The sequence below is a fragment of the Paenibacillus gyeongsangnamensis genome (assembly GCF_027533625.1).
GTDB classification, from domain to species: Bacteria; Bacillota; Bacilli; order Paenibacillales; family NBRC-103111; genus Paenibacillus_G; species Paenibacillus_G gyeongsangnamensis.
This window is the reverse complement of sequence record NZ_JAQAGZ010000004.1, coordinates 1-115,343: the sequence shown is the minus strand read 5'-3', so window position 1 is coordinate 115,343 and position 115,343 is coordinate 1. Positions and strand designations below refer to the sequence as shown.

Sequence of the window (115,343 nt, the reverse complement as noted above, 5' to 3'; positions counted from 1 at the left end):
CATAAATTTGAAGTTGATCTTTTTTTACTTCTATGGCAAAATTAGGAATGTAAGTGAAATGTACGCGCGTACATAAGTGCTTCGCAAACGAATGAATCGCTTCATCACCGCTTTCCAAAATGTACGCACGTACATTTCCGAAAAATTCGAATACATAATTAAATGATTAGTGATTAGTGTTAGAAAAAGGAAAGGTGGGTGGGGAAACTCAAAAAAGTCAACAATAAATGGTAATATGACTTAGTCGGAGAAATTTGACAGAAACATTCGACATTTTTTGTAAGCGGTTACTTTCCTTTAGTAAGCGGTTTTTAACTAGTTTAATTAAAAATTTTAAAGGATGGTGTAGTCCTTTATGCGCAAACAAATTGCTTCTTCTTTTTTGATTGGTTTTCTCGGTTTAGCCGCCATGTTATCTGGATGCTCTTCCACAACGGCAACTAATCAATCGGCAGATAGTGCTAAGGGGAAAAGTAGTGCTACTAAAGAAATTACCGTTTGGAGTTTTACTGATGAAGCTAAGTATGCTATTCAGAAGTTTCAAGAAAAATACCCTGATACTAAAGTGAATTTTGTTTATATTGCGGGAGATCAATACCAGACCAAATTGAATTCTGCACTCCAAACCGGGGCACAGGCACCGGACGTTTTTGCGATGGAGAATGGATTTGTACGTAAATTTATTGATAACCCGGCTTTAACGGATTTAGCACAATTTAATGCGAAAGATCTTATTACTAAGCAGTATCCTTACATTCAAGCGACCGAAAAAGATTCTAAAGGCAATATCAAAGCGATTGGATATCAGGGTACACCTGGCGGATTTTATTATCGTCGAGATCTTGCTAAACAATATATAGGCACAGATGATCCAGATAAAGTGAGTGAGGCCATTTCGTCTTGGGATAAGGTAATGCAGCTCGGACAAAAAGTGGCACAAGAAAGTAATGGAAAGATCCATGCATTTGCGCACTGGAATGCTATTATGTCGGTAAATAATGGAAGTGTGAAAGAGCCATGGGTTAAGGATGGAAAATTAATCATCGATCAAGCTCGTTTAAACGGTTTGGATGTGGGCAAAAAAGCGTATGATACCAATATCGCTGCAAAACTAGAGTCCGGTAGTCCTGCAGAGTATGCTACCATGCAAAACGGTGAAGTCATGTTTTATCCTGGCCCTACTTGGTATTTGCAGTATGTATTAAAGAAAAATGCTCCTAAAACTTCAGGGCAATGGGGATTGGCTCATGGGCCGGGTGCCTTCTATGGAGGAGGAACATTCTACGGTATTTATAACAAAAGCAAAAATCAAGATGCAGCGTGGAAATTTATCAATTTCTACTCCTTCGACCAGGATTTCTTAAAGCAATTGGGTAAAGAGCAGACCTATTTCACAAGTAATAAAGAGGTAAATACAGCATTAGCGCCTGAAGTAAAGGATGACTTCATAGGCGGCCAAAAGTATTTCGAGTTCTTTAATGTTGAAGGGGATAAGGTTCCAAGTGTGACCAGATCCAAATATGATGGCGACATTGACACCATCTTCGGAAAAGATGTACTGCTCTACATGAAGGGTGACATTAAAACAAGAGATGAGCTGATCGTTAGATTTAAAAAGGATGTTAAGCATGACTTCCCAGAGTTGAACGTAGACTAAAATTTATTTTGGCAGACCCGGGTAAAACCGGGTCTGCCTTTAAAGGTGGTGTGCTGATTATGTTTTCTAATCCAATTCGAAAAGACAATTATGGATATTTATTTATTGCTCCATTCTTAATTCTCTTTCTGATGTTTCACATTTATCCAATCCTTTACTCTTTTTATTTAAGCTTTACAAATAGTGACGGCATGAATCCCCCTGAATTTATTGGTACTGCTAATTATACACGTGCATTAATGGATTCTGTATTTTACCAATCCTTATTCAATACCTTTATGATTTGGATTCCATCCGTGATTCCGCAGTTGACGGTTAGCCTAGTTTTGGCGGTTATATTAAATGAGAAATTCCTTAAAGGGAAAGATTTTTTTCGGGGTATCTTTTTCTTTCCAAATATCGTTACAGCAGCTTCAATAGGTCTATTGGTCAGTCTGATGTTTGATTGGCAATCGGGAAGCGTAAACCACATGCTTACGAGCTTCGGCCTTATAAAAGATCCGGTAGACTGGAAGAACAACCCGGTTTTTATGAGATTTTTAATTTCAATCATTTTATTTTTCCAATATTTTGGTTATTCCATGCTTCTTTATATTGCCGGGCTGCAGGGAGTTTCTTCCGACTATTCCGAAGCGGCTCAGATTGATGGTGCAAATAAGACACAAATCTTCTTTAGAATCACCATTCCTTTGCTTAAACCGATTATTATATTCCAAATCATTACTTCCCTCATTGGAGGGGTTCAAATCTTTGACCAGCCTTATACGCTAACTAATGGTGCCGGTGGACCCGACAATGCTACGCTAACCAGTGTAATGTATTTATATGTTACCGCTTTCAAACAAAATAAATTCGGTTATGGGGCATCAATAGCATTCTGCTTGTTTATAATCATTATCATCCTTTCCATCATTTCATTCCGTCTTACAAATGGAAAAATTAAAGAAGATTCGAGGTGAAAAGAGGTATGTACGCTTCTGTAAAAGAAAGCAAACTGAAAATTGCATTACAATATCAAAAACATAATTCTAAGCATTTGTTTAGCCATTTTTTGATTTATTTTTTTTTAATATCATTAGCTCTTTTATGCATAATCCCTTTTTACTTGATGTTAATTTACTCCACTCATAGTAATGATGAAATCGCAGCAAAATTTATCTATTTGCCAGGCACTTCTTTGATCGATAATTTTGTAAGAATGATGAAGAACGTCAATATTGGGCGAGGCTTCATAAACAGTATAATTATCTCGGTTTCCTCTACTTTCTTGAACTTGTATTTCGGTGCATTAACAGGCTATGGCTTTTCAAAATTTAATTTCAAAGGTAACAAGAAAATATTTACTTTTCTTCTAGCCACAATGATGGTTCCTGGTCAATTATCCTTAATCGGAAGCTATCGTTGGATGAATACCTTAGGTTTATTGGATTCGTATGCTGCTATCATATTGCCTGCGGCTTCAAGTGCGTTTACTGTTTTTTTCCTTAAGCAATTTATCGACAGTAGTATACCAAACGAAATTTTGGAATCGGGGCGAATGGACGGCGCAGGTGAATTTAGGATGTACAATAGGATTATACTGCCAATGCTTTTGCCAGCCCTATCGGCATTGGGAATATTCTCTTTCATCGGTTCATGGAACAATTTTATGGGCCCATTAGTTCTGTTATTTTCCGAAGACAAATTTCCGCTGCCAGTAATAGTATCTCTAGTTCAGAGTTATTATGGCACGGATTACGGGCTTCTTTATTTGGGCGTTACTCTGTCTGTTGTTCCAATCATCATCGTATTTTCAATTTTCTCCAAAAAAATTATGGGCGGCGTTGCGATCGGTTCTGTTAAAGGTTAATGAACTTTGAAATGCTTACACGAGAATTGTATCGAAAGCGAAAACTTGAATTCTGAAAAAAACAGGCACCGCTAACCATAACGGTGCCCGTTTCTTTTATCGGGTAGACCCTCGTACCGAGTGAGTTCAAAGCGAAAGCTGCGGCGCGACTTGCTGATTTGGGCGCCAACCTGTGGCAACATTTCATGGTAAGGACGAGACGTGTTTTGGCACCCCTTATCGCTGTGAACGAATCAGTCCAGTATTGTCACTTTATTTTCAAATACCGGGGGAGGCGCTTCCGTCGAGCTGGAGGAAAGTATAACGTCGTTTCGTTGGAAAAGCACGTGCGGGTCCGTAAATACATCATAGGAGCACCTTGGCTTTATAGCTTAGAGGTGCGGGCATGCTTATGCTTTATCCCGTTGGAGAGCATGTAAACCGCAGGCAGCGCCTCGACGAAAAGATCGAATGTAGGCCATGTGGCTTGAATGAATTTGTGCAGATCGCTAGTGCTATCCGATAGATGCAAGGACAATGCCAGTTGTATCATCATCGGGGGAGAACGTAAGCGGCTTGTGATCTTTCAGCTTCAGGAGCCTGGTGGGCGATCAGAACGACCGTATAAAGCAGAACGCAGGCTTTAATGAACATGCTGGTCGCCCAAATGGATACGATAAACGGGTCGCACGTCATAACAGAGGAGGTCCTCCAACCGCTGGGGCTGCCCACTGAAACCAGCCGAACCGATCGGCGGACGTCTCCGCCGACGGGCAGGTCCCGCTGTTCGGAGCAGGCGGGATCGGTTGTGACGGGTTCTCCCGCTGCTTCGTGAACCATTTCATGCGCATCTTCTCCAAGCTGGACAATTTTAGACTTTATGTTCCCAATAGATGGGGCTTCTTATTCATGGATGGCTCCGTTGGATGCCGACTCCAATCTTCATGGGATCTTCATTTAACCCTCATGCAACCTTCATGTAGAGGTAAGAAACGGTATGGTAAGATCAATTCATAAATTATATTAAGTCTAAAACTAAATCAGGAGTTGATCACGCCATGAATGAACATTTAACGACGAACCAGGGCGCTCCCGTAGCAGACAACCAACATTCGCGAACGGCGGGGAGCCGCGGCCCGACGCTGCTCGAGGACTATCATCTGCTGGAGAAGCTGGCTCACTTCGACCGCGAACGCATTCCGGAGAGGGTCGTTCATGCCCGCGGCGCAGGCGTACACGGCGTCTTCCGGACAGAGGCCAGCATGAAGGACTACACCCGGGCGCATTTTCTGCAGGAGCCCGGTCTTGAAACGCCTGTCTTCGTTCGCTTCTCGACGGTGATCCATGGAGCCGGCTCGCCGGAGACGGCCCGCGATCCGCGCGGCTTTGCGGTGAAATTTTATACGCAGGAAGGCAATTACGACATCGTCGGCAACCATCTGCCCGTCTTCTTTATCCGCGATGCGATCAAATTCCCCGATATGGTGCATTCCTTGAAGCCGGCGCCGGATACGAACATACAGGAGCCTTCCCGTTACTGGGATTTCATGACGCTGTCGCCGGAATCGATGCATATGCTTACCTGGCTGTTCTCGGACAACGGGACCCCGGCGAATTACCGTCAAATGGACGGCTTCAGCGTTCACGCCTTCAAGTGGGTCAATGCCGAGGGCCAGGTCACCTACGTGAAATATCATTGGAAGTCGCTTCAAGGTGTTGTCAACTTCTCGGCTGAGGAAGTCGCCGCGGTTCAGGGAGTCGATTTCAATCACGCAACCAAGGATCTTCATGAGCATATCCGGAAAGGCAAGTTCCCGCAGTGGGAGCTGTACGTTCAAATGCTGCCGCTCGGTGACCTGGACCGGTTGAGCTTCGATCCGCTCGATGCGACCAAGCTCTGGCCGGAGGACCGTTATCCGCTGATGCTTGTCGGCACGATGATCCTGAACCGCAATCCGGATAATTTCTTCGCTGAGGTCGAGCAATCCGCGTTCTCGCCAAGCTCCTTGGTGCCCGGGATCGAGCCTTCCGAAGACAAGCTGCTGCAGGGCCGGCTGTTCTCTTATCCGGATACGCAGCGTTACCGGCTCGGAGCGAACTATTTGCAGCTTCCGATCAACTGCCCATACGCTCCGGTACGAAATCATCAGCGGGACGGCGCCATGGCTATGAAGCAGGACCCGTCGCCGGTCAATTACGAGCCGAACAGCCAAACGGAGAGCGGGAAGGAAGCGCCTGAATACCGGGAATCAAGCGATGAGCTGACGGGATCGGCCGGACGTCACGCCCCCGAGAAGACCGATGATTTCACGCAAGCCGGCGAGCGGTACCGCACTTACACAGGCGAAGAGAAGGATCATTTGATTCGCAATTTGGTCCGGGACCTGTCCCAAACGAACGAGCGGATTCAGCTCCGTGCCGTATGCAATTTCTTCCGCGCCGACGCGGAATACGGCTCAAGAGTCGCAGCAGGACTTGGTATTGATATAAGGGCATATGTGCCTGCATCCGAATAATCAAATCATAGCGTAACTAAGGAGGAGATCGAGAATGAATGCATCGACAATGAAGACTTCACTGCACGACATTTTAAATCGCCAAATTGCCAATTGGTCCGTCCTGTATATGAAGCTGCATCATTATCATTGGTATGTGAAGGGCGAGCCGTTCTTCACGCTTCATATGAAGTTCGAAGAGCTCTACACCGAGGCGTCGCTCCACGTGGATGCGCTGGCGGAACGACTGCTGGCGCTGGGAGGTAAGCCGGTGGCTACCCTGAGCGGCGTCCTCGAAGAAGCCTCCGTAAGTGATGCAAGCGGCGGCGAATCGGCTCAACAAATGGTCGGGACGATCGTGAGCGATTTCGTACGGCTGACCGCCGAGCTTAAGGCCGGGATGCAGGCGGCTGCGGCAGCGCAGGATGAGACGACGGGGGATTTGCTGCTCGGCATTCATGCGGGTCTGGAGAAGCATGTATGGATGCTGAACGCTTTCCTTGGCAAGTGAACAAAAGAAAGCCCCGCAGGACGATAAACGCGTCCTTGCGGGGCTTTCCACTTTGAATAAGGCTTCCTATGCGGCTCGGCGTATGGCTTCCGCATTACATCACATTGTAGCGCTCTTCCACCTTCCATACCTTCCAAACCGTCACCGATATAATCCAGGCCGCCAGGAATAATCCGACAAGCGCAAACCCGAGGCTTCCGAAATCCAAGTGTTGAACCCATTGGAAAAATCCGTTCTGCAGCTGCAACCGCTCGCTCAGCACCTGGAGCAGCTCCACAACTCCGATGAGCAGCGCCGCAACGACCGATATAGCCGTGACGGTGACGTTGTAATAAATTTTGCGCAGCGGGGTGGAGAAGGCCCAACGGTACGCCTTCGTCATGAACATGCCGTCGGCCGTGTCCATCAGGCTCATGCCGGCGGCGAACAGAAGCGGAAGGGACAGGATGCCGAAGACGGAGATCGAGTTCTTGGCCGCGCCGGCCGAAATCGCGAGCAGCCCGACTTCGGTTGCCGTATCGAAGCCGAGGCCGAACAAGAAGCCTAGCGGATATACATGCCAGCTTCGGCTGATGAACTTGAGCAGCGGCGATATCATGCGGGCGATCAAGCCTCTCGAATTCAGAAGCGTCTCGAGCTCGTCGCTATGGAAGGCTCCGGACTTCAGCTTGCGGAAAAGCTGGTACAATTGGATCAGCACCATCAAATTGATGATCCCGATGATGACAAGAAAACTGCCGGATACGGTAGCTCCGATCACACCGCCGATTTCCTGGAGCTGAGGCATCTTGTTCTGAACCCATTGAACGGAAAGCGCGACCGCGAGCACCATCAGGAACACGACCGAAGAGTGACCCAGAGAGAAATAAAAGCCTACGCCCAGCGGATTCCGCTTCTGCTGGACCAACTTGCGCACCGTGTTGTCGATGGCCGCAATATGATCGACATCGAAAGCGTGTCTCAGCCCCAGCGAATAAGCCAGGATGCCGAGTCCCCAGAACGCCGGATTGCCCGGGGCGGCCATGATCAATCCCGCTAAACCTGCGACATGCAATACGATAACGAAGCCTGCATAGCCGATCCAGGATGATCTGGTGTTCCATAATTCCTTCCACATGACGACTCTTCCTCCTTGAACCGAACCGAACCAAATTGAACCGTTCCGTGTGTCCATTTTATGATACCATCGTGTTATTCATTAGTAAATACGTAACACGATTTTTGCCCGGATGCATCCTTTAACCGCCTGTGCTACAATGGGGTCAAACAGGCATTCCTTCCCCGAGGTGACAGGTTTGGACAAAGACACATTATCCCGATTCGGCGTCTCGATGCCGGAGGAGCTGGTCAAGCAGTTCGATCAGTATATCGCCGATCAAGGCTATACGAACCGGTCCGAGGCCATACGCGATTTGGTCCGCAAGGCGATGCTGGATCCCGGCCGGCTCAAATCCGAGCAAACGGTGGCGGGTACCATCGTTATGGTGTACGACCATCATGTCAGCGATTTGCCCTTAACCTTAATGGAGCTTCAGCATAATTATCATCATCATATCAACTCGACGATGCACGTCCATCTCAATCATGATCAATGTCTGGAAATCATTGTCGTTCGAGGCATTCTGAGCCGGTTAAGAGAGCTTCATCAGAAAATCCAGGTGCAGAAGGGCGTACTGTACGCGGAACTATCCGTGACTTACGTCGATGAGCATGGAAGCGAGCATCCGCATGACCATTAGAAAGAAGCCGCAATCCCGGTTGAACGGGCCGCGGCTTTTTTGGCCGCAGCTTCCGATGAACGCGGTTGACCGGAGGAAGTGAAGCAAGGATTCTTACTCCAGGCCCGGGCCACTGTGATTGACCTTTGTTCAATATTGCTCATTGATATCAAGAGTGGTAAACTCGTTGGAGTGGCGAAGCTTACAGGAAAGGAACCTGATATGAAGCGCTTACCCGCTTTCCTGTCCATGCGGACCAATGCCTTGCTGTTTAGTTTCATGCTTGTAGCGGTCCCTTTGGCGGGAGAGGTGAAATTTTACCCGTTCCCGGTCGATTTCCGCATGAGTCTCGGGACGCCGGTATTTTTCTTCTTCCTGCTGCTGCTGGACAAGATCCATCCCATCGGGTCGGGTCTCGCCACAGGCTTGTGCGTGACCTTGTATCGGGCTGGTCTTGAAACAAGCTTCTCGGCCGGCGTCGATTGGTCCTCGGCGCTGTCGCACCATGGCCCGGCATTTATGTATTACTTCGTCTACGCCATATTGTTCTCGGTTCTACGGATCCCTCATATGCATGACAAACCGCTGCTGATCGGCGGTCTGGCCGTACTTGCGGAGCTCGGGGCAAGCTTTGCGGAAATATCCTTCCGAACCGATCCGAGGGCCGTTCTTTTCTCTTCCTCGTACTGGGTGGAAGTGGCGGTCATCGCGGTTATCCGAAGCTTTTTCGTGCTTGGATTCTATAATCTGATTCTGCTGTATCAGGTCAAATGGGCGGAGACGGAGCAAAGGCGTCGCAATGAGCAAATGCTAATGCTCGTCAGCAGCTTATATCAGGATTCCGTTCATCTACGAAAAACGCTCCGGAATGCGGAACGCATTACGGAGGCATGCTACGAGCTGTACCGCGAGCTCAAGAACGAGGCGGCCGACCCGAAGCTGGCGGACTGGTCTTCCCGGATGCTGCGGATTGCCGGACAGGTGCACGATATCAAGAAGGATAATCAGCGCATCGCGGCGGGCTTATCCAAGCTGATCTCGGATGAAAAGCTGGGGGAGTATATGGGCATCAGCGAGCTGGGAGCCATTATGATTCAAGCGAACCGCAATTATGCCGAGGCGATTGGCAAGGAAGTGCAGCTCCGATTCGTTTCGGATACGGAAGTGTCCGTTCCGATGTATGCCGTGCTGTCCATCCTGAACAACTTGGTGGCGAATGCCATTGAAGCGATCCCGAAGTCCGGCACGGTGACCGTTGAAGCCGTGCAAGACGGGGAAAGCCTCGTGCTTCGAACGAGGGACGACGGACCCGGCATCGCCGCCAAGTATGCGGATGTCATTTTTGACCCGGGCTTTACGACGAAATACGATAACTCGGGACAGCCTTCCACCGGCATCGGTCTTTCCTATGTGGAGCAGATCGCCGGAGAGCTCGGTGGCTCGATATCCGTGGAACCGGGGCCTGGCGGGAAAGGGGCGGTCTTCACCGTCGTTTTGCCTGCCGCGGGACTGAAGGAAAGGAAGTGAAGGGATGCGTTTCTTCGTAGCGGATGACGATCGGGCGATTCGGCGCATGCTTTCGGACTTGATTGAAGATGAAGAGCTGGGCACGCTGGCAGGTACCGCGGACGACGGCGATCGGATCGACAGCGATCTGTTGAACGTACAGAAGGTGGACATCTTGATGATCGACCTGCTCATGCCCGTTCGCGACGGGATCGAAACGGTCCGTAGTCTGGGCGGCGCTTTCCCGGGCAAGATTATCATGCTTTCTCAGGTCGAGTCCAAAGAGATGATCGCTGAAGCTTATGCGCTTGGAGTGGAATACTACATTACGAAGCCGATTAACCGGCTGGAGGTGCTATCGGTCATCCGCAAGGTGATCGAGCGGCTCAAGATGGAACGGTCGATCGACAACATCCGCAAGTCGTTAAGCGGGCTTATGGGCGAGACGGAGGGGCTGAAGCAGCCTGCCGCGCCGCCGGTGCCTGCGATCCGGGAGGGCATTAAGGCCGCCGGGCGGGTTCATCTGAGTCAGCTGGGAATGATCGGGGAGCCGGGGAGCCGCGATCTGCTGGATATGCTGCAGGCGGCCGCCGAGATGGAAAGGGAGGCGCCGTTCGGTCTCGATTTTCCGCTTCTGAAGGATATTTCGGAGCGCGCCGCTGCGGCGAGACTCGGCCCGGCCGCGGAACCGGCCGCCCTTCAGAAGGAAGTGAAGGCGTCGGAGCAGCGGGTCCGAAGAGCGATTCTTCAAGCGTTAACCCACCTTGCTTCCCTTGGTCTGACGGATTACAATCATCCGGTGTTCGAAACGTATGCGTCCCGCTTTTTCGATTTTGCAGAAGTGCGCAGGCGCATGCTGGAGCTGGAAGATCCGGGTAGCGCCGAAGGAGCCTCACCGCGGATCAATATCAAGAAATTCCTTCAAATGCTGTATTACGAATCGCGCCAGGGAAGGGCGCCATAACCGGCAGACCCGCCTCCGGGCCGCGACTTGTTCAATTTTTTAAATGCAGGCTTGTAGAATTCCGTAGTTTTCGTTAGTGTCCGGGTTATCCTCTAGAAACAGCAAATGCTTAGTACAATACTAAAGCGTTTTCATCTAGAGGAGTGATATCTTATGAAAAAAATGGGACTGGCCGTGCAGATCGTCATCGGACTTGTACTCGGGATCGCGCTTGGCGCGGCATTCTACGGCAATCCTGCCATTAGTACTTATCTTCAGCCTATCGGCGATGTATTTATGCGTCTGATTAAGATGATTGTCGTTCCTATCGTGATCTCCACGCTGATCGTCGGCGTCGCGGGCGTGGGAGATATCAAGAAGCTGGGCAAATTGGGCGGGAAGACGCTGCTCTATTTTGAAGTAGTTACGCTTATCGCCATTGTTGTCGGATTGCTGTTCGCGAATGTGATTCATCCTGGAACCGGCGTCAATATGGAACATCTCGTGAAATCCGACATTTCCAAATATGTGCAAACGTCGGAAACCGCGAAGAGCCAAGGCCTGCTGGATACGTTTGTGCATATCGTACCGACGAATATTTTCGAATCCATCATGAAAGGCGATATGCTGGCGATCATTTTCTTCTCCGTGTTGTTCGGCCTCGGAATTGCGGCAATCGGGGAGAAAGGGAAGCCGGTGCTGAGATTTTTCCAAGGCGTATCGGACGCCATGTTCTGGGTAACGAACCAGGTCATGAAATTCTCGCCGTTCGGCGTCTTCGCCCTGATCGGCGTGACGGTATCGAAGTTCGGTGTTAGCTCGCTTATTCCGCTCGGAAAGCTGATCTTGTCCGTATACGGCGCGATGCTCTTCTTCGTCATTATCGTGCTGGGCTTGATCGCGAAAATGGCCGGTACAAGTATTTTTAAGCTGATGAAAATATTAAAGGAAGAGCTGATCCTTGCCTTCTCCACGGCCAGCTCGGAATCCGTTCTGCCTAAAGTGATGGAGAAGATGGAGAAATTCGGGGTTCCGAAGTCGGTAGCGTCGTTCGTTATCCCGTCGGGCTATTCGTTCAATCTGGACGGCTCGACGTTGTATCAGGCGCTTGCCGCGCTGTTCATCGCCCAGATGTACGGAATTCATATGCCGATCGGCTCGCAAATTACGCTGATGCTGGTCCTGATGCTGACGTCCAAAGGGATTGCAGGCGTGCCCGGCGTTTCGTTCGTCGTGCTTCTGGCCACACTGGGTTCCGTAAACATTCCCGTCGAAGGGCTGATGTTCATCGTCGGCATCGACCGGATTCTGGATATGGCTCGTACGGCGGTCAACGTGCTCGGCAACTCGCTCGCAGCCGTCGTGATGTCGAAGTGGGAAGGAAACTACGATCCTGCCAAAGGTAAGCTGTATATTGAACACATTAATAATCATTCGGTCGACAAAGGAGCCGCAAGTGCATGAGCCAACAAGCAGAAGTTCAAAGTGAATTCCGGCTGGAGAAAGATTTTCTGGGGAGCAAAGAGATTCCGAAGGACGCCTATTACGGGATCCAGACGCTGCGTGCGGCAGAAAATTTCCCCATAACCGGGTACCGTATTCATTCGGAGCTGATCCGCGCACTTGCCATCGTGAAGAAATGCGCTGCCCGCGCCAATGTGGATACGCGGCAGCTGCCTCCGGAGCTGGGCGAGGCCATTGTCCAAGCCGCAGACGAAATCATCGAAGGACGCTGGCATGAGCAGTTCATCGTCGATCCGATCCAAGGCAGCGCCGGCACTTCCATCAATATGAATGCGAATGAGGTCATTGCGAACCGGGCGCTTGAGCTGATGGGAGGTCAGAAGGGCGATTACTTCTCGCTTAGTCCGAACACGCACGTCAATAAAGGCCAATCGACCAACGACGCCTTCCCGACGGCGATGCATATCGCGGCCCTGTCTTTGCTGGGCCAGCTGCTCACGACGCTCGACGAGCTGATCGGCGCGTTCCATGCGAAAGCGGTGGAATTCGACGCCGTGATCAAGATGGGACGCACCCACCTGCAAGATGCCGTTCCGATCCGGCTCGGCCAAGAGTTTGAAGCGTACGTCCGCGTTCTGAGACGCGACCGTGAACGGATCTCCAGAACGCGCGAGCATCTGTATGAAGTCAACATGGGCGCTACGGCGGTAGGCACCGGTCTCAACGCCGATCCCCGCTACATCGAGCGGGTGGTGCAGCTGCTTGCGGAAGAGAGCGGCTACCCGATCGTAGGCGCCGAGCATCTGGTGGACGCTACACAGAACACGGATGTGTATACGGAAGTCTCCGCGGCACTGAAGGTGTGCATGATGAACTGTTCCAAAATCGCCAACGACCTGCGCCTCATGGCCTCCGGTCCGCGTTCGGGCTTCGGCGAGATCAACCTGCCGTCGCGCCAGCCGGGCTCGTCCATCATGCCGGGCAAAGTGAACCCGGTGATGGCCGAAGTGATTAACCAGGTGGCGTTCCAGGTCATCGGCAACGATCATACGATCTGCCTCGCTTCCGAAGCGGGTCAGTTGGAGCTAAACGTAATGGAGCCCGTGCTCTTCTTCAACCTGCTTCAATCGCTCAGCATGATGAATCAGGCGTTCCAGGTATTCCGCAAGTATTGCGTGGAAGGCATCCAGGCTAATATCGACCGCTGCAAGCAATATGTGGACAACAGCGTCGGCATCATCACGGCACTCAACCCCCACCTGGGCTACGAGACAGCGGCACGGATCGCCCGCGAAGCGATCTTGTCCGGGCGTTCGGTGAGAGAGCTGTGCCTGGAGCATAACGTATTGTCCGAGGAAGAGCTCGATGTTATTCTTAACCCTTACGAGATGACGCATCCGGGTATCGCGGGCAAATCGCTGCTTGAGAACCAGTAAGAGGGGCAGCAAGAAGGTATAACATGGTAAAAATCCCCTTTAAGTAAACAAGTGCTTCATCCGAGCGCTAAAAGTTTACTTGAAGGGGTATTTTTATAGGCGAAATCAGAAAAAAAACAAGCAGGCGGCGTCCAACGCTCAGCCTGCTTGTTCTTGTTTAGTTGATAAGAATTTATAAGTTTTTCGCGGGCTTATAGCTTCGCATCAACCTTGATAAACGCGCTGGTCCTTGTAAGACAAGGACGGCATAGCCGTTTATCTTGGTTTCAAAGCTTCCCGTACCGTTCTCCAGCCGTTCAGGTGGAGCTCCAAGGTTCGGAGAAGCTGGTCTACTTCTGTCCGGAACGCTTTCTTGGCTTCCGGAGCGAGCTGTTCGTACGAAGCAATCGTATCAGCTGTCAAGGGAGAGTGCGGAGCAAGCGAGGCAGCGAGCTGCTGCAGGCAAAGCTCGATGGGAGCGGCCTCGGCCATCGCTGCCGCCGTCGCCGCTGGCGCTCCAGCCGGGTTCGGCTCAGCCTGTGCCGCAGCCATCGCTGCCGGTGCCGACAGCAGGCTTGGCGCGGCCTCAGCCTTGTTCGTGCCCGCCACCGCCGCAGGACTTTCTTCAGCCGCCTTGGAAGCCGCGGCCTTCGCTTCGGCCGCCTTCGCACGCTCGGCCTTGTTGCTTTCCTGCACGGACCAGGTTTCCAGGAGTCCTTGCCCGGTCTTGTACAGCAGCTTGCTCTTAGTGCTATCGGAGAGCTCCTTCGATTTGAACAGCTTTGCGATTTTCTTCACATCGCTTACAGGCAGCTCGTCCCGGGCGATAATGAGCGCCAGCGGGTCGCGGTGCTCGATGGGCAGATCCTTGATCGGCAGCAGTTGGTCTTCCGTCAGCTTGTCCTTCTTGATTTCCGTCCCGCTGATGACGAGCTTCTTCACCGCCGCTCCGAATTTCAGGAGCTCGCATTTGTTCTTGATGTACGACTCCGGTTTGCCGAGCTTGCTGGCAAGGTACTTGGTCGAGCTGCTGAACTTGGCATCGTGAAGCAGCTTATGAAAAGCTTCCCCTTCCTCGATCGGGGTAAACCCGGCTCTCGTGAGGTTCTCCGCGATCTGCTCCAGGTATATTTCAACCTCGTCCGTCACGGTGGAAACGATGCATGGAATCGTCGGGCGGCCGAGTGCTTTGCAGGCTTTGTACCGGCGGTTGCCGTAGATGATTTTATAACGGCCGTCCGGCGTCGTACGGACTTTAATCGGAGAGAGCAGCCCGAGCTCCTGGATGCTTTGCACCAGCTCCTCCAACGATTCTTCGTCGAACTGCACCCGGGGCTGGTCTTTATCTTCGTCAATCAAATCGGTAACAATTTCAATAATGTCCATTCGTCCATTCTCCTATAATCGGGTTGTACGCAGCCCTAATTATACCAAAGAAAGGAAGAGAACATCAAAGGGGAAGTCTTAAACCGCTTACCGCTCGGGTCCCGGAGGCGCCGGCGATAGGGTTCGCCATAAATAAAATACGGCATAAGCCTCCCAGCCACTCCATGGCGTAAACAGCTGCCGGATTTCCGCTTCCGCAGGCTTGCTATCTTGCTTCAGCAGAAGCTTGAGCGCATTGTGCAGAGCGGCATCGCCGATCGGAAAAGCGGACGGATCGCGCAAGCAGCGCATCCGCACATAATTGGCCGTCCACGGTCCGATGCCGGGAATGGCGGTCAGCTGGCGCTCGGCCTCCTGAAAATCCCCAAGCGCCAGGAGGCCGGATTTACTTATCGCTCCGCTGTCCATGAGCTGCGCCAGGCGCAACACGGTTTCCGCCTTCTTGCCTGTAAACTGGAGCTGCTGCAGATCGCCCGCGGCAGCACCGGTTAGATCGCTGGGCTTCGGAAACAGCCAGTAGTTGCGGTCCTGCCAGTCCGCCCGCTTGCCGTAGGCGGCGACAAACCGCTTCTTCAGTGTATAGGCGAACGCCAGATTAATTTGCTGTCCAATGACCGCCCAAACCAATGCCTCGAATAGGTCCGGGATCCCGGCGATCCTCAGGCCGCGGTAATCCGAGGCGAGCTTTCCCAGGATGGAATCCTTCTCGGCCAGCCGGTAAAAGGGAGTCATATCCCGGTTCAAATCGAGCCATTCCGTTACGTAATCCGCAGCCGCTTCGCACGCCCCGCGGGACCCGGGCAAACCGTCGGCGAACACAAGCTCAAGGGAGGAGCTGCCGGCGGCTTCACGGATTTCGATTAGCCGAGCTTTGCCCTCGATTTCCAACAGCTTCATCACGCGGCTTCCCTCTACGGCATGCAAGCATTCTTGGGGTGAGCGGCTCAAATAGATGAGTGCTTCGCGATAACTGAACGGTTCCGGCAAGGGGATCGTTACGCTGGACGCCGCGGTATTAGAATTGGAATCGGGCATGTCCCTTGGCGGTATAACCATGGAAACCCTCCAGCTGAAGCAGATCTTCCTTCGCCTGCAGTCCGCCCCGGAAGCCGGTCAGCGCGGCATTCTTGCCAATGACGCGGTGACACGGAACGACGATGGGGATCGGATTCGCGCCGTTGGCCGTTCCTACCGCTCTCACTGCGGCAGGACGTCCGACAGCCTCGGCGATGTCCGAATAGCTTCGGGTTTTCCCGTACGGGATTTGCGTCAACGCCTGCCAGACCGACTGCTGGAAGGTGGTCCCCCTCATATCCAAAGGGAGCGTGAAGGCTTGGCGCGAGCCTTCGCAATATTCCTGCAGCTGCCGGAGGATGTCCGCCATGCGCTCGGGCGCTTCAATCAGCAGGGCGCCGGGAATTTCTTTAGAGGACCAACGGCTTAAAGTATCGAAGGTTTCGCTCGGCCACGTAATGCGGCATAACCCCCGGCTTGTTGCCGCAACGTAGAGCGGGCGCTCCAGAAACAGCGCATGCTCGAAGCGGCTCCAGTAAATTTCGGTGATACGGTGATCCATGATTTAGGTTACCTCCTGCCTGCTGTGCAGCCGATATTCGTTCGGCGTGCAGCCTACGGATTTCTGAAACACGGAAGAAAAGTGGGAAGCGCTGCGAAATCCGACGGCTGCGGCAATGTCCGCGATGGCGAGTTCCTCCCCGGCGAGCTGCCGTTTCGCTTCCTCGAGACGGGTGAGCACCAGCCGCTTCGAGGGCGTCGTCCCGGTCGTCCGCTTGAACAGACGCTGCAGGTGGTAGGGGCTCATCTTCAGCTCCGCAGCGATTGTATTAAGGGTCAACGGCTCGGAGTAGCGGGCTGCGATCAGCCCGGTGACCGCCTGTACGAGCTCCGCATCGGGACCGTTCTTGCCGGGGGCTTCGGGACGGCACCGCTTGCAAGGACGGAATCCCGCCTCCTGCGCCTCTGCGATGCTGCCGTACACCCGGACGTTCTCCGGTTTCGGAAGACGGGACCTGCAGGAAGGCCTGCAGAAGATGCCCGTCGTTACGATGCCGACGTAATATTGTCCGTCATATCTTGTATCCCGCGTTAGAATCGTATCGTATACAGATTGAAGCAGCGTATCGTCCATCTGTCGTTCCCTCCTCCGGCTTCTCCCTATTATAAACCCCTCAGACGCTCCTGATAATATAGAGGAAATAGGACAGCAATAATTCGACAGCTGAGCGCTTCGCCCGGGAACAAAAAAACCACCCGAGCGCCTTCCGGCGCCGGGGTGGCGATGTTTCCGTTCAGTGAATGTCTTTCTTCTTGAATCTTCCGCCTTTTACATCATGAATATTGCCGATCGCAAGAAAGGCGCTCGGATCGTGCTCATCGACGATCGATTTGAGCTTCGCTTCCTCCAGCCGCGTAATGACGCTGAAGATGACTTTTTTATTTTCTCCGCTGAAGGCACCTTCCCCGTTCAGGTATGTGACGCCCCGGCCAAGCCGGTAGGTGATAGCGTCGCCGATTTTATCGGATTCGTCGCTGATGATCCATACGGACTTCGATTGATCGAGACCCTCGATCGTGATGTCGATCATTTTGAAGGCGATGTAATACGCAATGAGCGAATACATGGCATGATCCCAGCCGAAGACGAACCCGGCGCTGCTCAGGATGAATAAATTGAAGAACATGACAATTTCGCCGACGGAGAACGGCGTTCGCTTGCTGAAGAGAATCGCCACAATTTCTGTACCGTCCAGCGAACCGCCTGAACGAATAACCAGCCCGACGCCGATGCCGAGAATGATGCCGCCGAACACCGCCGCCAGCAGCGGATCGATCGTAATCGGATCGATGGGGTGAAGCAGCGTGCTCCCGATGGACATGATGAGTACCGAGAACAGGGTCGAGACGGCGAACGTTTTACCGATCTGTTTATAACCGATCAGAAGGAAGGGCAGATTGAGCAGCACGAGAAAGATGCCGAGCGGTACATGCAGCAAGTGCGACAGGATGATGGAAATACCTACGATGCCGCCGTCAATGATATGATTCGGAACAAGAAAAATATCCAGGCCGACGGAAAACAGAAGCGATCCCATCAGCATAAAGAAAAATCGGCGAAGCAGCTTCGTGCGGGTTTCTTTTTGATGCTGTGACGGTATATGTTCATTCAATTGTAATGGATTAGTCATAACGAATCTCCTCTTCTTAGAACTCTTGATTGGTTAAGGTCAAGAAGAGGCAATCACGTACATCGACGTGAATTTGAGCGGTGCCAAGAGGCTCCGTTTCAGCAGCTTGGGAATTTTGGATAGGAGGAAGCATAAATAGATGATTATCCAGGGGATATACAAGCGTTCAAGAATGTGATCTTCCCCCAGTACGGGAGCTTTCGGAGGAGGAAACCATTTACACGCTTCGCTTGGCTCCAGACGCATGCATACGAGCGTTTCATTGGACTGGCCCAGAGTCGGTTCATCGAAGCTGATTTGCTGAGAAATGGGAGGGGTGAGCGGGAAGAGGACGAAGGCTACGACAAGCCAAACCATGATAACCCACTCACGACGATAACCCGGCGACCGCAGCACGCAAACCCCTCCATTCTTGATGAAATCCCTTTGAATAGTTTGGATTTTAGCACTTCTTGTTGGATGAGTCAACGTAACGTTCCGTGAAAAAATAGAGCCCGGCAAGGGATAATATCCCAAGCCGGGCTCGTATTTGCAGATCGGCAAAGCTTAAGACGCCACGCAAGCGGCAAACTGCTCCCGGAACCTCCGAACGTAACCGAGGAAATTGTGCTTCCATCCATCGGTTAACGTAAAAATTAGAGATGTATTCTCTGGTTCAACGAACCTCTCTTTCTCTTCAGCTCATGGTAACAGGTCTTGCAACGTTTATTTGCGCTTCTCGTCGATCGCTTTGCCGATGTCTTCCCCGGCTTGCCTCAATGCCGTATTGATGTCCACGCCGTCAATGACGACTTTAAGGAAAGCGTTGTTTATCGCATTGCCGATCTTGTTCGGATCGGGCCGGATCAGGCCTTTATCCCGCTGCGGAGGTGCGGGAGCCAGATCGTACTTGTACGAGGCTTCCACATGCTTACCCTTGAGCTGGGGCACATTTTGACCGAACGTCTTCACCGCTTTATCCGATGCTTTAAGGGACGGGATGCCTGCCAGGTTGGCAGCGTAGTCGGCTTGAACTTCATCGGACAGCAGGTAAGTAATGACTTTGAAGGCGACATCTTTGTTTTTGCTCGTCTTTGTAATGAAGCAATAGGCCGAGGAGGCCTGGTTCATCGTGTTCGGCTTTTCTTTGAAGGTAGGAATCGTCGCCATATCCCAATCCAGGCCATCGGGGAAGTTTCGGAATTTGGTCAATTGATTGACCTGCATGGCAACGTCGCCCTTATTGAAAGTGTCGGACTCGATTCCCGCCGAGCGGTTCTTCGTATCCCGGTTATTATTCGCTATCTGGTAGAAGCGCGCCAAATTCTCGAACTGCTTCTTCCAATCCTCGTCATTGAACATTTTATCGCCGTGCGGGTACAGATACGGGATTCCGAGTTGATTATCTCTCATGATCACTCCCTGCTGCGAGCTGAAGCCCCGGTAAACCTTTCCTCCATCCGAACGGGTCATCCGTTTGGCCAGGTCGAACAACTCGTCCCAGGTCATGCCATCCTTCGGATAAGGAACGCCGAACCGGTCAAACAGCGCTTTGTTGTAATATAAAACCTGCGGATCGAAGTCCGGCATCGGAAGGCCGAACAGCTTTCCTTCCGGATTCGTATTCTTGACCGCATCGATCAATTGCGGTTTGAAGCGGTCGATATCGTAATTGTATTTTTTATCCAGCTCCGACATATCATATGCAAGATCCGTATCGATCAGCAGAGCGTCGATGCCGTTCAGCTTGCCGTACATAACATCCGGATAAGTTCCCGCATTCAGCAGATCCTGAATCCCCTGTCCTTGAATTCTCGGCAGGAAATTGATCGTGACATTGGGGAATTTGGCTTTAATTCTATCCCCGTAGTAACGGTTGAACACGTCCTGGTCATCCGGGAAATCGGATTTGAAAATCAAGGCAACCGGTTCATTACCCACCTTGCTGAGATCCGCCGTCTCCTCCTTGGTTACTGCCGGCTTGTCGGAGCTGCAGCCGGATAGCGCCGGGAGGAGGAGAAGGATAGAAAGCAGGCTTGCATTTATTGTTCTACTGAGCAAGAAATAACCCCCTAATAGTATAGATATCCCCTTGACGGAAGCGCATACATTTCTATAAAATTTATTATATAAGAGGATATTTTTGGAATACTATGATCGAAATTCACTTCTTTTGTCGTAAATCAATAATAGTATCCTAAATCCCAACACATTCGGATAGGAGGCGGCCGGTTGCGTTTTAAAGATGTATTCTCGATCATCGGTCCGGCCATGGTCGGACCTTCCAGCTCACACACGGCGGGGGCCGCCCGCATCGGCCGCGCGGCACGCCGGCTCTTCGGCCGGCAGCCGGAGTCGGCGGAGATCGTGCTGTACGGTTCGTTCGCTGCCACCGGCAGCGGCCACGGCACCGATTCGGCCATCGTTGGAGGGCTGCTGGATATGGATACAGATGATCCAAGGCTGCCGTCTGCGCTCGACCTCGCCCGGTCTGCCGGAATGCATGTGAGCTTCCGTCAAGGAACCGGCTTGGCTCCGCATCCCAATACGGCAAAGCTGCTGCTTACGGCAGAGGGCTCCCGCTTGACCATGACCGGCATTTCCATCGGCGGAGGCAACATGGAGGTTGCCGAGTTGAACGGCTTCCGCGTGAACATGACGGGTCTCTATCCGGCACTGGTCATCCTGCATCAGGATATTCCCGGGATGATCGCGGAGGTGACGCAGCTGCTGCAGCGCGAACGAGAGAATATCGGCAGCATGACGCTGGATCGGCGAAGCCGCAGCGGAGAAGCGCTGATGGTGCTGGAGCTGGATACCCCGCCGTCCGGTGCCCTGGTGCCGGCCATTGCCGCGCTCCCCGGGATTCGGGATATAACGCTCTTCGATATGGTATCGTCAAGGAGGGAAGATTCATGAATTTTCGCAGTCTGAAGGAGCTTGCCGAGCGCTCGTCGGCGCGTCAGACGAGCATCGGACGGTGGATGCTGGAAGAGCAGAGTCAGGAGTCGGGCCAACCGCAGGGGACGGAATTTGCGAAGATGGCCGACTATTACCGGATCATGAAGGAAGCCGTTGTCCGAGGGCTTACGGAGGATACGACCTCGCGCAGCGGACTTACGGGTCGCGACGCGCAGCGCGTCATGAGCTTCCGGGGGCGAACGGAGCCGGCGCTGGGGGATGCCGCGAGCCTGGCGATGAGCTATGCACTCGCCGTATCCGAAGTGAATGCATCCATGGGGCGCATTATCGCAACGCCGACGGCGGGTTCCTGCGGTATTATCCCCGGTGTATTCGTCAGCTGCCAGGAAAGGTTCGGGTGGGAGGACGACATGCTCGTTTACGGTTTATTTGCCGCGGGCGCCATCGGTTATGTGATCGCCAACAATTCCTTTATCTCGGGCGCGGAGGGCGGCTGCCAGGCGGAGATCGGGTCGGCAATCGGCATGGCTGCCGGTGCGCTGGTCGATCTGCGCGGCGGTACGCCGGACCAGGCGGTTCATGCCGTCGGGCTCGCATTGAAAAATTCGCTCGGACTCATCTGTGATCCTGTCGGAGGCTTGGTGGAAATTCCCTGCATCGTTCGTAACGACTTCGGTGCGGTTACCGCCCTGGCGGCAGCAGATATGGCGCTTGCGGGAGTACAGAGCGTCATCCCTTCCGACGAGGTCGTTCAGGTTATGCTGGAGGTCGGCTCGGCAATGCCCGAGGCTCTCCGAGAGACGGCGGGCGGGGGATTGGCCCAGACGCCGACAGGCCGGCGCATTATGAATGAGCTGCGCACGAAGTGATTCGGCGGGTCTCGCGATGAGGATTGAGCGGCTTTCGCACGGTGGAGGCTTGGGACTATTCCGGGGACAATCTGATAGCCGGCTGGTACGGTTCGCCATGTCGATCGCCCTGACTTCTATGAGGAAAAGGCCTTGACCCCTGCTCTTTGGCAGAGGTCAAGGCCTTCATCATGTTCAAATCATCAGAATCTCGCGGATCTCCTGTTCGGATAAGGAGGATAACGCCTCCTCGCCAGGACGAATCACTTCGTCGATCAGATGCTTCTTTCGCTGCTGCAGCTCCACCATCTTATCCTCGACGGTACCCTGGGTGACAAGGCGAATGACCTGCACCACGTTCTTTTGTCCTATCCGGTGAGCACGGTCTGCGGCCTGCTGCTCGACGGCGGGGTTCCACCACAGATCATAGAGGATCACGGTGTCCGCACCCGTCAGATTGAGTCCGGTACCTCCAGCCTTCAAGGAGAGAAGGAACAAATCGCGTTCTCCTTCATTAAAACGGCGGCACAGCTCCACACGTTCGGGCGCCGGGGTATCTCCGTCCAAATAAAAGTACGGTACGCCCTGAGCGCCGAGCTCCCTTCCGATGATGCCGAGCATCTCCGTGAATTGCGAGAAAACGAGCGGCCGCTTCCCGGCGCTCCGGCACTCCTCGATCATCTCCAGCAGCTGCTCGAATTTAGCGGAGCTGCCTTGGTAGCCTTCAACGAACAAGGCAGGATGACAACAGAGCTGACGAAGACGCGTCAAGCCTGCCAAGATTTTGATCCGGTTCTTATGGAAGGTGTCGGAGTCCAAGTGCTTAAGCGATTCTTTCCGCAGCTTCGCCAAATAGGCGAGATACAGCTTCTTCTGCTCCGGCAGCATCTCCGAGGCCTGCACCGATTCGATCTTCTCCGGCAGCTCCCTCAGCACGTCCGTCTTAAGCCTGCGCAGCAGGAAAGGACGGATTCGCCTTGCAACCGTCTCGCGCGGCAGCTCGCCGAACGCACGCCGGTCCGGGAACAGCTCGGGGAAGACGGCATGAAAGATCGACCACAGCTCGTCGAGCCGATTCTCTACCGGAGTACCGGTCAAAGCGAACCGGTGCAGGGCTGTCACCTCTTTTACCGCCTTGGCCGTCTGTGTGCCATGATTTTTAAAAACCTGCGCTTCATCCAAAATGAGTGTATGGAACGCCTGCTTCGAGTACCAGGCGACATCCGTGCGCAATAGGGGATAGGAGACGATCATCACGTCCGTTTCCGCGGCCTTCCTGCGCAGCCGGCTCCGCTCCGTTCGGCCGCCGTCCGCCACGAGCACCCGGATTTCCGGGGCGAATTTCTTTAGTTCATTCCGCCAGTTATAGACGAGCGATGCGGGGGAGACGATTAAAGCCGGAAGCTTCAGGCTGCGGATTTCCGGAAGGACGGACAGAAGAAAAGCGATGCTCTGCAAGGTTTTGCCCAGTCCCATATCGTCTGCAAGAATGCCTCCGAACCGGTAATGCGCCAGCGTCTTCATCCAGCCGAATCCGTACTCCTGGTAATCACGGAGCACGGAAGTGAGCCCGTCCGGCACAGCGAACTCGAGATGGTCCGGATGACGGAGGTTTTCCAGGAGCTTGCGGAACGATTTGCCCAACCGAACCGCATGTCCTTGCTCGCGGGACTCCGTCAGATGGAGCGCCCGGACAAGAGGTACACGGATGCCTTCGTGATTGATATCCGCTCCCCGAATGCCAATTTCATTCAGGAAGCGGATGATTTCCCGAAACTCGGCGGTGTCCAGCGGCAGCAGGGCCCCGTTCGGCAGCCGGTGAAATTTTCGCTTCTCCTCCAAGGATTGAAGCAGCTTCCGTATTTCCGTCTCGGGAATGCCTTCCAGCTCGAACCGGCATTCCAGCCAATCCGTGCGCTCGCTCAGGTTAACTGTGACCTTCGGGGGCATAAGGCCGCCTTGAATTCTAGACTTTACGGCCGAGGTGGCGTAAACGTCAAGCAGCTGCTCCAGCTGCGGTACGACTTGGGTCAGAAATTCGAACTCCGCATCCTCGTCGTCCAGAACATAACCGCCTTCCGTCCTCGTGAAGGAGCTTTGTTCCATCAGCTCCATAATCCGGTTTTCCTTCTCCCCGTCCCGCATAAGGAGGGGACCTTGGCCACGTTCCTCGGGGCTTCGGCCCTCAAACGGATTGATATGGATAGCTCCGTACCGGAATTCCAGTCCTGCCAGAAGCCGGTCCCTTACCCGGTCTAAATACAGAATGGCCTTCAGTGGAGTCTGCACGATCCGGTCGGCAACTGAGCCGGCGATATGAACGGTGCCCAGCTTCATTAGTCCGGGGATCACCTTTTCCATAAAAAGCTCCATTTGCCCGGGAGCAATGCCGATTTGACGCTTGCCGGACGCATCCAGCATGAGCTTCAGGTCGAAAAGACGCTTGCTGCTGTCCGGGGGAAGCTTAAGCACTTTGTTCTCGGAGAGAACGGCTCCGTACGCCGGCAGGACGGTCAGCTGATCCAAGCCGTAGACGCTCATTTGATAGGACCCGGGCTCTGCACGATCGAACTCAAACCGAAGCGGGAGCGGCTCGCCTGAGATTTCGAGCGATTCATAGGTTCGGGCCGCATGCTCCAGCTTCACGTGCGGCGCTTCAGCCAGAAGAGGAAGGAGGGTTTCCCATGACGAAGGAGGGACAAGAAGACTCCGCCCCCCGCCGGCTCGTCCCGCATCATATCCGGTAGCTTCATGGTACGTATCCTCGTTCCGATTCAATTCGAGCAAATGCCGCAGGACCGCATCGTCCCGGCCGGTAAACCCGTGGAGATCGGGATCGTATGCAAAATGTCTGGAGAAAGGGCAGGCTTCCCTCCGGTACAAGCAATCCAGAAATTCTCTCAAGTTGGATATGAGATACAGACGGCCGGGCCCCGCCTTTGCTTCAATGGCAAATATCGTCTTGCGGCCGCGGGAGACGATCCTGCAAATAAACTCGACCTCCAAGAGCGTCCTGGAATCGAACCTAGTGTCCGCTCGGGTAGGACGATTCGGTTTGTCGGCGAACAGGCCGAGCAGGCTGCTTGTCAGTTCCTTGTCGTTTGCCGTAATCAGGCTATCCTCCGAATCATCCGGGTCTCGTTCCCGCAAGTCGGGTTCGGAGTGAATCGCAGAGTGAACGCGCTGCTGCCTATCCAGCATAGCGATCAGGACGGCGGCAATATGCTTGCAGAATCGATCGTAAGAGGGGAGAGAAGGGCAGGTGCATTCCGCGTTTACATCTCCTTCGTATCCCCGGCTAACCTTCACGTGATAGCTTCCCTTGTCCTTGACGACGGCCTCGCCGCAAGAAGCCTCCGGATCGATCGGGCCGAGCGACACCTTTCCCGACCGCTGGATGGCCGCTCCTTTTTCATAGGCGGTTCGGCCGCACATTAACTGAATGGATTGCACCGTCAACCGCTTGCTCATGGGCCTAAATCCTTCTTTCGCTATGCCTGGCATGAATTATTGTATTATCATAACAGAAATCGGCGGAAAAGAAAGCGATGAGCTTACGGCACGATCCGGCAACTGCTGCTGGAATTGACACAAGTCAGTCATGATCTTGATCCGAATCTAATGGAGGAGGAAACCTTTTAAGTGTAGCTTGTTCATATCCATACGCTATTTTGATCAACGTCGGTTCACTAAATGCTTTACCCGAGAAGACGAAGCCAAAAGGTCCTTTGGTTGAATCTCCGTCCAAATCCATCACACCGTCAGATGAGTAGCCTGCAGGAACACAGATTAGGGGGTATCCGAGTCTTGCGGCAATATACATGCCATCTATATCTCCAGGTAACATTAATGCGTCTAACTGAAACTGATTTATAACATAATCTATTCCTTCTTTAAGTGCCAATTCCTTATATTCTTGTTTCTTCTGCAAATAGGTTTGTTCCGTTAATGTGGTTACTTCTGACCTTATCAGCGTGTCCTGCCCATATTTTAAAGCGGTCTCGTCGTGTTGTTGATTGAATTCGATCAATTCTTTCAGGGAATGAACCGGTACGGAATCAGATAATTGTGATAAATAATGATTCAAACCTTCCTTAAACTCATAGCAGATCACATCATTATTCCAACTGTTCTGTTCTACATGCAGGTTGACAGGATCTATGATTGTGGCTCCTTTGTTTTTCAAGGTCGCTATCACATCTTCCATAATGGAAAGTCTTTCCTTATCTAAATCTTTATAATAATGCCTTGGTATGCCAATTCTGGCGTGACTTAAAAAGTTTGTCTCCAAAAATGGAGCATAATCTGCAAAAGAACGATTCTCGCTCGATAGTGTGGCAGAATCCCGATGGTCAACTCCAGTTAATGCGCCCAAAAGAATAGCGGCATCTGAAACCGTTCTAGCTAAAGGTCCGGGAGTGTCTTGGCTAAAAGAAATAGGGATAATCCCGGACCGGCTGATTAATCCAACTGTTGGTTTGATACCTACAAGCAAGTTTTGACTTGCAGGACCAACGATAGATCCTGCCGTCTCCGTTCCGATCGCTGCCGCCGCCAAGTTTGCTGCTACCGCTGCCGCAGAGCCGGAGCTGGACCCGCTAATAAAATACTCACCGGGACCATATGGATTTAGAACAAGTCCTCCCCGTGAGCTATACCCCGCCGGCATTTTGCTGGACATAAAATTGGACCATTCCGTCATGTTCGCTTTCCCAAGAAGGACGGCACCTGCTGAACGAAGCCTTGACGCTACGAATGAATCCGTTTTTGCAAACGATTCGGCTAATGCCACAGAACCCGCACTCGTATGGATTTTATCCTCTGTATCTATATTATCCTTCAATAAAATGGGAATACCGTGCAGTCTTCCACGACTACCTTGTTCTTTACGTTCTTTGTCTAACGCTCTTGCGATTTGTACAGCATCTGGATTTATTTCCAATATGGAATGAATGATTGCATCGTACTTATCTATTCGTTCTAAATATACTTGAACTAGTTCTTCCGAGGTGATAATGCCTTTTTCCATTGCCGTTTGCATACTTGTAATATCCGCTTCGATGATCCATTCCCTTAGATCCATACTCACTTGTCGGTTCTCCTTATAGTAAGTTCGTTTAATGATACCTTATCACAACTGGTTTACTATCCGTCCATGGAGAGTTTGACTAAAATGATAGTTAGTATCAATGTTCGAACTATCTCTTTCCTCGGCCGCTAACGAGGGTCTCGCAGTATCGTATGGACGCTTTTCTCATGAAGCACTGGCTGTCAATGCAGGATTGGCCCAAAGTAAGGGCCGTAGAAGCTTCGGCTCCAGATTTTCGGTATGATATAATGAGCGGAGAACAACGAGATCGCCGAAAGGACAGGTACTATGCTATTTATCGATAATCGGGGAATAACGGACCCCGCTCTCAATTTGGCTTTGGAGGAATTCTCCCTTCGGCAGCTTCCGGCCGAGCATGATTATTTGCTTTTCTATATCAACGAGCCTTCGATTATTATCGGCAAAAACCAAAACACCGCCGAAGAGGTCAACCAGGAATACGTTCGGGAGAAGGGCATTCACGTCGTACGCCGATTATCGGGTGGCGGAGCGGTATATCACGATCTCGGCAATTTGAACTTCAGCTTCATTACGAGAGACGACGGCAAGTCGTTCAGCAACTACCGCAAGTTCACCGAGCCCGTCATCAAGGCGCTGCACCGGCTTGGCATTCAGGCCGAGCTGACCGGACGCAACGATATTCAGGTCGGGGAACGCAAAATATCCGGCAACGCCCAGTTCGCTACGAAGGGGCGCATGTTCACTCACGGAACGCTTCTCTTCTCCTCGGAGATGGAGCATATCGCTTCGGCGCTGAATGTGCATCCGCTGAAGATTCAGTCCAAAGGGATCAAGTCGGTGCGCAGCAGAGTAGCCAACATCTCCGAGTTCCTGCAAGCTCCGATGACGATCGGCGAGTTCAAGGCGCATCTGCTTCATTCGATCTTCGAAGGAGCGGAGCCTGCGGAATATAAGCTGAACGACAGCGAATGGGAAGCCGTACGCCGATTAGCGGAGGAACGATACCGCAGCTGGGATTGGAATTACGGACAGTCGCCGGCGTTTAACGTACACATGGTCAAGCGGCTGACGGCGGGAACCTTCGATGTGCGTCTGGATGTGAGCGAAGGCTGCATCCGCGCAGCAGCCGTGTACGGCGATTTCTTCGGCGTAGGAGATGTAGAGGAGTTCACGGCGAAGCTTATCGGAGTCAAGTATGATCATCCGTCGATCGCCCATATTCTTGAGACAACGGACCTTGCCTATTATTTTGGCCCGGTTACGAAGGACGAATGGCTTGATTTGCTGTTCTAATCGATACCAATCAAGACAGCCTGCCGCAATGGCAGGCTATTTAAGTTGCTAAGAATTTATAAGTTTTTCGCAACTTATAGCTATCAACCTTGATAAACGCGCTGGTCCTTGTAAGACAAGGACGGCGTAGCCGTTTATTCTGGGTTGAATCTAGTCCGTGTTTGTCCCTTCCAAATGACTTGAGCATGAATAATATAATCTAGAATCTAAAAAATACGAAAACGGGGGTTTACAAGATGTCCACGATCATCAATGCTCCGATCACGCTAACGAATGTCAGTGGAACGGTTATTTTCGGGAACGTGGGGCAGATCGCGCCGAAATCGTCGAGTACGACTACAAGCGGTGCGGGCGGCGGGCAAGTCGGCGATGCCGCTCAATCTAACACGTTTGCCAGTTTCACGATCACGAGGAATACCCAGACCGCGAATAAAAAGATGAAGAAGATGACGAAGATGAAGAAGCCGAGTCCCCTTGCACCTCGCCGTACCCGCTGTTCGTGATCGAATTATGACAAGAGTAACGATGCGAATACTTCACTTACCGATAGCTTGCTGAGATCGTTTAACGTACAGCGAGTTGTCCTAAATACATATGATTTCCTGATTGGAACGCCGCTGCACTCCATGAAAGTACTAGGTATGTAAGCATCAATACGATTAAATCCATCTTATCCGTTCTCGAACCCGGACGGGTTTGCCGGCGTTTCCAGTGTCTTGCGGTCCTCCACCGTGCATCCTGCCACGAAAAGCGCGGCTATCACCAGCCACAATAGAATTTGTACGATCACCTGATCTTCCTCCTTACGGGGCCCTATGAAGAAGCTGAAGGGCTGAGCCCGAATGAATGTCTAAGGAATGTCATTGTATGCGCCCAAGGGGAAGTCGGTGCAGCATGGAATGAAAAAAACCGCAGGAAGGCCTGCGGCGGGGATGGCATTGCTATAAAATCTTATTCCATTGCTTGCGGCTGTGCGGATCGAGCTCGTCGATATTCGGTATTTCACACCGGCGTCCTTCGATATCCGAGATCAAATAACGCCCGGGTGCAGGGGATTGAAGGTGCTCGTGCAGGTTGCGCAGAGCTAACGTCATGGCTCCCAGTGTCGTATCCACCTTCCAAATCCACAGCGCCGGATTTTGTACAATTTTCTCGATATGCGTGATGCGGGGGATGAGGTAACGCAGATTCAACTCACGCCTCGCTTCCTGCCGGCTTGTCGACTCCAGATCCTCCAAACGACGCATAATTCCGATTTCTTCTCCGCCAGGCTTGCGGATGGAGATATACTCGTCCGGCTTCGAGAACGGATAACAACGGTACAGGTGCACCTCGTTGTAATCAATGCCTCTTATAGTCGCTTGCAAAATGCCTCCGGCATTCCGGTGCAGCCAAACATCCTCCGCCTCCAGCATCGTGATTTCATACGGATCCTGCAGCATCAGCCCTGCACCCCCCGGATTTTGGATACTTCCCGCTGCGCTTCCACCAGCTTATAGTATGCGCCCTTCTTATCCAGCAGCTCCTCGTGCGTGCCCATTTCCGCGATTTGCCCCTTATCGAGCACGACAAGCCGGTCCGCATTCCGCAGGGTGGACAGCCTGTGTGCGATCGCGAAGGTGGTGCGGCCTTTCACAAGACGGGAAATCGCTTCTTGAATTTGTCTTTCCGTTTCGGTGTCGACGGAGGCGGTCGCTTCGTCGAGAATCAGAATCCGCGGATTGTGCACGATCGCCCGGGCAATGGCAATCCGCTGCTTCTCTCCGCCGGACAGCCGGTGTCCGCGTTCGCCGACACGGGTATCGTAGCCGTCCGGCAGCTGCACGATAAAGTCATGGGCGTTCGCGATCTTCGCGGCCCGCATGATCTCCTCCGGCGTCGCATCCGGCTTGGAATAGGCGATATTCTCCGTGATCGTACCGTCGAACAGGAAGGTTTCCTGGAGGACGACGCCGATTTGTTTGCGCAGGTCCTCCTGCTTGATTTTTTTGAGCGGAATGCCGTCGATGCTGATATGGCCCTGATTCGGGTCGTAGAACCGGCAGATCATGTTAATTAGCGTGGATTTGCCTGCTCCTGAGTGGCCGACCAGACCGATCATTTCCCCGGGTTCGACGGATAGATCGATATTCTTCAACACGGGATGATGCGCTTCATAGCCGTATGATATCTGATGAAGCACGACCTTGCCCCGGACCCGATCCATCGGCACCGGCTCGATGTCGTCAGGTACATCTGACGGGGTGTCCATAATTTCAAAGACGCGGTCTGCGGAGGCCATAGCCCGGCTGGTCCAATTGAGCGCTTGGCTGAACCACTGCAGCGGTCCGAAGAACATACCCAGGTATGCGGTAAAGGCCATTAACGTACCCAGGGAGATTTCATCCCGGAGTACCATCCAGCCGCCGAAATACCAGACCAGGATAGCGCCCGAGGTGGATATGAGCGCGAACAAGGGAAATACTCCCTGCCACATTCCGTCGGCGCGTATGTTTTGAACGACGAGCTCTTTGTTGGCGTCGGCGTAACGGGACATTTCCGCCGGTTCCTGGCCGAACGCTTTCACGACTCTAATCCCCTGAAGTGCGTCTCCCACCAGCATGTTCAGCCGGTTGATGGCCCGCCAATGCCGGTACCAGCGGGCGCGAATCGTCGGCCAGATGATTAAGGAGGCGATCACGATGAGCGGGGTAGGGACGACGGCATATACCGCCAGCTTCCAGTTCAGGCTGATCAGCATCGTGATGATTGCAGCCAGCATAAGCACTTGACCGGAAATCCACATCACGCCGTCCGTCAGGAACTGCCTCATCGCTTCGGCGTCACTGTTAACCCGCCCGATGAACTGGGAGGTTTGTCTCCGGTCGAAGAAGCCAAGCGACAGGCGCATCAGCGAGGTGTAAATATCCTTGCGGATATCGCCCATTAGCTTTCCGCCGACCCAGACGCCGACATACCCGCGCAAAGTTTGCATGGAAGAGAGTACGATGCGGGTGGCAGCGAGACCAAGGACGAACCAGAGCAGCGCGTAGCCGATGTTCTTCGGCTGGAGCACATCATCCACGATGACCTTGGTCAAATAAGGGGGCACGAGCTCCATCAGAGTAGCCGCTATCAGCATGAGCGCTGCCGTCGCCATCTGCGTGCGGTAAGGCTTGGCATACTTGAGCAATCTTGCGGCTACTTTGCCTTTGTCCGTGCACACGGAGCACACCTCCGTGCCTTCAAGCAGCGGAGTTCCGCAGCTGGAGCATCGCCGCGGCAGATCCTTCACCGAAGGAGTAGGTGCGGTTTCACCGTCTGCAAGCGCTTTAACGAGCTTGGCGGCGAAACCGAATTTGCCTGCATGACTGGAAGTGAAACGGACGAGCGCCACCGGTCCTTCCGGTGTATCGGCCGTCAAGGTGCCGCCGCCGATCGCGGAGACGATTCGGCAATCGCTCGTTTGCCGGATGGGGATGCGGCAGCGCTGCTCTCCGTCCGGCTTGAAGACGCATACATCATCTTCCGTAACGACAAGCCAACGTTCGCCGAGCTGGCCATCTTCATTCACGTCCGCCATAGCCGTGAACAGGGGCGTCTCCGGCGTCTTTGCAGCGACGGAGGGCGGAAGCTTCTCCAGTATGGACATGATCTTATCTCCTTTCATTTTCCGACCAGACGTTCGTATTTTATCAGACATAAGGCAGGGAGTAAACCATATAATTCCTTTTATAACGAATTAATACAAAGTTCTCCTCATGTTTTACCTAAACTCACCTTTATCTTATTTTTCTTCGCCATCAGCCATAGGTAATGCAGGGCTTGGAACCCTGTATCAACGCCTTCCTCACGCTCAGCAGGCAAAGGGGCTCCCGGCCATTCGTACGATGGTTCATACGGTATAAATAACTGGTAATTAAATCCTTACAACGATGCAAAAGAACAGCGATTATCCCGTAATACCAGGTCATTTTAACAAAAATAAAAATTTTTGATGACAAGCTAGTCAATTTACCCATAAAATAACAAATGCAAGATGTAAAAATTAGCAACTTTGCAAAGAACATGAAGTGAGGGTGGTTCCATTGTCCGAGGCAGTCTTGGAAGTCAAATCGTTTAGAACGGTTGTAAAGGACAAGCATAGGGAGCTGATCTTGGTTGACAGCATTGATTTTGCGATCGGGACGAAGGAGGTTGTAGCGCTCGTCGGCGAATCCGGAAGCGGCAAGAGCATGACGTCTTTATCGATTATGCAGCTTCTGCCTCGTTCCGTCGCCATTGCCGGGGGAGAGGTCCGGTTTTGCGGCACGAATCTGGTTGGGTTGAACAAGCGGCAAATGGCCCGGGTTCGGGGACGCCGAATGTCCATGATCTTCCAGGAACCGATGACCTCGCTGAATCCGGTGCTGACGGTCGGGACACAGCTCACGGAAGCGATTGTACGTCATCTCGGCGCTTCAAAAATGGAAGCGGTTGCAGTGGCGGAGGACTGGATCCGGCGCGTCGGGTTCCCGGAGCCGGCCCGTATCCGCAATTAATATCCGCACCGGCTCTCCGGTTGCTGCAGCTTTTCTTGATAAAGAAAGTTGCAGTCCTTTTAATGCGTAAGCGGTGAAAAACGTACTCTAGCAAATAAAAAAACGACATAAACATGTCGTTTGTTGATTTTTGATAAATTTTAACTAAACCTAGATGCTCTCGACCTCTATAATAGTATTATAACTCGGAGAGAATTATAAGTCTATACTTTTTTTGGAATTTTGGATATATTTTTTAGGCACTAATGAATGAGGAGGTAGCCAATGATAAATCGAGGTACTAGGGATGCAGTTCGCGAAGGGAGGGTGAACGTATGATCGCGCTTCAAGGCATTCATAAATCGTTCAAGGTGGCCAAACGGTCCGGAGGATTGGGGCAGGCGGTTAAATCGTTTTTCGTACGTGAGCATACGATTGTGGAAGCGCTTCATGATATTTCGTTCACGGTCAACGAAGGCGAAATCGTCGGCTATATCGGGCCGAACGGAGCGGGAAAATCGACCACCATCAAGGTCATGAGCGGCATTCTGGTGCCGGATAGAGGGGCCTGCTCCATTATGGGCTTTACTCCGTGGAAGGAAAGAAAGGCTTACGTGCAGCATATCGGCGTCGTATTCGGACAACGCTCCCAGCTCTGGTGGGACGTACCCGTCATCGATTCGTACGAGCTGCTGCGGGATATTTACCGCATTCCTCCGGCCGATTATCAATCGAATCTGAGCCTCCTGACCGAGACGCTGGAGCTTGGCGACTTGCTGCAAACGCCGGTGAGACAATTAAGCCTCGGTCAGCGTATGCGCTGTGAAATCGCGGCCTCGCTTCTGCACGGACCCAAGGTGCTGTTCCTCGACGAACCTACAATCGGGCTGGATGCCGTCAGCAAAATAGCCGTGAGGCAGTTTATCAAGACGATCAATAAGGAGAAGGGCGTTACGGTCATCCTTACGACGCACGACATGAGCGATATCGAGGCGCTGGCCGACAGGATTCTTATGATCGGCAAAGGAACATTACTGTACGACGGCTCGCTGGGCGAGCTGCGGCGCCGGTTCGGGACGCAGCGGACGATAACGGCGGACTTCCGCGAGCATGCGGCTCCGGTCGATATCCCCGGTGCGGCGCGGCTTTCCTGGTCTCCGGAGCGGGCAGTCTACAGCGTCGATACGGAACAGGTGCTTATCGCAAGCGTCATCTCCAGCTTGGCCGAGCAGGTGGACCTCGTCGACGTTGCGGTTGAAACGAAGCCGGTGGAAGAATTAATCGTGCAGCTGTATAAGGAGCATCAAATATGAAGCCCTATGTTTCCGTGCTGCGCCTCCGGTTCTTGAACGGCCTGCAGTACCGGGCGGCGGCCTTGGCGGGGATGGCGACGCAGCTGTTTTTCGGCTTCATCTTCATCATGATCTATGTGGCATTCTACAGCCAAGGGACGGGCAACCAGCCGATTTCCTTAAAGGATATTGTTGTCTATATCTGGCTTCAGCAGGTATTTCTGGCATTTATTATGCTGTACATCCGGGATAACGAGATCTTCCAGCTGATCACCAGCGGCAATATTGCCTACGAGCTGTGCCGTCCGTGCAGCATCTATTCGTTCTGGTACGCCAAGATGCTGGCTTCACGCCTGTCCAGCGCGATTCTGCGCTGCTTTCCGATTCTCATCGTAGCGTTCTTCCTTCCGCAGCCTTACCGGATGAGCTTGCCGCCGTCGCCCGCCGCGCTCGGGTTGTTCCTCATCACGCTATTCCTGGGACTGCTGCTCGTGGTCGCGATTTCCATGCTGATTCACATTTCCGTCTTTTGGACCATGTCGCCTACGGGTTCGGTCCTGATGATCGCGGTGGTAGGAGAATTCATGGCGGGGCTCATTATTCCCATTCCATTGATGCCTGACTGGGTTCAGCACATCGCTTACGCGCTGCCCTTCCGCTGGGCGGCAGACCTGCCGTTCCGCGTCTATTCAGGGCAAATCCCGCAATCGGACGCGCTGTGGGATATCCTGATCCAGCTGATGTGGATCGCGGTGTTGATCGGCCTCGGCTGGTGGCTGATGCGTAGGGCGCTGCGCCAAATCGTCGTGCAAGGAGGCTGATCGAATGAAGCTCTATTTCAAATATTTATCGATCATTTTTAAATCCCAGCTCCAGTACCGCACTTCCTTCTGGCTGCTCACTTTCGGCCAATTCTTCATTCCGTTCTCCATCCTGGCAGCGATCTACTTTAAGTTCGAACGCTTTGGGCAGCTTCAGGGCTGGGGCTTCTTTGAGGTAGCGCTCTGCTTCTCCATCATCGGAATGGCCTATTCCCTCAGCGAATGCTTCTCCAGGGGCTTCGATCTGTTCTCCAGTCTGGTTGCCGGAGGCGACTTCGACCGACTGCTGGTTCGTCCTCGCAGCACAATCGTACAGGTGCTTGGCTCGAAGTTCGAGTTTACCCGGCTCGGCCGTCTGATTCAAAGCTTGATCGTGCTTTGCTGGTCTTTAAGCCAGCTTCCCATCGTATGGAATGTTCCGAAAGCGGTCACGCTCGTACTAATGATCCTCTGCGGGACACTGATTTTCACCGGCATCTTCATGTTAACCGCCACACTATGCTTTTGGACGATTCAAGGGCTCGAGATTGCGAATATTTTGACCGACGGCGGACGGGAGATGGCGCAATATCCGCTGAATATATATCAACGATGGGTGACAGTGTTTTTCACCTTCATCATTCCTTTCGGCTGTGTCAGCTACTTGCCCTTAATGCATTTGCTGGGAAAAGCGGAAGGCAGCGATGTGCTGTACATGCTGATGCCGCTGGCAGGCGCCTTGTTTCTGGTTCCTTGCTTACTTGTCTGGCAGATCGGGGTGAGGCATTACCGTTCGACGGGGTCTTAAGCGTACCAGCCTTCAATGAAAACCAAAAACCTTCGCCGGTGGGCGAAGGTTTTTGGGCTTGCTTTGCCGCTTATTTAAATGGAAGGGGCTGGGCCTGTGGATCTGTTGATCCGGAGCGCGCCGGGGAGAACGATTTCCTGATAGGGAAGCGAAGGGTCGGCCAGATGCTGGAACAAAATTTCCATGGCCATGCTGCCGATCAGGCCTGCGGATTGGTTAATGGTTGTGAAGAAACGGTGATACTCCTCCGGAAGGGAAGCGTACTGATCGTCGAACACGACGATACTGAGCTGTTCGGGAATGCGCAGTCCCAGGCTCTGAACGGCTTTCAGCACCCCGGGCAGCAGCGAAGGCTGTGCAACGAATAACGCGGTCGGCTTGGACTCGCTCTGCAGCAGATGCTGAGCAGCGAGGTAGGAGGCCTCCCGGTTAGAAAGAATTTGCGTATAAGAGTCCGGTACCGTGATGCTGCTCTTCATCAGCGCCATCCGGTAACCGTTCAGCCGGTCGGCGTAGGTTGAGTGTATCGTTTCGAGCGTGAGGATGGCGATATCCTTATGACCCAGGGAAATCAAATGCTCGGTCAGCAGCATGGCACCGGCGAAATTGTCGCCCCGGACGACATGAGCGGGGATTTGCTGCAGCTTCTGGTCTATCAATACGATCGGCACTTGACTTTTTAACAAGAAATCGAGGTGATCCGCATACTGCTCGCCGCTCGTGCTTAGCAGCACAAGGCCGTCAACCTCGCGCTGGAGCATCCTCGATACGACCTTGGCTTCGCGATCCCGGCTCGCCCCGGTATTCCCGATGATCATGAAGTAATCTTTCTCGAAAGCCTTGCTCTCCGCGCCGGCCAAGATATCCATGCTGAAATGGTTGCGGCCGCCTTCGGTTCGTCCCATCGGCATAAGCACGCCGACCGTCATGGAGCTCTCCTTGTTCCGTTTAAGCTCACCGACGGGGATGTTCAGCTCTTCGAGGGCCCTAAGCACTTTGTTTCGCGTAGAGGCGGAGACGGTATCATAGTTGTTGATTACCTTGGATACGGTAACGCGGGATACTCCTGCTTTGGTTGCAACGTCTTGTAATGTAGCCACTTCGATCACCTTCGTCGGAAACGTTTATTGAAATGCTAACGAGCTATGATCATGGTAAAGCAAGCTGCAAACGTTTGTCAACGAACTTGGTTACGAGGGGAGAACCATGGAAAAACACGGTTGACAAACAATGGAAGCATGTTATATTAATTTCGAGAACGTTTCCGGAAACGTAAAATGTAACCGATGCAAAACAAGGAGAGTGAACTCTTTGAAAGCAAGCCATGTCCTTACGCTGCAATACCCCGCTTCCTGGTTCGCAGGCAAATGGAAGGATGCACTGCCTGCAGGCAACGGCACGATCGGGGCGGGCGTTTACGGCGGTGTCTGCACCGAAACCATCCTGCTCAACCATGAGGACCTATGGTTTATGGGGCGAACGCCGGAGCTGCCCGATGTGAGCGGCAAGCTGCCGGAAGTGAGGAAGCTGCTGCTGGAAGGAAGAGCCAAGGAAGCGGACCGGCTGCTAGCGAATGAGCTGAAGTACAAGGGATACGAGCCGAAGATTGCCTCTCCGCTGCCGTTAGGCGACCTTAAGGTGACCATGCCGGGGAAGAATGCCTTTCTGGATTACAGTCGTTCGCTGCATATGGAAACCGGAGAGATTAAGGTCATCTGGCTGGATGGCGAGATTCGGTATGAAAGGGCGCTGTTCGTCTCGCGTTCCGATGACATGATCGTATACGAAATCCGGGCTGACAAGCTTGCCTCTGTAAGCGCAGCCATTCAGCTGGATATTCACGATATCAGGGATATCCGCTATCCGAAAGGAGGGCAACCGCAAGCGATTCCGCTGCCGGTCAACGTGGAGCAACGCGGTGAAGGGTCTTATCTCTTCTACGCGGCAGAGAATGACGACGGAACCGATTTCGGCGCGGTCGCCAAGGTTATCCATCACGGAGGAAGTATAGAGCATGTTGAAGGAGCGATATCCGCTCAAGGAGCGGATTCCATTCTCGTATGTCTCAAGCTTTTCGTCAAAGGGGAGAGGAAGAAGGATTGGACACGGCTCGCCGAATCCTTAGACATGGCGGATTTGGACTATGACCGCCTGCTTGCCTCTCATGCGAAGCTGCACGGCTCTTTGTTCCAAACGATGGAGCTGGATCTCGGAGCGGATCCTGCCGAACGCGTGCTGTCCAATGAAGAGCTGCTTTTGAAAGCCTATAATGGGGTCATGCCGCTGGCCATGGTGGAGAAAATGTGGGCATATGGCCGCTACCTTCTTATTTCCAGCTCGCGGGAAGGGGGCCATCCTTGCCACTTGTACGGACTGTGGTGCGGAGAGTATAACGCCATGTGGGCGTTCAACATGTCCAACGAAAACCTGCAAATGATTTATTGGCAGGCGTTATCGGGTAACATGCCCGAGCTAATGCTCACGGTATTCGATTATTTCGACGGGATGCTGGACGATTTCCGCAAGAATGCCAGACAGCTGTACGGCTGCGCAGGGATCTACATCCCTGCGCCGACGGTGCCCGGATCGGGACTGCTCAAACATGCTTTGCCGCATATCATTCATTGGACCGGCGGGGCCGGGTGGATTGCCCAGCACTATTACGATTATTATTTGCATACAGGCGATCAGGATTTCCTGCGCGACCGGGTGCTGCCGTTCCTGATGGAGACGGCCCGCTTCTACGAAAGCTTCTTCACGCTGGATGAGAAGGGCTATTTCGTGAGCAGTCCCTCCAACTCCCCAGAGAATACGCCGGGCAATTATTTGGACGCTCATGGCAAGGGCGCTTCGATGGGAACGACCATGAACGCGACGATGGACTTTGCCATCGCGAAGGAAGTGTTGACCAATCTAGTGGAAGGCGCGACGGCTGCTGGAATGTATACGGACGAAATCGCCAAGTGGGAAACGATGCTGTCGCGGATCCCTCCGTATCAGTTGAATGAAGACGGCGCGGTGCGCGAATGGATGCATCCGTTCTATAACGACAATTACCATCACAGGCATCAATCGCATTTATACGGCATTTTCCCGGGCATCGAGGTGGCGAAGGATGAGGATCCCGACCTGTTCCAAGCATTCGTCACCGCCATCAAAAAGCGTCTTGTCATCGGAATTCGGGAGCAGACCGGATGGTCGCTCGCGCATATGTCCTCCGTGTACGCCCGCATGGGAGAAGGCGAATTGGCCGAGGAATGTCTCCGTCATTTGAGCCGCTCCTGTGTCATCAATAACTTCTTCACGCTTCACAACGATTGGAGAGATATGGGGATCGGCGTGCAAGGAGGGGGGCAGGCGCCTTTCCAGATCGATGCGAATATGGGCTGGAGCGCGGCGGTTCAAGAGATGCTGATGTTCTCCAGACCGGGACAGATTACGATTCTGCCCGCACTGCCCAAGCGGTGGGAGCAAGGATGTGCCGGGCCGCTCTTGGCGCGCGGAGGTATCGAAGTGACGAGCACAAGAGGTGGAGCTGGTGTTCCCGCACGAGGCTGATCTGATCAATGGCCGAAGCTTTGAAGGAAACCGGCTGAAGGGGATCTTATTGAAGCCGGATTGTCCCGAAACCTTCGCGATACAGTTCGGCCATGCGAAGCTGATACGAAGCTAGAAACGCTGAAGATGCATCGCTCGGGGGAGGAGCCGCTAGTGGCGGCTCCTCCCCCGAGCGTCATGATTTCCGTACGCGCGACCATTCCAGGTATTCAGGAATTATCTCATCGCCCGGAGCCGGCAAACCGGTCAGATTTTGCCGGATATGGAAGCAGCTCGGAGCAGCCTGCGCTCCCAAGCATAGCTGAACATCACCCCGGCGAGAGCGAGCGACGCCAAGACGGCAGACAGCCACGGCACCGAGGCGAGCCCTGTATAAGTGATCGCAAGACCTCCGAGATAGGCGCCTCCCGCATTGCCGAGATTCAACACGGAGTGGCTCGAGGTGGCGGCAAGCACCGGCGCTTCATGGGCCAAATTCATGATGCGCAGCTGAATGCCAGGCATGATGCCGAAGGCGGCCACACCCCAGCAGAAGACGGTAACGACGGCCAGGACCGGATTCGGCAGCGTCACGGTAAGAATCGTCAGGATAACCGCCAAGATGGCGAAGTTGGCCATTAACGACGGCATCAGCTTCCAGTCCGCCAGCTTGCCGCCGACGATATTGCCGATGGTTACGCCGAAGCCGAACAATACAAGGATCCACGTGACGCTGTGCTCCGGGAATCCGCTGATTGACTCGAGCATCGGCGTAATGTAAGTGAATACGGAGAAGAGGCTTCCGCAGCCGAGCGCGCCGATGAATAATATAAGCAGCACCTGCGGGTTCATGAGTCCGCGGATTTCCTGGGCCAAGCTGGACGGCTGGTCTTGCCTGATCGTCGGGATGAAGATGATGATTCCGATGAGGGAGACGATACCGAGCAGCGTGATTGTCTCGAACGAGGCTCTCCAGCCCAACTGCTGGCCTATGAAAGTGCCGAACGGAACGCCGACGATATTGGCTATCGTTAGACCGGCGAGCACCATCGACACGGCACTCGCCCGCTTCTCCGGCCTGACGAGCCGGGCTGCGATAACGGAGCCGACGCCAAGGAACGTCCCGTGGGCAAAGGCCGTCAGGATACGGGCGGCTATCAGCAGATGATAGGTTGGCGCCGCAGCCGACAGGGCGTTGCCTGCAATGAAGATGCACATGAGAAGGAGCAGCAGCTTCTTTTGTGGAATACGGTAGGTTAAAATCGTGAGCACCGGCGCCCCTACGGCGACTCCCAGGGCATAGCTCGTAATAAGCTGTCCGGCTTGCGGAATCGTGACATGCAGATCCTCGGCCACATTAGGCAGAAGTCCCATAATGATAAACTCCGTCATGCCGATGGCAAAGGCTCCGATGGTAAGACACAGCAGCGAGAGCGGGAAACGCTCGTTCTTTTTCGGCTGCGAGTGGGAAGCGGAATTGGGAGCTTTCATGTTATCGATTCCTCTTTCTATCCGGGTAATGATTCTCTCTATAGACTAGCTTGTAAGAGTATATCACCATTCCTGTAACCAGGGAATAACCTTCCTTGCTTCATGAGATCAAAATATGGCCGTCGAAAAAATAATTATTTTCCGGTTAGAAGAGAAGCTGCCGTGGCATCACAATGCCGCGGCAGCTTCTTTGCACTAACCATATCATTTTCTTACTTCTGCATCAGCAATGATAATTTCTTGCTTGTTATTGGTTTCTTTGGAATCGTTACCGGTGGTAACGTCCTTAAATTCCCTGAACATTTTGCCGACACCTCTACCTAGTTCGGGAAGTTTGCTTGGTCCGAAAATAAGAAGAGCAACAACGGCGATCAAAACAATATGCATCGGTGATATGGCTCCCACGATTAGCAGCTCCTTTTATAATGCCAGATTTGTAATTGAGGAAGTCCGTTTCCTCCAGAGTCAAGACTTAGACAAAATGTGCTTGGCGCACTTTTACTATTTCGCGATATGGCCGTAACGTTAGCGCTCCCTGTTTCTAAATAAAGAAGCTGTTCTTCATCCACGTTCCATAGAATCGCTTGTCCGTTGATTAATAGAAGCGAGGTTCTCTGTCCTAAGCATACAACATCGGTACAAGCTGGATCCAGACTTTGATTCTGTATAAGGGCCTTTTTCCAAATACCTATGGAATCTTTATAGACTAAGTGAACCTTGCCGGATTCCTTAATAATGCCGGCTTCCTCTTGCCCATGGGTATCCCAAGCATAGACATGAGCACATTCCAAAATCGGAGGTTGTTTTCGATCCCATCGGTACAACTGCCGATTTTCCGTTAACAAGATCAGGCCCCCATCATATTCGAAAAGCTGTGCAATCTTCTTCTCATGAAGAGTTAATACAGGACGAAGGTTCGATCCGGCGGCGGAGGTCGAATCGTCAGACCAAATTTCATACAACCGGTCTTCACACCCTACCCAAACGCCGCCGCCGGATCGGGAACAGAGACAAGTAATGTTTGTATCGAAGGTAAGACGAGGTCCCGGTGTTTCTACGGAAGCATCCCTTTGAAATCGCCCTAAGTCGTTGGTATCGCTTCTTAGGAGGAGATCATTCCATGCCCGCCATACACCATCCTCAGATACAGCGATCCCAATCAACGGTGTTCCAAGGTGCAGGCTTCCCAGTACGGCATCCACCGCGGGGTCCGCCTCCCACAAATATCCGTCATCGGTCAAGATAAGACTGCGGTTCGGGGTAATGGAACGGATCTGTTTTAATATCGTAGCTGCGGTTCCTACCGAACATGAATATAGGCAACGGAGTTCATCTTCCTCATCGCTGGATGCCGCCGGTTCTCGGAGCAGCTTTTGTTTATCCTCGACCAGTCCGGAAAGGGAGCCTCCGCTCCAATCGGCAACCAAATGAAGCTTACGTGAATCATGATCCATGGTAAAGATTTCGAACTTGTCTTTTTCTACATTGATGATTCGGGATTGTCTATGTCCATCTCGAGTCACGGTTCCGTGAACGCCTGTGGTGAAAAAGCGGGTCCCGTATTTAAAAGAGCTGGAATCCGGATGCCCATGTCCTAAGTGATAATGTGCTGAGAACCAGGCAACAATCTCCGGTGTGGTTTGTATCAGCTTCAGCCAGCGGTAGGGATCGTGATTTTGATCCAAATACGCATTCGTGGCCCTGACATGTACAGCCGGTACCGTCCGCAAGCCACATCCAATAGGAGGGGCATGAGTGAAAATGATGCAAGGAATGCCCGGCTTTTCAGCTAATGCCTTCTGAAACCAATCGAACTGTTCATCTGAAACAAAGCATTCCTGCACTTGATAGCAGCTTTCCGGAGGTTGGGGCTCCGTACTGATAAAAAACAACCGGTAATCCTCCTGCTCGATGACACCGTAAGCAGATTCCAGGCCGTATAGCTCCAAAAATGCTTTTTCTATGGTCCCTTTCATTTGTTTACCTGCGCCGGATTCTCGCTGCAGATCGTGATTGCCCAAGATCGGGCGTAAAGGAGAGCTGATGTGACGCAAGTAATGATAGGCTTGATGCAGTCCTTCCACACCGCCGATTTGATCATTACTGCCGAAGTCCCCGAGTGGAACAACGAGGTCCGGATTGCAGGCGGCCAGATCCTCCATAGCGGCTTCAGTTAGCTCAAGCTCGCTTTTTTGAATGTGAAAATCCCCTATAACGGCAATACGCAAAATGACATTCCTCCTGTTGAACCAAGCCGCGCTATTTCACGCCCGTAATAACAACGCCTTGAATAAAGTACCTTTGGGCTACAGCAAACAAAATGATGATTGGAAGCATCGCCAAAAGGGAAGCGGCCATGAGTAATCCCCACTGTGTGCCATATTGTCCGCTAAACATGCTTAATCCGAGGCTTACGGTGAAATTTTCGGTATTGTTTAGATAAATCAGCGGACCGATAAATTCATTCCAATGGCTTTGAATGGAAAAGAGCATGACCGTTAGTAAAGCAGGTTTACACTGCGGCAATATGATTTTATAAAAAACCTTCCAGGTTCCGCATCCGTCCATTCGGGCGGCCTGATCGAGTTCGGGCGATATCGTCCTCATATATTGTCTAAGCAGGAAAATGTAAAACGCATTTCCAAAAAAGGACGGAACGATGAGCGGTAAAAAGGTATCCACCCAGCCGAAGGTTTTAAATAGAATGAATTCAGGAACAATAATGACTTCTCTGGGCAGCATCATGGTCGCTATGACGATGATAAACAAAACATCGCGGCCCGCCCAACGGATTCTGGAAAACGCAAAAGCCACAATCGAGGAAGCCATAAGTGATCCCATGGTGGATAAGACGGTAACGGTAATGCTGTTCAAATAAAAAAGGGGAAACGGCAGGCTCTGATACGTTAGGGCCTGAGCGAAATTACCCCAGTTGAAGGGAGAAGGGATCAACTCCGGCGGAAATTTAAAAATCTGTGCGTTTTCTTTTAACGCAGTCGACAGCATCCAGATGAGAGGAAGCAGGATCACAAGTGCACCAAGACCAATAATGGTATAGGTCAAAACATCCATCACGGCCTTTGATTGTTTTCTTGTCATTTGTGACCGTCCCCTCCTTCATAATGAACCCAGTATCTCCCCGAAATAAACACGATTAAGGTTAATATCAAAATATACAAAAACAGCATCCAGGCCAGTGATGAAGCATAACCCATTTTGAAATCCTCAAAGGCCGTCGTATATAAATAAAGCATATAAAACAAACTTGCCTTATTGGGGCCTCCGCCGGTCATCACATACGCATTGGTAAAGGTCTGAAAGGATTGGATTAGCCCGGTGACAAGATTTAAAAAAATGATCGGTGTCATCATCGGAATCGTAATATGAATCATCTGCTTGATTCTGCCTGCACCGTCTACATCAGCCGATTCATATAGGGCGGTCGGGATGTTCTGCAGACCGGCCAAATTGGTGATCATGCTTCCTCCAACTGTCCATAGACTCATAAAGATGAGGCTCGGAATGACCGTATGTTCGTCGCCCAACCAATTAACGGCCCCCATATGAAGAACTGACTTCGAAATATAATTGAACAGGCCGAAATCCTTACTGAACAACCATTGCCATAGCAAAGAAACGGCTACTCCGCTAATGACCGTAGGAAGGAAATAAATGGACCTCCAGAAGGAGAGTCCTTTGATATTCCTGTTTAACAGCAGGGCCAGAAGGAATCCCAAGCCCAAGTGAAGGGGGACGGAAACGATCGAATAATACGTCGTTATCCATACCGACTTCCAAACCTGAGGCTCTTGAACAAGCATTTTTTTATAATTGTCCAATCCGATAAACTTGGGAGGCGAAAGCAGATTCCAGTCCATGAAACTAAGCACAAACGACATAATAATCGGAATCAAAGTGAAGAGAAGGAATCCGATAATCCAGGGAGAGGCCATAAGCCAGCCTGTGACCGTTTCCCTGAATCTTCTCCTGTTTCTTGCTTTGGCCAAACCGGATTGGGCTTCAAGAACAGGTTTCATTTCTCACTATCCTTTGGCTTTATTTTCTTTGATGATTTTATTGATCTCATCCTCGGCACTTTTCATTCCTTGCTCAACCGGTACTTTGCCGCTTAATATTTGTTCCATCGCATTACCGGTAATTCGCAGAACCTCAGGATAAGAAACCCATTCGCTGAGTGCCATCGGCTTGGAGTAGCTTAGCGCCCGTTGAAAAGCTTTGAGATTTTTAGGTGTATCCGAGTTAAAGAAAGGCTCTTGTGCATCGGTGCGGGTAGGGATATAGACGCCTTTCTCTGCATAAACCTGCTGTGATTCCTTGGTTGTAAGCTGCTCCAGGAGTGCAATGATTTCCTTCTTGGCTTTGGTATTCGGTCCTACAATATAGCCGAGAACGTTGGAGGAGACGAATTTCTTTCCTGTATTGGGGGAGCTTGGGAGCTCCGCAACGTCCCACTCGAAATCTTTAATTCCACGGTATTTGGCCATGGTCCAGTTTCCTGCATTCATCATCACGATTTTACCGGACATGAAGAGATCGTCCGAGCTTTGGCTTTTCGTAAAATCGGGGGTCGGCGATACCTTATCCTTCAGCATCAGGTCCGCATAAAACTGAATGGCTTGAATGGCTTCCTTGCTCGCAATAGTACATTGATCGCCGGCCGGATTAAACAGCTCCCCGCCGTTGGACCAAATATACTCAAAGGTCGGCATTCGGTTTGTCGAAACGAAGTATCCGTATTGGGTAATTTGATCGCCGGATCGCTTGGTCAATTTGACGGCATAATCTCTTAGTTCGTTCCAGGACCATGTCTTTTCCATTTCAGAGGGAAGCTTCAGGCCTTCTTTTTGAATCAAGGTTTTATTATAAACAATACCGGTGCAATCGACTCCGAACGGAATTCCCCGAGTTTCCCCTTTAAATTGGTAGGTTTGAACAAAGACGCTATTCATATTCGCCAAGTTCTCCTGCAGCTTAGCCGAATTCTTGACCTCTTGCGTAATGTTGGCCGCCTGGTTCGACTTGGCAAAGGTTTCAAAATTCGGTCTTGTCATAATGAACAAATCCGGTCCTGTACCTCCGCTGATGCTGATCGGGAGCTTCTTCCAGTAATCGTCGTACGATAAAATTTGCAAAGAAACGTTTAAATTCGGATTAATCTTTTTAAATTGGGCAATTTGAGTATCGATTACTTCTTTGGCGTCTGATGTCCAAGTTTGGAATATGAGTCCTGTAACAGTTCCGTTGTTATTAGTGACTACTTTTGCACATGCACTAAGAAGCCCACCCATAGATGTTAGAGCTGCTATTCCTCCGGCCATCTGTACGCCTTTGATTAAAAGGTCTCTGCGGGTGATATTCATTTCTTTCTCGCTCAATGTAAGGCCCTCCTCTGATAAAATGTGAATTAAAGTGTAATGGTTTGACCGTCTTTCGGCCATTCAACCGGTTTGGAAAAAACCTGCTTGGCCGCTTCGACGCAGGCATCCGCTTTGCTTAAGGGGCCATGCACCAGAAAAAGCTTATCCACTTCTGCGGCTTCCGCCATGCGGGCAGCATCTACAGCTCCCGAATGAAGGGCCGGATTATGATTCATGTCCGCCGCTACAGGCCCCAAAGAGGCTTCGGTAATGAGAATCGAGCTTCCTCTTACGTGATCTGCCATCGGAGGATGATACGCCGTATCTCCGGTAAATGAAAATACTTTTCCCGTAAGCTTGTCTGTGAAACGATAGCATAAGCCTTGTACTGGATGGACCGTCTCGCAGGTATGCAATGTAAAGACTTCGTCCTCGTACGGTTCTCCCGGTTGAAGGGGGATAAGTGTCGGCATTCCTTTTCCGCTATAAAAACGGTCGGCTTGCAATAAATTCATGGAGAGCTTCACAACACGTTCTAAATCTTCAATTGGACCGATAATTTTCAAATCCGCTAAATTCTTTCTTTTCATCAAGAAATAAAATAGGAGCGAAGGCAATGACAAATAATGATCATGGTGCATGTGAGTAAAGAAGAGATATTCAATTTCGGTAGGATCCACGCCTTGTTTGCGAAGATTCGAAACTACGGACCATCCTGTGTCAACCAAGTATTTTCGGTTAATTAACAAGCTGGCCGTATCGCTTCCAGCATCAGGGAGTGCCGTAGAGGTTCCTAAAAAAGTGATGGTCGTTTCATGATTGATGGTACTCATAACTGTTCACCGTCGTTTCTCGATTAATAGTTTCTTAGTTATCATAACGAGATATTGTTAATTATATGTCATCCGGTTGTAAATTAATTGTTAATATATAATCAAAATGATTGATTATGATCAATATATTTCGAAATACTAGGCTGTATTTAATAATATCAATCATTTGAGTGTCATAATGGTTCCCTTTCTTCTAAAAACCATGTATATTTAATATAGGTAATTAAGGTGCTAATAAAAGGAATGAAACGTGTGGCTAAGAAAAGACGCCAAGAAATCGTAATCCTTCTAAAGACGAAGGTGTTTATGAAAGTGGAAGAATTATGCAGTCAGTTGGACGCATCTCCGGCTACGATTCGTCGTGACCTTGTGGAGTTGGAGAAAGCAGGATTGATCAAAAGGGTAAATGGAGGTGCTATTCTTCCATTAGCGGATTTTCAGGATCAGCGTGAAACGGGGGCAGCAGGAAGCAGCGATCCATTCTTAAACCATAAAAGGGCCATTGCTCAAGCCGCGGTTTCCATGGTTCGAGAAGGAGACACGATATTTATTGATTCCGGTTCAACTAATAATCAAATTGCTGAGTTATTGGTTTCATTTTCAAACATCTCGATCGTAACAAACAGCATAGAAATTGCCTATAAATTCATTCGAAAAAAAGATATTTCCGTTGTCATCTGCGGTGGAACGATCAAAGAAATAAGCCCGGTCGAGAGTATCGTTGGACCATTGGCTGAAATGATGATCTCTCAGTTCAGAGGAAATCTATGTTTTTTAGGAACCTCCGGAATAGACTTAAAACATGGGATAACGGATCCGTATTTATCAGCGGCTAGCATTAAAGCGAAGATGATTGAGAACTCGTCTAAAGTCGTACTCGTCACGGATCACAGTAAATTCGGAAGGGTCAATAAAGCGTTTGTAGCCACATTGGATAAAATTCATCATGTCATTACTGACAGTAAAGCACCGGACGATACAATAGCTGCTTTAAATCAATTGGGAATTTCTACAACTTTAGTAAGTACATGAGACTTGAATCTTATGACCAAGGTCATCTTTACAAAGGCTCACCGAATAGGTGAGCCTTTTCTTAGTTGATAAGATATCCGGAAGCCCGTCGCTTACGGCTAGTAATCGATTTCTATTCACATCCAGTGATGCTCTCGATAAACTTTTTATGACGATCGAGAAGCTCCGTATCATCGGTCAGCGGACTATTGGAAAAATGGTCTTGAAGCTCCGCCATCGGGGATAGACGATCCGGATCCGCCTCTTCATTGCAGCATGTACCCCTCACTCCGTACCGTTTGAATATAGCCCTGCTCTCCGTAAGAACTCAGCTTTTTGCGGACATAACTTATGTAAACCTCCACGGTATTGATCTCCACCTTGGCCTCGGTTCCCCAAATTTCGTCCAGTAATTGATCCCGCGTCAACACTTGGCCCGGATTCAGGAGGAAAAGCCTGAGGATGTCGAATTCTCTCTTGGTCAAGTGGATCTCTTGTTGCGCCCGAAACACGGTCATCCTTTCAACATCCATGGTGATATCTCGATAGGAGAGATGGACAGGTTTAGTTGCGCTCGCTTCCAGTCTGCGGAACAATGCCCTCATACGGGCTAGCATCTCTACTATGGCAAAAGGCTTAGGGAGGTAATCGTCTGCTCCGCTTTCCAGACCTTGAATCCGATCCTCGACGGTGTCCCGCGCAGTAATCATAATGATCGGCGTCCGGCTGCGCATCCGAATCATTTTGCACAACTCGATACCGTCGAATCCGGGAAGCGTGACATCCAACAGGATTAGATCCCACTCTTTGGCCAGCGCCATACGCAGACCGGTTTTCCCATCATAAGCACAGGAAACGACAAAGCCTTCGTAATTCAGCTCCAGTTCTATAAATCGGGCGAAAGGCTTCTCATCTTCTACCAACAAAATCTCCTTCATGTTTATTAGCCCCTAGATTAAATTTACATAACTCGAAACTCCGAATTGGTCCATACTCCGAATTGGTCCATTATAATTTTTCGAATCTTCTTGCTATTTTTGCGCGGTACACCAAAATTCGGCTGATTGAGAAGGACGATGGTTCCGTGACTTCTATCAATTTAGTTAATTCTCACTCCCTCCCATATCCTACCAATAGACTATTATTTCTTTGAAAACCGGTAGTTCTAATGTCTCGTTTTTTTTAACAGACCTCTCAAGTTTGCGCTATTATTTTGTGCTAATATCTAAACCGTACTCTAGTACAGCTAGAGCCGGAAGTCAATTTTAAATCAAATTTCTGGAGGGTTGACGAAACTTGAAAAAGCTTGTCAAGGGAAAGAAAAAGCTCATTGCAGGTGTCGTTTTGTCAGCATTATTGCTCGGCTCGGGCAGTATTTTTGCCGCTTCTTCACTCGTTGTAGGAGCCAAAGGAGACGGTACTGGGGTAAACCCTCACGGTTAGTCCAAACGCACATAAGCTCGCCGAGCAGTTTGTCACTTTAGATAACTTCTATGTCGATGCGGAAGCCAGTCCGGATGGACATGACTGGACGGTGGCGGGGATAGCAAACGATTTTAAAGAAAAATCTTATCGTCAATCGGATCATCTTTATGACTACGTAGGAACGGATCCGGCTGAATATTCCCAGAACGGTCACATTTGGAACAACTTTATGAATAATGGCCTGTCGTTCCGTGACTATGGCGAATTTACTCAAAAAGATACAACTGCGAATCAATGGGTGCCGAACGATAAATCGATAGGCAACAATTATGACATCAATTACCCGGGTTGGACATTAAGTTATACGGACCTGCAGCGTTTTGACGAATGGAACAATGAGTTCCAGCATTTCGTTAAAAACGGAAATCTTCCGGCTTTAGAAGTCGTACAAATGCCTGGGGATCATACGAACGGTACAAGTCCTAACACCTATACGCCTCAAGCGTTTGTAGCACAGAATGACCTTGCTATCGGGAAAATGGTGGAAGCAGTTAGCCATTCCCCGTACTGGAAGGATACGGCGATTTTCGTTGTCGAGGACGATTCGCAGTCTGGAACGGTTCATGTGGACGGCCACCGCTCTCCGGCGCTTGTCATCAGCCCGTATACGCAAACCGGCCAAGTGGACAGCACCTTCTATAGCACGTCATCCATGCTTCGTACAATGGAATTGTTTTTCGGACTGAAGCCGATGACCCAATTTGATGCATCCGCCATTCCTATGGTGAATTCGTTCACCATTCATCCGAACTTTGCACCATACGAGATAGAGCAGCCGCAGTATCCGATTGACCTGAAGAACGGTCAAAATGCACCGATGGCGCAAGTATCGGCGAACATGGACTTCTCCAAACCGGATGCTGCAGATCCTGATACCCTTAACCGCGTGTTATGGGCGGCTACTAAAGGAAATCAACCGTATCCCGAATTAAAGAATAATTAATTTCCAATTGTCGATCAAATAACGATATATTCAAAACTATCAAATTTTAACAACACATAGCCAACCTAGGCTTAATTAATCATAGAATATGACCAATTAGGCCTATGGCTAAACTCAAAAGAGAAGGAATTATGATTGCCTTTTTTTGAGTGTTCGGCAATCTATCAGCAAGAGTCAATCTGAATAAAATTAAAGGAGGAAATACAAAATGAAAAAGGGCATTCGTTATTTAGTTGCATCAACAAGCGCTCTTTTGTTAGCAGCAACACCATTTACTGCATTGGCGTCCGCAGCTCCGTCTCCCACCACTTCTTCACCAATCAAACACACGGTTGTAATCTTCCAAGAGAACCGGTCTTTTGACAACTACTTTGGTACGTATCCTTATGCACCGGGCTTTAACCCGCTAGGCGGCACGCCGCAAGATGTAAGAAACTTTAAATATGTAACCGGTAATACGGTAAAAGATGTGAGCGGCAATGTCTACAATCCGGATGATAACGGTAATCCGGTTTACCCTTGGCACGATGCTGGTAAAGCCGATGTTCAAGAAGTAGACGTCAACCATAATTATGCAGACATGATCACGATGGTAGACGGCGGAAAAATGGACAAGTTCTATACAATGAATTCCAAAGGCACACCGTTAAACCCCGAGCGCGGAAAATTGTCCATGTCTTACTTCAACTACAATGATATCCCCGCTTACTGGCAGTATGCTCAGCACTTTGCCTTGGCCGATAATTTTTTCCAACCTGTTTCGGGTCCGTCCACACCAGGAGCGTTATATCTTGTAGCAGCGCAATCCGGTAATGGGTCATCTGCGGCAAACAGTAAGGATCCTAATTCACAAATCACCGGTGACCCAACGCCTAAAAACGGTCCATTTGGTGGAGATAATAGCGCTGGACTGACATACAACCTCACATACAAAAACATTGGCGATGAGTTGACCGACTCGAAACAATCCTGGGCATGGTATTCCGGAGGTTGGGATGCGGCAAAAGCAGCAACAAATTCAACCAAACCTGCTTTGGACAAAACTAGCCTTTCAACGGTTTCGCCTGAGGCGTTGAAATATTCACCGCACCACAATCCGTTCCAATATTTTCAAAACTATGAGGACGGAAAATATGACAATAACTTAAAAGACTATAATCATTTTGCTGAAGATCTTCGAAATGGAACTCTGCCGCAAGTCAGTTTTATTAAAGCCGGTTATGGGGACGACGAGCATCCGGGCCTCGGAAATCAAAGTACACCATCCGCCGAGGACTTTACCGTTGAAACGATAAACCAAATTATGAATAGCCCTTACTGGAAAGATACGGCTATCATTATCACTTATGATGAGAGCGGCGGTTTTTACGACCATATGGCTCCACCGGCGGCTGTTAAAACGGCGGACGGACTGGTTGGAAACGGTCCGCGTATACCGGCACTGGTTATTTCGCCTTATGCAAAGCAAAATTATGTCAGCCATGTGCAATACGATCATACGTCCATTTTGAAGTTCATTGAAACAAACAATAATTTACCGGCTTTAAACAATCGTGATGCTGCCGCCAACAATTTAACGGACATGTTTGATTTTAACCATCCAGACTTTACACCTTATATGTATCAAGATGACAATAGCAAGTCGGTATCTCCTTGGGGAACACCTGCTAAGGTTCAGTTTAACAATGCTCTTCTTGCTCACGGGCTAAATGGAGAAAATGCCTTTGTAAAAGATGGCAAAACAATGATTCCAATCGTGGATCTTGCGCGTAACCTGAATGCTGAAGTATCTTATGACAGCAAACCTCAAAAGGTAACAGTTCAATACAACGGACATTCAGTAGAACTTAATTTGCACTCCGATAAGGTAAAAGTAGATGGAAAACCTATCAAAGTGAAGGATGCCATTTGGGTTAGCCCAAGCAGCCATGGTTACATCTCCGCGGAATCGCTTGTAGATTTGCCGAATCTTTCGGTAACTACAAATGACCAAGGAACAATAATTCAAACAAAGTAAGCAACCGGATTGTTGCCACAAACGTCCACTAAATAATATTAGCGGATACAAGATCGATCCCAGATCGTTCCTTGTATCCGCTAATGTTGATGGATCATCCGAAATCAATTCTCTTAAAAGGAGACGTTGACTTTGAAAATAAAGAAGAAAAAACTCATTTCTGGAATTCTATTGACATCATTGGTACTTAGTTCAGGTACGGCTTTCGCTTTTAACAGCTTTCCGTTCCCCTGGGGCGCTCAAGTTGACAAATTTGCCAACGGGTGGACGCTAACCCCTGCCGGCGAACAAGTCAAGCTCGGCGACCGTCCATATGGAATGACCATGAGTCCCGACGGCCAAACGTTATTGATCAGCAACAATGGCCAGTCTACTCAGTCCATTATGGTAGTCGACCGTAAGAGCGGCAAGGTGATCCAAACCATCCCGTATAAAGCGCCCGAAGCTTTATTCTTAGGCGTTGTCTATAGCCCTGACGGTAAAAAGGTTTATGCCTCCGGCGGCGGGAATAACAAAATCCGTGTTTATGACGTACAAGGACAACAGCTCAGCGAGACGGCTCCGATCCTAATGCCGGCTACGGATGCCAACGGTAAAAAAATGAACACGTTCCCGGCCGGACTTGCGATCTCCTCCGACGGCAAGACGCTGTATGCGGCTAATAATCTGCACGACTCGATGTCGATCATTGACCTGCCAAGCGGCAGCGTCAAAAAAACCATACAAGTCGGACACAACCCTTATTTGGTTACCCTTTCCAAAGATGGAGCGACGGCCTACGTAAGCAATTGGGGAGGAACAACCGTTTCGGTCATCGATACAGCCAGCGCAGCCGTTTCGGGGACTATTGAAGTAGGGGCGCATCCTAGTGCTATGCGGTTAAATCCTGTTCGAAACGAGCTTTATGTAGCGAATACCGATAGTGATACCGTGTCCGTTATTGACACAGCCAAAAACCAGGTGGCGCGAACCATCGAATTGGCGCCTTACAAAGGTGCAAAAGAGGGAAGCAGCCCGGATGCGCTGACGGTTTCGCCGGACGGCAATTCCTTGTATGTGGCGAACGCGGGGAACAATGACGTCGTGGTCATCCGCCTCGCCAAAGACGGCGAAGATAATAAGCAAGACAAAATCGAAGGCATGATCCCGACCGCCTGGTACCCGACAGGCATTGAGGTTTCGCAAGACGGCAAACAGCTTTATGTAGCGAACTCCAAAGGATACGGCGCAGGACCGAACCCGAACGGGTCGAACCCTTATGATAAAAACCCGACGCCGGCGGATCAGTATTCCGGTTCGATGGAGATTGGTACTCTCTCCATTATTGATGTGCCGGCCGCGAATGAGCTTGCCCACTATACCAAACAGGTTGTAGGCAATAATGGCTTTGACGAACGGGATAAGGTACGTACGGTCAAAGGATCCAACGACCAACAAGTGATTCCCCGCCACGTCGGCGATCCTTCACCGATCAAGCATGTGATCTACGTCGTCAGAGAAAACCGTACCTACGATCAAGTATTGGGGAGCCTTGGAAAAGGCAATGGAGATCCGAATCTTAATCTCTTTGGAGAGGAATCGGCGCCCAATACCCGCCAGCTCGCACGCCAATTTGTGACGTTGGATAATTTCTTTGCGGACGGGGAGGTTTCGTCGGACGGATGGAACTGGACGGTAGCCGGGATGGCGAACACTTATGTGCAGAAAACGTGGCCGGCGAACTACTCTGGCCGGAACCGCATTAAAGACACCTACGCCGATAATATCTCTTCGATTCCGAACGGCAACTTTGAAAATGCGTATATTTGGGACAGGCTCGCACAGAACAATATCAGCTACCGCAACTACGGATTTTACGCTTATCCCGGATATTACCTTCCGTCCAGCTTGCCTGGTCTGATACAGCACTCGGATACGGCTTACCCTCCCTACGATATGAAAGTTAAAGATCAAGTCAGGGTGGACGAATGGCTGAAGGAATTCAAAACATACGAGAGCAACGACAACTTGCCGACCGTACAGCTTGTCCGCCTTCCTATCGACCACACGGTCGGAACTTCAGTAGGCCAGCCTACACCAAAAGCGATGATGGCGGACAACGACCTTGCCCTTGGTCGCCTCGTAGATACCGTATCGAAATCGAAATACTGGAAGGACACGGCAATATTTGTCGTCGAGGACGACGCACAGGACGGATCGGATCATGTCGACGCCCACCGTACGGTTGCCTTGGTAATCAGTCCTTACACGCAAACCGGTAATGTGGATTCCACACATTACACGACCACTTCCATGCTCCGTTCGATGGAACTGATCGTTGGCGTGCCGCCGTTGACGCAATTTGACGCATCCGCTCTCCCAATGTTTAACGCGTTTACGGACAAACCGAATTTCAAAACGTACGATGCGATCACGCCGAAACAATCGCTTGACGAAGTGAACAAGCCAAACGCTCCGTTAGCCGCCGAATCGTCTGCCATGGACTTTTCGGTCGAAGACCGGGCGCCGGCACAGCGCTTGAATCTGGCGATTTGGCAAAGCGTCAAAGGCGCCGGCAGCCAAATGCCCGAAGTGAAGTCGAGCATTCGCAGTCAAAAGAACAGCGATAACGCCGGAAACGCCGAAGCGGCGGAAGAGAACGGACATTTACAAATCAATTGGTAGTAACAAGGTATGGAATGTGATAATCTCCCCATATTCCTGGGTTTTGGTGCTCAGGGATATGGGGTTTTCACTGCAAGGATTCCAATGACGATCAAAGCAGTAAAACCGATCCGGAAGGAAAAGGTCGGCCGTCTGAACGTGGAAGTGTACGCAAACCGCAGCGAGCTGGGGGCTGCCGCGGGACGGGATGCAGCGGAAAAAATGAATTTCACATCATTATTTCACGATTTCTTGTTTTCTTAATTGCAAAGCCGGTCCTGTAAGCCCCGTATTTCGTATGCTCACCTCAACCTTCACGGAAATGTCGGCTTCCTTGAATTTCTTTTGCCAATCGTTTTTTAAGCTCTTCCATACATCCGGGTGCTGCCGATGCATATGATCATCAAATCTAAAAACATCGACTCCCAGTTTTTGCATTTTGGTAATCATTTTGGCGATGCGTTTTTCAAGTTCTTTATTCAGTGCCGTTTCAACGAGCTTTATATTTTTTGATGCTCTGAGATCCAGGTTGGTATTATTCTCATTAAGCTTTCCTGCCGCCGTTAACAGTACGGAAATGTTCACCTTTTGATCCGGACTAATCGAGGTATTGATCTTGCTTTTCAGTTTCCTGGCATCCAATGTAACGGTGCCTTCCCCCTCCGGAATATATCCTGTCAGTGTATAAAACCTTTTCCTACCTGACATCCAAAACCTGTCCAAAGCTTCTGTAAAGCTTAAATATCCAACCAATTTAAGTTGTTTGTCAAAAACAGCTCTACCTGCAAATTTAATCGTTCTGGTCGTGTTTTTTTGGTCCTTACTGTCAGATGAATTTCTTCCGGATGCTGCTTCTTCTACGATTTCAACGACTGGCAAAGTGGGGCTGCTTGTTTCGCTGCTTGCGGTCTTGAGAAAATCGATGAGCGACATTCCAGCTGGGCCGCCCAAATGCTTGTTCGTTTTTAGAATGGCCAGTGCCGGAATACTTTCAAGAGGATATGACACTTTCAACAAATTCAGCGCTGTGTTATTTTTAACCACCCATATATCGGATCGTAATCGCGTGTTTGGATTTCGGCTATATTCATCTGATATTTTTTCAAGACCGTACTTTGCCAATGTCTCCCCAATAAAAATGTTTTGTCGATGACTAAAGAATAATTGCCGCGAGAGTTTCGATTGCATGTTGTGGCCGGCGTCTAGTAAGCTTTTCCCGGTTGCCGTTACAGTAATAAATGCCTGATCACCCCCGGCTCCTGTTGACCCTCCTCCTTGTGCAGTATGTATTCTGGACGCAACGATAATTTGATCGCTAAGTGCAAACGTATCTTTATTAATAATATCGACTCCCGATCCTACCACAATCGAAATATCATTTAACTCGATCCGATTCCAGCAACCTGTTATGAATATCATTGTTCCGAATAAGAGTATACACATCAAGCACGTATGTTTCATACCGATTCTTCCCCTTAGATCGTAATGACAGGTTATGCATCATTCTTTACGATATTTTTAGCTAAGTGTTAGCGCGTTCTGCTTTGCGGCGTACTAATCCGACGATCCATAGTAAAAGCGGAATGGCAATCATATTGATCGGCAGCAAAATCGGTATCCCAATCCTCTTGGGAAAATCAATCGAAGTTCGATCAATATTACTCGGAATCATCGCACCGATGATTACTATACAAGTGATGGACCAAAGGACATATCGCCACTTTTTAATCCCCAGCCACTGGGCGGTGCCGTAACCGGCAACGAACAGATACAAAGACATTTTGATGAACACGCTGAAAAACCATAAGATAATTCCGAGAGTTTCCAAATTTTGCATGAATTCCATGGCGGAAATCATTCTTACCGCGTCGTAAATCGGAAACCACATATTTGACGCCAAAGCTGTACCGAAAATCATCAAAGTGATCATGATCCAGTATATGAGTAACAAGCTTGCCGCAGCAACGCCCCATATCGCTCTTGACGGCGCTTGTTCGGGCTTTGACATGAATGAAACAAGCATCATTATGATGATCGATTCGCCAAGAAAATCGGCTCCCGGCAAAGCTCCTTTCAGAATGGCAGCCAAGCCCGTATCGACGAAAATAGGAAAAATTGCGGTGCGATCCAAATCCCTAAATAACAAAAACGTCATGGAGAAAGCCATAGCATAAGATATAGGTCCTACAAGCTCACTTAACCTTCCTAAGCATTGAGGTCCTCCGCTGGCTGCAATGGTCACAACCAAACCCATCGGTATGATGACCGCCAGTAAGGGTGTCCGAGACAGAAGATTCATTACCATGAAATCGGTGAACTGGCGTAAAACAACGGCAATCAGAGAATACCACATCAGCAAATATGGGATCATAACAAGCTTTCCGAGCCACTTGCCCAATATCGTTTGGCTGTATTCGATTAATGTCTGCCCGGGATAAAGCAAACTCAGTTTGGTTGCGACAAATGTGATGATAATGCCTATAACCGCTGCGACGGCCATCGCAATCCAGGCGTCCTGCTTGGCTTCTACGATGGTCGGACTTATGGTCAATAAAGCGGTCATTCCAAATTCCATAGTCGTAATGATCCAGAAAATCTGACTTCCAGATAATTTCATGCTTGACAAGTGAATTCACCTACTCATTAGACATGTTTATTGTATTATGAAGATTCATGTGAAGTAATATACATATAATTTCTTTGGATGGAAAACATTAGCAGGAGAGGCTTCTCGACACGCTGACGCTGCGCCGCTGGGGGGAGAAATAGGATGTCACCCATCTGATCTGCTATCTCGCTTCCGAGTTCGCCGCATATAATTTCGGCACGATGTTTGATATAAGCGGCGGGAAGCTGGCGATGCAAATACAGCGGGTCGCTTACGAGCAAGCGGAGGCTATGAGTCACGGTTCGTTCTGTGCGACGTATCGGTTGAGGCGGAAGTTCGTTCGATGATTGATTTCGACGAAACGGTACAAGCATCGATTATGAAGCGGCTTTAGATATCGCGGCCAGTTTTAGTACCATGAAAAAAGGTTTCATTATTTCACGATTTTTTGTTTTCTAAATTGCAAAGCTGGACCTGTAAGCCCTGTATTCCGTATGCGTACCTCAACCTTTACTGAAATGTCGGCTTCCTTGAAGCTCTTTTGCCAATTTCTCTTTAAGTTTTTCCATTCACCTGGGTGTTGCCGATGCATATGATCGTCAATTCTAAATACATCGGCCCCCAGTTTTTACATTTTGGCAATCATGTTGCCAATACGCTTTTTCAGTTGTGCATTCAGTGCAGTTTCCAAGGTCTTTATATTTTTTGATGCTCTAAGATCCAGGTTGGTATTTTTCTCGTTAAGCTGTCCTTCGGCCGTCAGCAGTAAGGAAATGCTCACTTTTTGATCCGGACTAATTAAGGTATTGATCTTGCATTTGAGATTCCGGGCATCCAATGTAACGGTGCCTTTCCCCTTCGGAATATATCCGGTCAACGGAAGATATACTTTCCTGCCTAATATCCAATACCTGTCCTCAGCTTCTGTAAAGCTTAAATAATTAACCAATCTAAGTTGTTAACCTGTAATAAGTAGTACTGTGCCGATTAAGATTAAACACGTCAAGCACTTTTGTTTCACACCGATTCCCCTTAGATCGTTTTTCAACTATTTTAGCTAAGTGTTAGCGCGTTCTGCTCTGCGGCGAACTAACCCGACTATCCATAGCAAAAGCGGAATGGCAATCATATTTATTGGCAGTACAAACGGGATCCAAAATGTCTTGGGAAAATCAAGCGAAGATCGGTCAATATTTCTCGGAATCATCGCACCGATGATTACTATAAAAGTGATGGACCAAAGGACATATCGCCACTTTTTAATCCCCAGCCACTGGGCGGTGCCGTAACCGGCAACGAACAGATACAAAGACATTTTGATGAACACGCTGAAAAACCATAAGATAATTCCGAGAGTTTCCAAATTTTGCATGAATTCCATGGCGGAAATCATTCTTGCCGCGTCGTAAATCGGAAACCACATATTTGACGCCAAAGCTGCACCGAAAATCATCAAAGTGATCATGATCCAGCATATGAGTAACAAGCTTGTCGCAGCAACGCCCCATATCGCTCTTGACGGCGCTTGTTCGGGCTTTGACATGAATGAAACAAGCATCATTATGATGATCGATTCGCCAAGAAAACTGGCTTCCGGCAAAGCTCCTTTCAGAATGGCAGCCAAGCCCGTATCGACGAAAACAGGAAAAATTGCGGTGTTATCCAAATCCCTAAATAACAAAAACATCATGGAGAAAGCCATAGCATAAGATATAGGTCCTACAAGCTCACTTAACCTTCCTAAGCTTTGAGGTCCTCCGCTGGCTGCAATGGTCACAACCAAACCCATCGGTATGATGACCGCCAGTAAGGGTGTCCGAGACAGAAGATTCATCACCATGAAATCGGTGAACTGGCGTAAAATAATGGCGATTACAGAATACCACATCACCAAATAAGGGATCACAACAAGCTTTCCGAGCCACTTGCCCAATATCGTTTGGCTGTATTCGATTAATGTCTGCCCGGGATATAGCAAACTCAGTTTGGTTGCGACAAATGTGATGATAATGCCTATAACCGCTGCGACGGCCATCGCAATCCAGGCGTCCTGCTTGGCTTCTACGATGGTCGGACTTATGGTCAATAAAGCGCTCATGCCAAATTCCATGGTGGCAATCATCCAAAAAATCTGTTTCCCCGATATTTTCATACTTGACATGTGAATGATCACCTGCTCCTCACAAATGTTTATAATATTATTAAGATTCATGTGATGTTCTATACATATATTTTCTTTTGGCGGAAAACATTAGAGTAATGCATTCGGTAGAGGAGAACGAATAGATGAATCGATTCGGATTTTTCAAGCGTGGAAAAGGGAGACATCGACAAAATAATGATCATATTGTTCCTTCAACGTCATTAATCAACATTTCACAATCGGAACTGAGTCGTGATGTAATTGAAAATGAAAAAACTTTCAGGAAAATATTTGAAAACACCTTTGATGTCATTTTTCGAGCCATTCCTTCAAATTATACTCCCCAAGTGTTGTTGATCTATATTGATGGCTTGGTGGATACCAAGCTGCTGGACGAGGTATTGTTAAAGCCGATAATGTTTCAAGGTATTCCAAGGGGGATAGAGCAACCGGAAGACATCGGACAAACGATCCGTGATCAACTGGTTCCGCTAGCGCAAACAAAAACAGTTACTAAGATTAGCGAAGCGGTAGATGGCATACTGAAATCGAAAGTCCTCATTCTCGTCAATGAGCAATCCGACGCCTTAATGGCGGATATCGCAGGGTTTGAAAAACGCTCCATTGAAGAACCGCCTGCGGAATCAGTTGTTCGCGGACCGAGAGAAGGATTTACGGAGACTTTGATTGTTAATACCAGCCTTTTACGTCGAAAATTAAGACATCCGAGCTTGAAGATGGAAAATCGAACCATCGGCGAGGAGGCTAAAACGGACATCGTTATTGCTTATATCAAAGGAATTGCTTCGGAGACGGTACTGGAGGAAGTACGTAAACGATTGGACCGTATTGTAACGGATCCCATTGTCGGTACTAATTTGGAAGAATTCATTGAAGATCAGACGTTTTCTCCGTTTCCGCAAATTCAGAACACGGAACGTCCCGATATTGTCGCAGCTAGTCTGATGGAAGGAAAAGTAGCGATTATTGAGGACGGTAATCCGTTTGTTCTGATCGTACCTATGACGTTCTGGACGGGATTGCAAGCTGCCGATGACTACTATGAAAGATTTATTTATTCCAGTCTAGTTCGAATCCTTCGGATCATTTTATATCTCATGTCCATTTACCTTCCTTCTCTCTATGTTTCCTTGACGAGTTATCATCCGCAGTTAATTCCAACCAATTTGCTTCTTGCATTTGCGGCTGCGCGGGAAGGAGTGCCGTTTCCGGCGGTATTTGAAGCTTTAATTATGGAATTCATTTTTGAAGGTCTGCGGGAAGCGGGCATTCGTTTACCCAAAACGATCGGCTCGGCCGTTAGTATCGTCGGAGCTCTTGTTATTGGCCAAGCCGCCGTACAGGCCGGTATCGTTTCGGCTCCGATGGTTATCGTCGTATCTACGACCGGGATTGCTTCTTTTACGATTCCGCGATACAACATGGGGACCGCTACCCGAATGATTCGTTTTCCCATGCTTATTCTTGCCGGAATGTACGGCCTGTACGGAGTGGCGCTTGGGACTATGATTTTGATGATCCATCTGGTCAACCTCAGATCGTTTGGGGTACCTTACCTAAGTCCCGTTGCTCCTCGAACTTTCCGAAATTTAAAGGATGTTTTTATTCGTGCCCCAAGAAGGAGGGCTTGATCCGGCACTCAACACATCAAACGCTCAATCATCGAGCATGGATATAAAGAGCCGCGACATGATGGCGGCGGTTTACCCGGACGTTAAGGATTTCCGTGCGCCACTGGACGGTTATGAAACGCTTCTCAGTAATGATAAGGCGAAAAAACTGCTCAATTGGCAGCCGTTTCATTCTTGGCGCGATAATGTAGCTGTTGTACAAGGCCAATAATTATAGTTCGCAAGAACGACATGAACCCTGTAATAAATATGGGAAATAGATAATTGCGAAAGGCTGGACCCGATAGTGGGCGCCACATTTGCTCAGCGTAAAATAGTCCCTGTCCTTTCACAACAAGGTAGGGACTATTTTACGTTTCCACAAAAAGAATCATTTTTATAAAATTGGATATAATACCAAACATTATCGCAGCACGAAGGTAGAGGACAATAATGGATAGGATCCGAAAGTCACATGTATGGGAAAATATACTTCAAACCAATAACAACCACTCCATCGAAAATGCGAGTCAACATATCAGCAAAAACATCATAGAGAATGAGCAAATTTTAAAAAATATATTTCAAAATTGTTCGGACATTATGTTTCGTGAGCTTACAATTCATGGACAAACCAAGCTATTATTGATCTACGTTGACGGTATGATCAATACAGATATCATTATGTCAAACGTTATAAAACCATTAATGTACGATGGGCTGCCTCAAGGTCTTGGCACGGTCGACAGTATCGCACAGATGTGCGAGCAGAATCTCTTTTCCGTTTTACAAACCATGAAGCTTTCCAGCTTTGGAGATATAGCTGAACAGATTTTAAAGGGAAACCTTGCGATCTTGGTCGATGGGGAACCTAACGCTTTACTTGCCGATGTCAAAATGTTTGAGACCCGAAGCATACAAGAGGCTGCAAATGAAGCTTCCCTTCGGGGAACCAGAGAAGGGTTTACCGAGAACCTGCGTACGAATACCACGCTGATACGCAGGATCATTGCAACACCGAAGCTGAAAATCGAATCATTAAAAGTCGGAAAACTGACGCAGACCGATGTAGTTGTTGCTTATATTGAAGGAATTGTTTCAATGTCCGTATTGAATGAAGTTCGTAAAAGAATTAATCGGATACAACTCGAAGGTATACTTGAATCGGGATATATTGAGGAATCCATTGAAGACAGCCATTTTTCTCCCTTTCCGCAAATGCTGAACACGGAGCGTCCGGACGTGGTCGCCGCTGGATTGCTTGAGGGAAGAGTAGCCATATTAACCAATGGAACTCCATTTGCGCTAGTAGCTCCAATGACGTTCTGGGCCGGGTTACAGGCACCGGACGATTATTATGAGCGGTTTTTGTTTGTATCCGTGAATCGATGGATTCGCTATATCTTTGCTCTCTTTTCGGTTCTGTTCCCTTCCATGTATATTGCGTTAACCAATTTTCATCAGGAGATGATCCCTCCAAAGCTCATGATGAATATTGCGGCGCTGCGGGATAAGGCACCGTTTCCGACAGTGATTGAAGTCCTTATCATGGAGTTCATGTTCGAAGCTTTGCGCGAAGCGGGGATCCGCTTGCCGCAACAGATAGGTCCTCTCGTAAGTATTGTTGGGGCATTAGTCATTGGGGAGGCTGCAGTCCGCGCCGGAATCATTTCCGCGCCTATTGTCATCGTCGTATCGGCTGCCGGAATCGCATCGTTTGTCATTCCGCGATATCGATTCAGTTTTCCCGCGCGGATGTTAAGATTCCCTTTATTGATACTTTCCGGAGTACTAGGCCTATATGGTTTGGCGATCGGGATCATTGCGATATTAATTCATCTAATTCAATTAAGTCCATTTGGGACTCCTTATCTTACCCCAATTGCTCCGATAAGCACCCGCGGGCTTAAGGATGTGTTGTTACGTTGGCCCCGAAAGCCCGCAATAATTACAGAACCTAAAGATGAGAGGGATCATCATTGATGAGAGCAGTTAAACTTTGTTTATTATTGCTCCTAACCGTATCGAATACAACCGGTTGCTGGAACCTTAGGGAACCGAATCAACTGGCATTCGATTTAGGATCAGGACTTGATTTAACAAAAGACGGACTGTTTGAATTCAGTGCTCAAATAGCAATACCTTCGGGAGTTGGCGGTGGACAAGACGGTGGCGGTGGAAATAAGAAAGAAAGCTTCCGTACATTAAGCGCTACTGGGGAAAACATTTACGATGCGATTCAAAAATTACAGACAAAGCTATCGCGAAAGGTGTTTCTCGGGCATCGCCAGATCATCCTTATCGGACAACGAATGGCCGAGTTTGGAATGAGTAAGTTTCTCGACGAGTTTGTTCGTAATCCTGAATCGGAGATGCGTTCCTTGGTATATGTCGTGAAAGAAGGTCAAGCGAAAGACATACTTAATGTGAACCCGTTTTTTGACCCGTTTACAGCGAATGCGCTCGTAAGTGGACTGGATATTTTAGCTTGGAAACACAATTATTACCGAGATTTTTTGTCTGATGCTTTGAGTCAAGGAATACAACCCATGGTTCCGGCGGTTAGCTTAACTGCCTCTTCGAAGTTTATTTACTCTGGAGCTGCAATTTTTAACAAAGATAATGGCATGAAATTAGTGGGATTCTTGAATATTAAAGAAGCTGTCTATGCTAATTGGATTAGGGACAGACAAGAAAATTCTTCTGTAACAGCTTTCGTAACCCAAGGAAATGGCAACGTAAGCGTAAAGCTGCAATCATTAAACAGGCGTATTCGCGTGAAAATGGTCAATGAGCGAATGAAAATTGACGTCCATCTCACTGGAAAAGGAACGATTGTCGAAAACAATTCCAGCTTAAATCCCTCCAAACCAAAGGATCTCCAAATCATACAAGACGAACTCGGTCAAACGACTCAGCGATCTATTAATCAGCTGATTGAAAAAGTTCAGAAGCAGTACAAGACAGATATCTTCGGGTTTGGCGAAAGCGTTCATCAACAATACCCTCATCAGTGGAAAACGTTAAAAGATAATTGGACCGAAACTTTCCCTCAGCTTCCGGTTTCTGTCCAAGTAGAGCTTCAATGCAAGGATCCGGGCCGAAGCAACTCGTCTCCGTAATCCTAGCTTGGTTCCGGTTGTTTATTATGGAGAGGAGTGTTAAGGACTTATGAAGCTGTCAGGTATGCAAATTTTTTGGATTATTGCTACGATTGAAATCGTGATGGGGATCTGGTTAACGATAACGTCAACAATCGAATTATCGAAACAAGATGCATGGATTTCGATGCTGGTCGCTGGGGTTGCGGCTGCAGCCTTAACCTTACTTTATGCTCGTCTGAGCTCTCTCTACCCCAACCAAACGTTAATCGAATTTAGCAGAACTTTGATGGGGAAATGGTTGGGGGGAATGATTGTCCTTCCGTATTTCATTGTCTGGTATACGCTGCCTGCCGTCTTTCTGCGAGTATTTGGAGACTTTATCCATCTTCTTTTTCTCGACAGAACACCCGTGTGGTTCATCATGATACTTCCTCTAGGCTTATCGATTTATTTAACCTATTCCGGAGGGATTACGGGTATCGGACGATTTGCCGAAATAGCGGGGCCGATTCTATATTTGGCGTTCATTGTCAGCTTCATTCTTAATGCACCCAACGTAAAATGGGATCAATTGCTGCCAGTCTATTCCGATTCCGGATGGGTAAACATTTTAAAAGGAGCGCTTACTCCTGCTTCTTATCTTGCAGAATCGTTCATGCTATTGGTTATCGTTTCCTTTATGCACAATCCCCGTAAAGCGCCTTCACGATCCATGCTGGCTATAGGCTTAAACACTCTCATCCTTTTTATTGCCGCATTCATGGTGGTACTGGTCTTTGGACCAAATGTATCGGGCAAGCTCAGGTTCCCTTATTTTATGATGGTAAGATCCATCGATATCATGAATTTCATTCAAAACGTCGATATCGTCGTTGTCTTTATCTGGATTTTCGGAGTGTTTACTAAATTGTCAATCTATTTGTTTATCACCAGCTATGAGATGGCACAGTTAATAAACATCAAAGATTGGCGGAAAATCATATGGTTCGGGGCACCGGCAATTTATATCATGGCTTGTTTGATTCCGAATGAGACCATTCTCGGTTTGTATCCCTTATTGTGGAGATCTCTGATCATCCCCGTTTGCGGTATCGGAATTCCTCTTTTATTATGGATCATTACGGTCGTTAAAAAGAAAGCTGTCAATCTATAAATATACATATTCCTAGAACTTTCCGAAATTTAAAGGATGTTTTATTCGTGCCCCAAGAGGAAGGGCTTAATCCGGCACTCAACACATCAAACGCTCAACCATCGGTTGGGCGTTATTGGTTTTTATTAGGAGGCGGTTGACAGACGATAATAGGATGTGAAAAAATATAAAAATATAATTCAATTAATAGAAATGATATTTGTTAAAAAATGATTAGATAAGGTGAACCCAATGGAAAAGCGTGTAACTATTTATGATATTGCCAAAGCAGTGGATGTCTCTGTTGCAACCGTATCTAGAGTGCTGAGCAATAGCTCCTATCCCGTTAGTCCCGAATTAAAAAGAAAAATAAAAGCGGCGGCGAAAGAGCTTGGTTATAGGCCTAATATGATTGGAAGACAATTGAAGACAAATAACAGCATGACGATCGGCGTGATCATTCCCTCAATAAGCAATCCTTTTTATGCCAATGTGGTCCTTGGAATTGAAGAAATTGCACGAAGAAGCGGATATCACGTGTTATTGTGTAATTCCCAGCATAGCCCTGAATTAGAAGCTGAATACCTGCAAACGCTCTTCGATAAGCAAGTGAAAGGAATCATTATTTCCTCCATTTCAGAACAGAAGGATTTAATTAATGAATATATATCCAAAGGGCTTATTGTTATATCTATTGATCAGACAATCGATAATCCGGATGTCTATCAAATAGGTTTCGATTATAAAAAAGGCGGATATCTAGCGACAAAATACTTAATTGAAAACGGCCACAGAAAAATAGCCTATGTTACTGCGCCTATGAATCGTCCCAGCAGACATGACATATTTAAAGGGTACCAGGAAGCTCTGCTTGAATCGGGAATCACATTGCAGGAAGGCTGGCTTCAAGAATCGGCTTTGGACGATATTGAATATCAAGGCAATGCTTATGAGTTCCGTAACGGTCGAGAATTAGTCCGCAAATTATTGGATCTTGACGACCGGCCTACGGCAATATTGGCGTGCAATGATCTAACGGCCTTGGGAATCATTAATGAACTTCATTTTCAGGGCGTTGAGGTCCCCAATCAAATTTCCGTTATTGGTTTTGATAATATTGAGCTGTCACAAATGGTTGTTCCGTCACTGACCACCATAGATCATCCCAAATTAGAGATGGGCCGGTTTGCATGCAATCTACTGCTGGATATGGTAAACAGCAAACCTATAGCTCTTAAAGAAATCATACTGCAGCCGAAGCTGATCATTCGTAATTCTACAAGTCGCAATTGACAGGATTTAGTAATGCTATTTTTAAAAAATTACCATTTCAGCATCATAGAAATCGATTACTATAAAATATATTGATTAAGTAAAAAAAAGCTTTTGAGATTATGTTAATTATGCTATAATCATCTATGTAATGAATAGTGACATGTAAAGTGCTAAAAATGATTGCGAGAGAGGATGATTATCGATTTTAATTAACATAATAAGTTAAAGATGTAATAAAAAAGGGTGCCGGATTTGAGAATAATTATTTTGTTCTATGAACAAGCTTAATTAGCGCTGGAGGTGCATCCATATTTAAGAACAATTTATTGGAAATGTATTTCTTTTGTAGATAAGAAATCGATTTCCGAAGTAATAGTAATCGATTTCTATAGCTCGGCTTTTTCAAGATGATGTCAGATTCCTTTGAGTTCTTGTATGAAAAGTTACAGAGGTGAAATCTATGCGAAACCGAAAGGGTATATTTGGAGTATTGTTCATATCACCGGCATTTCTTTTTATCTTTTCCTTTATGATTTACCCGCTGGTTTACTCGTTTTATATAAGCTTGAATAAATTTAACTTTGTTTATGACACCAATCCGCAATTTAATGGGATTGGAAATTATATTAAAGCTTTTCAAGATCCCGCTGTCCTCGTTGCCATGAAAAACACGTTCACGTTCGGTATATGGTATTTTGTTTTGATTATGCTTCTCTCGTTGGCGATAGCCCTGCTGCTCTTCCATATCAAGCGGGGAAACGAAGTGCTTCGAACTATCATTTTTATGCCAATCGTGGTACCGCTTTCTTTATCTGCGTTAGTGTTTATGTGGATTCTTCAAGAGAATTACGGTCTTCTCAACTTTATACTGCGGGACGTGCTGAAGCTGTCATTTTTGGCCAAGCCTTGGCTCAATAACGGGACGACCGCCATGGGAAGCCTTATCGGTGTCGGATTGTGGGCTACCGTAGGCTTTGAAACCATTCTGTTTCTCGGCGGGATTCAGTCGATCTCCAAGGAAGTTTTGGAGGCAGCCGAAATTGACGGAGCGAGCGGAATAAAGCGAATTGTAAGCATCATTCTCCCCAACTTAAGGGAGACCTATGTATTGACCGGCTTGTGGGCCATCCTGCACGGGTTGAAAGTGTTTGTTGAACCGATGGTTATGACAAACGGAGGACCGGGTAACTCCACCTTGGTCATGTACCAGGAAATTTATTTTACAGCCTTCTCGAATTTCGATATGGGCTACGCTTCCGCCATGGCGTATATTCTTGGGGCGATAACCATGGTGTTTGCCTTAATTAATTTTTATTTGAACAGGTCAAAGGACCATGCGTAAGGGGGAGAAGCTATGGTTACAACCGCGCCTATAAAACTGATCAACTATCTCCTGCTGATTGTGGTATCCGTCTTTATAGCGACTCCATTCGTATACACTTTGTTGGATTCATTCAAGACGCAACAGGAGATTTTTCAAGTTCCGCAATCCTTTTTACCTAAAAATTTCGTCTTGGATAACTACGCGAATATCCTTACGGGAAATTTTATCGATTACTTCTTAAACAGTGTCATTATTACGATTTGGGGCGTTGTGCTTGTCGTGATTTTGAGCGCTTTGGCCGGATACGCTTTTGCGAGGCTTCCCTTTAAAGGGCGTGAGGTTTTATTAGTGGCACTTCTTTTGATCATCACGATGCCGCTCGCTATATTCCTTATTCCTATGTATATGATGGAAAATACATTTGGAATTTTGAATACGAAGCTGGGCTTAATCCTGCCCAATGTCGCCGTTGTTCTGCCTTTCGCCATTTTTATTATGCGCGGGACGTTTGTGGGGATTCCCAAGGAGATTGAAGAATCTGCGGAGATGGATGGATGTGGAGTAGTCCGGACTTGGTGGCATATTATGATGCCGATTGCAAAAAACGGCCTGGTTATTATCATCATCCACGCCTTTTACAACATTTGGGGGGAATATACGCTAGCCAAGACACTGTCGACGGATCAGACGTCGATGCCATTAACGGTAGGCTTGACGTTATTTAAAGGGGAAGTTTGGGCGTTTGGCACATTATCTTCCGTCATTGTCCTGTCAATGCTGCCCCCGATCATCATCTTCATATTGTTCCAGCGGCAAATGGTTGAAGGCATCACGCAAGGATCGATTAAAGGGTAATAGGCTGAAGGTTACAAAAATATAATAGAAAAGAGGAGAAGTCGATGTCCCAAAGTAAGTTTAAGGCTTTTGCCGTATTAAGCGTATGTTCCGCTCTTGTTTTTGCGTCAGCCTGTTCGAAGGCCCCTCAAGGTGCTTCGGGAAATCCGTCCGGCGGCAGTGCGTCCGGAGGTCCGGAACCGAAAACGTTAAAAATAGCCCCTGACGCATGGATGGTCGAAAAACTGCAGCTCAATACCGCAGTAGCCAAATTCAAAGAAAAGCATCCCGATGTCAATGTGGTGCTCCAACCCTACCCGGATAAAACCGTGCTGGCTAACTTCGCTTTACAGTGGAGTCAAAACAAAACGGATGCCGATATCGTTATGGTAGACGGTTCGCAGGAAGCCGTTCAGTATATGGCCAAAGACTTGCTGCTTGATTTCAACAAGACGGACTTTTTCACAGGTGCAACGGCAAAAGACAAGTTTGTGGGAACTGCTCTGAAATTCGGGGATGTGAACGGCTTTCAATTTGCCATACCTTTCAGTCTGGAAACTTACGCGATTAACGTCAATAAGAAGATGTTCCAAGAAGCGGGTTTAACTGACGCGCAAGGTAACGTGATCCAGCCTAAAAACTGGGATGAAATCTATCAATATGCCAAGAAGCTGACGAAAAAAGACGGCAATAAAGTAACCCAGCAAGGAATGACAATTCAATGGGGCCCGAATGCCCAGTCAACGCTTATTGCCGTAGAGCAAGCGGCCAGAGGAAGCTTCTATAAAGATAACAGCAACGTTCTGACATTCGATACGCCGGAAATGAGAAACATTTTGAGTATTTGGAAAAAAGGAGCGGACGAAGGCGTATTCTCCATCGATACGTTTACGAATAAAGACGCCGGCCGCAATAATTTTGACGCCGGGCAAGTGGCGATGCTTCTGCAAAGCGGTTCGACTGCGGCGGAAGCTGAACCGACGATTGGCAAAGGGAATTCGACAGTTATCCCAATCCCGGGCTCCGACAAAAACGGCTCCTATGCGTTTACCGCAGGAATCATTGTGCCGAAAGCTACCAAAGCTCCAAAGCTTGCGGTTCAATTCATTCAAGAAGCGTTAATGGACAGCCAAGTTCAGAATGACGGAGCGACCAAATGGGGTAAGCTTCCGGTTATCAACGATTACTTCGATAAAATTAACGCGGAATGGAAAACCAATCTGTATACGATTATTCAAAAATCCGTAACCGCTCCGTTCTACAGGGATTATCCTGTCTTAGACAAAAATATGCCGGTTGAATTGCAAAACTACTTAACCGGGAAGGAAGATTTGGATACATTTATCAAAAATGCGGAAAAAATGATCGACGGCATCAATAAAAACGTGAAATAAGAAACGATATCCCCTTGAAAGTGAGGTAGCGCAAGTGAGCGATACATGGATCGGTAAACATTGGCTTTCTGGAAAGACGGTCGGCGTTACAGCAGAGAACGGTACGATCGTTTCCGTAAGGGAGTTAGATCAGGCTTCAGAGCATTGGATTGCTCCCGGCTTGATCGACGTACAGCTAAACGGTATCGGAGGCTATGATTTAAATACTCCGGACATTACGGTAGACACGGTTAAACAAATTGTGAAGGTGCTGAACAAAGGGGGTGTTACGCGATTTTGTCCAACCGTAGTTACGGGGACGAAGGAAAGAATGCTTCATTGTATACGGACCATTGCGGAAGCCTGTCAAGCCGATGCTGCGGTAGACCATGCGGTTATTGGCATACATGTGGAAGGACCGTTCATATCTCCGGACGACGGACCGCGCGGGGCTCATAATTTGAACTGGGTAAGAGATCCGGATTGGAACGAATTTGAAGAGTGGAATAAAGCCAGTGGAGGGCGTATCTGCAAAGTGACATTGGCGCCGGAAAAAAACGGGGCTATTCCGTTCATTGAAAAGCTGTGTGAACTGGGAGTAGTCGCTTCCATAGGGCACTGCAATGCTTCGGAGGAGCAAATTCAGGAGGCGGTTCGAGCCGGCGCTACCATGAGTACGCATTTGGGTAATGGAGCCCATCCATATATAAAGCGGCATCCCAATTATATCTGGGCTCAGCTTGCCGACGATCGTTTATGGGCGGGGCTCATTGCAGACGGCTTTCATTTGCCTGCTTCCACACTGAAAGTAATGATTCGCGCGAAAGGGAAAAAAGCGATTTTGACCAGCGATGCCGTTAATTTGGCAGGAATGCCACCCGGTCGTTACAAGACTCACATTAACGACGATGTGATCTTGGAGGAGAACGGATTTCTTCATTTGGCCAGCACTCGGGATATTTTGGCGGGATCCGCCACGCCGCTGCATATAGGTGTGCAAAATATGGAGAAGTTCGGCATTTGCTCGCTTGGCGAAGCAATCAATATGGCGTCTTTGCACCCGGCGGAGCTTTTCGGCTTGGCGGACATGGGCATTGGTAATCTAGCGGAAGGCTCTCCGGCCGATCTCATCATCTATGAACATAAGGAACCAGGATCTTGGACGATTTCAAAGACCGTGGCGGAAGGTGAGACCGTATATGAGCAATGAATTGATTCTGAAAAACTTGACGGCGGAGTCTTTTAAGCCGTACGGCGATATTATTGCGTTTGACGAAAACTTGCAGGATCGCTTTCAGGTGATTGTGAATGAACCGCAAACGGAAGGTTGGCGTATCGCGATCTCGCGTTTGACTAGAGGTAAAATCAATAAGCTGGGATTGCATCCGAACACCCGCGAATCGTTCGAGCCGCTAAAAGGAATCAGCGTTATGCTTGTTGCCCGGGAAGAAACACCGCAGCAGCTTGAATTGTTCTTACTGGATCGGCCGGTTTGTATTCATCGTAACATTTGGCATGCGACGGCGGCCTTGTCAGCTGAAGCTTATCTCAAAATTACGGAAAACAGTTTTGTCCAAAGTAGGGAATATGAATTGAAAGTGTCATTGGATATCGGAATGTTTATATCCGATTCCTCAATATGACTTTCAGCTGCTTATTAGCTATCGAGAAATCGATTACTGTCCTGCATTACGCATTGTAACTAATTAAAAAATAAAGGAGTAGGTATCTACATGAAAGTGAACGTTTTGGAAACGGCCCAAGACTTGGGAAAAATGGCGGCATCTCTCACAGCTGAAAGCATTAAAGATTTATTGACCAAACAGGAAAAGGTCAGACTGGTCCTGTCTACAGGAGCTTCACAATTTGAAACATTAGAAGCTCTTGTGAAAATGGATGTGGATTGGAGCAAAGTGGAAATGTTCCACTTGGACGAATATGTAAACCTTTCGGAAGAGCATCCGGCAAGCTTTAGAAAATATTTGAAAGAACGTTTTGTTAATTTAGTACCTATTCAAATGGTTCATTTTGTTAATGGGGAAGGAGATATACAAAGCAATATTAAAGCATTGACGGAGGAAATCAGAAAAGAACCTATCGATCTGGCTTTGATCGGGATCGGGGAAAACGGGCATATTGCTTTTAATGATCCTCCGGCAGATTTCGATACAAAAGAAGCTTATATTGTCGTTGATTTGGATGAGAACTGTAAGAAGCAGCAAGTGGGGGAAGGTTGGTTTTCGACAATCGAAGATGTTCCGAAACAAGCGATTACGATGACTGTGCATCAAATTATGCAAAGCAATGTCATCATTTCATGCGTCCCGCACAAAGTGAAAGCTAATGCCATACGCAATTTATTCGAAAATGAGGTCACCAATCATATTCCGTCAACCATATTAAAAACACATCCAAATTTCAATCTTTTCCTGGATAAACAATCATCATCTGAAGTCGATAAACAGTTCGTTTAGGGGCATGAATATGGATCAGGTGTTTACGGCAAAACACTGGAAAACCGGCCAAGTGGTGGATATCACCGTTACTAAAGGTCAAATTGTCTCCGTAACACAGTCGGATAAGCCGGCGAATTTGTGGATCGCTCCCGGATTGATCGACGTGCAATTGAATGGGATCGGGGGATTTAATTTAAATACTTCCGATTTAACGGTTGAAGACGTACAACAGATTGTTAAGCTGATGCAGCAAGGCGGTGTAACCCGGTTTTGTCCGACCGTTGTAACCGGTCCGAAGGAGAGAATGCTGCATTGCATACGTATTATTGCGGAAGCTTGCAATGCTGATTCGTCAGTGAATCATGCTGTCATCGGTATTCACGTGGAAGGCCCTTTTATATCCGACGAAGACGGGCCGCGGGGCGCTCATAACAAAATGTGGGTGCGGAATCCGAGCGAAGATGAATTAATGGAATGGCTTGGCGCTGCGGGCGGAAAAATTTGCAAAGTCACTCTGGCCCCCGAAAAGCCAGGAGCCCTTGATTTTATCCGTCTGTTAAGGCAGAACGGCATAGTGGCCGCAATCGGGCACTGCAATGCATCGGAAGAGCAGATTCGTTTGGCCGTGGAAGCCGGCGCAACTATGAGCACGCATTTGGGCAACGGCGCTCATCCCTATATAAAACGTCACCCTAATTATATTTGGGCGCAGCTCGCGGACGATCGTCTATGGGCAGGATTAATTTCGGACGGACACCACCTTCCTGCGTCTACATTGAAGGTCATGCTTCGCGCCAAAGGTCCAAAGGCCATACTAATTAGCGACGCCAATCATCTGGCGGGACTTCCCCCAGGTCGCTACACTACACACCACGCCGATGTGATCTTAGAGCCTAACGGTTTATTGCATCTGGCGCATACGCCTGACATCTTGGCAGGGTCCGCAACACCGCTGCATCGGGGTATTCAGTTCGTAGCAAGTTCGGGAATCTGCCCCTTGGAAGACGCGATACAAATGGCTACGCTGCATCCTGCCGGGCTGTTCGGCTTAGACCAAAAAGGTGTAGGAACTTTGGATGCCGGTTCCCCCGCTGACTTCATTTTGTATGATTGGGGAGAAGACAAGGTATTCCATATTGTTCAAACGGTTTCGAACGGAACTGTCGTCTATTCAGCTTAAGGTTGAGGCCCGGGAATCCCGGGCTTCATTTCGTTTATAGCGGTAAATTTTTGGAGTTTTTGAAATTTCGAAGATTCGTTTCACCGTAACTTACTTTATTTTACTAAACTAACGATAAATGTGGTATCTATATATAAAAAAAGTAACTACTTTCCATCATTATGTACGAAAAGTATAATTTAGCACAAGCACCCTCTCACTATGGAGGCGGAAGCTGTAAATTAACATAGGATATAAACAAATTGTGAATGAAACGAATTAAGGAGGCGGCCAATGGCGGTTCATCATTTTATACCGGAAATATATTACAACACTATCGGCTCACATGAAGCAGTTCTTACAATAAAGGACGGCGATACCGTGGTGACGACGACTGTTGATGCCGGAGGAATGGATTCCAGCGGTCAAGCGGTAGCCGAGCGGGGCAATCCGATGACCGGACCTTTTTATATCGAAGGAGCCGAACCGGGAGATGTGTTAGTCGTTTATTTGGACCACATGAATCCAAATCGAAACTGGGGCTGGACGTCCAATGTAATTGCCCCCAACGTGCTTGACCCGGAATTCATATCTCAATTGCCGGATAAAGAAACAATCCGTTGGAATGTTGACCTTAAGCAAGGCATTGCCCAGCTTGCCGAGCCTACTCCGGCTCTCTCCAATCTAAAGGTGCCGTTGGCTCCATTTATGGGCTGTTTCGGTGTAGCTCCTCCGAAATACCAGGCCATTTCCACCGCAACCTCCGGGGAATATGGCGGCAATATGGATTACCGCGGATTTGTCGCCGGAGTAACGGCTTATTTCCCCGTATTTACAAAAGGTGCGCTGCTGCATGTCGGCGACGGCCATGCCGTACAGGGAGATGGAGAAATTGTCGGAACAGGGATTGAAATTTCATTGGACATTCGCTTTACGGTTAAATTGATCAAGGGAAAAAGAATGTATTGGCCGCGCGGGGAATCGGATAGCCATATATTTACTGTAGGTAATGCGCGTCCGCTGGATCAAGCTGTTCAGCATGCGACTACCGAAATGATGCGGTGGTTAAAAGATGATTACGGTTTAAGTGTAATTGAAGCGAGCAGCTTGCTCGGACAATGCGTAGAATATGATTTGGGCAATATATTCGATCCGGCTTATACAATGGTGTGCAAGTTGAAGAAAGAATTTTTACCTTAAACAGAGTAGATTAGAGCCCCTTGCAATAGGGGCTTTTCTACTAATACAAGACAGCTTCGGGGCGGCTGCTTATTGTTTTTGCGCAGGCAGAAACAATAGATCTTTTGCGAGAGGAATTGTAAACGATGATATATGGAAATACTGCGAAAAAATGGTCCATTCTTCACATTATTAACATGGGTACGCTGATGTCGACATTAGATGTTGGAATTGTTAATGTATCCCTTCCAACTATAGCAGGACAGTTTTCCAGTTCCCTGGCACAAGTTCAGTGGATAACGACAACTTATTTATTAACGATGGTGGCTCTTCTGCCAATTATAGGAAAACTGTCGGATATCTGGGATCGGCGGAAAATCTACAGCTATGGCTTCCTTGTGTTCAGTATAGGCTCTCTTTGTATCACTTTGTCACAAGGGATGGTCGGCATTCTGTTTTCGAGGTGTATTCAGGGAGTTGGGGCGACCATGATAATGGCCAACAGCCAGGCCATGGTCCGACAGGTGTTCCCTGATCATGAAAGAGGGCGCGCACTCGGAATAAACGCTATGGTTATTTCGCTGGGAACGTTGTCAGGCCCGGCCATTGGCGGGCTTCTCCTGGAGTTCGTTAGTTGGCCATGGTTGTTTTTGATCAATGTGCCAATAGGCTTGGCAGCATTCCTGCTTGGTCGTAGCTGGTTTCCCAGCTCAATGAACAGGGGCTCGAATATAAAGCTCGATATCGCTGGTTCCAGCCTGCTTGCTTCGGCTGCTTGCTTGCTAATGTTTGCGGCGGAGGTTAGCAGACGGGAAGGCGGTTTTACGCCGGCAATTCTGATGGCGGGCTTGTCAATCGCTCTGTTCGTAGTCCTTTGGCTGTACCAGCGAAGAATAGCGCATGGCATCTTGGACCGAGAGTTGTTTCGTCATCGCAAAATTTTGCTCGGCAATATTAGTTCTTTTTTAATCAACATGGCACAGGCGGCCTCAATGATTCCGATTATTTTCTATCTTCAGAATGAATTGGGTTTATCCACCTCAGTAACCGGTGGACTCTTGATCCTGAATCCGCTTCTTATGGGGATGGTCTCTCCCTTCGCAGGCTGGTTCCGAGACAAGTATGGAGGATTTTTTCCGATTACGTTGGGAGCACTCTTCTGCGCTGTATCGATGCTGTTTGTCGCCTTCTTTCATCAAATATCAGCTTTCGCTATAATCCTTCATCTGTCATTTTTCGGGATCGGCATGGGGCTGTTCCATGCAACGAATAATGCTGAAATTATGAGCTCCGCACCGGAATCGACAATTAGTTTGGCCGGCAGTCTGCTGGCGTTGATACGCTACCTTGGGCAAATGTCCGGAATTGGGCTTGCTACTGTGCTGGTTGGCTCTATGGGGCTGCATAATGAAATCGGGACGGTGATGAATATTAATATGAGGTTTTTATTCTTAATTTGTTTTTTATGTTGTTTTGGTGTGTCCTTGATCGGATGGTTTCGCCGAAAACAAATACTTATGAGGGATAAGAAAACGAATACGGTGAATTTTCCGATAAAGTGATGATGGCGGTTGTGTGAGAAGCCAATTTAATTATCAGAAAATTCGTAATATATCTTGACAAGCCAATTATTTTTGATAAGATATATATAAATTGGCAACTTTAATAACACATACGTAACACACACTATATTTATATGTTATTAAAAATAACATATTATGTTACAATTCGACAAAGAAGAATCGATTATACTTCATCCTAGAGCAGCTCCTTAACTTCTCCTTTCAACTCAGTAATAAATACCCTCACTCCAAGAAATACTCATACCAACTACGCTAGGTTTATGGCAATGACCAAAATCATCCTTTTTTTCGGCTTGAAAGAAAACGATTACTTTTCCAGTAGAAACAATTTTTATCTCTTTTCTAAGGTAAAGTATGAAATGTGAGTAATATCATTTTATTTCGGTTTAAGAGAAATCGATTACTATCTTAGTCTTACTGGATAAATCGAAATCGTTTATTCGGATGTTATGGCTAAGGCCAATAACATAAATGAGAAAGGAGTTGATCAGCTTAAATGGTATAACTTTTGAAATTAAAGGAATAGCAATATCGAAAAGCGGAGAGTGAAATGTTTAGACTAATTTGCTAACAAAAGATTGAATGCGTTACCTAGTTTAAAAAATTTGGGAGGAAAACAAATTATGAAAAAGAATAAGCAACCTTTCAATAAGAAATACATACTATCTTTTGTTAGTTGTTTGACCGTTTGTTCATCGACATTGATAGGCTGCGACAATACCGAAACCGCAACGGCGCCGTCTAACTCATCGACAGCGCAGGCTCAAGATTATTCGTTGCCTATAGTTAGCGACGGTTCCGTAACGTTAACTGTCGCGACAAACGACAACTATTACACGCCCAAAAGTTACGCTCAAAATCTTCCGGTATGGCAGGAAATCGAAAAAAAGACCGGCGTCAAGATCAAGTGGGAAGTCGCGCCATCCTCCCAATATACGAATACGATAAATGTAAGAATGGCAGCTGCTCAAGGGCTGCCCGATCTCATTAGGCTTCCTAACGATCCGGTAAAACCAGCATCTGACGGACTGATCATCCCAATGGATGATTTGATAGCCAAATATGCTCCGAACATCAGGAAATATTTCAGTGAAAATCCTGCCATAAAAAAAATGATGCAGGCACCGGACGGCAAAATATACGCTCTGTCGTCCGATGTTTCAGGGACAACTTCTACGGACCCGTTCGGTTTAATCATTAATCAGACTTGGCTGGACAAATTGGGATTGAAAGAGCCGCAGACGCTCGACGATTGGTACACTGTGTTAAAGGCATTCAAGGAAAAGGATCCGAACGGTAACGGCAAGCAGGATGAGATCCCAATCTCGACAAGATTTCAAGTCACGAACGGAAGCTCTATCAGCGGATTGTTCTTGTTCGGCAGCGCAATGGGACTGCATTTAAATTACAGTGACGGATTCTATCCGGACAAAAACGGCAAAATCCAGTATGAATGGATCGACCCGAGAGCCAAAGAATTGGTAGTATGGCTGAACAAACTGTATAAAGAAGGCCTGATCGATCCCCAGTTTATGATGAAGACGGATGACGATATTATTTCCGGCATTTCCCGCAATGTTATTGGCGTGACGAATCATTTCCTCAATAATGCGAATCGCTTCACGAACGCACAAAAGCAAGCCGGTATACAAAATGCGAATTGGCAGATGACACTTCCTCCGTCGGGTCCGGGTACGAAAGGCTTTTATGAGAAGTATGGACCTCTTAGCGGTTGGCTCGCGATCTCCAAGGATTGCAAGAATCCCGAAGTAGCAATAAAATGGCTTGATTATATTTACGCAAGTGAAGAAGGGAATAGGTACGTTTCTTTCGGAATTGAAGGCCAAAGCTACAAGATGGTGGACGGTGAGCCTCAATTCACCGAATGGACATCTAAAAACCCCGACGGTTTGGATGTGAATGACGCGTTGCGATCGATCGGCGCGATGCCTGTAACCGTATGGATCCGCAGTGAAAAGGGACCTTGGTCCAGACAGACTAAAGCTGTTTTGAATTTACTGCCGGACGCCGTCAAACAGGCTGAAAAACTCAAGGATTCCGGTGTCGACGCGATTCCGCTCGGATTAACGAGCGTGGAAGAGGTTGAGGCGACCACAGCGATCAATGCCGATATTCAAACGTATAAAGCCGAAACGCTGACGAAGTTTATTACAGGTCAGGCGCCGATCGATTGGGAGAAGTATGTATCCACGATGAAATCAATGGGAATCAATAAACTCATTGAGGTCAAGCAAAAGCAGTACGATCGGGTTATGAAATAGATGAAAAAAATTACATTATCATCGAGGGGGTGACGTCATGAATAATGGTGTAGAGCTTGAGGCCAACGGTGGCATTAAGCTGAATAACGGCTCTACCAAGGAAGAGAAAAAGAAGCCGGGCGTTCTCGCCCGAACGGTAAAAAATTTCAAAAGGGATAAATATTTGCTGTTGATTATCCTGCCGGTGATCGTATATTTCGCCATATTTAATTACTTTCCCATGTATGGTGTCTTAATCGCGTTCAAAAAATTTCAACCGCTGAAAGGGATATTAGGCAGTCCGTGGGTCGGGTTCATGTACTTCGAACAATTTTTCAAATCGATCTACTTTGGAAGATTGATGAGGAACACGATCTTACTTAGCTTATACTCCCTCCTGTGGGGGTTCCCTGTTCCCATCATCTTCGCGCTTCTCCTGAATGAGCTTAGAGAACGTTTTTTCAAAAAGCTGGTGCAGACGGTAAGTTATCTTCCTCACTTTATTTCGATCGTCGTTGTTTCGGGTATGATTATCAACTTTACTTCTCCAACCGACGGTATTATCAATATCATTCTTAAAAATTTCGGCTTCGAATCCATCAATTTCATGAGTGAGCCCGGCTATTTCCGGACGATCTACATTTCGTCGGGCATCTGGCAGGAGTTCGGCTGGGGCTCCATCATTTACCTGGCCGCCATTGCCGGCATTGATCCGCAGCTTTATGAGGCCGCCGAGATAGACGGAGCGAGCAGATGGAGTAAAATGATGCATATTACTTTGCCGTGCCTCATGCCAACCATCATCATTCTGTTGATTCTTCAGGTCGGACATCTGATGGAAGTGGGCTTTGAAAAGGTGCTGCTGCTGTACAATCCGTCAACGTATGAAACCGCTGATGTGATTGCAACTTTTGTATACAAAAGAGGGATAATCAATTCGGAATATAGCTTCTCAGCGGCGATAGGGCTATTTAATAACATAATCAACCTTACGCTGCTTATTACTGTTAACTATATCAGCAGAAAGCTATCGAAAACGTCGTTATGGTGAAAAGAGGGGATGAATGGTGACAGTCATAAAAAAAACGGCAGGCGATAAAATCTCGGATCTTTTCATTATCGTAAGCATGTGGTTTGTCATAATTATTACCGTCTATCCCTTTTTGTTCGTGTTCAGTATGTCGATCAGCGACCCGAAATATGTACTCGATCAGTCTGTTTGGCTGTTTCCAAAAGGCTTCTCCGTAGAGTCTTACAAACGGGTATTTGAGAATCCGGACATTTGGTCGGCGTATTATAATACGATATTTTATACGGTTATCGGCACGATACTGAATGTCGCATTGACTATTTTCGGAGCGTATCCTTTATCCAGGCGGAGCTTTTTTGCAAGGAAACAATTGATGATCTTTATCGTGTTTACGATGTTTTTCAGCGGTGGTTTAATTCCTTTGTTTATCTTAATTAAGGATTTAGGCTTGTACAACACCAGGTGGGCGATGATTATCCCAGGGGCTGTAAGCGCCTTTCTGCTTATCGTCGCGCGCACGTTTTTCCAAAGCATTCCTGAAAGTTTAGATGAATCGGCCAAAATGGACGGCGCCAATGACATCACGATTATGTTCCGAATAATAATGCCGCTATCGAAGCCGATCATTGCGGTACTAGCCCTGTTTTACGCCGTCGGGCATTGGAACAGCTATTTCTCCGCCATGATTTATTTGCCTGATGCCAAGCTGCAGCCTTTGCAATTATACCTGGTAAAGATTCTTATCCAGAATCAAGATAAATTGAGCGAAGGCTTAACGGACGAGTTCAACAGGGCCTTGTTTACACTGCAGTTGAAATATTCCATTATTATCGTTGCCATTCTGCCAATCTTATTGATTTATCCGTTTTTGCAAAAATATTTTGCCAAAGGCGTTATGGTCGGTTCTTTGAAGGAATAGAACAATACGAAGGTCAGGTAATAATCAAAAGTTTTTGGGTATAAAAAAGGAGGAATGGGAAGATGAAGATCCAGCAGTTAGAAAACTATCGTATAACGATCTACGATGTGAAGGATCAATTAAAACGCTTTATTTACGACCGTTCCAAGCAAGCTTTTTCGGAAGGCGACAAAACGCGCGACTCAATTCAAAGCAAGGAGGAGCTGGAAGCCCGTCAAGCTATGATTCGTAAAAAATTCATCGAAAGTATAGGAGGGCTGCCTTCCAGTAATACACCGCTCAATGCAGTTGTCAAGGGAGTCGTACATTGCAGAGGCTTTAAGATTGAAAAGGTCATATTCGAGTCCCGTCCCGATACATTTGTAACGACTAATTTATATATACCGGATGGAATTTCAGAACCCCGCGGGGCGGTTCTGTTCCTTTGCGGCCACCATGAGCTAGCGAAGCATCATCCGGAATATCAGGCGGTGTGCCAGTATTTGGTGAATGCGGGTTTGGTCGTTCTGGCCATGGATCCGATTGGACAGGGTGAACGGCTGAGTTATTATGAACGTTCCATTCAAGCTCCTACTGTGAGAGCGTGTACTGTCGAACACGAATATGCCGGGAATCAGTGCTGGCCGCTCGGTGACGGAATTGCGCGCTACTTTGTTCACGATGCGATGAGGGCTATTGATTATCTCTGCACCATACCCGAGGTGGATCCCTTGAAAATCGGAGTAACCGGTAATTCGGGCGGCGGGACACAAACTTCTCTTGTGATCTTATGCGATCCCCGCATAGCAGCCGCAGTGCCAGCCACTTTTATAATGAGCCGGGAGACGTACATGTACGCGGGAGGCGCCCAGGATGCGGAACAAATTTGGCCGGGGTTTTCCTCTAATGGTTTTGATCATGAAGATATTCTGCTCTCGATGGTGCCTCGTCCCGTGAGAGTGCTGTCCGTAACCTACGATTTCTTTCCGCTAGAGGGAGCACGGAGAACAGTTGATAGGACGAGACGGTTCTGGGATATGTATGGTAAGAGCGATTTCATTGATCTCTTAGAAGACGATTATACACATTGTTATACTAGGCCACTGGCGAAAGCGGCGGCAGATTTTTTTTCCAAACATTTGCTTGGCAGCCCGGTTTCCCCTTCGGATGATCAGATTCAACCCATGGACCCTTCCCTGTTATGGTGTACCGAATCCGGCCAAATTCGCGGAGATTATGAGCATTCCCAGACAGTATACGATGAAAACATGGATCGACTTATGCAAATTGAAATGATGCGCACCTCAATACCAGAATCGGAGAGAAAACAGAAGGCCATAGTCTGGCTCCGGGAAAAAGTGTTCTATTCCCGTAAGCCATGCGAGCTCAATCCGCGGCATTATATGCTGAAAGGGCAGTTCAATGAATTGACCTTTTATAACACCTTATGGTGGTCCCAGGAAGGCGTTTTTAACTACGGACTGATTTTCAGAGATGTTCATTTCCACGGTGAAGAATTACCTTTAACCATTGCTGTCTGGGACGGAGGGACGACACAGCTTAAAACGCATCTGCAATGGATTCGCGAGACTTGCCGTTCCGGCAGGGCTGTTATGGTCTTGGATGTGTCGGGGGTTGGAGCGCTTCTTCCGTATTCGCTCAGTAACAATGATCCGCTCGATTTTTATGAGATCGTCCAAAAATTGTCGGATGACCTGATCTGGCTGAATGACAGCATAGCGGCGATGCGTACTTACGACGTCCTCCGTTCTCTGGATTTGGTTGAACGGTTGGACCATATCATCAAAGAAGATATAGAAATGTACGCATACGGCCGCCAAGGAGTTTATGCACAGATGGCAGCAGCTCTGGACGAACGAATTACAAACATTGAAGTGGTCAACGGTATGGGCAGCTATAAGAATTGGATAACCGCCCGTCATTACGACGATCAAGACATTATGAGCCTTATCGTACCGGGTATGCTGAAGCACTTCGATTTGCCCGACCTGGACGGAAAGGCCGTTGAAGGAAGATCCTTCGTGCAAGCAACCATGCAAAGCTTAGAATCATAATTGGACGTTTCAAGATAAATAATAAATCATGAGGAGCGAAAAATGATGAAAACATACGCAATTGTTGGAGCAGGAAACAGATGTACTTCCATGTTTGCATTGCCTATTACCAAGGATTTCACAGACGTTGCCCAAATTGTTGGCGTATACGATCCAAATTACAAACGGGCTCAATTGCTGCAGCAAAAATGCGGAGGGAATTTTCCGGTCTATTCAAGCTTTGAAGAAATGATTAACGATGCCAAGCCGGACATCGTTATAGTTACAACGATAGACCGCTATCATCACGAGTATATCATTAAAGCACTCGAGATGGGGTGCGACGCAATAACTGAAAAACCGATGACAATTGATGAAGAGAAGTGTAATGCGATACTGGAGGCGGAACGCAGAACCGGGCGAAAAGTGACGGTAACTTTCAACATGCGGTACCGACCTTTTACCGCTCGCTTGAAGGAGCTTCTGCAACAAAGGACGATAGGGGATATCTTAAGCGTGCATTTCGAATGGTTCCTGGATACGAATCACGGTGCGGATTACTTTAGAAGATGGCACCGCAAAAAAGAAAATTCCGGGGGGCTGCTCATTCACAAATCAACCCACCATTTCGATTTCATTAACTGGCTTCTGGAAGAAGAGCCTGTCGAGGTTTCCGCCTTTGGAACGCTTCGGTTTTACGGACCTACCCGTGAGCAAAGAGGGACACGCTGTCTGACATGCAATTATAAAAGTTCATGTGAGTTTTATTTTGATATATCTAAGGAATCAACCCGGGAAATGTATATGGAATGTGAAGACGTAGATGCATACTACCGAGATCAATGCGTATTCTCCGAAGAGATCGATATCGAGGATTCCGTGAGCTTGAATGTACGATATTCCGGCGGCGCCCTCATGAGTTATTCACTAACGGCTCATTCCCCTTACGAAGGATTTAAACTAGCAATAAACGGCAGCGATGGCAGAATAGAAGCTGAAACCTTTCATGGTGCAGTAGGTCCCTTTGCGGGAGAAGATATCAACCGCTTAAGGCTTTATAACCGTGAACAGGAAGAAATTACCTTTAAAGTGCCTGTGATCGGTGGAGCACACGGAGGCGGTGATGAAAGATTATTAAAGATGCTCTTCCGGGGCAATATATCGGATCCGCTTCATCAACAGGCGAAATCCTGGGATGGTGCGATGTCCAATGCGATCGGCTTTGCTGCGAACAAATCCATGAAAGAAGGAAGATCCATTCTTATTAAGGATTTGGTAAGAAGTCCTGTTGTAACCGGCTAGAACCCCTTTTAGCTCTCCCGCCTTACCCAGGGTTCATACCTGCTCAGGAGTTGTACCATGAGTTTTATATGGCGAAGATGTGATGGGAAGGGCTGAGGCCCTTCCCGTTTTAGCACTGTTACAATAGTCTTATCTGGATCTCGAAAATCATTTTGCTAAAATAAGGGAAAGGTCTCGGGTTAAGCAGTTAACTTCAAGTAATTTAGTATAAATTTATTCACTCCTTCTCATTGCAGAAATAACCATCTATAATTGAAAATGGAGTTGATCGAAATTTTTTGCCAGACTTGGCATGCAGGTTTGTGATTTCTGGGAGGATTTGGAGGAACATCCTAAGCTGTATTACACGATGAGATACGAAAGCATGGAACAGGTTTTTATGAAACGAGCGGATTATTTTAAAGGATAGGGAGGAAATAGCAAGCGGAATAATGGTAACGGCATAGCTGTAGCATAGATGTTAAACAATTAAAACAAACTGCACGTGGAGTCAATAAACTAGAATTTCTTTCAAGGGTCAACCCTTTTTTGGACGGAAGTATAGTAACACCGTTAGAATGATAATCGCAATAATGGAAACGGGAACCCATATAATTGCGAAAGGGTATCGGTTTTCCGCAACCGCACCAACTATTGCACCAAAGCAATAAATAATAACCGCAGAGATACGCAGAATAGACTCCATGGAAAGCCGATTGCCGAGAGTTTTTGATCTGGATAACAAACTGAAGCTAGCAATGATATCTTCGATTACGTTTGCTAAATTATTTGTAAGGACGGTAGTGGATATACCTGCAATACTAAGACGTCTCGCAGCCGTGGTTTGCATTCCCATCGCAAAACTTAATAGGGAAATAAGAAAATATGTTGTATTTTCATTCATCCCAGGGTTGGCTATGCAACCATAAGCAAAAAGAGTCAAACCTTCAATGCATAAAGCAATCGTCACTGTTGTCGGCCAAAAAGCCTTTTCCTTATTTCTTCCAACGATCACGGCGGCGATAGCAGTGCCTATAGTAAAACCAGTTAAAGCTATCGCCGAGCGAAGGACAGCTAATCCTTCAGAGTGACCGATTGCTAGGCCGAGCAATACAATGTTTCCGGTCATATTGGCCGTGAATACGTGGCCTAGACCAAGGTATCCAATCACATCGACGATACCAGATGTCATACAAAGTAAAAGTAACAATATATTTCGACAATTGGTTGGCGACAAAATATGCAGCTCCTTTTTCGCTAATAAAGTCAAGAAATTCAACATGAATTATAGAATATTCGACAGATTTTTTCAATTACAAGTTCGAAAAAATATTTGTTTGTGCGAATCTGCCGCCACCAGACGGCAACAAAACAGCCGAGCGTACAAAAGAAATTTAATGATAACATTAAAACACATATAGGGGTGAAAGAGATGGGGAAGCGAGCGTTAGTCATCGGAGGATCGGGTTTTCTGGGAGCCTCCATTGTAAAAAAATTGTATAGTGAAGGCTGGGAAGTGTTTTCGATTGGCCGCCGTCAACAAAACCCGACGGACTGCACAAAATATTTCCAAGTTGACCGAACGGTACCCGGTACTCTCAAAAAAATATCTAGTGATTATCGCTTTCAACTCGTAGTGGATTGCGCGAGCTACAATGGACAAGATACAGTTGAAGCAGTTGACGCTTTTGCAGGCAACATCGAGCATTATGTTTTCATTAGTACAGATTATGTGTATGCTTTTGATCCGCAAGCTACTTTTCCAGTTCGCGAAGATGCCCTGAAGCAATCGGAAACTGCCTATGCGGAGGGGAAGCTTCAGTGCGAGACAGTCCTCATGAATGCATGGAATGAAAGAAAATTTCCTGTTACCATACTTCGCCCTCCGCATATTCTGGGTGAAGGTAAAGGGCTTGGGGCTGATGTTTCTCAAGGGAGAGATCCGAACTTATTGAACAATATCAGGGAAGGTAAGGGTTTAACCTTGATTGCTGAAGGGCAACTATTGATTCAACCGGTTTGGAACAAGGAGATTGCTGAATGCATTAGCCATATTGCTCGGATGGATTCGAGTTATGGGCAGATTTTTAATTGCACGGGATCTCAATGTATTACAATGGTTCGCTATTATGAAATCATTGCGGATTTCTTAGGTGTAAGCTTGAAATACGATTCCATTGATATAAATGATTTTCGAGTTAAGAATCCGGATAAGGCAAATTATGTTCGTCATCGAATATATGATTTGAGTCAATTGGCTAAATTGACGAATTTCTATCCGCAATATCGAGTGGAAGATGCCATCTATGAAACAGCGGAATGGATGGCATCCCGTTAAAATAAGGGAGTTTGTATATGATAGATCTTTGGAGGAGCTGACATGGCAGCTCCTTTTTTGCGTTCTTTCATTTATTTTTCACTTCTGCATCTCGATGTGTCCAGTTGTAAAGAAAGGTAATAGTGAGATCAAATAACCTTTACAATAACTTATAACAGTGGTTATATTGTAACTATTGTTATAAAGTAACCATTGTTATATTATCTAAATGTACTAGAAAAAATTACTCTTTAGGAGGAGAAATTGTTTGAGAAAAAAATATTTTGCAGTAGTTAGTTCACTATTATGTATCACTGCATTACTAGCAGCTTGTGGAACTGCGAAAACTTCCACTTCGAGCGCATCTACAAATTCCGCTCCAGCACCTGCAGCAAGCTCGTCCACTTCGAATACCGCAAGCTCGTCTGCTCCATCCGCATCTTCAACGACAACAACCGACAAAGAACTCGTAGTCTATTCTGCAATGGGGTTCGATAAAGACGTAACGGATGCTTTTCAAAAGAAAACCGGAATTACGGTCAAACTTGCAGATTCCGGTACAGGACCGCTCTTAGCTAAAGTGCAAGCCGAAAAACCAAATCCGCAGTGGGATATCGTATGGTTTGACGGAAACTCCAGCATGCAAGGACTCAACGATCAAGGCATGCTTTTGAAAAACTACTCTCCTGCTAACATGGCCAACTATACGGATCTGGGGAAAGGCTTGGAGCCGAGCGATCACTCCTATCATCCTGTAACGGTTACAACTTCCGGCGCGCTTGCTTATAACACAACGCTGCTGCAAGATTCGGAAGCTCCAAAGGATTGGCCGGATTTGTTAAAGCCTCAATATAAAGGCGCAGTAGCCATGAATAATCCAAGCATCTCCGGGCCGACCTATACGACGGTATTAAACTGGGTTAAAATTCAGAATGGAGTTCCCCAGGGCGAGGATTTCGTAAGCAAAATGAAAGCCAATGGCATGATCGTTTTCGATTCCAACGGACCGACGCTGCAAAACCTTATCAAAGGAACAGTTAAAATTGCGGTCGCGCAAGACTCGGCTATCATTACCGCAATGCAAGACCCAAACAACCATCTTAAAATCATTTACCCTACATCCGGCGTTGCAACGTTAAGCAGCAACATTGCGATTAATGCGAAAGCACCTCATATGGACGCCGCTAAACAATTTGTCGAGTATGTTCTGTCTCCAGAGGCCATCAAGGTTGCTCAAGCTTCCAAAAATGGCGGCGACGCTACATTTGAGTCCATAATTCAAGGGGCGCCGTCGAAACCGGGTTTGCGGCCTGACGGCATCAAGTGGAATACGATTGACCCGATCTTCGGCGCTCAGCACGAGAACGAAATTAAAACATGGTTTACCCAAAACATTGTACAAAAATAAGTTAAGTAAAGCCCAGATACAGAAGTTTATGCTCATATGGCCTAGTATACTCGTGCTGCTAGGCCTTGTTGCTTATCCATTGGGAACCGTTCTGCTGCAAAGTTTGTTACCCAAACTGATGGATCAGGGCTTTACGCAATTCTCCTTACAATCTTTCAGTGTTATCTTTAATGACAATTACACGTACAGATCGATTATTTATGCACTCGTTTTGGGCGGCGGTACAGCTGTTTTAGCATCGATTATCGGAACTTTTCTTGCCGTGTTGGTCTATCGAAATAAGATTCACGGGGAAAGATTCGTTGCTTTATTCATTTGGCTCGTTTTCTTTACTCCATCCTATCTGATCGCTGAGGGATGGGTACTGATGATGCAGCGCAAAGGGCTTTTAAGCGAGCTGCTGGGAATACCGGACGGCGGACTAGACTGGTTTTTTTCACTTGCAGGGCTCATCGCGGCGATGGCTTTTCGTCTATTCCCCGTTATTTATTTTTCGGTATTAGCGGGGCTGCGCGGGTTAGGTCCTGAATATGAAGAAGCCGCAAGAACACTCGGAGCCAGATCGTTCCTGGTTTGGATAAAAATCAATTTGCCCCTTTTGTTTCCATCCATATTGGCCGGAGCTACATTAGCTTTTGCCGAGTCCGTCAGCGATTTTGGATTTGCAGCTGCCCTCGTTCCGCAGGCTCATATTCCTTTGCTTTCATATTCCATCTATACGGCTCTAAATCAATCGCCGCCTAATTTTTCTCAGGTAGGCGTGCTATCAATTATCTTAATTGGAGTGATCGGCCTCGCGATATGGAGCCAGAAATGGATCTTGGGAAAAGGGTCGTACAGTACTATAAAAAATCAAATTCGGCCTTACCGGTTAACGCACCGAAAGCCGATTATACTTTCAATTATCGCTTATTTATTTTTGAGTATCGCATTATTTGTACCTTTGAGCGGCGAGATCATCAGCTCGCTCATGAAAAATACAAATAGTGGATTTATCGCTTCAAACTTTACGCTTCAGAATTATATAAATGCAATACAGATTGGCAGTGAGTCCTATCAAGCCGTTAAAAGATCCTTGTTGCTTTCAATGGGGACAGCAGTGATTGTGTCAATACTCGGCGTCGGATTGGCATTTGTGATTCAAAGAGGTCAAGGATACAGCACCAGGATTCTGTATGTGCTTACGATGTCTACGATTGCGATTCCAGGCATCGTACTGGCAGCCGGATATGTGTTTGCTTGGAACGCGCCTTATTTAGTTCCTATGCATTTGAATCTTTACGGAACACTATTTTGCGTATTCCTGGCTTATATTGCGGGTTCTTTGCCTTATTCCATACGTTTGCAAATAGGAGCCATCACCCAGCTCAGTCCTTCCTTACTCAGTTCCGGACAAGTCCATGGAGCGGGCATTTACACTTTGTTCCGTAAAATATTAATTCCTTTGGTTTCGGGAACTGTTGTCGCGACTTTGTTTCTTACTTTTAGTCACCTGATGTTTGAACTGCCGGTATCCGAACTCCTGCATCCGCCCGCTGAACAGCTTCTGCCTGTTGAAATTTCTCATTTCTATAACGAATTAATGGTGGAAAAAGGCTCCTCTCTCACTGTATTAGGGATTGTTTTAGTTTTAATTGTTTATGGCGTCGGGCAATTATTGATTTACGTTATACAGAAGATCAAACAAATGAATTCCAAACGACTGGTTCAAGATGTAGTGTCTATCAAGCTTCAATCCGAAGTTCAGATGTCTGTTCCAACGAGAGCGATTCAACAGGATATAGAAAGGCAGGTTACTTAAAACATGAGTCTCCAGATTAAATCCGTCTGTAAAAAATTTGGGGAAAAGCAGGTTTTGACCGGAATTAACATTTCTATGGAAAAAGGCACATTCTTAGCGTTGCTAGGTCCATCTGGCTGCGGGAAAACAACCTTATTGCAAGCCATTGCAGGTTTGACCTCGATCGACGGCGGTAAGATCATCATTGACGGTACGGTCGTATCGGAAGAAGGAAGGGAAGTGCCCGCGGAGAAACGGAATATTGGAATGGTTTTTCAAGATTTCGCCTTATGGCCGCATATGAATGTATTCGAGAATGTAGCATTCGGCCTTACGCTTCGCGGAATCAGGGGAAACGAATTAAAATATCGTGTCGTGGAAACTCTTGCTATTTTTCATATGGAAGACTATGTTTCAAGATACCCGCATGAATTATCCGGAGGGCAAAAACAAAGAATCGCAATGGCTCGTGCCATTGCGCCTAAACCGCAATTAATTTTAATGGATGAACCGTTATCAAGTTTGGATGCGGGCCTTCGTGATGAGATGAGGTATGAACTGGTTCGAATCTTTAAGCAGCTAAATATGACGGTCGTTTATGTCACTCATGACCAGATGGAAGCCATGAGCATGGCGGATCAGATCGTCATTTTAAAAAATGGCAGATGCGAACAGATCGGAGTCCCTGAGTCCCTTTACTATGAGCCCGTATCCGAATATGTAGCAAGATTCATGGGCTCCGCGAATATTCTTCGTAAGAAAGGAGAATTCACTCGGAGTTTTATTCGGCCGGACGATGTTCAATTGATTGATTCCGACAATGCTGTGTACTTTATCTCTAACCAAAATCAGATAATTACAGGAAAAATACTGCAATGTTCCTTTCAAGGTCACAAATATCGGTATTTTGTAGATGTTTCCGATTTTGAAAATCCAATTGAAGTTACTTATCCGGAAAAAATATCGATTGGCGAGCAGGTCAGATTATTCCTTCCTCCCAATAAATGCCGCCAATTGCAGTCAGTTTAATACCATTTGCCTCCGATAACATTCACGTTTTTTCGTCGGTCATCCTTTCGTTCGAAATGCTGCCCATCATTAAGCGATACTTACCTTTAGTAAAGTTTATAATTATTTATTCAGTAATTTTGTTTTGTGGCAAATCTGGTATGATGATATCGAAAGGAAGAAAGAATTATCGACCGCTATCAAAGCAATCGTATTAAAAATTAAAAAAGGAAGGATGAAAACAATTATGGAATACGTTAAACTTGGCAAATCGGGATTGAAGGTTTCCAGTATTAGTTTAGGATGTTGGAACTTTGGAAGTCCGAATCCGCGCTGGGGGAAACCAGGCAAAGTAAACGCCGAAGATTCGATTCGGGTCATTCATGCGGCAATAGATATGGGTATCAATTTGTTCGACAATGCTAACCGGTACACGGGCGGAGAAGCCGAGGAAATACTTGGTGAAGCGATCAAGGGTCGTCGGCACGAGATTGTAATTGCCACCAAAGTCCACGGAGAAGTGGGTACTGGACCGAACGATAAAGGACAATCTCGTTTGCATATTATCAGAGAAGTGGAAAACAGCCTGCGCAGACTCGGCACAGATTATATCGATCTGTATCAAGCGCATGGCGTGGATTGGGACACCCCTCTCGAGGAATCACTGCGCGCTTATGACGATTTAATCAGACAGGGAAAAGTCAGGTATATAGGATGTTCCAATTTTCCGGCATGGGTCCTAGCAAAATCGTTATGGATCAGTGATGTCAATAAAATTGCCAGCTATGTATCAGTTCAGCCGAATTATAGTCTGGCCAATCGCGTCATAGAAAAAGAATTGCAGCCGCTTTGCGTAGATCAAGGGATCGGCATGATTTTATACAGTCCAATGGGTGGGGGCATTCTCTCCGGCAAATATGAAGAATTGATTCCGGAAGGCAGCCGTGGATATGACGAGCCGGCGGTGGCTGAAAGGGCGAGGAAATTTCAAAACGGTGTTAAGCAGCTGAAAGCGATTGCGAATGAACTTGGGAAAACTCCCGCACAGGTTAGCTTGAATTGGATCATTAACCGTCCCGCAGTATCTTCGGCGATCATGGGGGTAAGCAATATTGATCAGCTTAAAGAAAACATTGGAGCGGTTGGCTGGAAACTTTCCGAAGAGCATATGCAACAATTGGACGAAGCATTCCCTGTATAAAAGCCATGAACCTGAAGCATTAGAGTTCAGCAACCCCTACTTAATGAGGCTAAAATGAAAAATAAGTCATCATCTCAGATTGTTGGTGAAGCCCCTATTTCGGGGCTTTTTCTATTTGTAAAGAATAAAGAATCTATAATAGTACAGTCAATGTGATTGATATTGATCATTTTAAAGGAAATATATTGATTAAATTTACTCAATATTTATTTGTATTTGATACGAATTTAACAGTTTTTAGGTAGGATTGAAGACAGATACGATTTGATGACTTATATTGCATTGCATATCCAAAACAAAAAATGGGAGGAAGTAAATTGAAAGTTAATTTTAAAAAGAGTTGCTCAGTCTTTATTGCGGCATCGTTATTGTTAACGGCATGCAGCAGTAAATCCGACGTTCAGAATGCAAGTTCAACTTCCAATGCCGGCAATCAAGGACATACACCCGAACAAGTAAAAGGGCTCGTTAAATATGATCCGCCGGTTGAACTTTCTACCGTTAGGTCTACTGAAACAAATCTTAAATTTGCACCAGGCGAATCCATGGATAAAAACGCCGTATATGACGCTTATGAAAAAGAGTTGGGCATTAAGTTGAAAAACAACTGGGTCGTAAACGCGGATCAGTACGATGCCAAGATCGACCTCAGCATCGCGTCGGGCGATATTCCCGACTTCTTCAAGGTTTCGCAATTGCAGCTCAAGAAGCTAGTCGATGCCGGTCTTGTTATGGATTTGACCGACCTTTATAACAAGTACGTATCGGACGACGCGAAGAATTTCTTCAGCGTAACGAGGCAGGTCGATTCCGCCAGATTTAACGGTAAGCTTATGGCAATTCCGTTCACGGACAGCCCGACGAACTCTTCCACCTACATATGGTTACGGAAGGATTGGCTGGATAAGCTTAAGTTGCCTGAACCGAAAACGATGCAGGACGTGTTAAAGATTGCCGAAGCCTTCAGCAAGCAAAATCCGGGCGGAGCGGACAAAACGTATGGTCTCGCGGCACAGAAATCCCTGTATGCCGCGGATTTCGGACTAACCGGGTTTTTCAACGGTTACCATGCGTACCCGGGTACTTGGATCAAGGATCAATCCGGCAAACTGGCATACGGCAGCATTCAACCGGAAATGAAGACCGCTTTAAAACAGCTGCAGGATATGTATAAAGCCGGTCAAATCGATCCGGAGTTCGGCGTGAAGGATTCGGGTAAAGAAAATGAACTGGTCTCCTCCAATAAGCTCGGTATGGCATTCGGCTTGTTCTGGTTACCATCGTATCCATTGAAGATGGCGGCAATCAAGGACAACAAGACGGTTCAAGATTGGGCATCCTATCCGCTTGCATCGATAGATGACAAGCCTGCAATGACACAAGTTACATTGGGCGTGAACGCTTATTATGTCATTTCCAAGAAGGCCAAAAATCCGGAAGCCGTCTTCGAAATTCTGAATCAATACGCTCAGCCCGAAGCGAAAAAAGATCCTGTTTATATCAAAGGCATTCCTAACAGCGATTATTATTGGAAGCTGAATCCGATGATTATGTACCGTCCCGATTTGAACGTAAAATCCGGCGCATTGCTGCCGGAGGCACTGAAAACCGGAGATACCTCCAAGCTTAAGGACATCCCGGATGCGCTCAACTTGTATAACGATAGTGTGGCTTACCTTAACGGTGACGGGAAGTTATGGAACAACTGGATGAAGTCGAAAGCGGGCGGTTCGCTGGAAATTATGAGCATGTACGATAAGCAAAACCGCTATCTGCCGAATGAATTCTACACGGCGCCGACAGCTACTATGGCTGACAAACAGTCTACTTTGGACGCGAAAGAGCAGGAAGTATTCACCAAGATCATTACCAATCAGTCTCCAATCGATGATTTCGACAAGTTTGTAGCCGATTGGAAAAATCTTGGCGGGGATGCGATCACGAAGGAAGCAAATGACTGGTATTCCACAAAAGACAAGAAATAAGGAAATAAACCATATTCGGGGGGAGCTTGAGGAAGAGGTTCCCCTCTTTTTTCACAGCCTGTCAGAACTGGAGGGATAAAGCGTGTTGAAAAAAGGGCAGGGCCGCGAGTTGACAGCATTTCGCCCGTTAACGCGGACGAATGAGGCAACCATCCGTTTGAAGAAAAGAGCCAGATGGGTGAGAGAATGGCCGCTCCATTTGATGATACTTCCGGGGCTGCTATTAGTCATAATCTATCATTATGTGCCGATGGTAGGAGTAGTCATTGCCTTTGAAAAATTCATACCTGTTAAAGGAATATTCGGCTCGCAGTGGATCGGGTTGGATAATTTCAAGTACGTCATGAAGCTGCCGGATACGGGACAGATTCTTTATAATACGGTCTATATCGCAACGATGAAAATCATTGCCGGATTTATTGCGCCTATTATCAGCGCTCTGCTTCTTAACGAAGTAAGAAATGCCCTATTTAAGAGAAGCGTCCAAACGCTGATTTATTTGCCGCATTTCCTCTCCTGGGTTATTCTGGGTGGGATTCTCATTGACATTCTTTCCCCTTCCACGGGTATTGTTAATCAGATGCTGAAGGCATTCGGACTTCATCCGATCTTTTTTCTCGGGGACAACAAGTGGTTTCCGTACGTTCTCGTCGTTTCCGAAGTGTGGAAGGAATTCGGCTTCAGCACGATCGTTTATTTGGCGGCATTAACCGGCATTAATCCCGCGCTGTATGAAGCTGCCGAGATCGACGGGGCTGGCCGATGGAAACAAACGTGGCACATCACTATGCCGGGCATATTGCCGATCATCGTCTTGCTCGGCACATTAAGCTTAGGCAGCGTTTTGAATGCCGGTTTTGATCAAGTGTTTAATTTATACAATCCTCAAGTATATCAAAGCGGCGATATTCTCGATACGTTTATTTACCGAATAGGTCTTTTGCAGTCTCAATATGGGGTGGCTACCGCTGTCGGATTGTTCAAATCCGTAGTGTCTTTCATTTTTATCTCGCTCTCTTACTGGTTGGCCTATCGGTTTGCTAATTACAGAATATTTTAGGAGAGGAGGAACCCGATTTGGCATACCGATTATCTATGGGCAGAAGATTGTTCCTTGCATTTAACTATGCGTTTTTGGGTTCGGTTGCGCTGCTTTGTATCATTCCGCTACTTAATATTCTTGCCATTTCTCTTAGCTCGTCCTCGGCTGCCGCCGCCGGAACCGTAAAATTATGGCCGGTTGAATTTTCAATGGCGACCTATCAGCACGTATTAAGCACGCCGCAATTTTTAGGGTCTTTTTGGATTTCGGTCGAAAGGGTACTGCTAGGCACTTCGATCAACTTGATTTTGACGCTGCTCATTGCGTACCCGCTGTCCAAGGAGCAGAGAGATTTTAGCTGGAGAACCGTTTATGTTTGGTTTTTTGTGATAACCATGTTATTCAGCGGCGGCCTCATCCCGTGGTACATGACGATTAAGGCGACCGGCTTGCTCGATACGATCTGGGCTTTGGTGCTGCCGGGGGCGGTACCGGTGTTTAATGTGATTTTAATGCTTAATTTTTTCCGCGGCTTGCCGAAGGAACTTGAAGAATCGGCCAGGATCGACGGCGCCGGCCACTTAACAACCCTCTGGAAAATATTTGTTCCGCTATCGTTACCTTCTTTGGCAACCATTACGCTTTTCAGTATGGTAGGCCATTGGAACAGCTGGTTCGACGGGTTAATTCTCATGAATCGTCCGGAGCATTGGCCTCTGCAGAGCTTCCTGCAAACGCTGGTTATCGTGGCCGATCCGCGCTTTATGACGGAAGACGATGCGCAGAAGCTGGCGCTCATCTCCAACCGGACGATCCACTCCGCAGAGATCTTTGTCGCAGCCTTGCCGATTTTGGTGGTATATCCGTTTTTACAGCGGTTTTTTATTAAAGGGATCACTTTAGGCAGCGTGAAGGGATAATTAATTTGACAAGGAGGCTCGTTACTATGGTACAAATCAATTTGGCAAATAAGGGTAACGAACATAGCCGGTACGAAGTCGTTCGGGATGAAATATCGAATCCAGCGGAAGTGGCAGAGGTCACGGCGGAGATCTTGGATGGATCCGCGGAATTATCGACTCCTAAGACGTTGCCTGCTCGGGTAGTGGTTACCGCTAGCGACGGCAGTCATCCGGACGGATCAGGGGATGGCGTTTATGCGGATGGGCGCTTTTTTGTGGACGGGAATTTTTCTATCACGGTACCCGAGGGAACGATTGATATTTTAATCAAAAATGGCCCCGACTACATTCCTCTTCAATTTTCATTGGATGTTTCGAAAGGGCAAACCTTGTTTATCCGTGCCTATTTGGCCCGGTGGTTCTCGCCGGAAGCTAGAGGGTGGTATTGCGGCGACAATCATGTACATTCCCAGCATGACCGAGTGGCCAAAATGAAAACCGGACTGGAGTACACGGCTTTGCAAGGAAGAGCCAACGGGTTGAATTTTATTACGGAAGCCGGCTCTCATGTTTCCTATGACAATATGGACCAACTGAGTACCGGCAACTTCCTGCTCAAGTATGCGCGAGAGTTGAGGATGCATTGCTTTGCTGGGCATGTGAATACACCTGGTATTTCTAAAGATATTGACGATGACAGGATGGCCGTCATCCGGAAGAACCCGCTGGCTACTCAGGCCATCATGGAGGCCGTGCACGAACAGGGAGGTTTGGTCGTCTACACGCATCCGCTCTCTCCGGCTCATCAACTGCACTGGATGGGGGCTACGGCCGTTTATTCGGACGCCGTGTTGGGACGGTGCGCGGATGCATTTGACATCGATTCCAAAGCGACGGAGCTTCTCTGGTTTACCGTCTTGAATTTGGGCAACAAGCTGGCTTGCAGCAGTTATACCGATAGTGCCCTCGAAAGAAAGCACACACTGACACCGGGAGATAGAAGGATTTACTGTCATGCCTCCGATTTTAGTTATTCTGCCATTATTGATGCTATGAAGAAAGGGCATACTTTCGCGACAAACGGAGGACCGGTCTTTACTTTCTTTACGATCGATGATAGCGAGCCCGGCGACTCTATTCAATTCGATGAGGGGGATTCCTTTACGGCCCGGATCGAAATTCAGAGCTTATATCCGCTGAAAAAGGCTGAACTTTACAGTAGAGGAAACGTGGTTCAATCGTTTGATATTTCCGGACAAGCCGGGAAGGTTAACCTTATCTATCCGTTTCAGGAAACCGGGGAAAATTGGTATGTATTCAGAGCTGAAGACGTGCTAGGGAATTGGTGTATTACAAGCCCGATATATATGGAATTAAAGTCAGGTTCCATCCATTCTTCTTCATCTTCCGTTTTACTTGAAATCAGTAATCATACGCGGTTTATTCACCTGTGCAAAGATTTCTTCGCGCATATGCTGATTACGGTATCTCCGGATGATTCGATCATAGAGGTAGAATTGCTTAAGGATGAACATACGGTCAGGAACTTTAAGCCGGAAGCAGGCAACGAACTGGCGGCAGGCAAGATCCCCGTAACGGAGTTGGAGCTGGGCGGTGAATATGGGCCAGGATGGATTTGGTATCCGGAGGCTGCATGTAAGGTTCATTTTCAAGCGGATTACCCTGTAACCGAGAGCGGTTGGTACTCGGTACGAGTGAAAACGGCTGGCGGAGAGATCATCCATTCGGATGCCATTTATTTCGATAGAACAAACCCTCTCAGTCATGAAATGTCGGTTGGTCGTCTCACCGGTAAAGATACGGAGTTCCGGATTTGGGGATACGGCGAGGAGATGCCGCTTGCAGAAATCCAAGAGCCTTACGAGGATCGATGGTGGTATCCGAAAAATGCAGCTTGGAGAATCATGACAACCTTCGGGGAACAAAACTATGAAATGCACGGTGGACAATATTTACCTTCTCAGACCAGCGCACAAGTAGATCCTAAACTCTTATCTCTATTTAAAAGGCTATGAGGAGCGTCAATATGAATTTTAAAATTTTTTCCTATGAGAATGCAATGGAGTTTAAGCCTGAAGAAGGTCAATACAATGTGATGATTCGAATTGTCAATCCTAAAAGACAGTTTGAAGAATTGAAAAATCGTGATCTGTACCAAGATGTTCTGGAATTGAAATTTTTGGATTATACCGAAGAGCAAGTTGCCAACAATCAAACACTGGAAAGCGACTACGACGAGATGACAGGAGGCTATAAGTTATTTTCAGATGAAGACGCTGCGCAGATTATAGAGTTTTTCAATAAACATAAAAGCTGCGACCTGATGGCTGTTCATTGTCATGTAGGGAAGAGCCGCAGCGCAGGCGTAGGTGTCGGTTGGTGCAAATTTAATAACGATATGGTAGGGGAAGATTACATATATCGTTGCGGGGATTACTTTCCTAACAAAATGGTTGTCGAAAAAATGACCCGCCACTTAAATAAAACTAGAATGAATAGCGGCTATCAAATTTTGGATGAGGAAACCGCTGCGTTTACGGACCTAGCGGAGATTGTAGTCGAGATTAAAGCTGACCATGATGGGCAAGTTTTGCCGGCGCGAGTAGTGGTGACGGCTAGCGACGGGAGTCACCCTGAAGGGGGCGATAACGGAGTTTATGCGGATGGGCGTTTCTTCACGGAAGGCCGCTTTTCTGTCAGAGTTCCCCCAGGCAAAACCGAAATTTCCATACAGAACGGTCCGAATTATAAACCTTTAACCTTTTCGATGATTGTTGTTGCCGGTAAAAAGCTTTCTATACGCGCCTTCCTGTATCGTTGGTTCTCGCCGGAAAAGAGAGGTTGGTACAGCGGCGATAACCACGTACATTCGCAGCACGACCAAGTCGCTAAGATGAAGACAGGGCTCGCTTACACAGCGCTGCAAGGGAGAGCCAACGGTCTCAGTTACATAACTGAATCGGGATCTCATGTTTCCTATGACAATATAGAACAATTCAGCACGGAGAACTTCTTGTTAAAATTCGCTCGCGAGCTGGGTGCCGGCTGTTATATCGGACATTTCATTACGCCCGGCATTAAGAACTCCATATCCCAGGAAGAAATGGATGAAATCAGGAAAAATGTGTTTCCCGGCCAGGCGATTGCGGAGGCGGTCCATCGACTCGGAGGGGTCGTAACTTATACGCATCCTCTCACTCCGGTTCACCAGCTTCATTGGATGGGAGCTACCGAGGCTTTTTCAGATGCTGTGCTTGGCCGATGCGCAGATATGTACGATGTCGATTCGAAAGCAACTGAGCTGCTTTGGTACTCTATACTAAACCTGGGCAACAAGGTCGCGTGCAGTAGTTATACGGATAGCACTCTTGAACGCATCAATACGTTGACTCCGGGCGATAGAAGAGTTTATTGTCAAGCCTCGGAGTTTTCTTACTCCGCGATCGTGGAAGCACTGCGGCAAGGGCGTACCTTCGCGACAAATGGAGGACCGGTATATGCCTTCTTCACAATTGACGGCCATCAAGTTGGCGATACGATCACGGTAAGCGAGAACCTTCCTTATAAGGCTAAAGCGGAAATTCGGAGTCTTTACCCTCTTAAGAAGGTCGAACTTTACCGCAAGGGTCAAGTAATCAAAGAATTCGATACTACAGCAGCTGACGGTGTTATGAATCTCGACTATTCTTTCCAAGAGCAGGAGAAAAGTTGGTATCTGCTGAGAGTAGAGGATGAGAAAGGAAATTGGTGCATCACTAGCCCGATCTATTTTGATCCGGTCCAAGCGTCAAACCAATCCGCTGCTGCAGTTTTGCTGGAAATCAGCAACCATGGACGTTTTGTTTATCTAAGACGGGATTTCTTCGCTCATCTCATCATCACCGTATCCCCGGATCAATCGTTAAAGGAAGTACTATTGCTAAAAGATGGAAAAGTCTATAAAAGATTTTCTCCTGAAATGGGCGATGAACTTTCATCCGGGAAAATTCCCGTAACGGAAATGGAAAAGGGAAGCGAGTACGGTCTCGGCTGGCTCTGGTACCCGGATTCCACTCGGAAGGTGCATTTTAGAGCTGATTGTCCGGTAGTCGAAAGTGGGTGGTACTCAGTATATGTGAAAACCGAGGATAATTCCGTCATGCAGTCTGATGCGGTTTATTATGATAACGAAAATACGTATAGTCATGAATTGTCGGTTGCCCATCTATGGGGGGAAGATACGCGGTTTGAATTATGGGGCTACGGTGAGGAAATGCCGCTTGACGGAATCAAAGAGCCGTATGAAGACCGCTGGTGGTATCCGAACAATACGGCTTGGCGGATTCAAGCGCAATTCGGCAAGGAAACTTACGAACTGCAAGGAGAGCATCCATACTTATCCTCTAATACCAGCACGCATGTAAACATTAAATTAGAAAATCTCTTTAAAAAATGGGAGGAATAACGATGTTAGTCGATCTGCACATGCATTCCAATCATTCCCGCTGCGCTCATGAGGACAATACCGTACAAACTATGGTGGAAGCAGCGGTTTCCGCGGGCGTAGATGGTATTGGGATAACCGATCATCTTCACCCGCATATTGACCCTGCTATTTTTGCAGACAATCGTAGTCAATTGTCTAAGTTGACAGAAACAGACCTTAAAGTTTGGATAGGCGTTGAGTTGGATGTTACGACACTATCGGGAGAACTTACAGGCAATCCGGAAATCTATAAGTCTCTGGATTACGTAATGGCCGGGATTCATCATTACCATTTGGATTGGGTAGAAGGTCCGGATTTATCAAAATCGCCTACTGATATTTTGTATTTTGCCCAACAAAATTTGATCAACACGATACGTAATCCATACTTGAATGCGATTGGACATCCTTGGGTGGGGGTATTCAAAGTGTTCAAATTTAGTTGTGATCTCTTGAAACCGGAGTGGATTGAGGAAGCGGGGGTTGAGGCCCGAATTCACCAAACCGCACTGGAAATACCGGCATGGGCCATGTTTAAGGACGACGCCATCAACGAAGATTATTTGCAGCATGTCGTTCGGCCCTTGATCAAGACAGGATGCCCTCTTATGACAGGGACTGACTCGCACCACCTCGTGAATATCGGGAAACGGATTGATCGGTTAACCGATCTTTTGCTGCTGGAGGGAGCAACAGAGGATCAGATCTGGTCACCGGCTAAGCTCCTCGGAGGTCGTAAACTTTGATTCAGCAGTTGTAAACATGTTAGGTGGGAACGATTGTCCGTCCATTGTTGATTTTTATGCAGTCCCGGACGGTCCCATTATTCAGCAAATGGACAGCTTCAAGATGACGTCGGTATTCAATCGGCGTCATCTTTTTTAGATTTATATGAATGCGTTCTTCAGAAGGTTTTCCCGGGATCGGCTTCTATCCGGAGCTGGGCGGCAACGAGATCGTAAAAGAAGCGACGAAGCGATACAATAAAAAAGACGGCGTCATCATCTTGAAGGATGGGGTCAAGTAAAAAGGAACGCCTCGCCGTCAAACGGGCTTTATTCATACTGAGTTTATAAGGGGGACGAGCACGAATGAATGATATCCATGAGCAAGAGCTGCCGGAACGCGTACGGGCGTGGGCCGTAAGGGCCGTCGATCCGCGGGCACGGGTTTTATCCGCAGAGCGGCTGCAGGGTGGCACTTCATCCATCGTACACCAAATTTCGGTAGGCATCGGCAAGGAAGTCAAGAGCTTTGTCTTGCGACAATTCCATAAGAAGGATTGGTTGGAGCAAGAGCCTGATCTCGCGCGGCATGAAGCGGAGGCTCTCGGCCAGGCGGCTCGTGCCGGCGTACCGACGCCGGAAATCATCGCCTACGATGAAACGGGTCTTCATTGTGGATTGCCGACCGTGCTTATGACGAAGCTGGAAGGGAACGTCGTCTTGAATCCTCGGGATATGAAGCCATGGATAAGCGGCTTGGCGGAAGCCTTGGTTAGGATTCATGCGGTCGAAGCGGACGACTTTCCTTGGGCTTATTTTACATACCAGAACCTTGAGGGGCTGGAGATCCCGGAGTGGTCCGACAAGAAGGACCAGTGGAAAATGGCCGTCGACCTGGTTCGGGGTCCTCGTCCTGAAGTCCGGCCGTGTTTTATCCACCGGGATTATCACCCGGCGAATGTGCTGTGGCACGGATCGACCGTCAGCGGGGTTGTCGACTGGGTGAACGCGTGCCGCGGGCCGGCCGGCATTGACATCGGCCATTGCAGGGTAAATTTGGCGCAGCTGTACGGCGTCGCGGCTGCCGATGCGTTTCTGTCCGCTTACTTGGTGCACGCAGGAGCATCCTTTTGCTACGACCCTTATTGGGATCTCTTATCGTTAATGGATATTTTATTCGGGCCGCCGGAAGTATTTCCCGGCTATATTGCTTTGGGGATGACGGGATTGACGGACCGGCTGATGATGGAGCGGCTGGACGAATATATGGTCAGCTTGTTAGAACGATTCGACTTATAGGGAAAAACGGTTACAACGAATTTTTATCTAATCCGTCTTTCGATCGTATGAAATAATGGTTTTGAAAAGGAAGGCGGGGGTATGAGTATGCTCATCAGAACGGAGCAGAGCAGTGATCACGAAGAAGTATATCGTTTGAATTATATGGCATTCGGGAACAGGGAGAATGAATCGAGATTAATCGAAAAAATCCGGTCCTCCGAAGGGTTTATTCCCGAGCTGTCCCTCGTCGCGATAGAAGGCGATCAGCTCGTAGGCCATGCATTATTCAGCAAGGCGAAGCTTGTCGGCGAGGAAACGACTCGGGAAGTGATCGTACTGGCCCCCATTGCCGTAGCCCCCGGCTGCCAGAGAAGAGGGATCGGAAGCGCATTGATCCGGGAAGGGCTAGGTCGATGCAAAGCATGGGGAGCCGAGCTCGTTTTTCTAATCGGTCATCCCGAGTACTATCCGAAATTCGGCTTTCAGGCTGCGAGACGTCTAGGGTTTGACTTGAAGCAGTTTCAGGTGCCTGACGAAGTGTTTTTGGTCTGTCAGCTAGAGGAAGGACAAACTCCGATGCGAGGTGAGCTGCGGTATCCGGATTCGTTCTTTGGGTAAGACCGGCTTGGGCTTTGTTTCAGGCTACTCGCGGTCATCACAACATGTTAAGGAGTAAATCTTTGATGAAAAATCATGAGAAGTTAAACATTGAAATTCTTCAAGCAACGGTTGATCAGAAGCCGATCCTTAGGAATCTAATGCAGTATTACAAATATGATACCAGTGAATACACGCTGGCGGACCCTAACCCCTTCGGACAATTCGATTACAATTACTTAGACCATTATTGGACAGAGCATGGGATGAAGTGCGAGGGGAGAACAGCGTATCTGGTTAAGGTAAACGGTCAGCTTGCGGGATTTGCGTTAGTAAATAATTTTGACCTTGGTTTGAAGTGCCGGGACGATGCCAGAAATATTGCTGAGTTTTTCATTATGCGCAAATGGAGAAGGTTAGGCGTTGGCAAAGCGGCCGCGTTTACTTTATTTAATTGTTTTCAAGGTCAATGGGAGGTCAAGCAGGAGCGGGAAAATCAGATTGCCCAGCGTTTTTGGGAAGCGGCCATTCGGGAATATACGAATGGTAACTATGTTAAATTGGATTCTCATTTACCAGAGTGGGATGGACCGGTAATCCGGTTTCATTCAAGGGATGCCGTGGCACGTACCACCTGATTATAATTGTGAGAAGCAATCAGTATTGTGGGACACGGAAGCACGACATAATACCTCCAGCGGGCAGCCCGATTTTCAAGTACGGAACGGATGCTTGTTGAATCGAGTTGCTGACCAATAAAGAGCTGTACCGGCTTCGGCCGGCAGCTTTTTTGTTTTTATTGGGAACTTAGTATCATGAATTAATATTTTGTTCATAAATGCTTTCGCTCAGCTTAAGATTTGCCGGGTATAATGGACGAATCGAGAACGTAAGAGAGAGGAAGCGTACCATGAATCTCGGACAATTAGACTATCAGTGGTTTCAAACGATCAATCAGTTTGCAGCAAGCTACCCGGCACTGAATCCGTTCATGGCATTCTTTGCGGAAAAGCTGGACTATCTGTTCTATTTAGGCGTCATCGTCTATTGGTTTACCCGAACCGAGTCCAATCGGCGCATGGTGGTGCAGACCTTGGTGTCCGCTGCCTTAGCGTTAGGAACGAACGGAGTGATCGGAGCCATCTATCACCGCGACCGTCCATTCGTGCATCATCATGTCATTCAGTTAATTCAGCATGAGGCTTCTTCCTCGTTCCCGAGCAATCATGCGGCGGCATCCTTTGCCGTGGCGACCGCAATTTGGCTCTGGCGGAAAAAGGACGGCTCCATCTGGCTCGCTGCCGCAGCGGCGATTTCGTTCTCCCGTATATGGTCGGGGATTCATTACCCCCTGGATGTGATCAGCGGGGCTCTGCTCGGCATCGTGTGCGCACTTCTGATCGGGAAGCTGATGCGTTCCTGGGCTTGGTTTAATAGACTTTACGAAGCGGTCATTCAGCTCTATGAAAAGGTCGAATATAAGGTTTGGAAAGCATAACCTCAGGCTGATAACGCCATTCATCCAAAGGCTCACCTCCTGCAGATGAAGCTCATCGCAGGAGGTGAGCTTTCCGTTATTCAGCCACCTCAACCGTCCAACCGAAGGGATCGGCCAGACGGCCGTATTGAATACCGGTCAGCGTATCGTACAGCCGCCGGGTTAATTCTCCCGTATCGCCCTTACCGATAAGCAGCCGCTCGCCCTGCCAGTAAAGCTCTCCGATCGGAGAAATGACGGCTGCCGTCCCCGTACCGAAAGCTTCCTCGAACCCCCCGTGGCGGAAGGCGACAACCAGCTCATCTATCGTCACGATCCGTTCTTCTACGGGAATCTCCCAATGCTTCAATAAGTGAAGGATCGAATCCCGAATCGTTCCATCCAGGATGCTGCCGCTTAGGTAAGGCGTTACAAGCTTGCCGTTCAGTTTGAAAAATACGTTCATGCTGCCGACCTCTTCGATGTTTCTCCGTTGGACGCCGTCCAGCCACAGCACTTGTGCATACCCGAGCCCGGAAGCGGTTTCTTGAGCTTTCAAGCCTGCGGCGTAATTGCCGGCCGTCTTGGCGCTGCCGACTCCTCCGTTCACGGCTCTGACGTAATCGGCCTCCACCATGATTTTCACAGGACGGATGCCTTCGGCATAGTAGGCGCCGACTTGTGAAAGAATGATGATGAATTGATAATGATTGGACGGCGCAACGCCGAGCAGCGGCTCCGTGGCTATGATGAACGGCCGGATATAGAGGGAGGTGCCTTCCTCTGCGGGAATCCAATCCCGATCGATCAGGAGCAGCTGCTTAAGCGCTTCCAGAGCCAGTTCTTCACGAACCGGGGGGATGCACAGGCGCTCGTTCGAACGGTTCAACCGCTGAAAATGCTTCCCGGGACGGAATAACAGAATCCTGTCTTCCCTTGTCCGATAGGCTTTCATTCCTTCGAATACGGTTTGGCCGTAGTGAAACACTTTGGCCGCCGGATCCAGCTGGATCGGCTGGTAGGGGATAATCCGGGGGCGATGCCATCCTGTTTCGGGGGCGTAATCCATGATGAACATGTGGTCCGTAAAAGCTTTGCCGAATCCGAGCCGATCCGGCTCGGGTTTCAACTTCTTGCACGTGCTTAGGCTGATTTCGATTCGATCTTCCATGAAGTACCCTCCCATAAATCTCTAATGATAGTTGAATGGTATCACGGACTTTTGTATATTTGAAATATCTGTTTTGTGGGATCATCATACCTTTTAGGTATGCAAAGGGGTGGGAGGATGGATATCCGTCAGCTGCGGTACTTCCTGGCCATTGCCAAGGAAGGCCAAATTACTCGCGCGGCCAAGGCGCTCAATATGGAGCAGCCTCCGCTCAGCCGACAGCTCAAAATGTGGGAGCAGGAGCTAGGTACGGCGCTGTTCGAACGGGACGGCAAGCGGCTGAGGCTGACCCCGGCGGGAGAGCTTCTACGGAAGCGCGCTGAAGGTCTGATCGAGCAGTTGAATGAAACGATAACGGAAGTGAAAGAAACAGGCGCAGGAATTCAAGGCGTGTTATCGATCGGAGCCGTCGTTTCTTGCATCTCGCTCATGCCTGAGCAAATTCAGCAGTTTAGGGAGCAGTATCCCCAGGTCATATTCAAAATCAGGGAAGGCGATCATTCACTGTTGGACGTTCTGCTTCGAAGACGGAATCTGGAGCTGGTTGTAGCCCGGCTGCCCTTCGAAGGCTCCGCGGATACGCAGTACTCCGTGCTCCGTCTGCCATCCGATCCGTTCGTTGCCGTTATTCCCGGCAGCTGGAGGACGGGGCCGGGGCAGGAGACGTTGTCCATCCGAGAGCTGGAGCATATGCCGTTCCTAACGCTTAAGACGGATCAAACGACGGGCATGCATGAGAAAGTGGTGAGCGAATGCAGGCGTCACGGCTTTGAGCCCCGCATCATCTGCGAATGCTCCAGCGTAGCTGTCATTATATCGATGATCGCGGCGGGCATCGGAGCCACCCTCTTTCCCGAATCGGTCATGGCTTCGTTCCCTATTCCGGTAATTAAGGTGCTGCGTCTTGAGGATGCGGAGCTTCAATCGGATGCCGGGATCGTATGGCTTAAGGACCGGTATTTAAGCAAGGGCGCGAAGCATTTTATCGAACTGTTTATGGAAAAAAAGGTTGACAAACAATAAAATGCTGTTTATGATTACAAATAATTTCATAACGGAATAACGAAATTCGATGAAGAGAAAAAGTACGTTACACATCTGATCTTACAGAGAGTTGGGGCAGCTGAAAACCAACGTTCGGGTGTTAACGGAAAGCCGTCTCCGAGAAGCGGGCTGAACCTTGAGTAGGCTCCGACGCATGTCCAGCGTTAACAGGAACGCGTATTGATGGATACGTAGCAGAGTGTCGCTCCAATCGGAGTGAAACTAGGGTGGTAACACGGGTAATAGCTCGTCCCTTATAGGGGCGGGTTTTTTTGTTTTTTACAAAACGAGGAGGGAATACGATGAGTCTGTTTTCGATGCGGGATTTGTTGTCGCCGGCGGTGCGGGATATGCAGCCGTCCGGAATTCGCAGATTTTTTGGGATGGTCGATGGGAAAAGCGACGTTATCTCACTTGGTGTAGGGGAGCCGGACTTTGTGACGCCGAAACATGTGAGAGATGCCTGTATCCGGTCGCTGGATCAAGGAAGAACCTCCTATACGCCCAACGCCGGCCTGCTCGAATTAAGGGAAGCGATCGCCGAATATTTGTCTTCGAGCTTCAAGGTCCAGTATGAGCCTTCGGATGAAGTACTGGTCACAGTAGGCAGCAGCGAAGCGATCGATCTGGCGCTGCGCGCCCTGCTCACGGCAGAGGATGAAATCCTGATTCCCGTTCCATGTTATATTTCGTATGCTCCCATTACGGCGCTTGGCTGCGGGAAGCCGGTTAGCGTCGAGACGAAGGCGGAGGATCAATTCAAGATGACGCCGGAAGCGCTGAAGCAGAAGATTACGCCCCGCACGAAAGCGCTCATCGTTAGCTATCCGAATAATCCTACCGGAGCCGTCATGACTTACGAGGACTGGCTCCCGATCGCCAAAATCGTAGAGGAACACAACCTGGTGGTGATCTCGGACGAAATCTACGCAGAGCTCACCTATGAAGGCAAGCATGTATCCTTTGCTTCGCTGCCGGGGATGAAGGACCGGACGCTTCTGATCGGCGGCTTATCCAAGGCGTTTGCGATGACGGGCTGGCGTGTCGGCTACGCCTGCGGCCATCCCGAACTGATCTCGGCGATGCTCAAGATACATCAGTATACGATCATGTGCGCGCCGACCATGGGCCAGATTGCCGCTATCGAATCGCTGAAGAACGGGATGGAGGAGAAGGACTTTATGGTCGAGTCCTACAACCGGCGCCGGAAGCTGATGGTTCAGGGTTTAAGGCATATCGGCTTCCCGTGTCATGAGCCGTTCGGCTCCTTCTATGTGTTTCCTTCCATAGCGCATACCGGACTTAGCTCGGAGCAATTCGCCCAGAGGCTCCTGGAGGAAGCCAAGGTGGTTGCCGTACCTGGAGACGTCTTCGGTGCGGGAGGAGAGGGCTTCCTCCGATGCTCCTATGCCACATCGTTGTCCCAGCTGGAAACCGCCCTGGAGCGCATGGATAAATTTCATCAAAGCTTACCGGATCCGGTAACCGCTGCGGGCATGCAAGAGAAACGGTAAAAGGTAAATTTCACAAGAACGCAAACTTTGGAGGAGACACGGATTGCGTAGGCTCGATGGGAGCAGCCATCACGGTACGATGAGCCCCGGGATAGTAAAACATCTTGTCTTTTTAATTTTGATATAAATAGTATCTATATCATGATTGCAATATTTCGATTTCATCTATTGAATGGCCGGGGCTTATAATAAAGCCAATTCAAACCATTCAATGGACGAAACCGGGAGTGATGAATCATGTCAGGCAATACGTATGGCGAAATATTCAAAATAACGACCTTCGGAGAATCGCACGGCGAGGCGGTGGGCGTCGTCGTGGACGGCGTCACGCCCGGTGTGGAGCTTAATGAGCTATACATCCAAGCGCAAATGGACAGGAGAAAGCCCGGACAATCGTCCGTTACCTCCCCAAGAAAGGAGTACGATGTCATCCGCATCCTTTCGGGAATATTCGAAGGGAAAACGACCGGCACCCCGCTGTTTATTATGCTGCATAATAAAGATATGCGGCCGGAGGCGTATGACGATATCCGGCATCATTTTCGCCCGGGTCATGCGGATTTTACGTACCTGAAGAAATACGGGATCCGGGATTACCGCGGAAGCGGAAGAGCTTCGGGCCGGGAAACGGCCGGACGGGTCGCGGCAGGAGCCGTCGCCCGCAAAATGCTGGAACTAAGAGGCGTACGCGTCCTCGCTTATACGAAAGTGATCGGCGGGATTGCTTGCCGAACGTTCGATGAGTCCGAGATCGAGCGCAACGAAGTCAGAGCCTGCGACCCGGAGGCGGCTGCACGCATGGCGGACAAAATCAAGCAGCTATCCTCGATCGGGGATAGCTGCGGAGGCATTGTGGAATGCCGGATTCAAGGGGTGATTCCGGGACTGGGAGAGCCCGTATTCGATAAGCTGGATGCCGAGCTGGCCAAAGCGATGCTGTCGATCGGCTCGATCAAAGGGGTGGAATTCGGGGCGGGGTTCGCCGTAGCGGATATGCTGGGAAGCGAGCATAACGACGCCATGGACCGGTCGGGATTTCTTAGCAATCACGCGGGAGGCATCCTTGGAGGCATCAGCACCGGACAGGAAATTGTATTCCGGGTTGCGGTCAAGCCGACTTCGTCCATCTCGGTTCCTCAAAAAACGCTGGATACCTCGGGAGCCGAACGAATTATCGAAACCCGCGGTCGGCACGATCCTTGCATCTGCCCGCGCATCGTGCCCGTTGTGGAAGCGATGGCGTGCCTGGTGCTCGAGGATCTTTATAAGAGACAGGCCGCCTTGCACGCGTAGGATAATTTGATCCTTAGCCAAACTTTCCTCACAACCATTTGATATAAAATGGTAAAATCATGGTGAAATATACTGATCATTTTCACATTATTGAAACGTCTAACGACGTTAGGGAAAGAGGCTGCCGCATGAAGGACTGGCATAAAGAAGCTAGCGAGGAAATCCGGATCGTCGCTGCGGACCGTCTGCAGCTCCCGGCGGAGCGGCTTCGCCATATCGGCGGATTCGAGAATGTCATTTATGAATACCTAATGGATTCCGGGAGCAGCGGGATCCTGCGAATTTCGCACAGCTCCCACCGGTCGGAAGAGCAGCTTGCCTCCGAGCAGCATTGGGTCCGTTACTTGGCGTCTGAGGGTGTAAGTGTATGCAGACCTTTGCTGTTTCCGTCAGGGAGTTTGTTAGAAAGGATCGACCGGGGAGAAGGTTATTTTACATTGACACTCTGGGATAAAGCGCCGGGGCGTAAGGTGAGAGGCGGATGCGAGGAATGGGGTCCGGAGCTGTTCGAAGCATGGGGAGAGCTGACCGGCAGCATGCATGCGCTGACCAAGAAATATACCGTTCCGGCCGGTGTAGAGCCAAGGTCGTCCGCAGACCCAAACTTGTACCAGCCGTCACCAGCCTGGCCTAAGGAGAAGCTCGACGTCTGGGAGAAGTACAAAGAAACGGAAAGCTTGATTCAATCGATGGACCGGACGCCGGATATTTACGGGTTATGTCATCGGGATTTGCATAACGGCAATTTTTTTGTAGACGAAGGAACAATAACCGCGTTTGATTTCGATGATGCCGGTTACGATTTTTTCGTGCATGACATTGCGATTGCCGTCTACTATTCCTCGGTATTCGGCAACTGGGGTCAGCCGGAGACCGATTCACAGCGAATTTCGGAATTTGCCGGATCCATGCTCCGCCGGTTCATGACCGGATACCGGCGCAAGCACGAGCAGGCTCCCGGTCCATGGGCGCGGCTGCCGTTATTTATCGAACGGAGACGCTGCGAGCTTTGTCTTATTTTGTTCGACGCGTGGAGCCGGCCGAATGCGAACGATCAACAGCGCCAATGGCTGGAATCCAATGTGTACGCGATTCGAAACGGCGATCCGTGCATGGAGCTCGGATGGATTCATCCCTAATCATGGAAGAAGAGCGGCTGCTCACGGCAGTCCGCTCTTCAATATGTGGATGCTATCTGGAGCCGGTGGTTACAAGCGGCGGTTCCGTTTTGCTCCGTGCGTTCCCCCGGGACTGTAAAGTGCCGATCACGATTCCAAGCGTAGTTAAGGCAAAAGCCAGCACATGAATCCAATGGATTCGCTCGTTCAGGAAAATTACGGCTCCGACAATGCTGGCAAACGGCATCCCGTTAATGAACATGGCCGTTTTATTGGCTCCCAGCAGCTTGATGCCGTGATTCCAGCCCAGAGTGCCTAGAGAAGAGGCGACCCAGGCAGAAAGCAGCATGACGACCCAGCCGATTCCGCTGAAATGAACTTGACCGTAGGCGGAAGCCCCGTATTTCATGAACGCTCCGACATTGAGCATCAATCCGCCGATCAGGGTGGAGTATGCGGTAATGACGAGGGTAGGAATGTTCGTTGACGATACCGTCTTGATCAGCAGCCCTCCGACCACATATCCCAGCATGGAAATGAACATGATCAGATCGCCCCAGCCGGATAATGCGACCGGAGTTTCCCCTCCGCTGGACAAGACCACGATCACGACGCCTGTGAAGCCTGCGGCAATGCCCAAGGATAAGCGAAGCGTCATTTTTTCGCCGACGAATAGAGATGCAAGCAGCGCCGTTGTAAGCGGATTGAGACCCAGAATGAGCGAAGCGTTCGTAGCGGTGGTCATCTCGACGCCGGAGGCGAGGAACAGCTGGTGGATGAAGATGGACGTTATCCCTACGAGCGTCAGCAGGATCCACTGCTTCGGATTCGGCTTATACCATCCGTATTTGCGTACCGCGAACGGAAGAAGAGCCAGCCCCGCAAGCGGCATGCGTACCGCAGCTACCAGGAAGGGAGGCGTCGTTTCCGTCAAAAATTTGACCATCACGATATTCAGGCCCCAAGATACGACGACGAAGGCTAATACCACATAAATAAATTTCTTTGCGCTTTCCACTACGGCCGCTCCCATCTTAGCTGTGTGTCGATTTCTTCACGAGAACAGGCCCCGGGGTTCCGCCGAAGGCCTGCATGAATCGTATTATAGCACATTACTTCCGCAGAGCGGATGAAAATTTTGTGCGTGCGGCAACAATGGTTTACGGTAAAAAGCAAGCCTAGGCATGATTCCTGTACCGGTAGCAAGCTACGGACGGAATATCCGGTCGATGGCATCCACTTCTTCCGGAGTCAATTGAACCTGGAGTGTCTTCAAATTATTCGTTACCTGCTCCGGCTTCTTCGCACCGGGAATAAGGGCATCGATCGCGTCCCGGGTCAAATACCATGCGAGTACGACATGAGCGACTTCAGCCTGCTTGGCATACGCAATGTCCCAGAGCCGGTCCACCTTCTCCAGATTGCGTTCGAACGCTTCTCCCTGGAACATCGGGTTTCTCGACCGTCCGTCCTCAAAGGTCGTATCCTTGGTGTATTTTCCTCCCAACAATCCGGCCGCGAGCGGAAAATAAGGCACGAAGGAAATGCTCTGCTCCGCGCAATACGGTAAAATCTCTCGCTCCACGCCTCGCTTGAACAAATTATATTCCGATTGCAGCACGTCCACATAGCCGTCCTTATTGGCTTCCCGCAGCTGATCGATCGAGAAGTTGGATACGCCTATCGCTCTGATTTTGCCTTCGTCCTTCAACCGCTTCAAAGCGCCTACGGCTTCGTCCTTCGGCGTATCGTCGTCCGGGAAATGGATATAGTACAGATCGATATAGTCGGTTTGAAGCCGACGCAAGCTCCCTTCTACCGAAGCCTTCAAGAATGCCGGGGAGTTGTCCTTAACCACCTTGCCGTCAACGAATTTATGCGCGCCCTTCGTCGCAATGACGGCGTTCTGCCGGTCGCCGCGTTCCTTGATGACCTCGCCAATCAATTGCTCCGAGCGTTCAGGCCCGTAAATATAAGCCGTATCGATAAAGTTCATTCCGTTCTCGAGCGCCGTGCGAACGACCTCTTTTCCAGTCTCTTCATTCAGATTCGGATAAATATTATGCCCGCCTACCGCGTTAGCCCCAAGTCCGACCGGATTTACGGTCAAATCGGTTTTGCCCAAGCGTTTCTTATCCAGCATGCGATATTCATCTCCTTAGATTCAGATCTAATTACATTATATCAAACGATTAACAAAACATGGTAATCCTACGACCTGAAGCTTAGGAGACGGATAATAAAAATGGAATCCGATCTCCGTCATGGGATGGATTCCATTGCCTCTTGTGCTTGGTTTCGCTTTTTCGTTTGCTTTCGGATAGGGTGGGAGTCGTTTTCTCAACCGGCCGGACGCCGTTCCAGGTCAATCGGTTGAGCTCGGGATTCCGCCCGCCTTCCTGGGAACGCTTCATTCGTTTCTTCTTGGCTTCGCTTCGGGACATGGGAATTTCCTCCTTGAATGGTGAGATAACAAAATTATAAACGAAAGGTGAGAATTAGCCAAATAGAAGTTAGGATTGTTCATTTCTCCGGCGGGCGCGTCGTAAAAGCCATTCAAGTAAGCTCATGCGAGGAGCTGGCCGAAGCGCTTGAGTATGCAGTGCCGGGTACGACGATCGACATCTAATGACGGATTGTACGACCGCGAGGCGCCTTTCGTCCTCCGTGAGCAGGCCACTCCGGAAGCACCGATTACAATCCGTGCCGTGACTCAGGACAAGGCCGTGTTCACCGGACGATCCAGCTGGGTGCTCGATTCTTCTTCCTATGTTGTGTCGGAGGGGACGAATGAACGAAAGTACGTGCCCAGAAATCCGCTTACTGCAGCCGAGGTGGGTCCGGACGCGCCTTGGTGGATGAAATCTAATCTTAATAAAAACGGGAAACCAAGAGCCGCGGCACCGGGTTTCCCGTTCTTGCTTTAGTTCTGAAGAATCTCTTCGATCGATTGCAGTACATCGTCGGACAGCTGAATGCCGGAAGCCGCGCAGTTCTCACCACTTGCTCCGGACGGCTCGCGCCGACAAGTGCACTTGCCACGTTATCTTGGCGAAGGATCCAGGCAATCGCCAGCTGGGAAACTTTAATGCCAAGCTCGTCAGCGATTTTGCTGAGCTGCTCTACCTTAATCAGGTTGGACTCCTTCAACTGACGCTCGCCCCAATTTTTGCTCGCGGCACGGCTGTCCGGCGGAACCGGCTGACCGACGCGGTATTTGCCTGTGAGCAGGCCTTGCGCCAAAGGAGAGAAAACCACTTGGCCGAAGCCTTTGCTTTTGCCGAGAGGAATGATTTCTTTCTCGATGTAACGCTGGAACATATTGTACACCGGTTGGTTCACGATGATCTTATCCAGCAGGAGCTGGCCTGCGATCGCATAAGCTTCGACGATTTGTGCCGGTTCCACTCGCTGACGCCGATATACAGTACCTTGCCTTGCGTTACCAGGTCGTCTAATGCACGGAGGGTTTCCTCCAGCGGCGTTTCCGGATCGTAGCGATGGCAGTAGTAGATATCGATATAATCCGTACCGAGGCGTTTCAAACTTGCTTCGCACTGCTCCATAATATGCTTGCGGGACAAGCCGCGGTCATTCGGTCCTTCGCCCATTTTATAGAAAACTTTGGTTGCAAGCACATAGGAATCTCTGCGGTATTGGGAGAGGGCTTTGCCCATCACTTTCTCCGCTTCGCCGCGTTCGTACATATTGGCGGTATCAAAGAAATTCACGCCCAGGTCATAGGCTTGTTCAATCGATTTAACGGCAGGGTCGTCGCCGACATATCCGCCATAAGTAAGCCAGCTGCCTAAGCTGATTTCGCTGACTTTAAGTCCGCTGTTGCCAAGTCTCCGGTATTGCATCAGGTAAGAGCCTCCTCGAATTAATGAATTAGTACAACCTTTCTTAATTATAGAAACAATAGGAAGTTAATGTAATTGCTGAAATGGAATTGACTTAGTTACCTTCAGGTTCGGGAGTTACATGGAAGTAACTAGCTTCTCAGCCGATTTGGTATATTGAACCGATAATTCCAGTATGATTAAAAAAGGGTTGTAGGGCCGCGGCGTCCTGTGTTACTATATTTGGAATCATATTCCATAAATGGAGGATCGTCCATGGCCATGAATCCGATTTTACTTACCTTTCCCGATCGGTTTGAAACGGAACGTTTGATGATCCGCTCCCTGTTATGGGGGGATGGCCACAAGGTCAACGAGGCGATTCAAGAGAGCATCGAGGAGCGGAATTTTAGAATAATGACTTGAGAGCGGCCGGCTAAAGCTCGGCCTACAGGATGGTACTGGTTGCTCGAAAGAAGTCGTTGCGTTTTCTTGGATCATTGGATACAATAAATTGATAAAAAATGGAAGGGGTGAAAGCAAATGAGGGATATTTTGGCGCCTGACGGGCCGTTTTCCTTATTTCATATGATCACCCGTGCGAGACACTAAAGCGATGATGGCTTTAGTGTTTTTTTTCGTTGAGCGTGCCCAGAGGCACGCATCTTCTTGCCGGTGAAAGTCCGGTCGCGGGAGGGACCAAGCCCCCGCGTAGCTAGGATGCCTACGTATAGCGAAAGCAGTACGTAGAAGCGCATCGACGGAAGTACCTGTCAGAGACAGGGCAAGCAACATGCCAGGCCGTAACATAAAGTGAATCCTGCCGCGTCGTTAAAAAGGCCTCGCAA

General features: G+C 48.4%; 95 protein-coding genes, 4 pseudogenes and 1 other annotated feature. Of the genes and pseudogenes, 67 read left to right on the top strand and 32 right to left on the bottom strand.

All coding sequences use genetic code 11. The annotated features are described in order from the left end of the window. Nucleotides 1-355 precede the first annotated feature (355 nt). From O9H85_RS07235 to O9H85_RS07225, 3 genes are read left to right on the top strand one after another with little or no spacing between them, the layout of a single operon-like run. Nucleotides 356-1,657, top strand: coding sequence for an ABC transporter substrate-binding protein (locus O9H85_RS07235; protein WP_269880637.1), 1,302 nt, complete (start codon nt 356-358; stop codon nt 1,655-1,657). 59 nt (nt 1,658-1,716) lie between these two features. Continuing rightward, on the top strand, nt 1,717-2,616 hold the full coding sequence (locus O9H85_RS07230) for a carbohydrate ABC transporter permease (RefSeq protein WP_269880636.1): 900 nt from the start codon (nt 1,717-1,719) through the stop codon (nt 2,614-2,616). 8 nt (nt 2,617-2,624) lie between these two features. Continuing rightward, the gene (locus tag O9H85_RS07225) at nt 2,625-3,506 is read left to right on the top strand and encodes a carbohydrate ABC transporter permease (RefSeq protein ID WP_269880635.1); all 882 of its coding nucleotides are present in this window, start codon (nt 2,625-2,627) and stop codon (nt 3,504-3,506) included. A 531-nt stretch (nt 3,507-4,037) separates the two neighbouring features. Here the strand turns inward: O9H85_RS07225 and O9H85_RS07220 are convergent. Beyond that, a complete protein-coding gene (locus O9H85_RS07220; RefSeq protein ID WP_269880634.1) occupies nt 4,038-4,325 on the bottom strand; it encodes a hypothetical protein in 288 nt (95 codons plus the stop codon). 218 nt (nt 4,326-4,543) lie between these two features. On the opposite strand from O9H85_RS07220, the gene O9H85_RS07215 reads away from it, so the two are divergent. Next, nucleotides 4,544-6,001: a catalase gene (locus O9H85_RS07215; RefSeq protein WP_269880633.1), complete on the top strand. Its 1,458-nt coding sequence runs from the start codon at nt 4,544-4,546 to the stop codon at nt 5,999-6,001. A 49-nt stretch (nt 6,002-6,050) separates the two neighbouring features. After that, nucleotides 6,051-6,491, top strand: coding sequence for a Dps family protein (locus O9H85_RS07210; protein ID WP_269880941.1), 441 nt, complete (start codon nt 6,051-6,053; stop codon nt 6,489-6,491). Nucleotides 6,492-6,585: 94 nt separating this feature from the next. On the opposite strand, the gene O9H85_RS07205 is transcribed toward O9H85_RS07210, so the two are convergent. After that, nucleotides 6,586-7,608: a HoxN/HupN/NixA family nickel/cobalt transporter gene (locus tag O9H85_RS07205; protein ID WP_269880632.1), complete on the bottom strand. Its 1,023-nt coding sequence runs from the start codon at nt 7,606-7,608 to the stop codon at nt 6,586-6,588. 139 nt (nt 7,609-7,747) lie between these two features. Here O9H85_RS07205 and nikR point away from each other — a divergent pair, with 139 nt between their 5' ends. The 5 genes from nikR to aspA all read left to right on the top strand — a co-directional run bounded on the left by nikR (nt 7,748) and on the right by aspA (nt 13,558). Further along, entirely contained in the window at nt 7,748-8,230 is a 483-nt protein-coding gene (gene nikR, locus O9H85_RS07200; protein WP_409348115.1) for a nickel-responsive transcriptional regulator NikR, read from the top strand. Between the two features lie 201 nt (nt 8,231-8,431). Continuing rightward, a complete protein-coding gene (locus O9H85_RS07195) occupies nt 8,432-9,736 on the top strand; it encodes a sensor histidine kinase (protein WP_269880630.1) in 1,305 nt (434 codons plus the stop codon). 4 nt (nt 9,737-9,740) lie between these two features. After that, nucleotides 9,741-10,679, top strand: a complete 939-nt coding sequence (locus O9H85_RS07190) for a response regulator (protein ID WP_269880629.1) — start codon at nt 9,741-9,743, stop codon at nt 10,677-10,679. A gap of 153 nt (nt 10,680-10,832) precedes the next feature. Next, nucleotides 10,833-12,122 (top strand): cation:dicarboxylate symporter family transporter, encoded by a 1,290-nt coding sequence (locus O9H85_RS07185; protein ID WP_269880628.1) that lies wholly within the window; start codon nt 10,833-10,835, stop codon nt 12,120-12,122. Next, a complete protein-coding gene (gene aspA, locus O9H85_RS07180) occupies nt 12,119-13,558 on the top strand; it encodes an aspartate ammonia-lyase (protein WP_269880627.1) in 1,440 nt (479 codons plus the stop codon). Before O9H85_RS07185 ends, aspA begins: the two co-directional genes overlap by 4 nt. Before the next feature lie 255 nt (nt 13,559-13,813). Here the strand turns inward: aspA and O9H85_RS07175 are convergent, their stop codons facing one another. The 7 genes from O9H85_RS07175 to O9H85_RS07145 form a co-directional block, all read right to left on the bottom strand. Next, nucleotides 13,814-14,923, bottom strand: a complete 1,110-nt coding sequence (locus tag O9H85_RS07175) for a ParB/RepB/Spo0J family partition protein (protein WP_269880625.1) — start codon at nt 14,921-14,923, stop codon at nt 13,814-13,816. An 87-nt stretch (nt 14,924-15,010) separates the two neighbouring features. Next, nucleotides 15,011-15,979, bottom strand: coding sequence for a DNA-3-methyladenine glycosylase 2 (locus O9H85_RS07170; RefSeq protein WP_269880624.1), 969 nt, complete (start codon nt 15,977-15,979; stop codon nt 15,011-15,013). Beyond that, nucleotides 15,939-16,499 carry a methylated-DNA--[protein]-cysteine S-methyltransferase gene (locus O9H85_RS07165; protein WP_269880623.1) on the bottom strand — a complete coding sequence of 187 codons (561 nt, stop codon included), beginning with the start codon at nt 16,497-16,499 and terminating at the stop codon, nt 15,939-15,941. The genes O9H85_RS07170 and O9H85_RS07165 overlap by 41 nt, the downstream gene beginning before the upstream one ends. Nucleotides 16,500-16,502: 3 nt before the next feature. Beyond that, complete coding sequence (locus O9H85_RS07160) at nt 16,503-17,072, bottom strand: bifunctional transcriptional activator/DNA repair enzyme AdaA (RefSeq protein ID WP_269880622.1); 570 nt, start codon at nt 17,070-17,072, stop codon at nt 16,503-16,505. Nucleotides 17,073-17,232: 160 nt separating this feature from the next. Next, nucleotides 17,233-18,042 carry a YitT family protein gene (locus O9H85_RS07155; RefSeq protein ID WP_269880940.1) on the bottom strand — a complete coding sequence of 270 codons (810 nt, stop codon included), beginning with the start codon at nt 18,040-18,042 and terminating at the stop codon, nt 17,233-17,235. Between the two features lie 126 nt (nt 18,043-18,168). Then, nucleotides 18,169-18,525, bottom strand: coding sequence for a hypothetical protein (locus O9H85_RS07150; RefSeq protein ID WP_269880621.1), 357 nt, complete (start codon nt 18,523-18,525; stop codon nt 18,169-18,171). A 309-nt stretch (nt 18,526-18,834) separates the two neighbouring features. Further along, the gene (locus tag O9H85_RS07145) at nt 18,835-20,169 is read right to left on the bottom strand and encodes an ABC transporter substrate-binding protein (protein ID WP_269880620.1); all 1,335 of its coding nucleotides are present in this window, start codon (nt 20,167-20,169) and stop codon (nt 18,835-18,837) included. Between the two features lie 171 nt (nt 20,170-20,340). On the opposite strand from O9H85_RS07145, the gene sdaAB reads away from it, so the two are divergent. Then, a complete protein-coding gene (gene sdaAB / locus O9H85_RS07140; protein WP_269880619.1) occupies nt 20,341-21,027 on the top strand; it encodes an L-serine ammonia-lyase, iron-sulfur-dependent subunit beta in 687 nt (228 codons plus the stop codon). Next, nucleotides 21,024-21,899 carry an L-serine ammonia-lyase, iron-sulfur-dependent, subunit alpha gene (gene sdaAA, locus O9H85_RS07135; RefSeq protein ID WP_269880618.1) on the top strand — a complete coding sequence of 292 codons (876 nt, stop codon included), beginning with the start codon at nt 21,024-21,026 and terminating at the stop codon, nt 21,897-21,899. Before sdaAB ends, sdaAA begins: the two co-directional genes overlap by 4 nt. A 174-nt stretch (nt 21,900-22,073) precedes the next feature. Here the strand turns inward: sdaAA and O9H85_RS07130 are convergent, their stop codons facing one another. Further along, the gene (locus O9H85_RS07130) at nt 22,074-25,349 is read right to left on the bottom strand and encodes a DEAD/DEAH box helicase (RefSeq protein WP_269880617.1); all 3,276 of its coding nucleotides are present in this window, start codon (nt 25,347-25,349) and stop codon (nt 22,074-22,076) included. A gap of 124 nt (nt 25,350-25,473) precedes the next feature. After that, a complete protein-coding gene (locus tag O9H85_RS07125) occupies nt 25,474-26,961 on the bottom strand; it encodes an amidase family protein (RefSeq protein ID WP_269880939.1) in 1,488 nt (495 codons plus the stop codon). Nucleotides 26,962-27,255: 294 nt separating this feature from the next. On the opposite strand from O9H85_RS07125, the gene O9H85_RS07120 reads away from it, so the two are divergent. After that, the gene (locus O9H85_RS07120) at nt 27,256-28,242 is read left to right on the top strand and encodes a lipoate--protein ligase (RefSeq protein ID WP_269880616.1); all 987 of its coding nucleotides are present in this window, start codon (nt 27,256-27,258) and stop codon (nt 28,240-28,242) included. A gap of 236 nt (nt 28,243-28,478) precedes the next feature. Further along, nucleotides 28,479-28,745: a spore germination protein gene (locus tag O9H85_RS07115; protein ID WP_269880615.1), complete on the top strand. Its 267-nt coding sequence runs from the start codon at nt 28,479-28,481 to the stop codon at nt 28,743-28,745. Between the two features lie 438 nt (nt 28,746-29,183). On the opposite strand, the gene O9H85_RS07110 is transcribed toward O9H85_RS07115, so the two are convergent. Both O9H85_RS07110 and O9H85_RS07105 read right to left on the bottom strand, forming a co-directional pair. After that, nucleotides 29,184-29,684: a DUF1854 domain-containing protein gene (locus O9H85_RS07110; protein ID WP_269880614.1), complete on the bottom strand. Its 501-nt coding sequence runs from the start codon at nt 29,682-29,684 to the stop codon at nt 29,184-29,186. Next, nucleotides 29,684-31,873 carry an ABC transporter ATP-binding protein gene (locus O9H85_RS07105; protein ID WP_269880613.1) on the bottom strand — a complete coding sequence of 730 codons (2,190 nt, stop codon included), beginning with the start codon at nt 31,871-31,873 and terminating at the stop codon, nt 29,684-29,686. Before O9H85_RS07105 ends, O9H85_RS07110 begins: the two co-directional genes overlap by 1 nt. A gap of 436 nt (nt 31,874-32,309) precedes the next feature. Here O9H85_RS07105 and O9H85_RS07100 point away from each other — a divergent pair, with 436 nt between their 5' ends. From O9H85_RS07100 to O9H85_RS07085, 4 genes are all read left to right on the top strand, one after another. Continuing rightward, nucleotides 32,310-32,762, top strand: coding sequence for an ATP-binding cassette domain-containing protein (locus tag O9H85_RS07100; protein ID WP_269880612.1), 453 nt, complete (start codon nt 32,310-32,312; stop codon nt 32,760-32,762). A gap of 314 nt (nt 32,763-33,076) precedes the next feature. Next, nucleotides 33,077-34,054: an ABC transporter ATP-binding protein gene (locus O9H85_RS07095; protein WP_269880611.1), complete on the top strand. Its 978-nt coding sequence runs from the start codon at nt 33,077-33,079 to the stop codon at nt 34,052-34,054. Then, nucleotides 34,051-34,854 carry an ABC transporter permease gene (locus tag O9H85_RS07090; protein ID WP_269880610.1) on the top strand — a complete coding sequence of 268 codons (804 nt, stop codon included), beginning with the start codon at nt 34,051-34,053 and terminating at the stop codon, nt 34,852-34,854. The genes O9H85_RS07095 and O9H85_RS07090 overlap by 4 nt, the downstream gene beginning before the upstream one ends. A 4-nt stretch (nt 34,855-34,858) precedes the next feature. Further along, complete coding sequence (locus O9H85_RS07085; protein ID WP_269880609.1) at nt 34,859-35,641, top strand: ABC transporter permease; 783 nt, start codon at nt 34,859-34,861, stop codon at nt 35,639-35,641. A 74-nt stretch (nt 35,642-35,715) separates the two neighbouring features. On the opposite strand, the gene O9H85_RS07080 is transcribed toward O9H85_RS07085, so the two are convergent. After that, nucleotides 35,716-36,741 (bottom strand): LacI family DNA-binding transcriptional regulator, encoded by a 1,026-nt coding sequence (locus O9H85_RS07080; protein ID WP_269880608.1) that lies wholly within the window; start codon nt 36,739-36,741, stop codon nt 35,716-35,718. A 211-nt stretch (nt 36,742-36,952) separates the two neighbouring features. Between O9H85_RS07080 and O9H85_RS07075 the strand changes: the two genes are divergently transcribed. Next, on the top strand, nt 36,953-39,199 hold the full coding sequence (locus O9H85_RS07075) for a glycosyl hydrolase family 95 catalytic domain-containing protein (protein WP_269880607.1): 2,247 nt from the start codon (nt 36,953-36,955) through the stop codon (nt 39,197-39,199). 246 nt (nt 39,200-39,445) lie between these two features. Here the strand turns inward: O9H85_RS07075 and O9H85_RS07070 are convergent, their stop codons facing one another. The 7 genes from O9H85_RS07070 to O9H85_RS07040 all read right to left on the bottom strand — a co-directional run bounded on the left by O9H85_RS07070 (nt 39,446) and on the right by O9H85_RS07040 (nt 46,880). After that, nucleotides 39,446-40,669 (bottom strand): MFS transporter, encoded by a 1,224-nt coding sequence (locus O9H85_RS07070; RefSeq protein WP_269880606.1) that lies wholly within the window; start codon nt 40,667-40,669, stop codon nt 39,446-39,448. A gap of 204 nt (nt 40,670-40,873) precedes the next feature. Continuing rightward, complete coding sequence (gene tatA, locus O9H85_RS07065) at nt 40,874-41,074, bottom strand: twin-arginine translocase TatA/TatE family subunit (protein ID WP_269880605.1); 201 nt, start codon at nt 41,072-41,074, stop codon at nt 40,874-40,876. 2 nt (nt 41,075-41,076) lie between these two features. Next, nucleotides 41,077-42,897 carry a metallophosphoesterase family protein gene (locus O9H85_RS07060; protein WP_269880604.1) on the bottom strand — a complete coding sequence of 607 codons (1,821 nt, stop codon included), beginning with the start codon at nt 42,895-42,897 and terminating at the stop codon, nt 41,077-41,079. A 31-nt stretch (nt 42,898-42,928) separates the two neighbouring features. Beyond that, nucleotides 42,929-43,768, bottom strand: coding sequence for a carbohydrate ABC transporter permease (locus O9H85_RS07055; RefSeq protein ID WP_269880603.1), 840 nt, complete (start codon nt 43,766-43,768; stop codon nt 42,929-42,931). Further along, nucleotides 43,765-44,706, bottom strand: coding sequence for a carbohydrate ABC transporter permease (locus tag O9H85_RS07050; protein ID WP_269880602.1), 942 nt, complete (start codon nt 44,704-44,706; stop codon nt 43,765-43,767). The genes O9H85_RS07055 and O9H85_RS07050 overlap by 4 nt, the downstream gene beginning before the upstream one ends. A gap of 6 nt (nt 44,707-44,712) precedes the next feature. Further along, nucleotides 44,713-46,065 (bottom strand): ABC transporter substrate-binding protein, encoded by a 1,353-nt coding sequence (locus tag O9H85_RS07045; protein ID WP_269880601.1) that lies wholly within the window; start codon nt 46,063-46,065, stop codon nt 44,713-44,715. A gap of 29 nt (nt 46,066-46,094) precedes the next feature. Beyond that, the gene (locus O9H85_RS07040) at nt 46,095-46,880 is read right to left on the bottom strand and encodes an MBL fold metallo-hydrolase (RefSeq protein ID WP_269880600.1); all 786 of its coding nucleotides are present in this window, start codon (nt 46,878-46,880) and stop codon (nt 46,095-46,097) included. Nucleotides 46,881-47,123: 243 nt separating this feature from the next. On the opposite strand from O9H85_RS07040, the gene O9H85_RS07035 reads away from it, so the two are divergent. After that, nucleotides 47,124-47,912 (top strand): DeoR/GlpR family DNA-binding transcription regulator, encoded by a 789-nt coding sequence (locus O9H85_RS07035; protein ID WP_269880599.1) that lies wholly within the window; start codon nt 47,124-47,126, stop codon nt 47,910-47,912. Between the two features lie 245 nt (nt 47,913-48,157). Here the strand turns inward: O9H85_RS07035 and O9H85_RS07030 are convergent, their stop codons facing one another. Next, the gene (locus O9H85_RS07030; protein ID WP_269880598.1) at nt 48,158-48,829 is read right to left on the bottom strand and encodes a response regulator transcription factor; all 672 of its coding nucleotides are present in this window, start codon (nt 48,827-48,829) and stop codon (nt 48,158-48,160) included. A gap of 358 nt (nt 48,830-49,187) precedes the next feature. Here O9H85_RS07030 and O9H85_RS07025 point away from each other — a divergent pair, with 358 nt between their 5' ends. The 5 genes and pseudogenes from O9H85_RS07025 (at nt 49,188) to O9H85_RS07005 (ending at nt 55,243) form a co-directional block, all read left to right on the top strand. Further along, nucleotides 49,188-49,334: a hypothetical protein gene (locus O9H85_RS07025; protein ID WP_269880597.1), complete on the top strand. Its 147-nt coding sequence runs from the start codon at nt 49,188-49,190 to the stop codon at nt 49,332-49,334. A 22-nt stretch (nt 49,335-49,356) separates the two neighbouring features. Beyond that, nucleotides 49,357-50,319: pseudogene (locus O9H85_RS07020) on the top strand (alkaline phosphatase family protein); the annotation flags it as partial. A 208-nt stretch (nt 50,320-50,527) separates the two neighbouring features. After that, nucleotides 50,528-52,336 carry an alkaline phosphatase family protein gene (locus tag O9H85_RS07015; RefSeq protein ID WP_269880596.1) on the top strand — a complete coding sequence of 603 codons (1,809 nt, stop codon included), beginning with the start codon at nt 50,528-50,530 and terminating at the stop codon, nt 52,334-52,336. A 132-nt stretch (nt 52,337-52,468) separates the two neighbouring features. After that, nucleotides 52,469-55,000, top strand: coding sequence for a bifunctional YncE family protein/alkaline phosphatase family protein (locus O9H85_RS07010; protein ID WP_269880595.1), 2,532 nt, complete (start codon nt 52,469-52,471; stop codon nt 54,998-55,000). A gap of 84 nt (nt 55,001-55,084) precedes the next feature. After that, entirely contained in the window at nt 55,085-55,243 is a 159-nt protein-coding gene (locus O9H85_RS07005) for a hypothetical protein (protein WP_269880594.1), read from the top strand. On the opposite strand, the gene O9H85_RS07000 is transcribed toward O9H85_RS07005, so the two are convergent. The 4 genes and pseudogenes from O9H85_RS07000 to O9H85_RS06985 form a co-directional block, all read right to left on the bottom strand. Then, complete coding sequence (locus O9H85_RS07000; RefSeq protein WP_269880593.1) at nt 55,217-56,440, bottom strand: Ger(x)C family spore germination protein; 1,224 nt, start codon at nt 56,438-56,440, stop codon at nt 55,217-55,219. The two genes, O9H85_RS07005 and O9H85_RS07000, sit on opposite strands and share 27 nt — an antisense overlap. Before the next feature lie 61 nt (nt 56,441-56,501). Further along, on the bottom strand, nt 56,502-57,596 hold the full coding sequence (locus tag O9H85_RS06995; protein WP_269880938.1) for a GerAB/ArcD/ProY family transporter: 1,095 nt from the start codon (nt 57,594-57,596) through the stop codon (nt 56,502-56,504). A gap of 424 nt (nt 57,597-58,020) precedes the next feature. After that, nucleotides 58,021-58,536 (bottom strand): annotated as a pseudogene (locus O9H85_RS06990) (Ger(x)C family spore germination C-terminal domain-containing protein). Between the two features lie 108 nt (nt 58,537-58,644). Further along, nucleotides 58,645-59,748, bottom strand: a complete 1,104-nt coding sequence (locus O9H85_RS06985) for a GerAB/ArcD/ProY family transporter (RefSeq protein ID WP_269880592.1) — start codon at nt 59,746-59,748, stop codon at nt 58,645-58,647. Nucleotides 59,749-59,873: 125 nt separating this feature from the next. Between O9H85_RS06985 and O9H85_RS06980 the strand changes: the two genes are divergently transcribed. From O9H85_RS06980 to O9H85_RS06885, 20 genes are all read left to right on the top strand, one after another. Continuing rightward, entirely contained in the window at nt 59,874-61,382 is a 1,509-nt protein-coding gene (locus tag O9H85_RS06980) for a spore germination protein (RefSeq protein WP_269880591.1), read from the top strand. Continuing rightward, nucleotides 61,360-61,593, top strand: coding sequence for a hypothetical protein (locus O9H85_RS06975; protein ID WP_269880590.1), 234 nt, complete (start codon nt 61,360-61,362; stop codon nt 61,591-61,593). Before O9H85_RS06980 ends, O9H85_RS06975 begins: the two co-directional genes overlap by 23 nt. Before the next feature lie 221 nt (nt 61,594-61,814). Continuing rightward, the gene (locus O9H85_RS06970) at nt 61,815-63,344 is read left to right on the top strand and encodes a spore germination protein (protein WP_269880589.1); all 1,530 of its coding nucleotides are present in this window, start codon (nt 61,815-61,817) and stop codon (nt 63,342-63,344) included. Beyond that, on the top strand, nt 63,344-64,483 hold the full coding sequence (locus O9H85_RS06965; RefSeq protein ID WP_269880588.1) for a Ger(x)C family spore germination protein: 1,140 nt from the start codon (nt 63,344-63,346) through the stop codon (nt 64,481-64,483). The genes O9H85_RS06970 and O9H85_RS06965 overlap by 1 nt, the downstream gene beginning before the upstream one ends. Before the next feature lie 49 nt (nt 64,484-64,532). Further along, nucleotides 64,533-65,618: a GerAB/ArcD/ProY family transporter gene (locus tag O9H85_RS06960; RefSeq protein WP_269880587.1), complete on the top strand. Its 1,086-nt coding sequence runs from the start codon at nt 64,533-64,535 to the stop codon at nt 65,616-65,618. A gap of 231 nt (nt 65,619-65,849) precedes the next feature. After that, nucleotides 65,850-66,890 (top strand): LacI family DNA-binding transcriptional regulator, encoded by a 1,041-nt coding sequence (locus tag O9H85_RS06955; protein WP_269880586.1) that lies wholly within the window; start codon nt 65,850-65,852, stop codon nt 66,888-66,890. Between the two features lie 442 nt (nt 66,891-67,332). After that, nucleotides 67,333-68,214, top strand: a complete 882-nt coding sequence (locus O9H85_RS06950; protein ID WP_333474171.1) for a carbohydrate ABC transporter permease — start codon at nt 67,333-67,335, stop codon at nt 68,212-68,214. Nucleotides 68,215-68,226: 12 nt separating this feature from the next. Then, a complete protein-coding gene (locus tag O9H85_RS06945) occupies nt 68,227-69,051 on the top strand; it encodes a carbohydrate ABC transporter permease (RefSeq protein WP_269880585.1) in 825 nt (274 codons plus the stop codon). Between the two features lie 44 nt (nt 69,052-69,095). Beyond that, nucleotides 69,096-70,424 (top strand): extracellular solute-binding protein, encoded by a 1,329-nt coding sequence (locus tag O9H85_RS06940; protein WP_269880584.1) that lies wholly within the window; start codon nt 69,096-69,098, stop codon nt 70,422-70,424. A gap of 34 nt (nt 70,425-70,458) precedes the next feature. Beyond that, complete coding sequence (gene nagA, locus O9H85_RS06935; protein ID WP_269880583.1) at nt 70,459-71,613, top strand: N-acetylglucosamine-6-phosphate deacetylase; 1,155 nt, start codon at nt 70,459-70,461, stop codon at nt 71,611-71,613. Further along, nucleotides 71,603-72,046, top strand: coding sequence for a hypothetical protein (locus O9H85_RS06930; protein ID WP_269880582.1), 444 nt, complete (start codon nt 71,603-71,605; stop codon nt 72,044-72,046). The genes nagA (O9H85_RS06935) and O9H85_RS06930 overlap by 11 nt, the downstream gene beginning before the upstream one ends. A gap of 90 nt (nt 72,047-72,136) precedes the next feature. After that, complete coding sequence (locus tag O9H85_RS06925; RefSeq protein WP_269880581.1) at nt 72,137-72,877, top strand: glucosamine-6-phosphate deaminase; 741 nt, start codon at nt 72,137-72,139, stop codon at nt 72,875-72,877. A gap of 10 nt (nt 72,878-72,887) precedes the next feature. Then, entirely contained in the window at nt 72,888-74,039 is a 1,152-nt protein-coding gene (nagA, locus tag O9H85_RS06920) for an N-acetylglucosamine-6-phosphate deacetylase (RefSeq protein ID WP_269880580.1), read from the top strand. Between the two features lie 273 nt (nt 74,040-74,312). Next, nucleotides 74,313-75,218: an acetamidase/formamidase family protein gene (locus tag O9H85_RS06915; RefSeq protein ID WP_269880579.1), complete on the top strand. Its 906-nt coding sequence runs from the start codon at nt 74,313-74,315 to the stop codon at nt 75,216-75,218. Nucleotides 75,219-75,343: 125 nt separating this feature from the next. After that, nucleotides 75,344-76,759: an MFS transporter gene (locus O9H85_RS06910; protein ID WP_269880578.1), complete on the top strand. Its 1,416-nt coding sequence runs from the start codon at nt 75,344-75,346 to the stop codon at nt 76,757-76,759. Between the two features lie 644 nt (nt 76,760-77,403). Continuing rightward, on the top strand, nt 77,404-79,062 hold the full coding sequence (locus tag O9H85_RS06905) for an extracellular solute-binding protein (protein WP_269880577.1): 1,659 nt from the start codon (nt 77,404-77,406) through the stop codon (nt 79,060-79,062). Between the two features lie 37 nt (nt 79,063-79,099). Continuing rightward, complete coding sequence (locus O9H85_RS06900) at nt 79,100-80,092, top strand: ABC transporter permease (RefSeq protein ID WP_269880576.1); 993 nt, start codon at nt 79,100-79,102, stop codon at nt 80,090-80,092. Between the two features lie 13 nt (nt 80,093-80,105). After that, nucleotides 80,106-80,990, top strand: a complete 885-nt coding sequence (locus O9H85_RS06895) for a carbohydrate ABC transporter permease (RefSeq protein WP_269880575.1) — start codon at nt 80,106-80,108, stop codon at nt 80,988-80,990. A 62-nt stretch (nt 80,991-81,052) separates the two neighbouring features. Then, complete coding sequence (locus O9H85_RS06890) at nt 81,053-83,044, top strand: alpha/beta hydrolase family protein (protein WP_269880574.1); 1,992 nt, start codon at nt 81,053-81,055, stop codon at nt 83,042-83,044. A 45-nt stretch (nt 83,045-83,089) separates the two neighbouring features. Further along, nucleotides 83,090-84,325: a Gfo/Idh/MocA family protein gene (locus O9H85_RS06885; protein ID WP_269880573.1), complete on the top strand. Its 1,236-nt coding sequence runs from the start codon at nt 83,090-83,092 to the stop codon at nt 84,323-84,325. Between the two features lie 517 nt (nt 84,326-84,842). Here the strand turns inward: O9H85_RS06885 and O9H85_RS06880 are convergent. After that, nucleotides 84,843-85,541, bottom strand: a complete 699-nt coding sequence (locus O9H85_RS06880) for a YoaK family protein (RefSeq protein WP_269880572.1) — start codon at nt 85,539-85,541, stop codon at nt 84,843-84,845. A 195-nt stretch (nt 85,542-85,736) separates the two neighbouring features. Here O9H85_RS06880 and O9H85_RS06875 point away from each other — a divergent pair, with 195 nt between their 5' ends. The 16 genes from O9H85_RS06875 to O9H85_RS06800 all read left to right on the top strand — a co-directional run bounded on the left by O9H85_RS06875 (nt 85,737) and on the right by O9H85_RS06800 (nt 104,534). Then, complete coding sequence (locus tag O9H85_RS06875) at nt 85,737-86,642, top strand: NAD-dependent epimerase/dehydratase family protein (RefSeq protein WP_269880571.1); 906 nt, start codon at nt 85,737-85,739, stop codon at nt 86,640-86,642. Nucleotides 86,643-86,889: 247 nt separating this feature from the next. Beyond that, complete coding sequence (locus O9H85_RS06870) at nt 86,890-88,029, top strand: ABC transporter substrate-binding protein (RefSeq protein ID WP_269880570.1); 1,140 nt, start codon at nt 86,890-86,892, stop codon at nt 88,027-88,029. Next, entirely contained in the window at nt 87,956-89,830 is a 1,875-nt protein-coding gene (locus O9H85_RS06865; RefSeq protein WP_269880569.1) for an ABC transporter permease, read from the top strand. The genes O9H85_RS06870 and O9H85_RS06865 overlap by 74 nt, the downstream gene beginning before the upstream one ends. A gap of 3 nt (nt 89,831-89,833) precedes the next feature. Further along, nucleotides 89,834-90,838 (top strand): ABC transporter ATP-binding protein, encoded by a 1,005-nt coding sequence (locus O9H85_RS06860; protein ID WP_269880567.1) that lies wholly within the window; start codon nt 89,834-89,836, stop codon nt 90,836-90,838. A 226-nt stretch (nt 90,839-91,064) separates the two neighbouring features. Continuing rightward, nucleotides 91,065-92,018: an aldo/keto reductase gene (locus O9H85_RS06855; RefSeq protein ID WP_269880566.1), complete on the top strand. Its 954-nt coding sequence runs from the start codon at nt 91,065-91,067 to the stop codon at nt 92,016-92,018. Between the two features lie 545 nt (nt 92,019-92,563). After that, nucleotides 92,564-94,003, top strand: coding sequence for an extracellular solute-binding protein (locus O9H85_RS06850; RefSeq protein WP_269880565.1), 1,440 nt, complete (start codon nt 92,564-92,566; stop codon nt 94,001-94,003). Between the two features lie 202 nt (nt 94,004-94,205). After that, nucleotides 94,206-95,063: an ABC transporter permease gene (locus O9H85_RS06845; protein ID WP_269880936.1), complete on the top strand. Its 858-nt coding sequence runs from the start codon at nt 94,206-94,208 to the stop codon at nt 95,061-95,063. 17 nt (nt 95,064-95,080) lie between these two features. Next, entirely contained in the window at nt 95,081-95,965 is an 885-nt protein-coding gene (locus tag O9H85_RS06840; protein WP_409348113.1) for a carbohydrate ABC transporter permease, read from the top strand. 26 nt (nt 95,966-95,991) lie between these two features. Continuing rightward, entirely contained in the window at nt 95,992-97,983 is a 1,992-nt protein-coding gene (locus O9H85_RS06835; protein ID WP_269880564.1) for a CehA/McbA family metallohydrolase, read from the top strand. Between the two features lie 11 nt (nt 97,984-97,994). Further along, nucleotides 97,995-100,412, top strand: coding sequence for a CehA/McbA family metallohydrolase (locus O9H85_RS06830; RefSeq protein WP_269880563.1), 2,418 nt, complete (start codon nt 97,995-97,997; stop codon nt 100,410-100,412). Between the two features lie 2 nt (nt 100,413-100,414). Further along, nucleotides 100,415-101,179 (top strand): PHP domain-containing protein, encoded by a 765-nt coding sequence (locus tag O9H85_RS06825; protein WP_269880562.1) that lies wholly within the window; start codon nt 100,415-100,417, stop codon nt 101,177-101,179. 149 nt (nt 101,180-101,328) lie between these two features. Further along, nucleotides 101,329-101,460, top strand: a complete 132-nt coding sequence (locus tag O9H85_RS06820) for a hypothetical protein (RefSeq protein WP_269880561.1) — start codon at nt 101,329-101,331, stop codon at nt 101,458-101,460. Between the two features lie 64 nt (nt 101,461-101,524). Next, nucleotides 101,525-102,457, top strand: coding sequence for a phosphotransferase family protein (locus O9H85_RS06815; RefSeq protein ID WP_269880560.1), 933 nt, complete (start codon nt 101,525-101,527; stop codon nt 102,455-102,457). Nucleotides 102,458-102,538: 81 nt separating this feature from the next. After that, complete coding sequence (locus O9H85_RS06810; RefSeq protein WP_269880559.1) at nt 102,539-103,057, top strand: GNAT family N-acetyltransferase; 519 nt, start codon at nt 102,539-102,541, stop codon at nt 103,055-103,057. A gap of 65 nt (nt 103,058-103,122) precedes the next feature. Continuing rightward, nucleotides 103,123-103,674, top strand: coding sequence for a GNAT family N-acetyltransferase (locus O9H85_RS06805; RefSeq protein WP_269880558.1), 552 nt, complete (start codon nt 103,123-103,125; stop codon nt 103,672-103,674). A gap of 272 nt (nt 103,675-103,946) precedes the next feature. Further along, entirely contained in the window at nt 103,947-104,534 is a 588-nt protein-coding gene (locus O9H85_RS06800) for an undecaprenyl-diphosphatase (protein WP_269880557.1), read from the top strand. Nucleotides 104,535-104,610: 76 nt separating this feature from the next. Here O9H85_RS06800 and O9H85_RS06795 read toward each other — a convergent pair whose 3' ends face one another. After that, a complete protein-coding gene (locus O9H85_RS06795) occupies nt 104,611-105,684 on the bottom strand; it encodes a branched-chain amino acid aminotransferase (RefSeq protein WP_269880556.1) in 1,074 nt (357 codons plus the stop codon). 117 nt (nt 105,685-105,801) lie between these two features. On the opposite strand from O9H85_RS06795, the gene O9H85_RS06790 reads away from it, so the two are divergent. The 4 genes from O9H85_RS06790 (at nt 105,802) to O9H85_RS06775 (ending at nt 110,674) form a co-directional block, all read left to right on the top strand. Next, a complete protein-coding gene (locus O9H85_RS06790) occupies nt 105,802-106,707 on the top strand; it encodes a LysR family transcriptional regulator (RefSeq protein ID WP_269880555.1) in 906 nt (301 codons plus the stop codon). Between the two features lie 40 nt (nt 106,708-106,747). Beyond that, nucleotides 106,748-106,986: a binding site (T-box leader), on the top strand. A 44-nt stretch (nt 106,987-107,030) separates the two neighbouring features. After that, nucleotides 107,031-108,242, top strand: coding sequence for an aminotransferase class I/II-fold pyridoxal phosphate-dependent enzyme (locus tag O9H85_RS06785; protein ID WP_269880554.1), 1,212 nt, complete (start codon nt 107,031-107,033; stop codon nt 108,240-108,242). Nucleotides 108,243-108,479: 237 nt separating this feature from the next. Next, nucleotides 108,480-109,535, top strand: a complete 1,056-nt coding sequence (gene aroC, locus O9H85_RS06780; protein WP_269880553.1) for a chorismate synthase — start codon at nt 108,480-108,482, stop codon at nt 109,533-109,535. A gap of 128 nt (nt 109,536-109,663) precedes the next feature. Continuing rightward, entirely contained in the window at nt 109,664-110,674 is a 1,011-nt protein-coding gene (locus O9H85_RS06775) for a phosphotransferase enzyme family protein (RefSeq protein WP_269880552.1), read from the top strand. Nucleotides 110,675-110,726: 52 nt separating this feature from the next. Here O9H85_RS06775 and O9H85_RS06770 read toward each other — a convergent pair whose 3' ends face one another. The 3 genes from O9H85_RS06770 to O9H85_RS06760 all read right to left on the bottom strand — a co-directional run bounded on the left by O9H85_RS06770 (nt 110,727) and on the right by O9H85_RS06760 (nt 113,097). After that, nucleotides 110,727-111,671, bottom strand: coding sequence for a DMT family transporter (locus O9H85_RS06770; protein ID WP_269880551.1), 945 nt, complete (start codon nt 111,669-111,671; stop codon nt 110,727-110,729). A gap of 189 nt (nt 111,672-111,860) precedes the next feature. Then, nucleotides 111,861-112,796 (bottom strand): aldo/keto reductase, encoded by a 936-nt coding sequence (locus O9H85_RS06765; RefSeq protein ID WP_269880550.1) that lies wholly within the window; start codon nt 112,794-112,796, stop codon nt 111,861-111,863. Between the two features lie 82 nt (nt 112,797-112,878). Continuing rightward, nucleotides 112,879-113,097 (bottom strand): hypothetical protein, encoded by a 219-nt coding sequence (locus O9H85_RS06760; RefSeq protein ID WP_269880549.1) that lies wholly within the window; start codon nt 113,095-113,097, stop codon nt 112,879-112,881. A gap of 147 nt (nt 113,098-113,244) precedes the next feature. Here O9H85_RS06760 and O9H85_RS06755 point away from each other — a divergent pair, with 147 nt between their 5' ends. Continuing rightward, entirely contained in the window at nt 113,245-113,580 is a 336-nt protein-coding gene (locus tag O9H85_RS06755) for a hypothetical protein (RefSeq protein WP_269880548.1), read from the top strand. Here O9H85_RS06755 and O9H85_RS06750 read toward each other — a convergent pair. After that, nucleotides 113,577-114,516, bottom strand: a pseudogene (locus O9H85_RS06750) (aldo/keto reductase family protein). The gene O9H85_RS06755 and the pseudogene O9H85_RS06750 overlap by 4 nt on opposite strands. A 261-nt stretch (nt 114,517-114,777) precedes the next feature. Here O9H85_RS06750 and O9H85_RS06745 point away from each other — a divergent pair. Then, nucleotides 114,778-114,897: pseudogene (locus O9H85_RS06745) on the top strand (GNAT family N-acetyltransferase); the annotation flags it as partial. Nucleotides 114,898-115,343: the final 446 nt, after the last annotated feature.

Excerpts from the sequence above, each read along its gene's own strand:
- O9H85_RS07235 (WP_269880637.1), top strand. The coding sequence starts at position 356 with ATGCGCAAACAAATTGCTTCTTCTTTTTTGATTGGTTTTCTCGGTTTA.
- O9H85_RS07230 (WP_269880636.1), top strand. The coding sequence starts at position 1,717 with ATGTTTTCTAATCCAATTCGAAAAGACAATTATGGATATTTATTTATT.
- O9H85_RS07225 (WP_269880635.1), top strand. The coding sequence starts at position 2,625 with ATGTACGCTTCTGTAAAAGAAAGCAAACTGAAAATTGCATTACAATAT.
- O9H85_RS07220 (WP_269880634.1), bottom strand. The coding sequence starts at position 4,325 with ATGGTTCACGAAGCAGCGGGAGAACCCGTCACAACCGATCCCGCCTGC.
- O9H85_RS07215 (WP_269880633.1), top strand. The coding sequence starts at position 4,544 with ATGAATGAACATTTAACGACGAACCAGGGCGCTCCCGTAGCAGACAAC.
- O9H85_RS07210 (WP_269880941.1), top strand. The coding sequence starts at position 6,051 with ATGAAGACTTCACTGCACGACATTTTAAATCGCCAAATTGCCAATTGG.
- O9H85_RS07205 (WP_269880632.1), bottom strand. The coding sequence starts at position 7,608 with ATGTGGAAGGAATTATGGAACACCAGATCATCCTGGATCGGCTATGCA.
- nikR (WP_409348115.1), top strand. The coding sequence starts at position 7,748 with ATGGGGTCAAACAGGCATTCCTTCCCCGAGGTGACAGGTTTGGACAAA.
- O9H85_RS07195 (WP_269880630.1), top strand. The coding sequence starts at position 8,432 with ATGAAGCGCTTACCCGCTTTCCTGTCCATGCGGACCAATGCCTTGCTG.
- O9H85_RS07190 (WP_269880629.1), top strand. The coding sequence starts at position 9,741 with ATGCGTTTCTTCGTAGCGGATGACGATCGGGCGATTCGGCGCATGCTT.
- O9H85_RS07185 (WP_269880628.1), top strand. The coding sequence starts at position 10,833 with ATGAAAAAAATGGGACTGGCCGTGCAGATCGTCATCGGACTTGTACTC.
- aspA (WP_269880627.1), top strand. The coding sequence starts at position 12,119 with ATGAGCCAACAAGCAGAAGTTCAAAGTGAATTCCGGCTGGAGAAAGAT.
- O9H85_RS07175 (WP_269880625.1), bottom strand. The coding sequence starts at position 14,923 with ATGGACATTATTGAAATTGTTACCGATTTGATTGACGAAGATAAAGAC.
- O9H85_RS07170 (WP_269880624.1), bottom strand. The coding sequence starts at position 15,979 with ATGGTTATACCGCCAAGGGACATGCCCGATTCCAATTCTAATACCGCG.
- O9H85_RS07165 (WP_269880623.1), bottom strand. The coding sequence starts at position 16,499 with ATGGATCACCGTATCACCGAAATTTACTGGAGCCGCTTCGAGCATGCG.
- O9H85_RS07160 (WP_269880622.1), bottom strand. The coding sequence starts at position 17,072 with ATGGACGATACGCTGCTTCAATCTGTATACGATACGATTCTAACGCGG.
- O9H85_RS07155 (WP_269880940.1), bottom strand. The coding sequence starts at position 18,042 with ATGCTGATGGGATCGCTTCTGTTTTCCGTCGGCCTGGATATTTTTCTT.
- sdaAA (WP_269880618.1), top strand. The coding sequence starts at position 21,024 with ATGAATTTTCGCAGTCTGAAGGAGCTTGCCGAGCGCTCGTCGGCGCGT.
- O9H85_RS07130 (WP_269880617.1), bottom strand. The coding sequence starts at position 25,349 with ATGAGCAAGCGGTTGACGGTGCAATCCATTCAGTTAATGTGCGGCCGA.
- O9H85_RS07125 (WP_269880939.1), bottom strand. The coding sequence starts at position 26,961 with ATGGATCTAAGGGAATGGATCATCGAAGCGGATATTACAAGTATGCAA.
- O9H85_RS07120 (WP_269880616.1), top strand. The coding sequence starts at position 27,256 with ATGCTATTTATCGATAATCGGGGAATAACGGACCCCGCTCTCAATTTG.
- O9H85_RS07115 (WP_269880615.1), top strand. The coding sequence starts at position 28,479 with ATGTCCACGATCATCAATGCTCCGATCACGCTAACGAATGTCAGTGGA.
- O9H85_RS07110 (WP_269880614.1), bottom strand. The coding sequence starts at position 29,684 with ATGCTGCAGGATCCGTATGAAATCACGATGCTGGAGGCGGAGGATGTT.
- O9H85_RS07105 (WP_269880613.1), bottom strand. The coding sequence starts at position 31,873 with ATGTCCATACTGGAGAAGCTTCCGCCCTCCGTCGCTGCAAAGACGCCG.
- O9H85_RS07095 (WP_269880611.1), top strand. The coding sequence starts at position 33,077 with ATGATCGCGCTTCAAGGCATTCATAAATCGTTCAAGGTGGCCAAACGG.
- O9H85_RS07090 (WP_269880610.1), top strand. The coding sequence starts at position 34,051 with ATGAAGCCCTATGTTTCCGTGCTGCGCCTCCGGTTCTTGAACGGCCTG.
- O9H85_RS07085 (WP_269880609.1), top strand. The coding sequence starts at position 34,859 with ATGAAGCTCTATTTCAAATATTTATCGATCATTTTTAAATCCCAGCTC.
- O9H85_RS07070 (WP_269880606.1), bottom strand. The coding sequence starts at position 40,669 with ATGAAAGCTCCCAATTCCGCTTCCCACTCGCAGCCGAAAAAGAACGAG.
- O9H85_RS07055 (WP_269880603.1), bottom strand. The coding sequence starts at position 43,768 with ATGACAAGAAAACAATCAAAGGCCGTGATGGATGTTTTGACCTATACC.
- O9H85_RS07050 (WP_269880602.1), bottom strand. The coding sequence starts at position 44,706 with ATGAAACCTGTTCTTGAAGCCCAATCCGGTTTGGCCAAAGCAAGAAAC.
- O9H85_RS07040 (WP_269880600.1), bottom strand. The coding sequence starts at position 46,880 with ATGAGTACCATCAATCATGAAACGACCATCACTTTTTTAGGAACCTCT.
- O9H85_RS07035 (WP_269880599.1), top strand. The coding sequence starts at position 47,124 with ATGAAACGTGTGGCTAAGAAAAGACGCCAAGAAATCGTAATCCTTCTA.
- O9H85_RS07030 (WP_269880598.1), bottom strand. The coding sequence starts at position 48,829 with ATGAAGGAGATTTTGTTGGTAGAAGATGAGAAGCCTTTCGCCCGATTT.
- O9H85_RS07015 (WP_269880596.1), top strand. The coding sequence starts at position 50,528 with ATGAAAAAGGGCATTCGTTATTTAGTTGCATCAACAAGCGCTCTTTTG.
- O9H85_RS07005 (WP_269880594.1), top strand. The coding sequence starts at position 55,085 with ATGACGATCAAAGCAGTAAAACCGATCCGGAAGGAAAAGGTCGGCCGT.
- O9H85_RS07000 (WP_269880593.1), bottom strand. The coding sequence starts at position 56,440 with ATGAAACATACGTGCTTGATGTGTATACTCTTATTCGGAACAATGATA.
- O9H85_RS06995 (WP_269880938.1), bottom strand. The coding sequence starts at position 57,596 with ATGAAATTATCTGGAAGTCAGATTTTCTGGATCATTACGACTATGGAA.
- O9H85_RS06985 (WP_269880592.1), bottom strand. The coding sequence starts at position 59,748 with ATGTCAAGTATGAAAATATCGGGGAAACAGATTTTTTGGATGATTGCC.
- O9H85_RS06980 (WP_269880591.1), top strand. The coding sequence starts at position 59,874 with ATGAATCGATTCGGATTTTTCAAGCGTGGAAAAGGGAGACATCGACAA.
- O9H85_RS06970 (WP_269880589.1), top strand. The coding sequence starts at position 61,815 with ATGGATAGGATCCGAAAGTCACATGTATGGGAAAATATACTTCAAACC.
- O9H85_RS06965 (WP_269880588.1), top strand. The coding sequence starts at position 63,344 with ATGAGAGCAGTTAAACTTTGTTTATTATTGCTCCTAACCGTATCGAAT.
- O9H85_RS06960 (WP_269880587.1), top strand. The coding sequence starts at position 64,533 with ATGAAGCTGTCAGGTATGCAAATTTTTTGGATTATTGCTACGATTGAA.
- O9H85_RS06955 (WP_269880586.1), top strand. The coding sequence starts at position 65,850 with ATGGAAAAGCGTGTAACTATTTATGATATTGCCAAAGCAGTGGATGTC.
- O9H85_RS06950 (WP_333474171.1), top strand. The coding sequence starts at position 67,333 with ATGCGAAACCGAAAGGGTATATTTGGAGTATTGTTCATATCACCGGCA.
- O9H85_RS06945 (WP_269880585.1), top strand. The coding sequence starts at position 68,227 with ATGGTTACAACCGCGCCTATAAAACTGATCAACTATCTCCTGCTGATT.
- O9H85_RS06940 (WP_269880584.1), top strand. The coding sequence starts at position 69,096 with ATGTCCCAAAGTAAGTTTAAGGCTTTTGCCGTATTAAGCGTATGTTCC.
- O9H85_RS06930 (WP_269880582.1), top strand. The coding sequence starts at position 71,603 with ATGAGCAATGAATTGATTCTGAAAAACTTGACGGCGGAGTCTTTTAAG.
- O9H85_RS06925 (WP_269880581.1), top strand. The coding sequence starts at position 72,137 with ATGAAAGTGAACGTTTTGGAAACGGCCCAAGACTTGGGAAAAATGGCG.
- nagA (WP_269880580.1), top strand. The coding sequence starts at position 72,888 with ATGGATCAGGTGTTTACGGCAAAACACTGGAAAACCGGCCAAGTGGTG.
- O9H85_RS06915 (WP_269880579.1), top strand. The coding sequence starts at position 74,313 with ATGGCGGTTCATCATTTTATACCGGAAATATATTACAACACTATCGGC.
- O9H85_RS06910 (WP_269880578.1), top strand. The coding sequence starts at position 75,344 with ATGATATATGGAAATACTGCGAAAAAATGGTCCATTCTTCACATTATT.
- O9H85_RS06905 (WP_269880577.1), top strand. The coding sequence starts at position 77,404 with ATGAAAAAGAATAAGCAACCTTTCAATAAGAAATACATACTATCTTTT.
- O9H85_RS06900 (WP_269880576.1), top strand. The coding sequence starts at position 79,100 with ATGAATAATGGTGTAGAGCTTGAGGCCAACGGTGGCATTAAGCTGAAT.
- O9H85_RS06895 (WP_269880575.1), top strand. The coding sequence starts at position 80,106 with ATGGTGACAGTCATAAAAAAAACGGCAGGCGATAAAATCTCGGATCTT.
- O9H85_RS06890 (WP_269880574.1), top strand. The coding sequence starts at position 81,053 with ATGAAGATCCAGCAGTTAGAAAACTATCGTATAACGATCTACGATGTG.
- O9H85_RS06885 (WP_269880573.1), top strand. The coding sequence starts at position 83,090 with ATGAAAACATACGCAATTGTTGGAGCAGGAAACAGATGTACTTCCATG.
- O9H85_RS06875 (WP_269880571.1), top strand. The coding sequence starts at position 85,737 with ATGGGGAAGCGAGCGTTAGTCATCGGAGGATCGGGTTTTCTGGGAGCC.
- O9H85_RS06860 (WP_269880567.1), top strand. The coding sequence starts at position 89,834 with ATGAGTCTCCAGATTAAATCCGTCTGTAAAAAATTTGGGGAAAAGCAG.
- O9H85_RS06855 (WP_269880566.1), top strand. The coding sequence starts at position 91,065 with ATGGAATACGTTAAACTTGGCAAATCGGGATTGAAGGTTTCCAGTATT.
- O9H85_RS06850 (WP_269880565.1), top strand. The coding sequence starts at position 92,564 with ATGGATAAAAACGCCGTATATGACGCTTATGAAAAAGAGTTGGGCATT.
- O9H85_RS06845 (WP_269880936.1), top strand. The coding sequence starts at position 94,206 with ATGATACTTCCGGGGCTGCTATTAGTCATAATCTATCATTATGTGCCG.
- O9H85_RS06835 (WP_269880564.1), top strand. The coding sequence starts at position 95,992 with ATGGTACAAATCAATTTGGCAAATAAGGGTAACGAACATAGCCGGTAC.
- O9H85_RS06830 (WP_269880563.1), top strand. The coding sequence starts at position 97,995 with ATGAATTTTAAAATTTTTTCCTATGAGAATGCAATGGAGTTTAAGCCT.
- O9H85_RS06825 (WP_269880562.1), top strand. The coding sequence starts at position 100,415 with ATGTTAGTCGATCTGCACATGCATTCCAATCATTCCCGCTGCGCTCAT.
- O9H85_RS06820 (WP_269880561.1), top strand. The coding sequence starts at position 101,329 with ATGCGTTCTTCAGAAGGTTTTCCCGGGATCGGCTTCTATCCGGAGCTG.
- O9H85_RS06815 (WP_269880560.1), top strand. The coding sequence starts at position 101,525 with ATGAATGATATCCATGAGCAAGAGCTGCCGGAACGCGTACGGGCGTGG.
- O9H85_RS06810 (WP_269880559.1), top strand. The coding sequence starts at position 102,539 with ATGAGTATGCTCATCAGAACGGAGCAGAGCAGTGATCACGAAGAAGTA.
- O9H85_RS06805 (WP_269880558.1), top strand. The coding sequence starts at position 103,123 with ATGAAAAATCATGAGAAGTTAAACATTGAAATTCTTCAAGCAACGGTT.
- O9H85_RS06800 (WP_269880557.1), top strand. The coding sequence starts at position 103,947 with ATGAATCTCGGACAATTAGACTATCAGTGGTTTCAAACGATCAATCAG.
- O9H85_RS06795 (WP_269880556.1), bottom strand. The coding sequence starts at position 105,684 with ATGGAAGATCGAATCGAAATCAGCCTAAGCACGTGCAAGAAGTTGAAA.
- O9H85_RS06790 (WP_269880555.1), top strand. The coding sequence starts at position 105,802 with ATGGATATCCGTCAGCTGCGGTACTTCCTGGCCATTGCCAAGGAAGGC.
- O9H85_RS06785 (WP_269880554.1), top strand. The coding sequence starts at position 107,031 with ATGAGTCTGTTTTCGATGCGGGATTTGTTGTCGCCGGCGGTGCGGGAT.
- aroC (WP_269880553.1), top strand. The coding sequence starts at position 108,480 with ATGTCAGGCAATACGTATGGCGAAATATTCAAAATAACGACCTTCGGA.
- O9H85_RS06775 (WP_269880552.1), top strand. The coding sequence starts at position 109,664 with ATGAAGGACTGGCATAAAGAAGCTAGCGAGGAAATCCGGATCGTCGCT.
- O9H85_RS06765 (WP_269880550.1), bottom strand. The coding sequence starts at position 112,796 with ATGCTGGATAAGAAACGCTTGGGCAAAACCGATTTGACCGTAAATCCG.
- O9H85_RS06760 (WP_269880549.1), bottom strand. The coding sequence starts at position 113,097 with ATGTCCCGAAGCGAAGCCAAGAAGAAACGAATGAAGCGTTCCCAGGAA.